We start from the raw sequence: 114,382 nt of genomic DNA, 5'->3' as shown, positions 1-114,382 counted from the left end.
TCGCGGATGCGCTGGGGTGGGCCATCTGCAACCCGGACACGGACAGCGGCGAAGCGCGCCGAGAGGCGGCCTTTGGTGCCACGCCGCCAACTGACCGCACGCCATGGGGCTGTCTCCAGCATCGCCTGCGCGGTCATCGACTTCACATCGGGGATATGCCGCTGGCGCGGACGGCCGCGTCCGGCAAGGGGAAAGATCATTGCCACGTCGGCGGGATAGACCTTCTGCTTGAACGGGATACCGACGGCCCAGGTAAGGCCGCGCTCGGTGAGCGCCTGCCGGAAGGGGGCGCTCAAGCCATATCCGGCATCGGCGAGCACGCAGCCAAAGCGTAGGCCGGCTGCGCGAGCCCGGTCGATCTCGGCCAGCGCGATTTCGGGCTTGGTCCTGTAGGCACGATGGTCCGCGGGCACACCGGCACGGTCGAGCCGGGCGGGATCGGAAGTCCAGCTCTCGGGCAGAAACAGCCGCAGCCCCACCATGACCGGCACTTCGCCAGAGGCCAGCGTCAGCGACACCAGCGTCTGGCAGTTGGCGTTCTTGCCAAGCGCCGAGGCATATTGCGGCGCGACGCCGACCGAGTGGCGCCCCTTCTTGGGGAGCGCGGTGTCGTCCACGATCAGCCACGCATCGTTCCCGCCAACTTGTCTGTCGGCCTCCGCAAGTAGCACCTTCTCCAGCGGCGCAGCATCCCACACGCCGCTCGCGATGAAGTGGTGCAGCTGGTCATAATTGACGCCTGCGTCGCGCGCCGCCATCGGTTGGATGCTCTTGCGATCCCCAAGGCCAATCAGCCCAGCAATATAGGCCGGACACATCCGCGCACGCGTCTTGTGCCTCAACGCCGAGACGAACGGCTCAAGCCACTGCTCCAGATCGACTTGCCAATCCCTGTTCATGGCCGGCCCCTCCAACAGCCGACCTCTCATGAATCACGCAAAACCGCTCTTGGGAATCCTCAAAACGCTCCCAGAACTAAAAATCTGCCAAAGTAGTGCTAGACTGCGGATTCATAAAGTGAGGCGACAATCTGATGGCCGCCAAGGTCATGCTCGACAGACAGAAGGCGCCGCTGGTACTTTCATCGGCAATGTCGCAATTGAGCGCCAACTCGGCGCACCTCATGGCGACTCTCCCACCACGCCCGGTACAACTTATTGGGTCAGTGACTTGAGGAGAGTTTCCATGCGTGGTCATTGCTTATGCGGCGCTATGGTTTTCGAAGTCGATGGGCCGGCGCAAGCATGCGTGGCCTGTCATTGTGAAAGTTGTCGGCGACAATGTTCCGCGCCGATGACCACCTACATTGGCGTCTTGGACGGCCACTGGCGATGGCTGGGCAAGCCACCGAAAATATTCAATTCCTCTCCCGGTGTGGAAAGAACATTTTGCGATAACTGCGGAACGCCGCTGTCCTTCCGCTCGACGAACATGTCTGGTGTCATGCATTTTTTTGCCGCGGCGATGGAGGAGCCGGAAAAATTCGCACCCACGCTGCATGTCGCTTTTGAGGAGAAGCTCCCTTGGTTGAAACTCGCCGACGGCCTGCCGACACGCGTTGGGCCTGACTATACGAAGAACTAGTCGGGGGTCGGCATCATCACTATGCAGCCGCACGCCGCGGCAAATCCCGCCTGGCGAACTTCTTCGCGCCGAACACGCAAAGCACCACGCCGAGTGTAACGACAACCATCATCGGGCTGACCTGCTCGTGCAGCAGCGTCGCCGCCAGTGCGAGCCCGAAAAACGGCTGCAGGAGCTGCAGCTGCCCCACCGCTGCAATGCCGCCTTGGGCCAAGCCGCGATACCAGAAGACGAAGCCGATCAGCATGCTGAACAGCGAGACATAGCCAAGACCGATCCAGGCAGTGGAGCCGACGCTGGCGAAGGACGGCGGCAGGGTCGCCAAAGTCAGCACCAGCATGGCCGGCAGGGAAAGCACCAGCGCCCAGCAGATCACTTGCCAGCCGCCGAGCTTGCGCGACAATGCCGCACCCTCGGCGTAGCCAAGGCCGCAGGCGATGATGGCCGCAAGCATCAGCCCATCCCCGACTGGCGAAGCCGTCACGCCTTGCGCAAGCGCAAAACCCGCCACCAGCGCACTGCCGAGGCATGAGAACAGCCAGAAGGCCGGCCGGGGCCGTTCACCGCCGCGCAGCACGCCGAAGATCGCGGTCGCCAGCGGCAGCAGGCCGACAAAGATGATGGAGTGGGCCGAAGTGACATGCTTCAGCGCCAATGCCGTCAGCAAGGGAAAGCCGACCACCACGCCAAGAGCAACGATGACGAGCGACAGCAAGTCATGACGCCCAGGGCGCTTCTCGCGGAATGCAAGCAGCAGCGCCAGGCCAAGCAGACCAGCTATGACCGCGCGGGCCGATGTCAGGAATATCGGATCGAGATCCATCACCGCCACACGCGTCGCCGGCAACGAACCGCTGAAGATCAGCACGCCGATAAATCCGTTCACCCAGCCGCTCGCCGTCTTGTCCATCGCAGGCTCCATTGCTTTCACCCTCTATCGTGCGGACGCCCATGGTGCGGCCAGAGACAATGGGGTACAATTCGATGAAACTGTAATGGAGGATCGAGCAGTACGGATGACAGACCTTGCTTTGGAAACCGACGGCGCACGCACCCTTGTGGAGAGCGTCATGGCGACCATCCGTCAGCGGATCGCCGCGCGCAGCCTGACACCGGGAACCCGATTGCCGTCGATCCGTGCCTTCGCGAAGTCCATGCAGGTGTCCAAATCCACCGTCGTCGAAGCTTATGACCGACTCGCCGCCGAAGGCGCGATTCGCTCCCGGCCGGGTTCCGGGTTTTATGCCGCCGGGTCTCTGGCGCCTCTGTCTTTGGCCGAGATCGGTCCCCGGCTCGACCGTGCCGTCGATCCGCTCTGGGTTTCCCGCCAATCGCTGGATGCCAGCGACGAGATCCTAAAACCCGGTTGTGGCTGGCTGCCGGCCTCCTGGATGCCTCAGGCCGCGCTGCGTCGCGCACTGCGTACCGTGGCACGTGCAGACGATGTCGCGCTTGCCGATTACGGCACGCCGCTCGGGCTGCCGCCGCTACGCCGATTGCTGGCGCGGCGCATGGCCGGGCACGGCATCGAAGCTTCGCCCGAACAGATCATGCTGACGGAATCGGGCACCCAAGCGATCGACCTGCTCTGCCGGTTCCTGATCGAGCCCGGCGACACGGTGCTGGTCGACGATCCCTGCTATTTCAATTTTCACGCTTTGCTGCGCGCCCATCGCGCCAAGGTCGTCAGCGTTCCCTACACGCCATCGGGGCCGGACATAGAGTTGTTCGCCCAGGCGCTCGCCGAACACCGGCCGCGCCTCTACATCACCAACTCCGCCATCCACAATCCCACGGGCGCGATCCTGTCTCCAGTGACGGCCCATCGTTTGCTCAAGCTGGCCGACCAGTCGGATCTGACGATCGTCGAGGACGACATCTTCGCCGATTTCGAGCACACCCCTGCCCCCAGGTTGGCGGCGTTCGATGGCCTCAGCCGCGTCGTCCAGATCGGCAGTTTCTCCAAGACGCTGTCGGCATCGGTCCGCTGCGGTTTCATCGCCGCGCCCCGCGACTGGATCGAGGGCCTGGCCGACCTCAAGATCGCCACGACCTTCGGCGGCGGACGGCTGGCGGCCGAACTGGTGCTGACGCTGCTGAAGGACGGCAGCTACCGCAAGCATATGGATTTGCTGCGCGCCCGCCTTGCGCGCGCCATGGTTGAAACCAGCGCCCGGCTGAAAGCGATCGGCATCATGCCCTGGATCGAGCAACCAGCCGGGCTGTTCCTGTGGTGCGGATTGCCGGACGGGGTGGACGCGGCCGAAATCGCCCGCCGCGCGCTGGCCGACAACATCGTGCTGGCACCCGGCAATGCGTTCAGCCTGTCGCAGTCCGCCAGCCGCTTCCTGCGCTTCAACGTCGCCCAGTGCGCGGACGAGCGAATTTTCAAGGTGCTCGAAACAGCGATGGTTCGCTGATTTGGCATGAAATCGTCAGTGCTTCGCACAGACCTCGCGCACGCACTCACGCAACCAGCGTTGCGCCGGGTCGGCATCGAGGCGCGGATGCCAGAGCATCGAAATGGTAACGTCCAGGGTGGCGACCGGCAGGGGAAAACTGTGCATGCCGGCGCGCGCTCCCGCCGTATGCCGCCCGGGCACGCTGGCGATCAGGTCCGAGGCCCGCGCCATGGCAAGTGCCGCCGAAAAACCCGAGACCATGCACACCACCGTCCGCCGCAAGCCAATCGTGCCCAAGGCCTCGTCGATCGGCCCTTTCTCGCGGCCGCGCCGCGAAACGCTGATGTGCCGGCCGGCCGCATAGCGCTCGGGCGTCACCTTGCCCTCGCTCAGGGGGTGGTCTGATCGAACAGCGCCGATGAAGCGATCGCGAAGCAGCGCCTGGATGCGTACCTCGGGTCCGGTCTCGCCGGCAACGCCGATTTCAAGGTCAATCGCCGCCTCACGCAGTGACATCGCATCCTTGTCGGACTTCGGCGAGAAACGCAGCCGCACCCCCGGCGCATCGGCCTCGATACGGGCGACGAGGCGGGGCGCGAACTCCTCGACGAAGCTTTCGTTGGTACGCAATGTGAAGATCCGGTCCAGGCTCCGGGGATCAAGCAACTGGGTAGGGCGCAGGAGCACCTCCGCGTCCTGGACGACACGGCCGACCTGTCGCCGCAATTCCTCCGCTCGCGGCGTCGCCACCAGGCCGCGCCCGGCGCGCACCAGCAGAGGATCGCCGGTTGCCTCGCGCAGCCGCGCCAGCGTCCGGCTCATCGCCGAGGGGCTGAGGCGCAGACGGCGCGCCGCGCCCGCCACGCTGCCCTCGGCCAGGAGGACATCGAGGGCAAACAGCAGATTGAGATCGGGTGATGTCATCGGTCTTTCATAGCATGATATGGCGTTTGGCGCACGAATAAGATGCAAATGCTGCGCCTTCCGCCGCATCAACCACAAGGCTAGATCTCCGACAGCTCCGCTTCGAGAGCAGACAGAAAGGAGATCGCCTTGGCAGTCGCTGAGCAAAATCGGGAACTGATATCGACGCCGCGACAGGTGCGGTCCGCCGGCCTGGCGCTGGCGAGCCTGTCGCTTGCGACCCTGCTATCGTCGTTGGGAACCAGCATCGCCAGCGTCGGGCTGCCCTCGCTCATGCAGGCTTTCGATGCATCGTTCCAGTCCGTGCAATGGGTGGTTCTCTCCTATCTGCTCGCCATCACGACGCTGATCGTCGGTGCCGGGCGGCTGGCCGACATGTTCGGGCGCCGGCCGTTGCTGCTTGGCGGCATCGCACTGTTCACGCTGGCATCGGTGCTCTGCGGCCTGGCACCGACGCTCTGGCTGCTGATCGCGGCACGCACCATGCAGGGGCTTGGCGCCGCGCTGATGATGGCGCTGACGCTGGCCTTTGTCGCGGAAACCGTGAGCAAGGAGCGAACCGGCAGCGCCATGGGCCTGCTCGGCGCCATGTCGGCGATCGGCACGACGCTCGGGCCCTCGCTTGGTGGCCTTTTGATCGCCGGCCTCGGCTGGCGGGCGATCTTTCTTGTCAATGTCCCGCTGGGCCTTGTGACCTTCGCTCTCGCCTGGCGTGCCTTGCCGGCGCGTGGCGGAACAATGGAGGCCGGTCGAGGCACGTTTGACGTCACGGGCACGGCTCTGCTGGCCCTTACCTTGGGCGCCTATGCCCTGGCATTGACGCTTGGCAAAGGCAATTTCGGCTTGCTCAATTTGGGCTTGCTGGTCGCGGCCAGTATCGGCGTCATCATGTTCGCCACCACGCAGGCGAAGGCGAAGGCGCCCCTTGTCCAACTCGCCCGCTTCCGCGACCCACGGCTGAGCGCTGGCCTCGCCATGAGCTTGATCGTCGCCACGGTGATGATGGCAACCCTCGTGGTTGCTCCGTTCTACCTGTCGCGCGGGCTCGGCTTGGATGCCGCGTTGGTCGGAATGGCGCTTTCGACCGGGCCGCTTGTCTCAACCCTATCGGCGCTGCTGGCCGGCCGCCTGACCGATCGCTTCGGTGCCCGCAGGATGATGGTCGCCGGCCTGGCCTGCCTCGCCACGGGGACGGTCCTCCTGTCGCTTGCCCTCACCAAACTCGGCATTGCCAGCTATGTCGTTCCAATCACCGTCACCTGCTTCGGTTACGCCCTGTTCCAGACCTCCAACAACGCAGCAGTCATGGGCGGTGTAAGCGCAAACGAGCGTGGCGTCGTTTCCGGTCTGCTCAACCTGTCGCGCAATCTCGGTCTCATCACCGGCGCATCGCTGATGGGCGCCATCTTCGCGATTGCATCAAGTGGCGCTCGGCAAGGAACAGGTCAGGACGTTCTGAGTTCCGCTTCGGCCGCCCGGGGCATGCAGGTCACCTTTGAGACGGCAACGGCCCTGGCGCTGGTTGCGCTGCTGCTCGCGCTGCTGTCACTGCGCTTTGCCGGCCGTACGCGGTCCGGGCTGGCGTGACCCGTTTGGCTGTTACCGACGGCGGGCCGCCCAAAGGACCGCCGTTCAGGCCCCCGCCCGCTTACGGCGTTCGTAAAGCATGACCAGCGTTTCAGCCATCAGCGCCGGCTTTTCCTCGCCTTCGATCTCGACCGTGTTCGCTGCCTTCATCAGATACTGGCCTGGGCCCAGGTCTTCCATGGAAAGCAAGGTCGTGCGCAGGCGAATGCGTGCGCCGACCCTGACGGGAGCCAGGAAACGCACCTTGTCGAAACCGTAATTGAAGGCGGCCTGTGTATTCTCGGGCACGATCCCCATGTCGAGGGCCAGCGCGCCGATGATCGACAACGTCAGATAGCCATGCGCGATCGTGGTGCGGAACGGGCTTTGCCGCCGCGCCCGTTCAGGATCGACATGAATCCATTGATGGTCGCCGGTGCAGTCAGCGAACTGGTTGATACGGTTCTGGTCGACCGTGGTCCATTCCGAGACGCCGAGCTCCTGTCCGGACATCGTTCTCAACTGCTCGTAGGTAGGCGGCGTTTTAGGCCGTACTTCCGTCATTCCTGCTTTCCCGATCGCTTCCAAGCTTCCGGACCACGAACCGGCGGCCTCTGTCAATTCGTACTGCGCAAATCCGTTCCGGCGGATTCGAGCTCATTCGTGCCATGCCTTGCCATGCGATGGCAGGCCGAATTCGGATTTTCCGAGCTTCCAGGTTACCAGGAGTTCATGCCGTGGCGCTAATGCAACTATGTGCAAGGTTGCGGAATCGCGAACCGCCGTGCCCGGCCGCGGGCGGAACGACAATCGATGAGAATCTACTTCTGCCCGTAACCGGCGCGGACCTCCTCCATCGCCTCCTTGATGCGCGCCCGCAGGATGTCGATCGATTCGGTGCCTGATTTTCTGGCCAGTTCAGCCACTTCACCCGTGTTCTTGAGCGCGGCCTCGAAGGATTTTCTGGCAAACTCCGTCTGCTTGGCCATTAGCTCCTGCGGATTGCCCGGTGCGCGGTAGCTCTGCGCCATGTCGGCGACCTCGCGCAGCGTGTCCTGCAGCATTTCGCGCTGCTTCGACAACACCGAGGATGCCCCGGCCGCACTGGTCCGTGCCGCCTTCGTTGGGCACCTTCAGGTCGCGGCCGAACCTGCCGAACATCTCCATGAAGGAATCGGATTCCGGTTGCCTGGCCATGATTGTCTTCTCCCCTGTCGCCGCGGGTGCGGACGCCCTCGACGGGAGAATAGCACTCGAACGCCGTGTGTCCATTTCGAACGCACGCCTGGCGGTCGACACGGATCAATTGACCGGGAGCAGCAACTCGATCGTATAGAGCACGATGCCAGCCAGCCCGCCGATGATCATGCCGTTGAAGCGGATATATTGCAGGTCCCTGCCGATGTTCATCTCGATCAGACGTGTCAGTTGCGCCAGATCCCAGCGCTTGACCTGGTCGGCGATGAATTTCGATACGCCGCTCTTCTGGGTCTCGACGAAAGAGGCCAGCGCCACCACGAATCCTCCATTCATGTCGGCCCGGATCTGCGCATCGCCGGCAAGATGGCGGCCGACCTCGACGAACATGTTGGCGAGATGTTCTCGTATCAGCGAATTCGGCGCCTTGGCGTCCTGCTCGATGAACAGGCTGAGGCTCTCCCACATGTCGCCGGCCAGCGCCTTGACTTCGGGTCTGGCGAGGAAATCGCGCTTCATTTTCTCCGCTCGCCTGGCATATTGCTTGGACGTGCGCAGCCGCTCGACGAAACCTTGCGCGAAACGGTCGAATTCGGCGCGCATCGGGTGATCGGGATCGGCACGCACCTCATCCAGCAACGAGCCCGCCGAGGCGACGATCTTCTTCAGGAGATAGGCATCGGCGCGGAACAGGTTGAACAGCGACGGCAGTTCCTCGCGGATCTTGTCGCGCATCGTCGCCAGCGCCTGTTCGTCGTTGAGGAACCGGCCGATGACCTTGATGAATTCGTCGAACAGCTTCTGGTGGCGGCGATCGTCGGTGAGCGCCGACAAGAGTTCGGCGGCCAGCGGCGCCAGCGGCACCTTTTCGATCTGCTCGAGCATACGGCTGGTGACGAAACCGCGCAGACCGGATTGCTCGACGGCGGCAAGCGTCTGCGGCACCAGCCGCACGACGAAGCGCGACAGGTCGGCGGCGCGCTCGGCATCGGCCAGCCAGTCGGCCACGAGCGCCGAAAAATCGACCTCGGCGAGTTTATCACGCACCGGCTCCGGCGCCAGGAAATTGACCTCGATGAAACGGCCGAGATTGTCGGCGATGCGGTCCTGGTTTTCCGGAATGATGGCGGTGTGGGGGATGGGCAGCCCGAGCGGCCGTTTGAACAGCGCCACCACCGCGTACCAGTCGGCAAGGCCGCCGATAGTTGCCGCCTCGGCGAAGGCGGCGACGAAGCCGAGCCACGGATAGCTGCTCTGGAAGGACTTGGCCAAGGCAAAGACCAGCACGCAGAGTGCCAGTGCGGCGGTGGCGACGAACTTTGTCCGCCGTAGCGCGGAAAGCTTGGCGCCCGCGTCGGCATCGAACCGCACTGGCGCCAGGGACTGGTCCGATTGAGCCATGGATGGGCCGCTCCTCGTCGATCTCAAGCCTATCTAGTGCTGCGGCCGCCGGAATGCCCGTGGCGGCCGGTTTGTCCCGGTGTTTGCCCGGCGATGCACATAAAGTTGACGAATTTGTTCATCTATGATGCCCAGCCAGTCTGGAATTATTCCAAGGTATAGGCCATATTCGGACGAGGCCAGTGTGGCGACTCCGAGGATCCGGATGAAGCCGCGCCAGCAAAGTTCTAGACTCTGGCATGGTTGCACCCGCGCCAGCGCTTCGTGAGGATGAAATGCGGCTTACCCGCCAAACCAACTATGCCATGCGCATCCTGATGTATTGCGCCGCCAACAATGAACGGTTGAGCCGCATCCCGGAGATCGCGGCCGCCTATTCGGTGTCCGAACTGTTTCTGTTCAAAATCCTGCAGCCTTTGGTCGAGAACGGCTTGGTCGAGACCGTGCGCGGCCGGAACGGCGGGGTGCGGCTCGGCCGTGCCGCCGAATCGATAAGCCTCTTCGACGTAGTGCGCGTGACCGAGGAAAGCTTTGCCATGGCGGAGTGCTTCGAGAACGATGCCGCCGAATGCCCGCTGGTCGACAGCTGCGCATTGAACTCGGCTTTGCGCGAAGCGCTCAACGCCTTCTTCGCCGTGCTTGCCCGCTACACGATCGCCGACCTGGTGGCGGCACGGCCGAATGTGCGCAACCTGCTCGGCATCGACATGCTGATGGAGCGCCGCGCGCCGGCGGCTTGATCCCTGCCGCGTCATGCGAGGTCGGCTCGGATTCAGGTCAGGCCGAGTCGAAAATGGTGGCTTCTGAGAACCGGAACGGAGCGTACGTTTGGGTACGCGAGTACTGGAAGCGCAAGAAACCACCATGTGCAGGCCGGCATCACCTGAACATCAGCTGACCAATGATTGCGGGAGCACGAACGGCACGTCGCCAGCCGGCAGCACGCCGACCTTGAGCCGGCAGTCGAACACCTTCTCGATCAGGTCGTCGCTCAGCACGTCCCTCGGCGAGCCGGTCGCAGCCAGCCGGCCGCGATGCATCACGAAGATGCGGTCGGCGTACATGGCCGTCAGATTGAGGTCGTGCAGGATCGCGACCACGCCCCCGCCCCTCCTGGCGAAATCGCGGGCGATGTTCATGATGATAAGCTGGTGCTTGATGTCGAGGCTGGAAACCGGCTCGTCGAGGAAAAGATAGCGCGTCCTGCCGTCGAGCACCGGCGCCCAGACCTGGCACAGCACGCGCGCAAACTGGACGCGCTGCTGCTCACCACCCGAAAGCTCCTGGTAGCAACGCCCGGAAAAGCCGTCGAGATCGACCCGCGCCAGCGCGCGCTCCGGCAGGCGTTCGTCCTCGCCGGGCAGCACGCCCGAGCGGCCGCCGACGAGGCCAAGCCTGACGATCTCGCGCACGGTGAAGGGAAAGGACAAGGTCGTTGCCTGAGGCAGCACCGCTCGCACGGTCGCGGCCTCGACCGGCGTCATCGCCGACAGATCGCGACCGTTGATGACGATCCGTCCGGTATGGGCGAGATCCCCCGACATCGCCTTGAGAAAGGTCGTCTTGCCCGATCCGTTGGGACCGACGATGGCCGAGATTTCACCCGGCCTGACTTCGAAATCGACGTTGGCGACAATGCGCTTCTTGCCGATCGCCACAGAAACATCGCGCGCTTCGATCATGAAACACTCCTACAGGTCCCAAATCTCACAGGTCGATCAGGCCGCGTTTGCGCAGCAGGATCCACAGGAAGAACGGCGCGCCTGCTATCGCGGTGACGATGCCGATCGGCAATTCGGCCGGAGCCACGATGGTGCGCGCGACGGCATCGGCGAGCAGCAGCAGCGAAGCGCCGAGCAGCGCCGAGGCCGGCAGCAGATAGCGATTGTCGGGACCGATCAGCAGGCGCAGCAGATGCGGCACCACGATGCCGACGAAACCGATGCGCGTTCAGGCCGCGGGCCAGGAACGGCATCGCCGCAAGTGCCAGAACGATGATCGGCCCGACGGAGGCGATCTTGGCCCATGTCGCACCACCGAGCGATCCCAGTGACCAGAAGGTGAGGTCGCGCAACTGGCGATCGTCGGCCATGAATATCAGGATTCCGGTCAGTGCCATGGCAAGTGCCGCCAGGGCTATACCCGCGAGCATGGTGGCGACCGAGGTTTGCCCGATGCCGGCGGGCGAGCAGACCGATCAATCGAAGAAAACTGACCAGGAAAAAGCAGCTCCCGCGGGCGCGACGCTGCTCGACAAGATCCTGGTGCTCAGCCGCACCGGCGAGACGGCGATCGAATCGCTGGCATCGGCCAGCCATGTCGACCAGGAGCAGCTCGACCGCCGCATGGCGACGACGCCGAACGAAATGCTGCTCGGCGTACCAGGTGTCGCCGCGCAGGCAGACGCCAGGCGCGTCAGCACCGGCATCAACATACGAGGCCTGCAGGATTTCGGCCGCGTCGCCGTCATCGTCGACGGCGCGCGCCAGAATTTCCAGCGTTCCGACCACGGCACCCAGTCGACCTTCTACATCGATCCCGAACTGGTCAAATCCGTCGACGTGATCCGTGGTCCGGTCGCCAACACCCATGGCTCGGGCACCATCGGCGGCGTGGTCTTCTTCGACACCAAGGATGCGGTGGATTTCCTCAAGCCTGACGAGACCTGGGCCGCTTCCGTCACTGGACGCTACGAGAGCAACGGCAAGGGCTGGACATCAAGCGCATCCCGCGCTTCTCGCATCAATGAGAACTGGGACGTGTTGGGCAACATCGTCTACCGCGACTACGGCAACTACAAGGACGGCGACGGCGACCCCGTCAACGGCACTGGCTTCGACGTGCTGAGCGGCCTGCTCAAGACCACCATCCGGCCAACGGAGAATAGTGAGCTCAAGCTCGGCTGGGTCGGCTCCAGCGACGGCTGGGACGAGACCAGCGGCGGCGTGCCTGTGAATGATGTCGACCTGAAGTCGAACACTTTCACCGCCCGCTACAACATCACCGACGAAGACAAGAGCTGGCTCGATCTCCACATCAACACCTCCTACAACAAGACCAGTCTCGACCTGACCAGTCTCGTGCCGCAGAACCGCTTCGATCCGGTGACCGGTTTTCCCGTGGTGCTGCCGGCAGGATCGCAGTCGACATTCGATGTCGGCACGACCGGCATCGATATCTGGAACACGTCACGGTTCGAAACGAGCGCCATCGCGCATGAACTGACCTATGGCGGCGACTGGGTCGGCGACAACGTCAAGACAGGCGGCGCGGCAGGCGGCGACAGTTTCTACACCCCTTCGGGCAAACGGAATGTGTCAGGCGCCTACGTCCAGGACAAGCTCACCTGGGATTGGCTCGAGGTCATCGCCGGCTTGCGTTACGACAGCTACAGCCTGAAGGATGACACGCACGATATTTCCGGCGACAGGCTATCGCCGCGCGTCACGATCGGTGTCTCGCCGTTCGAGAGCGCCGGACTTGCCGGCCTGCAATTCTATGGCACCTATGCGGAAGGCTACCGCTCGCCGTCGATCACGGAGACGCTGATCAGCGGCAACCATCCGGCTGGCGTCAGCTTCCCGTTCCTGCCCAATCCAAATCTGCGGCCTGAAACCCGCAAGACGACCGAGTTCGGCGTCAACTACAAGCAGAACGACATCTTCGAGGCTGGCGACGCACTCCGTATCAAGGCGGCCTATTTCAACAACGATGTCGACGACTATATCGACGGCGTAACGCTATCGCCATTCGCTCCAGGCAGCGGCTGCCCCTTCGGCCCCGGCATCCCGATCTGCTTCCAGTATCAGAATTTCGCCAAGGCCAAGATCAACGGCTTCGAGCTGGAAGGCGTCTACGACGCGGCATGGGGCTATGCCGGCCTCTCGGCTTCGATCACGGACGGCCACACCGTTTCCTATAAGGGTGTGGAAGCCGACCTCGCCACCATTCCCTCCTCCCAGGTCACCGCTCAACTCGGCTTGCGCTTCCTCGAGGACAAGCTGACCGTCGGTGGCGAGGTGCAGTACAACGGCAAGCCGAAGGGCAATGCGGTGGCCACCGACCTACGCTGGTCAACGCCTTCGCCAGCTATCAGGCGACCGACGATCTGAAAGTCGATTTCCGTGCCGACAATCTGTTCGACGTCAAATACGCCAACCCGTTGAATGGCAGCACGACCGTCGCTGTCTACGAACCCGGCATCACGCTGAAGCTGGCGGCAACCATGCGATTTGGAGGCTGAGCATGACGGACTTGACGACATCCCTTCGTCTGCTGACCTCGACGCTGGCGATGTCGCTTGCGACGGTTCCGGCGTGGGCTGAACAGTCCGCGCCGGTCCTGACCTAAGGTGGGACTGAAACCCGCCTTGGCACGACATATGGTGGCCCGGCCTCTGGTCGGCCTTCTGCCGTTCGAGCCAGTCTATCTTGATTTGACAATGTTGCCTGGGCCGCTGCATTTTCCGCTGCGCGACATGCAGAAAACCAGTCCCCTCCCCGATGCCGGCGACGAGTTGGCCGTCGTGCCGGCCAAGCCGCTTGCCCAGACGCGGCCGCTCGCCGGCAACGGCAAATGGCCGGCTGCGATCGTCATCTCCTGCCTGCTCCATGCAGGCGTGGCGGCGGCCTTTCTGATCTCGCCGGCCCGCACGTTCGATTCCAGGGAGTCGGAGCAGTCGGAAGGCGGCGATCACACAGGCGACAAGGTGGCAGGGAGTGTCCTGGACAAGGATCCCACGGCGATAGATGTCAGGCTGGTGCCGAACCAGCCGCCGGTCAAACCACATCAGGCTGAGGCGGCGAGGCCGACGCCGCCGACAGAATCTTCGCGGCCCGTGCGGGAAGCCGCGACACAGGATAGCGAGCCTGTCCGTGAGGCCGTAAAGCAAGCGTCGGAGCCCTCGCGGGAACCCGCCAAACAGCCAGTGGTCACGCCCGACATATTGGTGGCGGCAACCGCGCGCCCGGACAAGCAGAGCGTGGCCGCCAGCAGCGAAACGCCGGTGCAGCCGAACGCCCGGGCCGAACCGGTCGAAATGCCTGTCGCCGTCCCGGACCAGCCGCCGATCTCCTATGCAAGGCCAACTCCGGCAACCGTCCCTGCGACAGCCGAAAGGAGCGGCACGGCCGATGGCCAGGATCGGCCGGCGCAAGCGGCCAGCAAGGGCAAAAGGCAGAAAGAGGCCGGCAGCGCCGCGGAAGACAGCTACCGCGGCGACGTCTTTCGAAAGCTTGGGAGCGTCAATCGTACTCTCCCGCCATCGCTGCAACTGGCTGCGCGTAACAATGCGGTTGTCGCATTCGTTATAGGCCGGAAGGGCAACATGGATCAGTTGCGCATTCTGGAAAGCTCAGGATCGGCGACTTTCGATGAGGCCGCGCTTGGCATCGTGCGCAAGGCCGCTCCCTTCCCTCCAATTCCGCCACAGGCCGGGACTCCGAGTTTGGAGTTCGAGGTCGGGATCGGCCCGTTTTGAACAGGCCAAGAACAACGTTGCGGCGCCAACCATCAACATCCGCATGAAAGGAACCCCATGTACATCGCCATGAACCGTTTCAAGGTGCAGACCGGCTCCGAGGCCGACTTCGAAGCCGTTTGGAAGAACCGGGATTCCAGCCTTGCCGAGATGAAAGGCTTTCGGGAATTCCATCTGCTGCGCGGCCCGGTCAACGAGGCCGAAGGCTACACGCTTTTCGCCTCGCACACGGTGTGGGCGAGCCACGGCGACTTCGTCGCCTGGACCAAATCGGAGAACTTCCGCGCCGCCCACCGCAATGTCGGGACGACGAAGGTCCATTATCTCGGCCACCCTCAGTTCGAGGGCTTTTCCGTCGTCGAGGGCGCGTAAGCACCGACCAGTCTATGCGGCGGCCAAGAGGCTGGCATTGCCACCCGCGGCGGTGGTGTCGACGCAGACCGCCCGCTCATGCGCATAGGCCGCCGGATTGAGCACCTCGCTGACCAGCGGCACGATCGGCCCGCTGCGCTCGGCGATGACCTTGCGCACGATGCGCGCCGCCTCGGGCGTGCCTGAAAAAGCAACGACATCGACGCGCAGCGAGCGCGCCTCGACAGGATCGGGGCGGCCGTCGATGGCCGCCAGCGGCAGGCCTTTCCCGGTCAATGCGGAGAGGGCCGCCGGGGCACCTGGCGCCACCGCCAGCACCGCATTGCCGGCGGCGAGCGCCTGAATGGTCTGCGCAAGCAGCGTGTCGGCGTCCGGCCCCAGGCACAGCACCCGGCCGCGCGGCGACAGCGACAGTGTGTTGGCCTCGCCGGTCGGGCCAGGCAAATCGACCTGACCGAAATCGATGCCGGCAGCGGCACCGATCGCCGCCGCGCCCTTGCCGCGCAGATGCTTCCTCAGAATGGCGATCCGGTCCGGCCGCGTCGACCAGCCGCCGAGTGCAGGATCGGGCAGATTGTCGGCCAGTTCGGTCGCCGTCACCTTATGGCCTTCGCCGACTTCCGTGCCCGCTTCCGGCCCCTTGCGGAAACGCCTGAGATAGTGCGGCCCGCCGGCCTTTGGCCCGGTGCCGGACAGGCCCTCGCCGCCAAATGGCTGCGAACCGACGACGGCGCCGATCTGGTTGCGATTGACGTAGATGTTGCCGGCATGGATGCCGTCGACGAAATGCTGCACGCGGCCCTCGATGCGCGTATGCAGGCCGAAGGTCAGGCCATAACCCTTGCGGTTGATGGCGGCGATGACGGCGTCGATCTGGTCGGCGTCGAAGGTCGCGACGTGCAGCACCGGCCCGAACACTTCGCGTTCCATCTCCTCGATGCCCTTGACGCGGAAGACGTGCGGCGCGACGAAGCGGCCGTCCTTAGGGGTTTCCAGCTTGGCGATCAGCCGCCCTTGCAGCCCCATCGTCGTGCAATAATCGCGGATCGAACTTTGCGCTTCATCGTCGATCACCGGCCCGACATCGGTCGAAATCCGCCAGGGATCGCCGACATTGAGCGCCTCCATGGCGCCCTTCAGCATCTCCAGCATCTTCTTCTCGACGTCTTTCTGCACATAGAGCACGCGCAGCGCCGAGCAGCGCTGGCCGGCGCTCTGGAACGCCGACGCCAGGATGTCGCGCACCGCCTGTTCGGGCAGTGCGGTGGAATCGACGATCATGGCATTGAGACCGCCGGTCTCGGCGATCAGCATGGCGTCCGGCGCGGCGGTCTCGGCCAGCTGTTTCTCGATCAGCTTGGCAACCTCGGTCGAGCCGGTGAAGCAGACGCCGGCAATACGCGGATCCGCTGTCAGCGGGCCGCCGACCGATGGGCCGTCGCCGGGCAGGAGCTGGATGACGTCTTCCGGCACGCCGGCCTCGCGCAGCATCTCGACGGCGCGGAAGGCGATCAGCGGCGTCTGCTCGGCCGGTTTGGCGATCACCGAATTGCCGGTGACGAGTGCTGCCGCGATCTGGCCGGTGAAGATGGCGAGCGGGAAATTCCACGGCGAAATGCACGCGATCGCGCCACGCGCTTGCGTGCCCGCCTCGGCATTCGCCGCCTCGGCGGCGTAGTAGCGCAGGAAGTCGACGGCCTCGCGCACCTCGGCAACGCCGTCGGCCAGCGATTTGCCGGCCTCGCGCGTGGCGAGCGCAAAGAACTCGACGGCATTGGCCTCGTAAAGGTCGGCCGCACGGTCAAGGATCGCGGCACGCTCGGCGACCGGCCGTTTTGCCCAGGCCGGCTGCGCCTCCACCGCGATGCGCACGGCGGTCGCGACTTGCTTGGCGGCGGCCTCGTGAACCGTGCCGACGACCTCGGAAGGCTTTGCCGGATTGACGATCTGGCGCTGCTTGCCGTAGCCGGCGGCGCGCGTGATCGGCTTGGCATGCCAGCGATCCGGCCCAGCAAAAGCCGCTTTGGCCTTGTCGATATCAGCCAGCGTCACCGTATCGGTGATGTCGAACCCTTTCGAGTTGCGACGGCCCGCGCCAAAAATCTGGGAAGGCCGGGCAATCGCCGGATTGGCGGCGGCACCCTGGTGTTCGACCGTTTCCAGTGGATCACGCGCGATGTCCTCCGGCTCGACCTCCTCGTCGGTCAGCTGATGCACGAAGGAGGAATTGGCGCCGTTCTCCAGCAGCCGGCGGACCAGATAGGCAAGCAGGTCGGAATGCGCGCCGACCGGCGCATAGATGCGGCAGCGCGTGCCTTCTGCCTTGCGCACCGTTTCATGCAGCGCCTCGCCCATGCCGTGCAGGCGCTGGAACTCGAATGTATCGCGGTTGTCAGCCATCGACAGAATGGCGGCGACGGTGTGGGCATTGTGGGTGGCGAATTGCGGATAGATTCGGCCTGTCATGCCAAGCAGTTTTTTCGCGCATGCGATGTAGGAAACGTCGGTGTTGGCCTTGCGCGTGAACACGGGATAGCCTGACAGCCCCAGCGTCTGCGCCCGCTTGATCTCGGTGTCCCAATAGGCGCCCTTGACCAGCCGAACCATGATGTTGCGATTGTACTTTTTGGCCAATTCATAGAGCCAGTCGATGGTGAAAGCCGCGCGCGGGCCATAGGCCTGCACGACGACGCCAAAACCGTTCCAGCCGGCGAGCTCCGGCTCGGCCAGCACACGCTCGATGACGTCGAGCGACAGATCAAGGCGGTCCGCCTCCTCGGCGTCGATGTTGAGGCCCATCCGCGAATGTCTGGCCGCCAGAGCCAGCGACAGCAGCCGCTCGGCCATCACGGGCAGCATTTCTTCCTTCTGCGCCACCTCGTAGCGCGGATGCAGCGCCGAGAGCTTGACCGAGATGCCGTGGTTGAAGCGGATATCGGGGCCGTTGGAGCCGGAATCGAGCGAGGAAATGGCATCGGCATAGGCCTTGTGGTAGCGCAAGGCGTCGGCTTCGGTGCGGGCAGCCTCGCCCAGCATGTCGAAGGAATAGAGGTAGCCCTTCTGGATCATCGGCCGGCCGCGCTTGACGGCTTCGGCGATGGTGCGGCCGAGTACGAACTGCTCGCCCATCTCGCGCATGGCGGCGGCCACCGCCTTGCGGATGACCGGTTCGCCAAGACGGCGCACCATCGAGCGCAGCGTGCCTTCGATGCCGCCCTCGCCTTCGTCGAGCACCCTGCCGGTCAGCATCAGCGCCCAGGTCGAGGCGTTGACGAAGATCGAGCTCGAACCGCCTGAATGCGCCGACCAGTCGTGCGGCGCGATCTTGTCGGCGATGAGATCGTCCATCGTCTCGGTATCGGGCACGCGCAGCAGCGCCTCGGCCAGGCACATCAGCGCCACGCCTTCCTTGGTGGAGAGACCATAGGCGGAGAGGAAGACTTCCATCAGGCGGGGATCGGTGGAGCCCCGCACCGCCCGCACCAGGTCGGCCGCGCGGACCGAGATCGCCTTGCGGTCTCCTGCCGAAAGCCCGGTCGCCTCGGCTAATCGCTTAACCGCTGCGTCTTCGTCGGGCAAATAGTTGGCACGGATCTGCTGGCGGATGGCGTCGAGCGGCATGGCGGTCCTATGAGCAAGCATAAGGGAACGGGCCGGCGGTCACCGGACCGAATGGCGCAAGCTAGCACAAGTACCAGATTTCAGGCGGTCTGAAAAAATCGACAGCGTAGATCAATTGACCTATGATGGCGCTAAGAATCGCTGATTTAGGCTGCAGTTTCGATGACAGAAGACCAATTGGACCGCATCGACAGGAACATCCTGTCGGCGCTGGCCGGCAATGGCCGGCTTTCCATGTCGGAACTGGCCGCCAAGGTCGGCCTGTCGAAGACACCGGTGCAGGCGCGGGTGAAGCGGCTGGAGAAGGACGGCTATATCAGGGGATACCAGGCGATCATCGACCGCGAGCGCATGGGCGAAGGCCATGTCGCCTTCGTCCAGGTGAAATTGTCGGACACCCGATCCGCCGCGCTCGATGCCTTCAACCGGTCCGTACAGGCCGTGCCGGAGATCGAGCAGTGCCACATGATGGCGTCGAGCTTCGACTATCTCCTGAAGGTCCGTACCAGGGATATCGCCGCCTATCGCCGCGTGCTCGGCGAGCGTATATCGGCCTTGCCACACGTCGCCCAGACCTCAACCTTCGTGGCGATGGAGACGGTGAAGGACCGGTAGACGCTTAATGGCCGGCGCGTGACTTCGGCTTGCCCGGCTCGAAGCTGATGCGCAATTTCGATCCGGTCGCCTTTGCGAAGCGCTGCAAGGTTCGGGTCGAGGGCATGTTTCGGCCGCTCTCCAGGCGAGCGATGACGGCTTGTGTAGTTCCCATGGCCGCAGCGACCTGTTCCTGAGTCATATCGGCGTCGCCTCGTGCCCTGATCAAGGCTTCGGCTATGGCGAATTCTTCCTCCAAGGCATCGTATTCGACAACGAATTGCGGGTCCTTGAACCACTCCTTGGCGGCGTCCTCGACAGAAATTGCTTTTCGGCTCATGGAACCTCCTTCGCTCGCTTTAGGGCAAGCTCGATCTCGTTTCGCGGCGTCTTCTGGGTCTTCTTGGCAAACACCCGCACCACAACCACGCGGCGTTCGAAAGCAGTGACATAGACCGCGCGAGCAATGCCATCCCGGCCCTTCATCCGCATTTCCCAGAGCGGGCCTTCCAGATGCTTCACATATGGTTCATGGACTTTCTGCAGCCCATGCACTTCGATCAGCCGCGATATCCGCAGAAAACTGGCGAGAATATCTTTTGGCTGGGCCTCCAGCTCCCGTCTCACCTCGACATTGAGAAACTCGACTGACCAGCTCATCGGGTTAGAACATATCTTTTTTGCAATATTTTTTCAACTGCTCAGCATGCGACTGACAGTCCTTGGCGTCATTCCGACAGCGTCTTCAGGAAGGCCACCAGCGCGGCGCGCTCGCGGTCCGACAGCTCCAGTGGATGGATCTCGGATGTCCCCTCCACACTTGGCGCGGCCTTGGCGTAGTGCGCCACAACCTCGTCGAGCGATGAAAACTGCCCGGCATGCATGTAGGGCGGCCGCGTCGCCGCACCGCGCAACGACGGCGTCTTGTAGGCGCGCACAAGTTCCGGCGCATCCTTGACCATGAAGCGCAGTTCGCCGCAGGCACTGGCGTCGCCATCGCGATAGGCGCCGAAGCAGTTGAACGGGTCGGCCTCGACCTGGGCCACCGCATCGACCCGCCCACGATCCGCCGGCAGGCCAGCAACCGGCGGCACACCCGTGTTGTGAAAACCGTTGTCGCTGAAGCGCGGGCCCTTGTGGCAGGTCACGCAATTGGCCTTGCCGATGAACAGTTTCAGCCCAAGGATTTCTTCTTGCGAAAAGGCCGCGTCGCCTGTCGGTTCGGCGCCTGTGGCAAGGTCCAGCGCAAAGCGGTCGAAGCGCGTCGGCGCCGGCTCGATCGAGCGTTCGAAAGCGGCGATCGCCTTGCCGATATTGGCGAAGATGCGGTTGACCGCATCACGCTGCGCGCCGCTCATCGCGTTCCAGGCTGCCCTTTCCGCATCGCTTCCAAGCGGGCTGGCATTCGGCGGAATGCCGGGCAAATCAGGCAATGGCCCGAAGATCCGCTCATAACGTTCGCCGAAGCGTGTCTTCATGTAATGCGCATAGGCGGTGCGGTTTCCCGCCTGTTCCAACGGGTTTTCGAGCGGTGTCAGCGCCTGCGCCCACAGGCTGTCGCGACGTCCGTCCCAGAAGAACCAGGGGTCGCGCGCCACTCCGGCCAGCGGCATGGTGCGCCGGTTGGTCCGGCCGACGCCGACCGCCTGCGGGAGATCGTCCTGGAACTGGCGGTCGATCTTGTGGCAGGTCGAGCAGGACACCGTACCGTCGCGGCTCATCCCGACGTCGAAGAACAGCGTCGAGCCGAGTGCGGCGGCGGCTGGCACATCCGCAAAGCGATTGGTAGTGTCCGGCTTTAGCGTCGGCAGTGTGTTCAATGCCAGCGAAGCAATCGTTTTCTTCTCGGCGTCGGAAAAATCCGGCTTACCGCAACCGGCAAGGATCGCCGCCACCGTCAGTGCCAAAATGTAGAAAAAGCGCCTCATCGACCGCTCACAGCACCACGTTGAACAGCACAGTGTCGGAGCCCGCGCCGGACGATATGGCGAAACGCAGTTGCCACCAGCCGCTCATGGTGAATTTCACCCCTTCGATGCGGTAGCGTCCCTCGCCCAGGTAGTCGGTCGCCTGCGGGCTGGTCGGCAGACCGTGATTGTGTTGCGGCATGCCGCCGGAGATGGCGATCGCGGCGCGCTCCACCGAAGCCCCTGTCTTTGTCTTCAGCGTCAGCAGCCAGGATTCCAGCTCGCCCTGCCGCACCACGCCCCGTTCCGGCACGAAGCTCGCTACATACAACCCGTTGTCGGTTTTCTTCGTCCGCGAGACATCCGGGCCGACGGGCTGTGCCGAATGCGGCGCGGTCAGATAAACGGCCGCCAGCACGCCGACCAGCAAAGCAGCCAGACCAAGACCCACCAACAGATAACGCCATAACGATGCCAAACCGGTTCCTCTTCCGCGGATAACGTTCTGCCGGGCGGATCGCATCCCGCCAGCCTGTGGGAAAACGCTGTGGCGCAAAAATGCCTGCTTGCCAAGCATGGCGCTGCGCCCGGCAAAAAGCTACAGCACGCAAATCACTGGAGGATTGCAGATGGCGGGAAACGGCGTCGCCTCGATCGGCGAATGCATGCTGGAACTGTCGGGCCAGACCGGCCCGAACTGGCGCATGGGCTTTGCCGGCGACACGTTCAACACGCTGTGGGCGCTGCATGCGCTGAGCGGCGACCGGCCGGCAACCTATGTCTCGGCCTTCGGCGACGACCCTTTCTCGCAAGGCCAGATCGCTTTCTTCGCCGAAAACGGCATCCGCATCGGTTCCAGCCCGGTCATACCGGGCGCACGCCCCGGCCTCTACGCGATCACGCTGACCGGCGCAGAGCGTTCCTTCACCTACTGGCGCGGCGACGCCGCCGCCAGGCAGCTCGCGTCGGATCCAGCAGCACTGTCGAAAAATCTGGAAAATCAGGCGCTTGTGTACTTTTCTGGAATCACCTTGGCAATTCTGGACGATGCCGCGCGCAAGACACTGCTTGCAGCGGTGACCAAGGCACGCGCGGCGGGCTCGCTGATCGCTTTTGATCCGAATTATCGGCCCCGGCTCTGGCGCCGCCGCGAAGATGCGCAGGCAGCGATCGTCGCGGCGCTTGCCGTCACCGACATCGCATTGCCGACCTTCCCGGACGAGCAAATGCTGTTCGGTGATGAGACACCGCAGGCGACCGCTGATCGCCTCGGTCAATTGGTCAAGGAGGTCGTGGTCAAGAACGGCGAAGCGCCGGCCTTGATTGCCGATGGTGGAGCGTTGCGGGAGGTCGCCGCAATCCATGTAGCGGCGCCCGTGGACACGACAGGTGCCGGGGATTCCTTCAACGGCGGCTATCTCGCCGCACGGCTTGCCGGGTTTGGTCCGACGGATGCTGTCGGGCACGCGCACCGCGTTGCCGCCGCCGTCGTGCAGGTCCGCGGGGCGCTGGCGCCGTTCGAGACGCTACGAGCGGCGTTCGACAAGTCCTGAAAAAGTTAACCCTGCCGGAACCGGTATTCGGTCACGTGGTGGTAGATTGCGCCCGGCCATAGCGTCGCCTGCGGGAAATAGGGCCGGTTCGGCGCGTCCGGCCATATCTGCGGCTCCAGGCAAAAACCGCTGAAGGCCTTGTAATTTCGTCCATCCAGGCCAGTGCGTGGCGTCACATATTGGCCGGTATAGAGCTGAACACCAGGCTCCGTGGTCCAGACTTCCATCTCGACGCCGGAATTCGCCCCTTGCACCCACGCTGCCTGCTTGAGCGGCCCGCGTGTCGCGGCCAGGCAGAAATTCTGGTCGTAGGGAAGCTGCTCACCCTCGGTCTCCATGCGCAGCGGCCGCGCCTGGCGAAAATCGAAAGGCGTGCCGTCGACCGGCTTGACCACGCCGGTCGGGATCATGTCGCCGTCGACAGGCAGATAGGCGCCGGCGTTCAGCATCATCCTGTGGTCGAGAATGTCGCCCGTGCCGCCATCATCGAGGTTGAAGTAGGAATGCTGGGTGAGATTGCACGGCGTCGGCTCCTCGCAGGTCGCCGTCAGTTCGACGCTGAGCGTGCCGGGAATTTTCAGCCGGTAGGTGCAGGTAACGTCGAGCGCGCCGGGAAAGCCCATCGCGCCATCGGGATCATGCAGCGTCAGCGTGACGAAGTCCCTACCATGCAGTGAAACCGTCCATGGCCGGTGGGAGTAGCCTTGCGAGCCGCCATGCAGCGTATGCTTGTCCAGGAAGTTGCGCTCGGTCTGGTAGCGGTTGCCGCCAATCGTGAAGCGGCCGTCGCCGATGCGGTTGGCGTAGCGCCCGACCACGGCCCCGAAGAAGCCAGTGTCGGTCTCATAGGCCTCCAGATTGCTGTAGCCGAGGACCAACGGCGCATCATGCCCGGTCAGGCGAAGGTCCTGGACGATGGCGCCAAGCCCGATGATGTTGGCGGTGAGGCCGCCGCCCCTGATGGTGAAGCGGCGGATCGGTTCGCCCGCCTGCGTCGTGCCGAAAACCTCGCCGTCCTTCATCATCATGCCCGCAAATGCCAGTGGATCCAAAGGACTTCGGCTGGTTGTTCAGCCCTGAGGCAGGTTTACAAGCCTGCCCCAGCACCAGCCTATCAGAGGCCGAGGCCGCCGATGCACACATATTTGGTATCGAGGTAGTCCTCAATGCCCTGATGTCCGCCTTCCTTGCCAAGTCCGGATTCCTTGACGCCGCCGAACGGTGCCTCCGGGGTGGTGATGAGGCCTTCATTGACGCCGACCATGCCGTATTTCAGGCCTTCCATGACCCGGAAGGCGCGGCCGAGATCGCCGGTATAGAAATAGCAGGCAAGGCCGAACTCGGTGTCGTTGGCAAGCGCGACGGCCTCTTCCTCGGTTTCGAACTTGAACACGGGTGCGACCGGGCCAAAGATCTCTTCCTTCATGAAGCGCATTTTCGGCGTCGCGTTGGCGATGACCGTCGGCTGGAAGAATGAGCCGCCGAGCGCGTGGCGATGACCGCCTGCGACGACCTTGCCGCCCTTCGAAGTGGCATCGGCGATCAGCTCCTCGACCTTCTCGACCGCCTTCTCGTCGATCAGTGGCCCCTGCTGGACGCCCTCTTCGAGGCCGGAACCGACCTTCAGTCCGTTGCTGGCCGCGGCGAGCTTCTCGACGAACTTGTCGTAAACACCGGCCTGGACGAGGAAGCGGTTGGTGCAGACGCAGGTCTGGCCGGAATTGCGGTATTTGGCGGTGATCGCGCCGGCCACGGCACGGTCGATGTCGGCGTCGTCGAAGACGATGAACGGCGCATTGCCGCCGAGTTCCATAGACACCTTCTTGACGGTGACCGACGATTTCTGGATCAGGATCTTGCCGACCTCCGTCGAGCCGGTGAAGGTGATCTTCTTGACCAGCGGATTGGCGCAGATCTCGTCGCCGATCTCGCCGGCGGCGCCCGTCAGGATGTTGACGACGCCCTTGGGAAAGCCCACTTCCTCGGCCAGTGCGCCCCAGGCAAGGCCGGAATACGGCGTCTGCGAGGCCGGCTTGACGACGGCGGTGCAGCCTGCGGCAAGTGCGGGACCGAGCTTGCGGGCCAGCATCGAGGACGGGAAATTCCACGGCGTGATGGCGGCGATGACGCCGACCGGTTCCTTGGTCACCAGGATGCGGCGGTCCGCCCATGGCGAGGGCACGACGTCGCCATAGGTGCGGCGGCCTTCTTCGGCGAACCACAGGATGTAGGCGGCAGCCGAACCGATCTCGCCCTTGGATTCGAACAGCGACTTGCCCTGCTCGATGGTGAGCAGTTCGGCCAGCACGTCCTGATTGTCCATCATCGCATCATGCAGCTTGCGCAGCAGCTTGGAGCGCTCGAGCGCGGTCGTCTTGCGCCAGGTCTTGAAAGCTTCGTCGGCCGCCTCGATGGCGCGGCGTGTCTCGGCCTTGCCCGACTTCGGCACCGTGCCGATCTTGAGGCCGGTAGCCGGATTGTTCACATCGACCGTCTGGCCGCTGTCGGCCTGCACCCACTCGCCGTTGATGAGATTGGCCTGGCGCATGAAATGGCTGGTTTTCTGAAGCATGGTCTAGCCTCCGTTCGGCGCTCACGGGCCGCTATCTGGATGTCTTCGGTAAAGCGCAGGCGGGGCCGCACGCTGGAGCCATTGCTCTTAACCTAGGGAAAGCCCCGCAAGCAATCGCAAGATGGCATATAGGGGTTGGACCAGCGCAAGGCGAGAGCGAGCGGCACACGCCGTCGTCAATCTCACCCGAAGACATGCAGGACCACCGTCAGCCAGAAAGCGGTGGTGAGCACGGCGCAGGCAGTCGCGATGGTCATCTGGTTCGACGCCAGTGCCTGGCCGGTGTTGAACTGGACGGCGATGAGATAGGAGTTGATGCCGGAGGGCAGCGCCGCCACCACGACCGCCACCTTGGCCGTCAACGACGGCAGGCCGAGCAGCCAGACGAAGGCAAGAACCAGCGCCGGCATCAGGAACAGCTTCAGCACCGAAAGCGCCAGCGCCGGGCGGACATTGCCCGATATGCCGAAACGGCGCAGGCTGAGCCCCATGGCGAACAGCGCCACCGGCCCGGCCGTATTCGCCAGCGCATCGACCAGCCGCATGACGAAACCGGGCAGCGGCACGCCGCTGAGCCGCCATGCCAGCCCCAGGAGAATGCCGATGATCAGCGGGTTGACGAACAGCCGTCTCAGGAAGCCGCGCAGGACCCGCAACGGATGTAGCTGTTCGCCGCTGCCCCGGCCGAACATCTCGAACAGCACGATCGACGCCATCATCATGATCGGCAGATGCACCGAGACCAGCAGCGACAGCACTTCGAAGCCGCTCGGACCGAATATGCCAAGGATGAAGGGGGCACCGAGCAGCACGATATTGGAATAGGCCGACGACACCCCGCCGACCACCCCGGCGCGCGCATCGCGACCGAAGATCCGCGTGGTGACGGCATGGCCCGCCGCCCAGGTGATCGCCGCGGCCGTGAAATAGGCGCCCCATAGCGGCCAAGGCGCCACGCCATGGAAATCCGCCTTGACCATGGTCTGGAACAGGAGCAGCGGCATTGCCACAGAGACCGCGAAGTCGGATATCCCCTCGCCGCTCGCCGGCCTCAAATAGCCTGTGAGCCCAGCGAGATAGCCGAGCGCGACAAGACTGAAGACGAACAGGACGGTTTCGGTGAGCGGAGACATTTTTCAGGGATAGGCGACCCACGGTCGCGGCGCAATCGCGCCCGAATTTGATCATCGTCGGCAGGCAAGCTTTACCGAAGCCGGCTACACGATCCCCATGCCGCTCACCGACCAGAAGATCGATCTGGTGAAGCAGCAGCTCGCCAAAAAGTGAGGCATGAGACGCGGCCGACGCCTGGCTTGTCTTTGTGCCCGCTTTCCAATCCCTATATGCGAATGGTTGGGACCCGATGCGGACTCATGGAAGGGGTGGCGATGATCCGGTTAGCCTTGGCGTTGTTCCTGCTTGTGGTCCCCGCCGCCGCGCACGCGACGGACGCCGGCTGGGCGCTGCTGCGCGACGGCGGCCATGTCGTACTGCTGCGCCATGCCATGGTCACCGGCACCACCGACCCCGCCAATTTCGACATCGGCAATTGCGCCACCCAGGTCAATCTGTCGGCGCGCGGCAAGCAGCAGGCAAGCAAGATCGGCGCCCTGTTTGCCGCCCGCGCGGCTCCCATCGAGCGCATTCTGTCCAGCCGCTATTGCCGCTGCCTCGACACGGCACGCACCGCCTTCGAGGCCGAGCCGGAGCCTTTTCCACCGCTCGACCTCCTGAAGGGCGACGATGCACAGAAAGCAGCGCAGATCGCCGCCATCATGAAGGAAATCCGCGCCTATTCCGGCTCCGACAATCTGGTCCTGGTCACCCATCTGGAAAACATCGTGGCGCTCACCGGCGTCTCGCCGCGCGAGGGCGAGGCCGTGGTCGTCGAACCGCAGGGCGACGGCCTGCGCGTGCTTGGCCGCGTCACCTTCTGAGGCTGCAGCTCCCGATTGCAGACGCGGCCTCCCAGTGTTGCCGAAATGCCACGCCGAAAGAAGCCGCGAATTCGACACGACAATGCCGCTTGCGACAACCCGTCGCAGGGGCTATAGGCGCGCTCCCGGTCACGAAAACCGAAGCGAGCACAACGGTTGGAGCTTTCGTCTCCGCCCGTGCAGGCGGCTTTGCCGCCCTGTGTACGGCGCCGCTTTGGGGATTGGGATCGCGGATGTAGCTCAACTGGGAGAGCGCCGGACGTAATCCGGAGGTTGTGGGTTCGAGTCCCGTCGTCTGCACCACGGATAGCTCAGCTGGGAGAGCATCAGACTCATAATCTGACTGTCGAAGGTTCGATTCCTTCTCCATTGGCCTGATAAGCCAGCACCTACCAGGTGTTATCTGAAACGGTCCGGGGACTGGAATGCTGAAGACCTAACGGACGGCCAAAGCCTTCGGGCCAAGGCCGTATCGAAAGGTCTGACGCCATCGGCTCGCGGCCAGGCTCGCGGTGATGGTCAAGGCGCAACGTCGCCGGCAACGGAGACTTTTGGCCTCCGGCGCCCGCTTCACTGCCCCGCGATCCGCTCCCGAGGACCCGCCACGGATTGATGCCACCAGTCCCCGGATCATTCGTGCCGGAATTGGAAGTGACACGAGAAACGAAGGGAAGATCGACGCATGACGTGACGCCTCGCATGGGGCCATGCCCGACAGGAGTAAGACAATGACGACCATTCTCGACAAGGTTCTTGGACGCGAGCGCGTCCTCGTAAAGGAAAACGAACGTGCCCTCACCCTCTACAAGGGAGAGATCAAGGCTGTCCTGCTGCCGGGTGAGCACTTGCTCGCCAACCGGAACCAGAGCCTTGAGGTGTCCCGGCACGATCTGAAGAACCCGGAATTCGTTTCGGCGTACGAGAAGGCGTTGTTCGACAAGCTCCCGGACGTGGCCGCGCGTCATTTCACCGTCGGCCGCACCGGGCGCACGGAGGTCGCAATCATCGAGCGTGACGGCAACCTCCATTCCGTGCTGGCGCCGGACCGCAAGCTGGTGCTGTGGACCGATGCCGGACCGTGGAAGGTGACGATGATCGAAACGTCGGCCGATCTTGCCATCGATCCGGCGGTCATGCGCCGGCTCGGCCAGGCCCGGAAGGCGGAGTTGATGTCCGTCCATCCGGTTCTGGATGGTCAGGCCGGATTGCTGTTCGTCGACGGTGTCCTTGTGCGGACGCTTGCCGCTGGCGTGCACGGCTTCTGGAACGTCGGACGGATGGTGCAGATCAAGGTCGTCGACCTCAAGCGCCAGTCGCTCGACGTCGCCGGGCAGGAAGTGCTGACCAGGGATCGCGTCACGATCCGCGTCAACATCGCCGCCGAATACCGGGTCGTCGATCCGGTCAAGGCGGTGAGCGCGGTGAAGGACTTCTCCGAGGCCCTCTACCGTGCCCTGCAATACGCCTTCCGCAAGACGTTGGGCGCGCTCACCCTCGACCAGATCCTTGAAAAGAAGGTGACGGTCGACGAAGAGGCGGCGGCCAAGGTCCGGGCCGACATGGCCGAGATCGGGGTCGAGGTCAGCGATATCGCGCTCAAGGATGTCATCTTGCCGGGCGAGATGCGCGAGATCCTCAACCAGGTGGTTTCGGCCGAAAAGCAGGCCGAGGCCAATGTCATCCGCCGCCGCGAGGAGACGAACGCCACGCGTTCTCTGCTCAACACGGCCAGGGTGATGGCGGAGAACCCGGTGATGCTGAGGCTGAAGGAGCTCGAGGCTCTGGAAACCATCGCCGGCAAGGTCGAGCGGCTGACCGTCCACAACGGAACGGGCGGGCTGTTGAACGACCTGGTCAAGCTCCGCGACGGCTGAGCTTACGCTACGTCAATGGAAGGGCCGCCGGGTCAACCGGCGGCCCTTCTTGCATTTCCTGGGCGCCCTGCCCATCTGCGCCCGGCTTATCAGGCCTTTTCCTGCCGGAAAAAACCGATTAGACAGCGCCCAAACGAATGCGGACAGATTCCACCCGCAAAAAAGGAAAAGCCCCTTGTCCACCACGAACTCCACTACGTTCGACAAAGTCGCCAAGATCATTGCCGACACCAGCGAGATCGATATCGACACCATCACGCCCGAGAGCCACACCATTGACGATCTCGGTATCGACAGCCTCGATTTCCTCGACATCGTCTTCGCCATCGACAAGGAATTCGGCATCAAGGTGCCGCTGGAAAAGTGGACCCAGGAGGTCAATGACGGCAAGGCTTCGACCGACGATTACTTCGTCATGAAGAACCTGTGCGCCAAGATCGACGCGCTGGTTGCCGCCAAGACCGCCTGAGGTCATCAGGGCGCGTGACTTGACGCGCTCCGTCGCCTGACCCACAAAGCCGCCCATGAGCAGCCCCCACGACGTCGTCATCACTGGTATCGGCCTTGTTTCCTCGCTGGGGGAAGGTCCCGACGCCCATTGGCAGAAGCTGGCGCAACCCGGCCGGGAGCCGGTGCTCGAAGCCGCGCGCTTTGCACCCTACACCGTCCATCCGCTGCCCGAGATCGACTGGAACCTTCAGATCGCCAAGCGCGGCGACCAGCGGCAGATGGAGACATGGCAGAGGCTCGGCACCTATGCCGCCGGACTTGCGCTGGACGATGCCGGCATCAAGGGCAATGACGAACTCTGCTCCACGATGGACATGGTGGTGGCGGCCGGCGGCGGCGAGCGCGACGAAGCGGTCGACGCCGACATTCTCGCCGCTTCGGAAAACCGCAACGACCGCGACGTGCTGCTCAACGAGAAGCTGACCACCGAGCTGCGCCCAACGCTGTTCCTGGCGCAGCTGTCCAATCTGCTGGCCGGCAACATCTCCATCGTCCACAAGGTGACGGGGTCCTCGCGCACCTTCATGGGCGAGGAAGGCGCCGGCGTCGCCGCCGTCGAGACCGCGGCCGCGCGTATCCGCTCCGGCCAGTCGACGCACATCCTGGTCGGCGGCGCCTTCCAGACCGAACATTCCGACATGCTGCTCGGCTATGAGCTTGCCGGTTATCTGCATCGCCGCCCGTGGAAGCCTGTCTGGCAAAGGCAGGGCGCCGAGGGCGGCGGCGTGGTGTCAGGTTCCGGCGGCGCCTTCCTGGTGCTTGAGCAGCGCGAACACGCGGCAAGCCGGGGGCGCAAGATTTACGCCGAGCTCGGACAAGTCGTGTCCGGCCGCGCCAGACGGTCGCGCGGAGAACTCGACGCCGGGATCGCCGCTTTGCTCAAGCAGGCGTCGCCTGGCGGCAAGCTGCTCGCCATGTCGGGCGCGTCCGGCGCACATGCGGCAACCATTGCCGAGAAAGCGGCCCTCGACGCCAATCCGGCAATCGCCGCGCGCGGCTTCTCGACGCTGACCGGGCATATGAAGGAAGCACAGTTCCCATTCGCCGTGGCGCTGGCGGCATTGGCTGTCGACCGCAAGGCCGCCTACCCTGTTTTTGACGCTACGGCCGAAAAGCCATTCGAAGGCATTCCCGCGAGCGTCCTTGCAACGGCGATCGGCTATCACCAATTCGAGGGCATGGCGCTGGTCAACGCCGCCTGAGGCGGCGTTTCGCGATCATGCCGCAGAGATAAGAGGGGCTCCCGGATGGCCAATTTCAGAGATCACATGGGCAGGCCCGTTGTCGCCGTCACCGGCATCGGAGTGGTGACCTCGCTCGGCGTCGGCAAATCGGACAATTGGGCAGCGCTGACTTCGGGCAAGTCGGGCATCCACCCGATTACACGTTTCCCGGTCGATCACCTCAACACGCGTATCTCCGGTATGGTCGACTTTCTTGCATCGAGTTCGAAGGGCGCCAGCCCCCTCACCTACGAACTGGCCGAGACGGCCGCGAGCGAGGCCGTAGCCGAATCCGGCCTTGATTCGAGCGATTTCGGCGGTCCTCTCTTCCTTGCCTCGCCGCCGGTCGAACTCGACTGGCACGAGCGCTTCGCGCTCTACAATTCCGACAAGCAGAATTCCGGCGCCGAAAGGCTGCTGCGTGTGGCGCGCGGCCTGAAGGAACTCGATGTCTTCGAAACCACGCAGTTCGGCTCGATCGCCGACCGGCTCGCCGACCGGTTCGGCACGCGCGGCCTGCCGATCACGCTCTCGACGGCTTGCGCGTCCGGCGCCACCGCCATCCAGCTCGGCGTCGAGGCGATCCGCCGTGGCGAATGCGACCGGGCGCTCTCGATCGGCGCCGACGGCTCGGCGACCGCCGAGGCGTTGATCCGATTCTCGCTGCTGTCGGCTCTCTCCACCCACAACGACAATCCGGAAAAGGCTTCCAAGCCATTTTCCAAGGACCGTGACGGCTTCGTATTGGCGGAGGGGTCCGGCGCTCTGGTGCTGGAATCGCTGGAGGCGGCACTTGCTCGTGGCGCCGCCGTTCTCGGCATCCTCAGCGGTTGTGGCGAAAAGGCCGACGATTTCCACCGCACCCGCTCCAAGCCGGACGGTTCGCCGGCGATTGCCGCTGTCCGGGCGGCACTTGCCGATGCGGGCCTCGGCCAGGACGAGATCGACTATGTCAACGCCCATGGCACCTCGACGCCGGAAAACGACAAGATGGAGCACCTGTCGCTGTCGACGGTGTTTGGCGAGCGCATCGGCTCGATGCCCATCTCGTCCAACAAGTCGATGATCGGCCATACACTGTCGGCGGCGGGCGCGGTCGAAGCGGCGTTTTCGCTAATGACGATGCGCGAAAGCGTCATTCCCCCGACCATCAACTATGACAATCCCGACCCAGCGATCGTGCTCGACGTCGTGCCAAACAAGAAGCGCGATGCGCAGGTTCGCACCGTTCTGTCGAACTCCTTCGGCTTCGGCGGCCAGAACACTTGCCTTGTCATGGCGCGGGAACCGGTCTAAGCGAGCCCTTTCCGCTTAACAGAACCGACAGGCTCCATGCGCGCACTGCAACTTATCGAGGACCGCCGCCTTGAAACGGTGGACCTGCCGCCCCCGCCGCCCCCTGCGCGTGGCGAAGTCACGCTGCGCATCAAGGCTGTGGCGCTGAACCATATCGACGTCTGGGGCTGGCGTGGCATGGCCTTCGCCAAGCGCAAGCTGCCGCTGGTCGTCGGCGCCGAGGCCTCCGGCGAGGTCGAGACGGTCGGTCCCGGCGTTTCCAGCCTGCTGCCCGGACAATTGGTGTCGATCTACGGCGCTCGCACCTGCGGCCTCTGCCGTGCCTGCCGCGAAGGCCGCGACAATCTGTGCGAACATGTTTCTGGCGTTCACGGCTTCCATCTCGACGGCTTCGCGCAGGAGAAGATCAACCTGCCGGCGCGCCTGCTGGTCCCCGCCCCGCCCGGCGTGACCGATATCGGGGCCGCGGTGGCGCCCGTTACTTTCGGCACCGTCGAGCACATGCTGTTCGACAATGCCAGGCTGCAGCCTGGTGAGACGATCCTCGTCCATGCCGGCGGATCGGGCATCGGCTCGGCGGCTATCCAGTTGGCCAAGCGGATGGGCTGCACGATCATTACCACGGTCGGCTCGAACGACAAGATCGACAAGGCCAAGGCGCTCGGCGCCGACCATGTCATCAACTACCGCGACGATCGCTTCGAAGGCGTCGTGCGCAAGCTGACGAAGAAGAAGGGCGTCGACGTCGTGTTCGAACATGTCGGCGCCGACACCTTTGCCGGCTCGATGCTGTGCCTGAAGCGCGGTGGCCGACTGGTGACCTGCGGCTCGACCTCGGGCGTGTCGACGCAGATCAACCTGATGCAGCTCTTCCAGCAGCAGTTGAAACTGCTCGGATCCTTCGGTTGCCGCATGGAGAACATGGCCAACGCCATGCAGAAGATGGCCGCGGGACAAGTCGCGCCGGTCATCGACACCGAGGTTGGCTTCGACGATATCGATGCCGCGTTGAAGCGCATGGAAGGCCGCGACGTCTTCGGCAAGATCATCCTGCGCGTCGCCTAGAGCCTCGATTTCCGTGCTCAAGAAGCTTCGCCGGGATCTGAAATTTCGCTATGGCAGGCAACTGCGCCAGGTGAATTACTGGCTTGTCGCGCGCGCGGCGATGGTGATCATGTCGCTGCTGCGCCTGCTGCCGGTCGACAGCGCGCTGAATTTTGCTGACCGCACGGCTCGCCTCATCGGCCCAAGGGTCGGACGCCACCAGGTAGCCATCGACAATCTGCGCAAGGCCTATCCGGAAAAGAGCGACGGCGAAATCCAGGCTATCGCTTCCGACATGTGGGGCAACATGGCCCGCCTTGCCGCCGAATATATCTTCCTCGACGCCCTGTTCGACTATGACCCCGCGGCCGGCAAGCCGGGTCGGATCGAGGTCAAGGGAACAGAGCATTTCGTCGAGATCGCGGCCGAGAAGCAGCCGCACATCGTCTTCACCGGCCATCTCGGCAATTTCGAGCTGCTGCCGGTGGCGGCCGCGACCTTCGGCATGAACATCACGGCGCTGTTTCGCCCGCCCAACAACCCCTACCTTGCCGACTACATCCTTTCGACAAGGCGATCGACCATGGGAGGCTTGCTGCCTTCGATGGCCGGTGCATCGTTCGCGCTCGCGGGGGTCTTGGAGAATGGCGGCAATATCGGCGTTCTCGTCGACCAGAAATTCTCCAACGGCCTGGACACCACCTTCTTCGGCCGCCCCTGCCAGAGCAACCGCGTGCTCGGCACCCTTGCCCGCCACTATGACTGCGATGTCTACCCGGCACGTTGCGTCAGGTTACCGGGCAACCGCTTCCGGCTCGAGATCGAGGACAAGCTGGTCCTGCCGCGCACCGCCGACGGGAGCGTCGACGTGCATGCCACCACCCAGATGCTGAACGACGTCGTCGAGCGCTGGGTGCGCGAGGATCCCGGCCAGTGGATGTGGTTCCACAAAAGGTGGGAGATCAGCAACTGGCGGCGCAAGAAGCGCGCCAAGCCGGTTCCCGTCTCAGACGCTTGAACAGCCGCCGGCGGGAACGCGAGTTCCTCCGCCAGCAGACAATATCAGCGAACAGCCAATCGTCTAGTTGGTGACGACAATGCGCGTATTGCCGAATCCGACCTCGCGCACCATCGAATAGAATGCCGCGGCATTTGCCGTATGCAGCCTTACGCAGCCATGCGAGGCCGGGCGACCGAGCTGCCCGACGGCGCCTGTTCCATGGATCGCATAACCACCATGGAAGAATACGGAATATGGCATCGGCGACATATGGTATTTTTTCGAATACCACATCCGTGCGGTCCGCTGCGGCCGGTAGGTGCCGCGCGGCGTGAAATAACCTGGACGCGCCGTGGACACCGTCCACCGGTAAACCTCCAGGCCATATCTCACTGTCATAGTCTGCGATGACACATCGATCTTTGCTTCAAGCATCGCCGCCTGGCTCGCCACAGATGTGCCAAACAACGCGGTTGCCAGCACCGCGGACACAAGTAAAAACTTCTTCATGCGATCAAACCCCTTTGATTGCCCCTTGCCTGCCCGCCATCACGTTCTTTTTTCTTTTTAATGGCGGTGAACGGATAACACACACTCCTTGACCAATTGGCCAATCCAAAGCAGCGAATTTGAACGATTTCCCGCGATAGTTGCCGCAAGGAACACGCTGCACGGTTTGATCGACGGGCTTGCAAAACCGTGGCGATCGCTGCTCAACTCGCGGCATGAACGAGCGACTCCTCGAGGCAATCGATAACAGGCGCGACGAGTTGGTGGCGCTGACCGCCGACCTGATCCGTTTTCCGACCATCAATCCACCCGGCGATGCCTACCGGCCATGCGCCGAGTACATTGGCGCGCGGCTTCGGAAATGCGGCTTCGAGACCGAGTTCATCCGCGCCGAAGGCACGCCCGGCGACACCGATCGCTATCCGCGCATCAATGTCGTTGCCCGTTTCGACGGCCGGTCACCCGGCGCCTGCGTCCACTTCAATTCGCATATCGACGTGGTCGAGGCTGGCGAAGGCTGGACCGTGGATCCCTTTGCCGGCGTCATCAGGGACGGCAAGGTCTATGGGCGCGGCGCCTGCGACATGAAGGGCGGCCTCGCCGCCTCCATCATCGCTGTCGAAGCCTTCATGGAGGTCTTCCCCGACTTTCCCGGCGCCATCGAGATTTCGGGCACGGTCGATGAGGAGTCCGGCGGCTTCGGCGGCGTCGCCCATCTGGCCGGGCTCGGCTATTTCTCGAAACCCAGGGTCGACCATGTCATCATTCCTGAACCATTGAACAAGGACCGCATCTGCCTTGGCCATCGCGGCGTCTGGTGGGCTGAGATCGAGACCAAGGGCGAGATCGCGCACGGCTCGATGCCGTTTCTCGGCGACAATGCGGTGCGCCACATGGGCGCCGTCCTGCGAGCCTTCGAGGACGAGTTGTTTCCGGCGCTCGACCGCAAGACGACGCGCATGCCGGTGGTGCCGGAAGGCGCCAGGCGCTCGACCATGAACATCAATTCCATCCATGGCGGCCAGACCGAGGATTTCCGGCCCGGCCTGCCCTCGCCCAACGTGCCCGATTCCTGCCGGCTGACCATCGACCGCCGCTTCCTGCTCGAGGAGGATCTGGCCACGGTCAAAAGCGAAGTGACCGGCATTCTCGAACGGCTGAAGCGCGAGCGCAAAAAATTCGACTACGAAATCCGCGACCTGATGGAAGTGCTGCCGCTGATGACCGAGCGCGACGCACCCGTGGTCAAGGCGGTGGCGCAAGGCATTCATGCGATCTTCGACCGCGAGCCCGACTACGTCATTTCGCCAGGCACCTACGACCAGAAGCATATCGCCCGTATCGGCCATATCTACGACTGCATCGCCTATGGCCCGGGCATTCTCGACCTTGCCCACCGGCCGGACGAATGGGTCGGCATATCGGACATGGTGGAATCGGCCAAGGTGATGGCGATCGGGCTCAACGTGCTGCTGCGTGGTACAGTCGCTGGATAATGTCCGCACACGGCCAAGCTTGGATCGATCGGCGAGGCCGCCGGGAGAAAGACATTCCCGGCCCTGCCGCCGCGCAGCACGAAACGCAATTTACTCCCGCGCGAAATCACGCTTCTATCCCTTAGGTTTGAGCGCATGTTTGAGCTGATAGGGAGAGTCGCGCGATGAAATTGTGGAAAACCATTCTGGCCGCCGCGGCCGTGCTGATGCTGGCCGCAGGCACTCAGGCGTTCGCGGCGCGGACCGACCTGGTCATCGGCATTCCGCTCGAACCGCCGCATCTCGATCCGACCGCGGGTGCGGCGGCCGCGATCGACGAGGTGCTTTACGCCAATGTCTTCGAAGGGCTGACGCGCATCGGCCCGAAGGGTGAGGTGCTGCCGGATCTGGCCGAAAGCTGGACCATTTCCGATGACGGCAAGGTCTACACCTTCAAGCTGCACACCGGCGTCAAATTCCACGACGGCGCCGATTTCAGCGCCGACGACGTGAAATTCTCGCTCGACCGGGCCCGCGCCGACAATTCGGTCAATGCGCAGAAGGGCCTGTTCGCGGCCATCGACAAGGTCGAGATCATCGATCCCGCAACGGTCAAGGTCACGCTGAAGAACCCGCAAGGGTCCTTCCTCTACAATATGGGCTGGGGCGACGCGGTGATGGTGTCGCCGAAATCCGCCGAAACCAACAAGGAGAAACCGATCGGCACCGGCCCGTTCAAGTTCCAGAACTGGGCCAAGGGATCATCGATCACCCTGGTAAAAGCAGACCATTACTGGGGCGCTCCGGTTTTCCTCGACAAGGTCGAGTTCCGCATCGTCCCGGATGCCGCGGCCTATGTGCCGGCGCTGCTGTCCGGCGACATCCAGGCCTTCCCCTTTTTCGATCCCGACAGCCTGGCACAGGTCAAGGACGACCCGCGGTTCAAGGTGGTGATCGGCTCGACCGAGGGCGAGACCATCCTGGCGATCAACAACAAGAAGCCGCCTTTCGACAAGCTGCAGGTCAGGCAGGCGATCTCCTACGCGCTCGACCGCAAGGCGATCATCGACGGCGCCTCGGCCGGCCTTGGCCTGCCGATCGGCTCGCACATGTCGCCAGCCAACAAGGACTATGTCGACCTCACCGGCCTCTATCCGCACAATGTCGACAAGGCCAAGGAGTTGCTGAAGGAAGCCGGGCTGGAGAACGGCTTCAAGGCGACGTTGAAACTGCCGCCGCCCAGCTATGCACGGCTGGGTGGCGAGATCATCGCCTCGGAACTTCGCGATGTCGGCATCAACCTCGAGATCATCCCGGTCGAATGGGCGCAGTGGCTGGACCAGGTGTTCACCAAGAAGGACTACGACCTGACCATCGTCTCCCACACCGAACCCAACGACATCGATATCTATTCGCGCAAGGACTACTACTTCAACTACGACAACCCGACCTTCGACAAGATAATCGCCGACCTCAACCTCACCTCCGACGAAACCAAGCGCAAGGAACTGCTTGGCGAGGCACAGAAGATCTTGGCCGACGACGCCGTGGTCGGCTTCCTCTACGAATTGCCCAAGGTTGGCGTTTGGGACGCCAAATTGCAGGGCCTGTGGGAGAACGCGCCGATCCAGGCCAATGATCTCACCAAGGTGAAATGGAGCGAGTGAGGCTTGTGGTGCGGCAGCGGTTGCGCGGGACTTCCCTTCTTCCCTTGTGGGAGAAGGTGGATTGGCGCAAAGCGCCAAGACGGATGAGGGGTGCTGGAACAAACTCAACCTGCAATTCGTCCAGCACCCCTCATCCGACCTCGCTTCGCGAGGCCACCTTCTCCCACAAGGGGAGAAGGAAGAACGCCATGCTGCCGCCTCCTCGCCTCCCATGAGTGCCTACCTCCTCAAGCGCCTCGCCATCGCCCTTGCCACGCTGATCCTCGCCTCGATGGTGGTGTTCGCCGTGCTGGAAGTCCTCCCCGGCGACCCTGCGCGGCTGATGCTGGGCATGAACGCCAGCGCCGACCAGGTGGAACTCTTGCGCAACCAGATGGGCCTCAACGCGCCGCTGGCTTGGCGTTACCTGCACTGGGCCGGCGGCCTGCTCAGCCTCGATTTCGGCCGCTCCTATACCTATTCGGTGCCGGTCATCGATCTCGTGCGTGAACGGCTCGCCGTCTCGCTGCCGCTGGCGCTGATCGCGCTGGCGCTCTCCACCATCCTCGCCATTCCGGTCGGCCTGTTTTCCGCCAGCCGGCGCGGACGGGCCGGCGACACGATTTCGATGGGCGTGGCGCAGCTTGGCGTCGCCGTGCCCAATTTCTGGTTCGCGCTGATGCTGATCTATGTCTTCGCCGTCTGGCTGCGCCTGGTCCCGGCCGGTGGTTTTCCCGGTTGGAGTGCCGGTGCCTGGCCAGCGCTGAAATCGCTGCTTCTGCCGGCGGTGGCGCTTGCCTTGCCGCAAGCGGCGATCCTCGCACGCGTCACCCGCTCGGCGCTGATCGAGGTGCTGAACGAGGACTATATCCGCACCGCCCGCGCCAAGGGCTTGCCCTATCGCGCCGTGCTGTGGCGGCACGCGCTGCGCAACGCCATGATCCCGGTGCTGACCATCCTTGGCCTGCAATTCGCCTTCCTGCTCGCCGGCACCATCATCATCGAGAATGTCTTCTATTTGCCCGGGCTCGGCCGGTTGGTGTTCCAGGCGATCACCCAGCGCGACCTGATCGTCGTCGAAAGCGTCGTTATGCTGCTGGTCGCGGCCGTCATCGCCGTCAACCTCGTCGTCGACCTTTCCTACGCGGTGGTCGATCCCCGCCTGAGGACCCGGCAATGACGCTGCGCATCGACATCCCCGACGAGACGTTCCGCGGCATCCTGGCCAAGGCGTTTGGGAATATCGCATTCGTCGCCGGCTTCGTCATCACCGTGCTGATCCTTGCGATGGCCATCGTCTCCTATGTCTGGACGCCTTACGATGTGACGAAGCTGGTCATAGCGGACAAGACGCAAGGCCCCTCGCTGGCCCATTGGTTCGGCACCGACCATTTCGGCCGCGACATCCTGTCGATGATCATGGTCGGCGCCCGCAACTCGATTGCCGTGGCGCTGGTCGCCGTCGGTATCGGCATGGGGATCGGCGTGCCGCTCGGCGCCTTCGCGGCGGCGCGCGGCGGCCTCGTCGACGAGGCGCTGATGCGCGTCAACGACCTCGTCTTCGCTTTCCCCGCGCTGCTGTCGGCGATCATGATCACCGCCATTTTCGGGCCGGGCGCCGTCAACGCCATCATCGCCATCGGCATCTTCAACATTCCGGTCTTTGCCCGCGTTGCCCGCGCCGGCGCGCTTGCCATCTGGCCGCGCGAATTCATCCTTGCCGCACGCGCCGCCGGCAAGAGCAGCACGCAGATATCGATCGAACATGTGCTGCCCAACATCGCCACGTTGCTGCTGGTGCAGGGCACGATCCAGTTCGCGCTGGGCATCCTGGCCGAAGCCGGGCTTTCCTATCTCGGCCTCGGCGCGCAGCCGCCTATGCCGAGCTGGGGCCGCATGCTGTTCGACGCCCAGACGCGCATGGTGGTGGCGCCGTGGATGGCGATCTTCCCCGGCATGGCGATCGTCGTCACCGTGCTCGGCCTGAACCTCCTGGGCGACGGCATCGCCGACATTCTCGACCCGAAATCGCGGCGGCAGCGATGAGCCTGCTCGAAGTCGACAATTTGTCGCTGGCCATCGGCGACACACAGATCCTGAAAGATATGGAGCTCTCCGTCGCGCCGGGCGAAGTCATGGGGCTGGTCGGCGAATCCGGCTCCGGCAAATCGATAACCGCGCTGACGGTGATGCGGCTCCTGCCCCATGCCGCACGCGCCACCGGGCGCGTCACATTCGACGGCATCGACATCCTGAGGGCAACCGAGGACCAGATGTGCGCCCTGCGCGGCGACGACATCGGCATGGTGTTCCAGGAACCGATGACAGCGCTCAATCCGGTCAAGACGATCGGCGAACAGGTGGCCGAAGGCATACGCTGGCACGTTAGGGCGAGCCGCGCCGAGGCCGAGGAGCGGGCGCGAAAAATGCTCGACCGCGTCGGCCTGCCCGAAGCGAAATTCCCGCTGTCGCGCTATCCGCACGAACTGTCCGGCGGCCAGCGCCAGCGCGTCGTCATCGCCATCGCCTGCGCGCTGAAGCCGAAGCTGCTGATCGCCGATGAGCCGACGACGGCGCTCGACGTGGTGCTGCAGGCGCAGATCCTCGACCTCCTGCGCGACCTCGTGGCGGAGAACCGCATGGGCCTGCTGCTGATCTCGCATGATCTGGCTGTCGTGACCGAGATGGCGGACCGCATCACCATCCTGCGCCATGGCGAGGTGATGGAAGCAGGCGACACCGCGCGCACGCTCTCCGGTCAGCTCCACCCCTATACGCGCCAACTGGCGCAGGCTTCGATGCATGTTCCGGCGCGCGCCAGGCCTCACAGTGTCGGGACGGACAAACCTTTGCTCCAGGTCGAAGGCGTCACCCGCGATTACCCCGGCCGCCGCATCTCGCTGTTCAGGCGCGCGCCTGCTATCCGCGCGGTCGACGACGTCTCCCTGTCGATGGCGCCGGGCCAGTCGGTGGCGCTGGTCGGCCGCTCCGGCTGCGGTAAGTCGACCCTTGCCCGCATGATCCTGGCACTGGACAGACCGGGTTCAGGCACGATCCGGTTTCGCGGCGAAGCCATCACCGGCAAGAGCGAAGCCGAGCTGAAGCCGGCCAGGCGCGACATGCAGGTCGTTTTCCAGGACCCCTACGGCTCCTTCGATCCACGCCAGAAGGTCGAGAGGCTGGTCGCCGAGCCGTTGCATGTCCTGGCGAAAAAACCGACGCGCGCCGAGCGCCGGGAGATGGTGGCGCATGCGCTCCACGAGGTCGGCCTCGACCAACGCGACATGGACAAATACCCGCACGAGTTTTCGGGCGGCCAGCGCCAGCGCCTGTCGATCGCCCGCGCCATCATCACCCGCCCGAAACTGGTGGTCGCCGACGAGCCGGTCTCGGCGCTCGATGTCTCGATCCGCGCCCAGATCCTCGACCTGTTCGCCGATCTCAACCAGAAGCTTGGCATCGCCTATCTCTTCATCACCCATGACCTTACCGTCGCCCGCGCCATCACGGATGAAGTGCTGGTCATGCATGACGGCAAGATCGTTGAGCGCGGCAAGACCAACGAAGTGCTGGACCACCCGCAATCCGAGGCCGCCAGGGCGCTGGTCACCGCCGCCCCGGATTTGCATCGCGCGATCGCTCGTCGGCTGCAGGAACAGGGGTGAGCAGCCGGTTCGCGAAGCGAATCCATCGTGCCGGTGGCACGATGGAAGGCCGCGAACGCCGGGGAGCTGCCGCAGGCAGTAGGCCCCCCGGCCGGGACATCCGCCCCTACTCGTCCGGCTTCACGACATCAACCGGGCTGATGTCGAGCAAATCGAGCGTGCGGCGCAACAGGCGCACCTCGGTTTCGGCCAGCTGCGAATCCGCCTTGGCGATCTCGGCCATGTGCTGCGCCAATTGCTTGCGCCGCTCGATGTCGAGGTCGCGGAACAGCGCGATCGCCTGCGAGCCGTTGGTCTCGTAGCCGAATTCGTTGAGATATTCGATGACGCTGTCGATGCTGGTTTCCGGAATGCCGAAGGCATCCTTGCAGATGCGCCGGAAGGCAACCATCTCGCTCTCGCTGACCGTGCCGTCGGCCAGGATCATGCGGAACAGCATCAGCAGCTCCGCCGACAGGACGGGATCGTCCGCGACCTTGCGCACGCCAGGGTCGCCGTCGAAGATCGAGCGTATCTGGTCCAGCAACGCGAATGCCATGAACGGCCCCTTTCCGATTCCCTTCAAATAGAATTAGCGCGGAATCGGCCTTGCGCAAACGGGGTGGTCGTGGTCGAACGCGCGCTATCTCAGCCGACCGGACATCTCGACCCATCAGATGATCGACCTCACCGCCCAGTCCATCGCCATGCTCGCCTTCGCGGCTTTCGCCGCGGGTTTTGTCGATTCGATTGCCGGCGGCGGCGGACTGATCACCATTCCGGCGCTGCTACTGGCCGGTTTCTCGCCGGTCGAGGCGCTTGGAACCAACAAACTGCAAGGCATGTTCGGCTCCGGGTCGGCGACGATCCACTATGCCTCGAAAGGCCATGTCGATCTGCGCCGGCAATTGCCATCGGCGCTGCTGGCCCTTGCCGGCGGTGCCATCGGCGCATTGCTGGCCACGATCGTGCCCGGCGACCTGTTGCGCGCGGCCCTGCCGCTGGTGCTGATTGCCATCGCGCTATATTTCGCCCTCAAGCCTAACATGAACGATGTCGACCGGGCCGAGCGCCTGTCGCCCTTCCTGTTCGGCGTGACCCTGGTGCCGGCCATCGGCTTCTATGACGGCGTGTTCGGGCCGGGCGCCGGTTCCTTCTACATGCTGGCCTTCGTGACGCTCGCCGGCTACGGCGTGCTCAAGGCGACCGCGCACACCAAGCTGCTCAACTTCGCCTCCAACATTGGCGGCTTCATCGTCTTTGCCGCCGTCGGCGTCATCTCGTGGAAAATCGGCCTGATGATGGGCGTTGCCCAGTTCCTCGGCGCCCGGCTTGGTGCCAGCCTTGCCATGCGCATTGGCGCCAAACTGATCAAGCCGCTGCTGGTCATCGTCTGCGTGGCCCTGGCCGTGAAGCTGCTGGCGGATCCGGCCAACCCGCTGCGCGTCATGATTGGTGTGTGATCACGCGCCTGTTACAATGACATTGTTCGAATCATGTTGGAGGGACCAGACATGAATCTCAGCGCGCCTACCCAGATTGTCTTCATCATCTCCCTTGTTATCGCCATCATCGGTCTTCTCGCCGGGTTTGGCGTCCTTGCGTTCATTCCGCTCGCATCGGTGTGGATCATGCTCGTCGCCTACATCGTGCTCGCCGCCGGCTGCCTGATGCGCGGCGCGTAAATACCAGAAATCCTGGATAACGTGGAGCGCCCGGTCAAAAGCCGGGCGCTTTTGATGTTGGGCGGTGGTCTGCTAGATTCTTCACTGCGGAGGAAAGCGATGCCGGTGGAGATGCAACACCGCAAGGAACGCGACCAGTCCATTGCCGGTCGCTTCGAGATAATGCGGCGCGTCCCCGGCGCTGAACTCGCCGGTGTCGTCACTGACATCTGCGGTTACCGCGAAACTGCTCCCGGCCATTTTCGCAATGTCGAGTATGCATCGCTGACGGTGCCGTTGGTGATCAGCTTCGCCGAACCGTTCGCCATCGGCCTCGGCAGGGCGCCTGATGACAATGACCGCTTCGCCAGTTTCGCCGCCGGCCTTTTCGCCGGGCCGGTGATGATCGAATCCTTCGGCGGAGCCTGCTGCGTTCAGGTCAATTTCACCCCCCTTGGCGCACGCCGCTTCTTCCGCCTGCCTATGAGCGAATTGACTGACAGCATGGTCGTCCTCGATGACTTACTTGGCGCGGAAGGCGCGGCGTTGCGCGAACGGCTCGGCAACGCGCCTGACTGGACGGCACGTTTCGATATTGCCGAAGCTTTCGTCGCCGCCCGCCTTGAGAGCACCACCGAGACGCCGCTCGAAATCGCCTGGGCCTATGACCGCATCATCGCGTCCGGCGGCCGGACCCGGATTGCATCGCTTGCCGAACGGCTGGGCTGGAGCCGCAAACACCTCGCCGACAAATTCTTCGACGCGACCGGCGTCGGCCCCAAGACGCTATCGCGCATCGTCCGTTTCAACCGGGCGCTCCGCCTGTCGAAGCAGCCGACCGCCGACTGGGCCGATGTCGCCGCTGATTGCGGCTATGCCGACCAGGCGCATCTGGTGCGCGAGTTCCGCGTTCTTGCCGGCGAGACGCCGACGGCACTTTCGGCCAGGTAACATTTCTTCAAGACGCTGGAACGGTCTTCGAACAGTGTGAGGAATAGACCAATCCAGATGAAGGAGGTTCCCATGCCCGCAACCACTGAAGCCCCCCGCCTCTACCCTGCCCTGCGTTACAAAAACGCGGCGAAAATGATCGACTGGCTCTGTGAAGCCTTCGGCTTCAGCGTTCGCGCCCGCTATGGCGAAGGCGATGTCGTGCACCATGCCGAACTGGTCTTCGGCTCTTCGATGATCATGTTGGGCACGGTGCGCGACGACGACTACGGCAAGATGGTCGGCGAACCCGGTTCAGGCGGCGGCAAGTCGATCTATATCGCCGTCGACGATGCCGACGCCGCCTACGCCAAAGCCAGAAGGGGCGGCGCGACGATCATCCAGGAACTGACGAACCGCGATTATGGCAGCCGCGAATTCATCTGCCGTGATCCCGAAGGCAATGTCTGGTCGTTCGGCACCTACTGGCCGAAGGCAGGTGAAAAGGCTTGAATCAGCATGCTTGTGTCCGCCAAGTCGCGGCATGGATCCTCGGGTCTGCGCCGCGTCGCTGCGCTCCTTGCTCCGCCCGTGGATGACGAAGTGTCGGGCGTTTCAGCTGATCGCCTATGTTACGGGCTTACCGAGCAAGCCCAAAAATCGCGTCACAGTCGAGATGGCCCTCCAGCTCGGCCGCGACCTCGTCCAGCGCCCGCTCGACCTCGGCCCGGTAATCGATGCCCCCGCCTTTGATGCCGAGGCTTTCGAGGAATTTTCCCCGAAAGGCATCGGCGCCGAACAGACCGTGCATATAGGTGCCGATCACCTTGCCGTCGGCGGAGATCGCACCATCCTCGACGCCGTTGATGATCGCCGACGGTCGCCTGGTGTCCGGGCCGGTGGTGCGGCCGAGATGAATCTCGTAGCCCTCGAGCGGCAGGTCGAACGGCACCGAGCGGGCGCTGACATTGCGCACCGTCTTCTCCGGCTCCATCACCGTTTCGATATCGAGCAAACCCAGCCCTTCGGCCTCGGTGACGCTGCCTTCGATGCCGTCGGGATCGCGCACCACGCGGCCGAGCATCTGGAAGCCGCCGCAAATGCCGACGACATGGCCGCCGCGCTTGCGGTGCGCCGCTAAGTCCCGGTCCCAGGCATTCTCGCGAAACTTCAAGAGGTCGCCGATCGTCGACTTGGAGCCGGGAATGACCACCAGCCCGGCATCGGCCGGCAGCTTCTTTCCCGGAGGCACGAAGACCACCTCGACCTGCGGCTCGGCCTTGAGCGGGTCGAGATCGTCGAAATTGGCGATGCGGCCAAGCACCGGCACCGCCACTTTCAGCGCGCGCGCTTCGCCGGACGCCAGCCGCTCCAGCACCACCGAATCCTCCGAGGGCAGCCGGGCCGCCGCCTTCAGCCACGGCACGACGCCAAAACAGCGCCATCCCGTGAATTTCTCGATCGCCTTCAGGCCGTCATCGAACAGCGAAACATCGCCCCGGAACTTGTTGATGAGGTAGCCGACGATCATGCGCCGGTCCTCTTCCGGCAGGATCAGATGCGTTCCGGCGACCGAGGCGATGACGCCGCCGCGATCGATGTCGCCGACCAGCACCACCGGCACGTCGGCGCGCGTGGCAAAACCCATATTGGCGATGTCGCGACTTCTGAGGTTGATTTCGGCTGGCGAGCCGGCACCCTCGACGATGACGAGATCGGCGCCCTCGCCGACCTTGCCCCAGGAATCGAGCACCGCATCCATCAGCCGGCTCTTCAGCGCCTGATAGTCGCGCGCCCGCGCTTCGCCGAACACCTTGCCCTGGACGATGACCTGGGCGCCGACATCGGTCTGCGGCTTGAGCAGCACCGGGTTCATATGGACCGACGGCGTAACCCCGCAAGCGATCGCCTGCAGCCATTGCGCGCGGCCGATCTCGCCGCCGTCATGGTTGTTGTCACCGGGAATATCGGCAACGGCAGCGTTGTTCGACATGTTCTGCGGCTTGAACGGCCGCACCTTCAGGCCGCGATTCCTGGCGGCGCGGCACAGCCCGGCGACCAGCACCGTCTTGCCGACATCCGAACCCGTGCCTTGCAGCATGATTGCCCTAGTCATCAGCTCCGGCCCTGCGTCGCGGTTCCGGTGATCGTGGATTTCTGCGCCAGCGGCCCGCCGCGCCAGATATAAAGCGCCAGCAACGGTTCCTTGCCCGTGCGCATGGCATGGTTGACATTGGAAGCGTGGTGGACGACCTCGCCGGCTTCACGCGTGCGAAAGCCGCCCTCGCCCATGCGCCATTCGGTGCCGCCGGTCAGCGGAATATAGATCTCCTCGGCAACGTGATGGTGGTCGGGATAGACGATCCCGGGCCCAAGGATCAGCAGGCCGGCCGCGACAACGTCATTGGCGAAATGGCCGCGCGTGCCGAAGATTTCCAGCCAGCCGTAATTGTCGATGAAATCTTTTCCGAAATCCGCTTCGCTGTAAGTCTGCCCCCAATGGAGGTCGTTGCGCTGCCGTGCCAGCAATTGCACCAGCGGTTTCGCGGCCGTCGGCGCCAGCTCAGTCGCGCGATCCAGATGGCGCAGGCAGCCAAGCGCATGCGGCTCCAGATCGCGGGCCGGCATGTCCCAGCCGATGCGCGCCACGGCCTCGCGCACCGGGGTGTCATCGACGGAAGCAAGATAGGCGTGGAACTGTCCCAACAGCTCATCGAATTTTGTCGTCACATCTTGCTCCGGGCATGCATTGGTGCACAGCCGCTCCGCGGAAGGTCGGGTTGCGCGGCGGCATCATTGGTCTAGATTGGTGCGCGCGCAAAGCCAAAAAAGACAGGCCAGCAGGTCAGACATCAGGGAGCACGCCATGGACGCCGCGGTCGATGCGAGCACCAGCCAGTTCGAACTCAACGAGGAACAGCGCGCCATCCAGGAGATGGCGCAGGCCTTCGCCGCAGATCGCGTCGCGCCGAACGCGCTCGACTGGGATCGCAGGAAACACTTCCCCGCCGACGTGATCCGTGAAACCGGACCGCTCGGACTCGGCGGCATCTATATCAGGGACGACGTCGGCGGTTCCGCGCTCGGCCGGCTCGACGCGGTGTTGATCTTCGAAGCGCTGTCACATGCCGATCCGGCCTTTTCTTCCTTCATCTCGATCCACAACATGGTGGCTTCGATGATCGACCGTTTCGGCAATGAAGAACAACGCCAGCGCTTCCTGCCGAAGCTCACCTCCATGGAATGGCTGGCGAGCTATTGCCTGACCGAGCCGGGTTCCGGCTCCGATGCCGCCGCATTGAAGACGCGCGCGGTGAAGAGCGGCGGCGACTATGTTCTCAACGGCGCCAAGCAGTTCATCTCCGGCGCTGGCGACAGCGATGTCTACGCCGTCATGGTGCGCACCGGCGCCGACGGCCCGAAAGGCATCTCCACTATTGTCGTGCCCAAGGATGCGCCCGGCCTCTCCTTCGGCGCCAACGAGCACAAGATGGGCTGGCACATGCAATCGACCCGCCAGGTCATCTTCGAGGACTGCAAGGTGCCGGCGGAGAACCTTTTGTCGGGCGAAGGCGCCGGTTTCGGCATTGCCATGGCCGGGCTCGATGGGGGCCGGCTGAATATCGCCGCCTGTTCGCTGGGCGGCGCGCAGTCGGCGCTCGACAAGGCGCTGTCTTATACTGCCGAACGCAAGGCCTTCGGCTCGAAGATCAACCAGTTCCAGGCGCTGCAGTTCAGGCTGGCCGACATGGAGACAGAGTTGCAGGCCGCGCGCATCTTCCTCTATGCGGCGGCCTCGAAACTCGACCGCAAGGCGCCGGACGCCGGCAAATGGTCGGCAATGGCCAAGCGCTTCGTCACCGACACCGGCTTCGACGTCGCCAACGATGCGCTGCAACTGCTCGGCGGCTACGGCTATCTACACGACTACGGCATCGAGAAGCTGGTGCGCGACCTGCGCGTGCACCAGATTCTCGAAGGCACCAACGAGATCATGCGCGTCATCATCGCGCGCGCACTGATAGGACGGTAAAGGCAGTAGGCAGTAGGCAGATGACCGGCACGATCAATTCGTACAAGGATCTTATCGTATGGCAGCAGGCGATGGATCTGGCCGTCGCGATATACGCCTTGACTAAAGCATGGCCTAAAGAGGAATTGTATGGCCTGACCAGCCAAATCCGCCGCTCTGCAACCTCTATTCCTGCAAACATTGCAGAAGGCTATGGCCGGGACAATCGAGGCTCATATCAGCAATTTCTCAGGATCGCCCAAGGCTCCCTGAAGGAGTTGGAGACCCACCTCCAGATCGCCGAGCGCATCGGTCTTGCCACGCAAGATCAAGCTGACAGCATGCTGTTAGCAAGCGAGGGCATCGGAAAAATGCTTCGCCAACTCATCAGAAAACTTGCGCCGGAATAGATTGCCTACTGCCTACTGCCTACTGCCTACTGCCTACTGCCTACTGCCTACTGCCTACTGCCCGCTTACCCCAATCACGGAGCGCCACTATGACCACCATCGCCTTCATCGGCCTCGGCAACATGGGCAATCCAATGGCCGCCAACCTGGTCAAGGCGGGACATGCCGTGCATGGTTTTGACCTGATGCCGGAGAACCTCACGGTCGCGCGCGAGCATGGCATCACGGTCATGGCCAATGCGGTCGCCGCCGTGAAGGATGCCGACACGGTCATCACCATGCTGCCCGCCGGCAAGCATGTTTTGTCGGTCTATGAGGACATCGCCCCCAAGGCGAAGAAAAATGCCTTGTTCATCGATTCCTCGACCATCGACGTGGAATCGGCGCGCAAGGCGCATGCGATTGCCGCGAAGCGCGGCCTGCTCTCAATCGATGCGCCTGTTTCCGGCGGCACCGGTGGTGCCACGGCCGGTACATTGACCTTCATGGCTGGCGGGTCCGACGGTGCCTTCGCTGCCGCCGAGCCGATCCTGAAGCCGATGGCCGGCCGCATCGTCCATTGCGGCGGTGACGGCGCCGGCCAGGCCGCCAAGATCTGCAACAACATGATCCTCGGCATTTCGATGATCGGCGTCGCCGAGGCTTTCGTACTGGCGGAAAAACTCGGCCTGTCGCATCAGGCGCTGTTCGACGTCGCCTCGACGTCGTCGGGCCAGTGCTGGTCGTTGACCACCTATTGCCCGGTGCCCGGCCCCGTGCCCACTTCGCCCGCCAACAAGGATTACAAGCCGGGATTTGCGGCGGCTCTCATGCTGAAAGACCTGAAATTGTCCCAGGAAGCAGCGCTTGGCGCCGGCGCGGTGACGCCGCTTGGCGCCGAAGCGGCGCAGCTCTATGCCTTGTTCAACGCCCAGGGCCATGGCGGCGCCGATTTCTCCGGTATAATTAATTTTCTACGCGGCAATTCAGCGTAAACACCGGATTCGATGGAGTTTTTTCGGACCTTCCCTGAGAGAGCACCGTAAATTTAGATTTGCTTAAGTTCTCGATAACTCCGCGGTAACGATGTCCCTATAAAACGGATTGCGAGGCGGACATATCGTATCCGCCCGGCGCTCCGGATCAGGTCTCGCGTACCGGAGCCCGTAAGTTTCGCAAGTGTCTTGGTAGCGAAACGCCATGCGTACCTGGCAAAGCCGCGTTCCCGATGGGGCGCGGTTTTTGCATTTCCGGTCCCTTTATTACCGACGATCCGTCTATATTCCGATCGCCGCACCCGGGATCGGCACGTGATCTTCATTGGTCAGCACGATCGGTGCATCGACCCCATCCACGCGGACCACGAGCAGGCGCGTGCTCCAAGTGCCAGCATTGCGAACCAGATGAGAAAACACGGTGCCTTTGCCCTTGGCGCCGTGGACGGGAATGCTGAATTGGGCGTCGCCCGCGCCATTCGCATTGACGTTGAGGTGGCCTCCGACCCAGAAATTGTTGGTCACATCGTCGCCGATGGCGGCCTTCACCCGGGTATCGGCGCGGACGGCGTCCATGGTCATGCGGAAGGCGTCGCTGCCTTTGAGCACGAAAGGGATGCTGCCGACCATCGTCGCACAGCCGCCGATGCTGACCACCCAGACGGCAAGGCCGGCGATCGCCCAGTTGCGCTGCGTCTTGCGGAATTGCTCGGCGTCGCGCCAGGCACGGTTCCGCCAGGCCCAGCGGCTCCCGCGCGCGCCGAGCACGATGATCATGATGAGGTTGACGACGGGGATCAGCGCCAGCAGCGCGATGAAGGTGCTGTTGCCAATGCCCCAAATCCAGTTGAGGAAGAAGGCGCCCCAGTTCCAGCGATCGAGTTCGGCTGGAATTTCAGCCGGCTGGTTGAGCGGTTGTCCGGCCATGTTGTTTCCCCATCGGTGGGTATGCCGATTGGTTCTAGCGCATCATCTCGACAATGCGCAAAATCAAAGTTCCGCGGCGCTCATTCAAGTCTTAGACGAAAACCGGCGAATTTACTTTTACCGCTCGGCTGGCCGGCTTCAGCGGCGCTGATCGACCGTTCGGCCGCAACGCGGCCTCTCGGCTGCGCCGGCTCTTGCCCGTCCTGCTCATGAATACAGCCCCCAACAGCTGCGCGTCGGGTGATATTCGTTCCCGCCGCGACGGATTTTTAGGGCCGGGCGCCCAATCAACGGACGCCCGGTTTCGTTCTACCGCCTGCGCAGGTCCGCCTGCGCCAGGTCGAGCGCCTTGCCGATGCGCTCGCAGGCCATGTCGATGGTGTCGCGGGTCCAGATCAGCGGCGGCGACAGGATCATCGTATCGCCGGTGGCGCGCAGCATCATGCCATTTGCGATTGCATGATCGCGAACCGTCACCGCGGCACTCCCCGACGGCAGGAAGCGCTCCTTCGTCGCCTTGTCCTTGACGATCTCGATGGCACCCATCAGGCCGATCGACCGCACCTCGCCGACCAGATCATGCCCGGCAATACGCTCCTGCAAAGCCCTGGCGAAATAAGGGCCGGTGTCGTTCCTGACGCGGTCGACCAGGCCTTCCTGTTCGATGATCTCGAGGTTCTTCAGTGCCACGGCGCAGGCCACGGGATGCCCCGAATAGGTGTAGCCATGGTTGAACTCGCCGCCCTTCTCGACCAGCGTCGAGGCAATGCGGTCGCCAACCAGCAGCGCCGACAGAGGCTGATAGCCCGATGTCAGCGCCTTGGCCGTGGTGATGGTGTCCGCTTCGATGCCGAAGGTCTGAGCCGCGAACCACTCGCCGGTACGGCCATAGCCGGTGATGACCTCGTCCAGCATCAAAAGCACATCGTATTTGCGGCAGATGCGCTGCACTTCGGGCCAGTAGCTCGCCGGCGGGATCTTGACGCCGCCCGCGCCCATCACCGGCTCGCCAATGAAAGCCGCGACCTTGTCGGCGCCAGCCTCGAGGATGGCGTCCTCGACGGACTTTGCCGCGCGCAGGCCGAAATCATGGTCGCTTTCGCCAGGCAGAGCCAGATCATAGGCATAGGGCATCATCACATGGACGATGTTGGGCACCGCACCGTTGAGCTGCTTGTGCATGGCATCCATGCCGCCGAGCGAAGTGCCGGCGATGGTCGAGCCGTGATAGGCCATCTTGCGCGAGATGACGCGGTTCTTCTCCGGCTTGCCTTCCAGCACCCAATAGTGGCGCACGAGGCGCAACGCGGTGTCGTTGGCCTCCGAACCGGACGAGCCATAAAACACCTGGTTGACGTTGCGTGGCGCGATCTCGGCCAGCTTCTTCGACAACAGCACCGGCGTCGGCGTCGAACATTTGAAGAAGGAATTGTAGTAAGGCAGTTCCTTCATCTGGGCATAGGCGGCCTCGGCCAGTTCGTCACGGCCGTAGCCGATATTGACGCACCACAGGCCGGCCATGCCGTCCAGCAGTTCCGTCCCTTCGGAATCGTAGATGAACGGACCCTTGGCGTGGGTGATGACGCGCGCGCCTGCCTCACGCAGCTCCTTGTGGTCGGTGAAGGGATGGAGATGATGCGCGGCGTCGATCTGCTGAAGCTGCTTCAGCGAATAGTTCTGATAGGTCATGTCTGATCTTTCCTCTGAAATCATTCCGGCGGTGCCGGGGCGAATTCGTCAGAGGACGGCAGGTGGCGAATAGCCGATGCGGGCGCACAGCCGCAAAAGCTCGGCGCGCAGCGTGCGTGACGACGGTGTCACCGCGACGCGGAATGCGCGAGCTGATAATCTAGCGAGAGCCATGAAGGGCACCTTAGAGCAAAGGATGGTCGAGGAGAACTACCCTTTGCTCTAGTGGTGCCATGGAATGAGGTCAGGCTTCGCCGCTCAACGCCCGCTGCAGGAACACATACTTCATCGCGGTCTGCGCTGCCTGCGGCCGGCGGTCGCCGCGTCCGCCATGTCCGCCTTCGGTCTCCTCGAAGAACAGCGTCTTGCCGTGTCCTGCGTCCTGCAGGCGGGCGGCCATCTTGCGCGCATGGCCCGGATGGACCCGGTCGTCCGCGGTCGAGGTGGTCAGCAGCACCGGGGGATAGACGGCATCCGCCTTGACATGTTGATAGGGCGAATAGGCGGAAAGCCATTTGACGTCTTCCGGGTTTGACGGATCGCCATATTCGGCCATCCACGAAGCGCCCGGCGGCAGTTCGGTGTAGCGCAGCATGTCGAGCAGCGGCACCTCAATGATGACGGCGCCGAAAAGCTCGGGATGCTGCGTCAGGGAAGCGCCGGTCAGCAGGCCGCCGTTGGAGCCGCCCTGGATGCCAAGCGATTGAGGCGTTGCGATGCCACGCCTGACGACATCCTCAGCCACCGCGGCAAAGTCGTCGAAGCCGTTCTGGCGCTTGCCTTTCAGCGCCGCCTGGTGCCAGGCCGGGCCGAACTCGCCACCGCCGCGAATACAGGCCTGCACATAGGCATTGCCTTTCTCCAGCCACAGCCTGCCGCGCACGCCGGCATAGCCGGGCAACAGCGGCACTTCGAAGCCGCCATAGCCGTAGAGCAGCGTCGGCACCGGCCCGTTCTGGTCGCGCCGCCTGACGACGAAGTAAGGGATCATCGTGCCGTCCTTCGAGCGTGCCTCGAACTGTTCCGAGATAAGCGGCGAGGCATCGAAGCGGGCCGGCTGCGACTTCACCGTGGCAAGCGTCTCGCCATCGTCATCGGACCAGATGATCGAACTGGGCGTCAGGAAATCGGTGAAGGAAAAGGAGACGGTGGAGCCGAAATGCTCGGCATGGCTGATGCCGACCGTGCCGTTTTCGGGCAGCGCAACAGGTTTCAGCGACCAGGCGTCATCCTTACGCTCGCAAACGAGAACCTTGCCGCGGACATTGTCCATCAGGTTGATGAACAGGCGGTCCTGCGTGCGGCTGATACCGGCGATCGAGACGCGATATGCCGGCGCCAGCAACGTTTCGATCGGGCCAAAACTGCCGGTTTCGATCCAATACGCGAAATCGATCGAATAAAGCCCGTCCGGCTGACATGCGGTGCCGTCCGGCGCCATCCACGGGGTACGCACCCCGAACACCAGTTGATCCCTAAAGAGCGCGGTATCGGTGACATCGTCGGGCAGCGGGATCCGGCGGTTCTCGCCCGAGGGCAGGCGCAGGAAACTGTGCGATGCGAAGAAGTTGAGTGTCCGCGCCAGAAACAGGTGACGCTTCTCGCCGTCGAACTCGACACCGGCGCCCATGGCAAGATCCTCGGTCTTTCCCTCGAAGATCGGGGTCGCCTCTTCCAGCTTGGTGCCGCGCTTCCAGAGCTTGACCACGCGCGGATATCCGGACTCGGTCTTGTCGGCCTCTTCGAATGCGGCCGAGACGATGACCGTATCCTCGTCCAGCCAGCCAAAGCCCGATTTCGAGGCCGGCGCCTGAAAACCGCCTTCCACGAAGGACTTGGCCGCGATGTCGAACTCGCGCATCGCGCTGGCGTCACCGCCATCGGGCGACATCGAGACCAGGCAGAGGTTGAAATCGGGGTAAAGCCTGACAGCGCCGCCGAACACCCACTTTATCCCCTCCTTCGCCGCCAGTTGATCGAAGTCGATGATCGTTTCCCAGTCAGGCTTGTCGGTCTTGTAGGAAGCGACCGTCGTGCGCCGCCACAGGCCGAGCGCATTGGTCTTGTCCTGCCAGAAATTGTAGACATGGCCCGCGATTGCCGCGCCAACCGCGATATTGTCCTCCGCAGTCATCAGGTCGAGCGCCGTCTGGAACGACGCCTGGTAGGATGGATCGCCCTGCAATTCCGCCACCGTGAACTCGTTCTGGCTATGAACCCAGTCGAGCGACTGTTTGCTGGTCCTGTCTTCCAGCCAGAGGAAGGGATCGCCGGCCTTCTGATAAGGCTGAGCTTTGGTCGTCGAAGAGATCATGCAGGTCTCCGGGGGATTCTGGGCGGCTTTGCCTACATCGCCTTGGCGGCGCCGACATTCAAGATGCAATATGGTCTTTTGCGGTCCGCGTCACGTTGCTTCACAGAACCCGCCGGCGGATGATCGTCGCCAGCGCCAGCATAGCGCAGATCGCACCCAGCGTGGCCGGCAGGCCGCCCGCGCCGAGCACATCCATCACGCCGCCGGTAAGCGGCGGGACCAGAATGCCGCCGACGCCCCACATCAGGGAGAATGCCGCATTGCCGGCGACCAGCGCCGAGCCGGCAAAGCGCTCGCCAAGCTCGATGATCGACATCGTGTAGATGCCGTAGGACACAGCGCCCCAGACGAAGACGCAGGGCCAGACCAGCGGGGTTTCGATCAGCACCGGCAACAGCGCACAGCCGAACAGCGTCAGCAAGACGCAGAGGAAGCGCACCAGGCGGGCCGTCAGCCGCTCGGCCAGCAGGCCAAGCGGCACCTGCATGGCAATGTTGCCGGCGATCATGACCGAAAGCAGCGCGGACATGCGAGCCTCCGCGATGCCATGATGCGTGCCATAGACAGGCAGCAGCGCCAGCACCGCCTGTTCGAAGCCGGCGGCCACGACTACCGCCGACAGAAGCAGCCAGGCGAGCGGCATGAAACCCATCACCGAAACCTGATGCCCGGCCTCGTCCACCCTGGGCAGCCGCGGCAGAACCGACGCCAGGCAGAAGCCGCAGAGCACGAAGGCGCCGATGCCGACAAGGAACGGCGGCCAGCCTTCCGTGCCGACGGCAAGCAGGCAAAGCGGGCCGGTCGCGAAGCCGGCGGAAATGATCGTCGAATAGAGACCCATGATGCGGCCGCGCCGGGCCGGCGGTGCCAGGGCGATCACCCAGATTTCGCTGAGCACATAGAGCGGATTGGTCACCACGCCGATCAGGAAGCGCAGCGGAAACCAGAGATAGACATTCTGCGTCCAGCCGATCATTGCCAACACGACAGCCGAAAGCACCGCGCAAGTGAGCGCCGTGCGCCCTGCCCCGAACCGCCTTGCCATGCCAGGTATCAGCGGCGATGACAGGATGAAGCCGACAGCGGTCATTGCGGCCGACAGGCCGATCATCGCTGGCGAGACACCCTGGCGCTGCAGGATGAAGCTCAGCAGCGGGTAGGACAGGCCCTGCGCGATGGCGAACACGGACACGGTCGCGATCACACCGGTGATCGCTGCCCACTGCATCGTCTCGTCGCTTCTCGTGTCCACCAAGTCCATATCCATGATGCCGTCGCGGTTGCAGACTTAGCGGTTCGTTCCAATGGCGGTAAGCCTTGCAGCCCGAACGACGCTCGGCTCCAGCCAAACCCTGTCAGGAGCCTCTGCGGCTGGCTGATTTATGGAGCGCGAAGACGACCAGCAAAGCGTCGAGGGCGATGATCACGGTGCCGGCCGCCTCCCTGCCGACAGGCCTTACTGGCTACGTGCTCGATCGGGGGAAAGAAAGGGCCGGCGAGGAAGATCCGCTTGCGCCAACGGATGAATGATCAAGGCGGATGTCGTGGCCACGCAGCTGCCGTTCGGACATGTCGCTTCCCTCGCCCTAGTGGTCGCCGCCTCCGCAATGGCCGGACGGGCGCCGGTCCATTATGCCGCCCGTTATCGCATCCTACGAGGACCATCATGACCGCCGCCCTACAATCCTCAGAACCGGCTTTGGCACCCGACCGTGCCCGCCGTGGCGGTCGCGCCGGAAAGCGTGCCGGTGGCTCGGCCGCGTTCGAGCAGCCGGCCTTCCGCCAGCTGAAAAATCCCCTGACGCCGACCAAGCTGGTTTCCGAGGACGAGCTGGAATCGATCCACCTCGCCTCCTTGCGCGTGCTCAGGGAAATCGGTGTCGATGTGCTGCACGACGAAGCCCGCCGCATCATGAAGGCGCATGGCGCCGATGTGCGCGAGGGCTCGGAGCGCGTGCGCTTCGACAGCGACATGATCCTGGAGCTGGTGTCGAACTGCCCGTCCGAATTCACCATCCATGCCCGCAACCCCGCGCACAATGTGCGCTTCGGCGGCGACAATCTGATCATCTCGATGATGGCCTCGGCGCCCAATTGCTCCGACATCGATCGCGGCCGCCGGCCAGGCAACCAGCAGGACTATCGCAATTTCCTGCGCCTGGCCCAGATGCACAACATCCTGAATTGCACGGGCGGCTATCCGGTCGAGCCGACCGACATCCACCCGTCGGTCCGCCATCTCGAATGCATCCGCGACCTCGCGACGCTGACCGACAAGGTGTTCCACATCTATTCGCTCGGCAAGGAGCGCAATGTCGACGGCATCGAGATCACCCGCATCGCGCGCGGCATCAGCCACGAGCAGTTGCTCGAGGAGCCGTCCGTCTTCACCATCATCAACACCAATTCGCCGCTCAAGCTCGACGTGCCGATGATGGAAGGCATCATCCAGATGTCGAGCAAGGGCCAGGTCGTCATCGTCACGCCCTTCACCCTGTCTGGGGCGATGGCGCCCGTCACCATCGCCGGCGCGCTGGTGCAGCAGAATGCCGAGGCGCTGTCCGGCATCGCCTTCGCCCAGATGGTGCGCAAGGGTGCACCGGTCGGCTATGGCGGCTTCACCTCCAATGTCGACATGAAGTCCGGTTCACCGGCTTTCGGCACGCCCGAATACATGAAGGCGCAGCTCGTCGGCGGCCAGCTTGCCCGCCGCTACAACATCCCATACCGCACCTCGAACACCTGCGCCGCCAACACGGTCGACGCGCAGGCCGCCTATGAAAGCGTGTTCTCGCTGTGGGGCGCCATCCAGGGCGGCGGCAATCTCATGATGCATGCCGCCGGCTGGCTCGAGGGCGGCCTGCGCTGCTCCTACGAGAAGACCATTCTGGACATCGACCTCTTGCAGATGGTGGCCGAATTCCTGACCCCGCTCGACCTGTCGGAAGAGGCGCTTGGCTTCGACGCCATCCAGTCCGTCGGCCCCGGTGGCCACTTCTTCGGCACCCAGCACACGCAGGACCGCTACAAGACCGCCTTCTATTCGCCGATCCTGTCCGACTGGCGCAATTTCGAGACCTGGGCCGAAGCCGGCTCGCCGACGGCGCTGGAAAAGGCCAACAAGGTGTGGAAGGAGCGGCTGGCATTCTATGACGAGCCTTACATGGACCCTGCCATCCGCGAGGAGCTCAACGCCTTCGTCCAGAAGCGCACGGCCGAAGGCGGCGCGCCGACGGACTTCTAGACGGACCACCTTCCAGGGGCTGTTCAGCTTCGCTGCGAAGCGTGCCGCACGGGCCTGTAAAATATCTGATTCAGCTTACACGAGAACGGACCTATCTTCATGAAATCCCATGTAAAAGCGGTTGTCATTGGCGGCGGCGTCGTCGGCTGCTCGGTTCTCTATCACCTGGCCAAGGCCGGCTGGACCGATATCGTGCTGATCGAGCGCTCGGAGCTCACCTCAGGCTCGTCCTGGCATGCGGCCGGTGGCTTCCATACGCTGAACGGCGATCCGAACGTCGCCAAGCTGCAGGCCTACACGGTGCAGCTCTACAAGGAGATCGAGGAGATTTCGGGCCAGTCCTGTTCGCTGCACCTGACCGGCGGGGTGATGTTGGCCGATACGCCCGAGCGCATGGATTTTCTGCGCCTTGCCCACGCCAAGGGCCGCTATCTCGGCATGGACACCGAACTGATCACGCCATCCGAAGCCAAGGCGATGTTCCCGCTGATGGACGAGACCAATTTCGTCGGCGCCATGTGGGATCCGGTCGAAGGCCATCTCGACCCCTCCGGCACCACCATCGCCTATTCCAAGGCGGCGAAAAAACTCGGCGCCGAAATCGTGCTGCGCAACCGCGTGGTCGACCTGACGCAGCAGCCGGATGGCACCTGGAACGTCGTCACCGAACAAGGCACGGTCCACGCCGAGCATGTCGTCAACTGCGGCGGCCTGTGGGCGCGCGAGATCGGCCGCATGGTCGGCGTCGAGTTGCCGGTGCTGGCCATGGAGCACATGTATCTCTTGACCGAACCGATGCCGGAGGTCGAGGAGTTCAACAAGTCGACCGGCCGCGAGATGATCGGCGTGCTCGACTTCAAGGGCGAGATCTACACCCGCCAGGAGCGCAACGGCATCCTGCTCGGCACCTATGAAAAGGCCTGCAAGCCGTGGTCGCCGGTCAACACGCCGTGGGATTTCGGCCATGAACTGCTGCCGCCCGACCTCGACCGCATCGCGCCGTCGCTGGAAATCGGCTTCAAGCACTTCCCTGGCATCGAGAAGGCCGGCATCAAGCAGATCATCAACGGCCCCTTCACCTTCGCGCTCGACGGCAACCCGCTTGTCGGTCCGGTGCAGGGCCTGACCAATTTCTGGTGTGCCTGCGCCGTGATGGCCGGTTTCAGCCAGGGCGGCGGGGTTGGCCTCGCTCTGTCCAACTGGATGGTCCACGGCGATCCGGGCTTCGACGTCTGGGGCATGGATGTCGCCCGCTTCGGCGAGTGGGCCGGCCTGCGCTACACCAACGCCAAGGTGCGCGAAAATTATTCGCGCCGCTTCTCGATCCGCTTCCCCAACGAGGAACTGCCGGCCGCCCGCCCAGCGCAGACGACGCCGCTCTACGACACCATGCTCGCCAACAACGCCGTCATGGGCGACTCGTGGGGCCTCGAAACCCCGCTCTGGTTCGCGCCAAAGGGCAAGGAGCCGAAGGACGTCGTCTCCTTTCACCGCTCCAACGATTTTGGGCCGATCGGCGAGGAAGTGCGGGCCACGCGCGAGCGTGTCGGCGTCACCGAGATCGCCAACTTCGCCAAATACGAAGTGTCGGGACCGGGTGCGGAAGAGTTCCTCAACCGGCTTATGACCAACCGCATGCCGAAGACCGGCCGTATCGTGCTGACGCCGATGATCAACGAGTTCGGCAAACTGATCGGCGACTTCACCATCGCCAAGCCCGGCGAAGACCGCTTTATGATCTGGGGCTCGTCGGCCGCGCAGAAGTATCACATGCGCTGGTTCGAAAGGCACCTGCCCAAGGACGGTTCGGTCCGCATCCACCGCTTCGACCAGACGCTGGTCGGCCTCTCGATCGCCGGTCCGAAGTCGCGTGACCTCCTACAGAAGCTGGTCGATGTCGACATCTCGACCAAGGCTTTCCGCTTCATGGATTTCCGCGAAATGGCGGTCGGCGGCGCGCCATGCCTGGTCAATCGCATCACCTACACCGGTGACCTCGGCTACGAGATATGGATGGCGCCGGCCTATGAGCGCCTTGTCTATCATCAGATCAAGGATGCCGGCGAGGAATTCGGCATCGTCGATTTCGGCATGCGCGCCTTGCTGTCGATGCGCTTGGAAAAGAATTTTCCGACCTGGTTCCGCGAGCTGCGGCCGATCTACGGCCCGTTCGAAGGTTCGATGGACCGCTTCATCAAGCTCGAGAAGAACGATTTCATCGGCCGTGGCGCCGCCGCCAAGGAACAGGCGGAAGGGCCAAAACTGCGCCGCGTCTCCTTCATCGTTGACGCAGCGGACGCCGACGTGATGGGCGACGAACCGATCTGGGCCAAGGTCAGCAAGGATTACGGCACGGTGGAAAAGCCGCATGGCTACGGAGCGCCGCGCTTCGACACATCAGGCAAGGAAATACGCGGCTCGAAGGCCGCCGAAGGCGCGCCCGCCGTGCGCGGCATCGTCGATGGCGACTGGCGCGTTGTCGGCTGGGTGACGTCGGGCGGCTATGCGCATTACGTGCAGAAGTCGATGGCGCAAGGCTATGTGCCGGCAGCCCTCGCCGAGGATGAAAGTGCTGGACTGTTCGAGATCGAGATTCTTGGATCCCGCCGACCCGCCCGCATCAATGTCGAAGCGCCTTTCGACCCAAATGGCGAGAAGATGCGGACCTGAGGTCCGGCCATGGACAGCGAGGCGCCAAAGGGAAGCTTCGGCCGCCATCGCAAGATCACGCCGTTCGAGCCAGGCTCGATCGAGGTGTTGCGCGACGCCTCCCGCGAGAAGGCGGCGTCACTCAACCAGCATGTGCTGGGCTATGGCGTTGTAGCCGAAGCTGAATGGGCCGCGGCGGGTATCGCCGCGCCCGACCTGCCGGCGATGCGAAAATACCGGCTCGAGCGCATCCGCGCCGAGCTGAAGCGCCGCGGCTATGCCGGCGCCCTGCTCTATGACCCCGTCAACATCCGTTATGCGACCGACAGCACCAACATGCAGCTCTGGGTCACGCACAACCCGACGCGGCATTGCTTCGTCGCCACCGAGGGTCCGGTGGTGCTGTTCGACTATTTCTCCTGCGAACACCTGTCCGATCATTCCGGTGTCGTCGACGAAGTGCGGCCGGCAGTGTCGTGGATGTATCTCTATGGCGGCGAGCTGACCGAGCAGAAAGTCCGCCGCTGGGCCACCGGCATCGCCGATCTGGTAAGGGAGCACGGCGGCGGCAACAACCGCATCGCCGTCGACCACATCAATCCGGAAGGCGTCGAGGAACTGGCGCGCCTTGGTGTTTCGATCGGCAATGGCGAAGCGGTGATGGAGAACGCCCGCTTGATCAAATCGCCGGACGAAATCCTCGCCATGCGCCGCGCAATCGTCGCTTGCGAGGCTGCGATGGGCGATATGGAACAGGCGCTCAGGCCCGGTATCTCCGAAAACGAATTGTGGGCCGAGCTGCATCGCGGCAACATCGCGCGCGGCGGCGAATGGATCGAGACGCGGCTGCTGACGTCGGGACCGCGCACCAATCCGTGGTTCCAGGAATGCTCGTCGCGGATCATCGAGGCCGGCGATCTTGTCGCCTTCGACACCGACCTGATCGGCCCCTACGGCTTCTGCGCGGATCTCTCGCGCACCTGGCTGTGCGGCGATACCAGGCCAACCAACGAACAGCGCGATCTGTTCCGCATCGCAGCCGATCAGATCGAACACAATACGGCATTGATGCAGCCCGGCGTCTCGTTCCGCGACCTCGTCGAGCGCTCAGCGGTGCCGCCAGGCGACTGCTTCCCGACCCGCTACGGCGTACTCTACCACGGCGTTGGACTGGCCGACGAATACCCGACCTTGCCGCATGCCAGCGACTGGACGCCAGACACGCCGGACGGCGTGCTTGAGCCGGGCATGGTGCTGTGCGTGGAAAGCTATATCGGCCGGCTCGGTGGGCGCGAAGGCGTCAAGATCGAGGAGCAGATCCTGATCACCGAGACCGGCAACGAAGAACTTTCAACCTACCCGTTGGATGCGAGGCTGCTCGGCTAGACCGGCAAGGGCTTCGCGCATCGCGCGCACTGTCTTTTCCGGCGTCGTCCCGGCAGTGATGTAAGGCAGGCCTTTGCGCCGTGCCGTCCAGCCGACGATCACGACCTTGCGCGCCGCCGATTCGAAACGCTGCGCCAGCGCCCAGCTTTCGCAGTCGACCGCTGCGACATCCGCCCTGCCTTCGGCGACCGCCACGATCGAGTGGCGATGGCCGCCGCTTTCGCCGCTCGGTGAAAAGCTTTCGCCGCTCGATGAAAATATGTCGAGGCTTTCGCCGGCCGCTTCCAGGTCGCGCGTCAGCGCGATGATGCCCGACATGGAATCGAGGCTGTTGAAGGTGAAGCGCCGGCCTCGGATGAGATCGAGCGGCAGCAAGGCCTTGCCGTCGGCGGGCGACCGGACCTCCGGTCCCTCGCCTGCGCGCATGACCAGCGCGCTCGAATAGAGTTCGCCCTGCCCGCCTTCATAGGCGTCGTAGCTTGGCTGGCCGACAACCTGCACATGCCGGGATAGACCAAGTTCCATCGGCCCCCAGCAGGTCTGCGCGAACAGCAGCGCCGGATGCAGCCAGAGCTTGTGGAAATCGAGTTCGTCCGGCGGCAGCGTCGCCGGATCCGGAGCGATGAGTTTACCCTCGCCGTCGCGAATGCCGCCCGGCACCGGCGGCAGGTCGCCATTGCGGCGCACGATGGATTGCGGCGCATCGATACCCTTCCGCCGGAAGGCATCGCGCAACCACGCCCATTGCGCGTCGACCTCATCGCGCGCTTCGGGCCAGTCATACATCGGCAACGCCGCAATCAATTCACTCATGCCGATATCAAACCACCATGCCCGGAAAAAAGATCGCAAAAACGGCGTCCGATCAGAATTGGCCGACACGATATGCCGACACGATATCATGCTGTCAGCGGATGTTATTCCTTGGGCGGCTCGGCCGGGACCGGCACCGTGCCAAGTCCATTGATGCTGCGTGCCCTGACGCGCGGCTTGAACGCCCTGCCCGGCTCCGGTGCGCGGCGCAGCACCGGATGCACGATCGGCTCCTTGGCCTTGAAGGCATAGGCTTTGACCAGCGCGAAATAATTCGGATAGGCATAGCCATTGTTCATCCGCAGCCATTCCTCGCGCCGGTCACGAAACAGCTTCGGCAGCAGGTACCAGGCGATGGTCGGGCTCTTGTGATGGACAAAGTGCAGATTGTTGTTAAGGAACAGGAACGATAGCGGCGACCGCTCGACTATCACCGTGCGGCCTTCCGGATGTTCCGACCACTGATGCTCGGCATAGGTGCGGATCGAGATCAGCGACTGGCCGAGCCACACCGGCACCAGCACATAGAGCCAAATCGGCATGCCGAACCCGAACTGCACGACCGGCAGCACCACGGCAAGCCCGATCGCATGCAGCAGCCAAGCCTTGCGGATCGCCTTGTCTCCGGCGATCACCTGCTTGGCGTCATCGATGAAGAAGCCGATGCAGGACAGCCACGGGCCAAGCGCGAGGCGACCGGCCATTGTGTTGTTGACCTTCAGCACGAATTTCATCAACGGCGGCAATTCATCGTGATGCCACAGAGCCTTGTAGTAGCTCTCGGGATCGTCCAGCGGATCGGTGAGCCGCTCGTCGGCATGATGGCGCAGGTGAATGGTCTTGAAGCGGCGGAACGGCCACGCAAGACCGATCGGCAGGAAGACGAAGGCCTCATTGACGAAGGCGTTGCGGGTCGGGTGACCATGCAGCACCTCATGCATGATTGAGGACTGCAGAGCCAGCGTAATGGCCATCACGATCAGTGCTGTTATGGGATAGGATGGCCAGAGGAAGAAGCCGGCGGCGAACCATGTGCCGTAGCAGAAGAAAGCGAGAACCACGGTCGGCCACTCGATGGCCGGTTTGCTGCTTCGCCGAATGCTCTTGCCAGTCATGCTATCGACCACTGCCCCTCAGTCGCCGGAACCCCAACTGGTTCCTGACAGCATTGTGTCAGGAGGCGTGATTCCACTCAACGCGACAAAGTGTACAAAATGTTGCGTCTGCGCATTTTTGGCTTCATATGTTGTACATTGTGAACAGACTTAGGGATTCATTTACGCCTCGAGCGGCTATTCGTGTGGCTCCGGCGCAAATTTTTCCTCCAGAAAACGGGGAGCAAAGGCATGGACAAGCGCGATCTGTCGACGATCTTCCGAGAGCGTCTGAAGCTCCTCCTGACAAGATCCGATCTCAACCAGTCGGCTTTCGCGTCAGCAGTCGGCATCGATCGGTCGGCGCTGTCGCAACTGATGTCGGGCGCCTCGACGCGCCTGCCGCGCGCCGAAACGCTGCTCAACATCGCCGCCGAATTCAAGGTGTCGTTGGACTGGCTGCTCGGTCTCAGCCAGGACGAAGGCGTGACCGGCGAAATCCGCGAGAGCCTCGAAATCGAGGAAGCGCCCGACGGCTTCGACCGCACGCTGCTGGCCAAATGGTTCGCCGAAGCGGCCGGCACCAAGATCCGTTATGTGCCGGCCGGCATTCCCGATCTCCTGCGCACCCACGCGCTCGTCGACTACGAGGCCAACATCACCAACAGGAGCCGCCTGGCGCAGGCCAGCGAAACGCAATACCGCATCGAATACAACCGGCGGCCGGAAACCGACATGGAAGTCTGCATGCCGCGTCACACGCTGGAGATTTTCGCGCGCGGCCTCGGTGTGTGGGACCGTTTCCCGGCGGCCGACCGCCAGCAGCAACTTGCCCATATGGCGACGCTGCTCGACGACCTCTACCCGACCTTCCGCCTGTTCCTCTATGACGGCCGCATGCGCTATTCCATCCCGCTTACCATCTTCGGCCCCTACCGCGCCGCCATCTATGTCGGCGACATGTATGTGGTGCTGAACGCCACCCAGCCGGTCCAGGCACTGACCAAGCATTTCGACAATCTGATCCGCGCCGCCGACATCAATCCGCATGAGGCGGCCGCCTTCGCACGCAATCTAGCCGGCATGTCATTCGCATCAGGTTCTGTCTGAGAGCGCGCCAGGAATGACCGCGGGTCGTTAACCGCCTCCATGCCTGCCGTTTCACGTTGCAATTTCATTGACTAGACATAAAGACTTCTTTATATCCTTATCCGAATTCCAGGACACGAAAGCCAATCCGATGACGATGAGCAACCCGATCGATGCCCTGCTGGCTGAAAAGGGCGTGCTGCTGGCCGATGGCGCCACGGGCACCAATCTGTTCGCCATGGGTCTGGAGGCCGGTGAGGCGCCGGAACTGCTGAACGAAACCGCGCCCGACACCATCACCCGGCTGCACCAGAATTTCGTCGATGCCGGCGCCGACATCATCTTGACCAACTCCTTCGGCGGCACCCGCCACCGGCTGAAGCTGCACCACGCGCAGGATCGCGTCCATGCGCTGAACAAGCGCGCCGCCGAGATTGCCCGCGCTGTAGCCGACAAGGCCGGCCGCAAGGTGATCGTCGCCGGCTCCGTCGGCCCGACCGGCGAATTGCTGGTGCCACTCGGCGCCATGACCTATGACGAGGCCGTCGACGCCTTCGCCGAGCAGATCGAGGGTCTCAAGGAAGGCGGCGCCGAAGTCGCCTGGATCGAGACGATGTCGGCGCCCGACGAGATCCGCGCCGCCGCCGAAGCCGCCATCCGCGTCGGCCTGCCCTACACCTATACCGGCTCCTTCGACACCGCCGGCCGTACCATGATGGGACTGCTGCCGAAAGACATCCACGGCGTCGCCGACGGCCTGTCGCAAGCGCCGCTCGGCGTCGGCGCCAATTGCGGCGTCGGTGCCTCAGACATACTGGCCTCGCTGCTCGACATGACCGAGGCGAAGCCGGAGGCGACTGTCATCGTCAAGGGCAATTGCGGCATCCCCGAATTCCGTGGCACCGAGATCCACTATTCCGGCACGCCGGAACTGATGGCCGACTATGTCCGGCTCGCCGTGGATGGCGGGGCCAAAATCATCGGCGGCTGCTGCGGCACCTCGTTCCAGCATCTTGCCGCGATGCGCAAGGCGCTCGACGCCCACACCAAAGCGGATCGTCCGACGGTCGAAAAAATCGTCGAGCGCATCGGCCCGATGCGCAACAAGGTGGCAACCGCAAACACGGCCGAGACCAGCGAAGCCCGCCGCGAGCGGCGGCGCACCCGCGCCTGACGCGATTCCTTTAGCGGTTATTCGCTGTTGTCGGCGTAGCTCGACTGCGCCGACTTGAGATCGACCGCATTGTCGCCGCGCATTGTAGCCAGCGCACCCGATGCGCCGGGATCGGTAATCTGCTCCAGCATGGCGCGGAAGCGGTCGTTGGTCAGCGCCGACATGGCGGTGTGACGCGCCTGCGCGACGTCATCGCTGATGCGTCTGGATTCGGCTGACGGGGCTGATGAAACCGCCGCAGCATCCCGTGTCGGCGGAGTAGAGTTGGCGATGGTTCTGATCTGCAATTCCGGCTCCCTCAAGCCTTAGACATGTCCGGTGTAGCGAGAGGAAATTGCGATCCGGTACCGGAAATGCAGCGCAATTTAACGATCCAGCAGACAGCTCCAAACTCGCGGCAATACCTTCGTCGAGCAGCTAGATCAAAGGCGGAAAAAGCTTGCGCAGGAACCCGTCAAACCAGGCAGCTTGGGCGGCATCGTGCAGGCTCATGAGACGATCCTGCTCCGCGCGCGTCTGTGCGCCCGGCTTGCCATAATTCGCACCAGGACGGTTCTGCACGCGCCTGAAACCGACTGGCGTGGCTTCCGCGTGGAATTGCAGGCCGTAGACCTTGTTGCCGATGCGGAAGGCCTGGTTGGGAAACAGGGCGCTCGAGGCAAGGTGCTGTGCGCCATCAGGTAATTCGAAGCCGTGCCAGTGTGACTGCATCACATGGATCGGCTCGGGCAGGAAATCTTCCGCTCCAGCGGTCGGATAACGTGGATAATTGCCAAATTCATGCACATTGCTCGCCGGCGGGCCGACATGCGCACCACGACGCCAAGCGATCTGCTGCGCGCCCTGGCAGATGCCGAGCAGCGGAATATCGGACGTCATGCAGAAGTCGATAAAACGGTACTCGTCCAGAAAAAATGGATGCAGCGCCGTATCATAGACGTTGTACATTCCGCCGTAGACCACGCCACCCGCGACAGCTCCATCGACATCAAGCGCCTCTCCAGCGTAGGCCCGACGCAAGACCGGGTCGTAGCCGCTTTGCCGGAGATAGGCGAATACACGATCGTCCGCGGGTTCGTCGCTGTGTCGCACCAGAATAACACGGTTGGTCATGGCCCTGCCTCTTCGCTTCGCTGAGAATGCTTGGCGGCAGACCGCACTGCGACGAAAAAAGGCCGGCAAGGGAAAGTATCCCTCGCCGGCCTGCCTCACCCGCCCGTGGGCCGGTAATCAGAACGATCCCATCATCTGAAAGAAATCGGCCTTCATCGCCACTACCGGTTACCGCCCAGCGCCGAGGCAAGGCGCACAAGCGAAAGGAACTCGGACCTGTACCCAAACGGGTCGGCTCCTCGGGCGGCAGTGGCAATCTCCATGATCTTGTCGTAGCCTAACTTCGCGGTCGCATCCTCGTCGCGCAGCTTCTGGCCGAAGGCCGCGACCGCGACGGAAAAACGCTGATCAGTGCTCGCGTGGTCGAAGGACGCCACCTCATTGGCCGAGGTCACCGGCGTGGTGATCAGCTTCGAGACGTCCTCGTTGGGCAGCTTGTAGCGGATCTTGACGAAGGCATATTCGTCCGCATTGGCGACGCCGCCATTATTCACCGTGGCCTGGCCATAGCGCAGCGGATCGATCTGCTCGCCGCCACCGCCTTTGGGCGTGATCTCATAAATCGCGGTGACCGAATGCCCCGAACCGATATCGCCGGCATCGACGCGGTCATTGTTGAAATCCTCCCGATTGAGCGCCCGGGTCTCGTAGCCGATCAGGCGGTATTCGGAGACCTTATTCGGATTGAACTCGACCTGGATCTTCACATCCTTGGCGATGGTGAACAACGTCGAGGAAGCGTCCTCGACCAGCACCTTCTCGGCCTCGGCCAGCGTGTCGATATAGGCGGCGGTGCCGTTGCCGTTCTGGGCAATGGTCTGCATCATTTCATCGTTCAGATTGCCGCGGCCGAAGCCGAACACCGACAGGAACACACCGGTCTTGCGCTCGCTCTCGATCAGCCGCTTCAGGTCGTCGTCATCGGTCTGGCCGACATTGAAGTCGCCGTCGGTGGCAAGCATCACCCGGTTGACGCCGTCCTTGATGAAGGATTGCTGGGCAAGCTTGTAGGCTTCCTTGATGCCGGCTTCGCCTGCCGTCGAGCCGCCGGGCTGCAGATTGTCGATGGCATTGAGGATCTTGTCCTTCTCGGCAACCTTTGTCGGCATCAGCACGGTGCCGGCGTCACCGGCATAGGTGACGATCGAGATCGTGTCGTCCGCCTTCAGCTTGCTGACCAGCAGGCGGAACGCGGACTTGAGCAGCGGCAGCTTGTCCGGTTCGTCCATCGAGCCCGAGACATCGATCAGGAAGACCAGATTGGCCTTCGGCTGCTCGGTCGGCTTGATGTCGAAACCTTTGATGGCGACGTGCATCAGCTTGGTGTGCGCGTTCCACGGCGTCGGCATGACGCTGACGGTCGAGTTGAACGGCGTCGATGCCGAGTCCGGCCCCTTCCAGTCATAGGGGAAGTAATTGATCATCTCCTCGACGCGGACCGTATCGGCCTGCGGCAGGTAGCCCTGCTTCAGCGAGCCGCGCACGAAGGAATAGGAAGCGGTGTCGACATCGATCGAGAAGGTCGAGACCGGGTCTTCCAATGCGGCGTGCACCGGATTGGTCTTGAAATCCTGGACGCGGTCACGGTTTTCCTCCTGCGGCGCGATCTGGTCCGCCGGCGCCATGGCCGGCTGCTGGACCATCAGCTTGGATTCGGCCGCCGGCATGCGGGCCACCCGCGACGTGCTGGGCGCGCCAGTGGCGCCATCCAGCGCGAATTCACCGGTCGGCGCCGGCGGTGTTGGTTCGGCCAACGCTCTACGCTCCGACGAAGTCTGCTGTGCTGCCCCGCCCGCCTGGGCCGATTCGGGTTTCGGCGGCGAAGCCGGCGTCACAAGCACATCGGTCGCATCGCGGCTTTCCACATCCGCGTCGGCTTTCTTGTCGTTGGTCGGCGCAGTGGTCACGGTCGGCTCGTCGGCGGCCCGATCTCCCGGTGCCTGCTTGGCCAATGGCTTCAGCGTCGCCGGCTTGTCGGCCAGCGTCTCGGCGATCTTCTCGTCGCCGCCGAACGGTGACGGCTGTTCCCTCAGAATATGGAAGGTGGCGTATCCGGCGATCGGCAGGGCGACTAGCCCGGCAAGAGCCGGCGCGGCAATGAGTTTCTTTTGCATGATCTCGCTCCAGAGCTTTTGTGCTCGCTCTGTGAGACGAAGGCCGCCGACCGATCCTTGGGTGACTTCGGAAATATTTTCCTGATCGTAGGCGCGCAGGGCAGCCTCGAAGGCACGCGCCTTCGCGCTCTCGCCAGGCACCGGTATTGCTGCGTCGCGCAGCTTCCTGAGTTCGTTGTCGTCGACCATGGTCACACTTCCCCGGCTGAACGCATCAACGTCTTCAGCCGTTTCTTCGCTTCATGGATGTGCCAGGAAACCGTCGTCTCAGAGATCGCCATCGCCTCGGCGGCGGCCGCGTGGCCCAAGCCTTCGCCATAGACAAGCATCACGGCATCGCGCTGCTTGTCCGGCAATTGCCGCACCGCCGCCCAGAGCGCCTCGGCGGGGTCTTCGCTCTCGGCCGGGACCTCGCCCGAAATCAGCGCATGGACGCCATAGGCCTCGGACTTGACCGTCTCGCGCGCGGTCTTGCGCATCATGTCGCGCGTGGCGTTCATCGTCATGGCATAGAGCCATGTCGTGAACGCGCCGCCGCCGCGATAATCGCGGATCGCCTTGCCGAGCCGGACGCAGACTTCCTGGGCGATGTCTTCCGCATCGGCCTTCCTGCCGCACCAGCGATAGGCGGCGCGATAGACGAAGTCGTAGTGGCGCTCCAGCAACTTGCCGAAAGCCCCCCGGTCTCCGCCCGTCGCCCGCCCGATCAGTTCGGCGTCGGAGGCTTCGCTCTCATCCAGCATCATCGCCATCATTTGCCTGTTGGACGAAGGCTAATGGCTAATCCTTGGGGTGATGGAAAGATTTTTTCGAACAGGGACTTTTGCAGCTGTTGGCAGGTTGAGATTCAGGTCAGGCCGGCTTCACCTGAATGTCAACACGCCTGGCCCGCCGCCCAGCCCGACGACCACGCCCATTGGAAATTATAGCCGCCGAGCCAGCCGGTGACGTCGACGACCTCGCCGATGAAAAACAGGCCCGGCACCAACTTCGCCTGCATCGTCTTCTGGTCGAGGCCGTTGGTGTCTACCCCGCCTAGCGTCACTTCGGCGGTCCGGTAGCCCTCCGAACCGGCCGGCTTGATGCGCCAGTCGTTGACCGCGGCCTCGACGGCTTTGATCTGGGCCTCGGAAAGATCGGCAAGATTGCCGTCGAGCCCGGTTCGCTCGGCTATCGCCTGGGCCAGCCGTTTCGGCAAATGATTTGCGAGCACGGTCTGCACCGCTTGCCGGCCATTGCCACGCCTGGCGGCGCGGACGAGCTCAGCCACATCCGTGCCTGGCAGCATGGCGATGCGGATTTCATCACCCTCGCGCCAATAGGATGAGATTTGCAGGATGGATGGCCCGCTGACGCCGCGATGCGTGAACAGCATCGCCTCGGAAAACCGTGTCTTGCCGCAGGCAATCTCGGCATCGACGGCGTTTCCGGCCAGGGGCGAAAGCCGCTCGAGCGTCTTTGCATCGAAGGTCAGGGGCACCAGGGCAGGCCGTGTTTCGACGACGGCAAGGCCAAACCGTTCGGCCAGCTCGTAGCCGAAGCCCGTCGCGCCCATCTTGGGGATCGACTTGCCACCACAGGCCACGACCAGGGACTGGCATGAGACCGGGCCGGTGGAGAGCGTGAGGTCGAACCCTTCCTCGGCTTTGCTGATAGTCTCAACGGAAGTCGACAATACCAGCTCGGCGCCCCTGCCCCGCATTTCCGAGACCATCATGTCGATGATCTGGCGCGCGGAGCCGTCACAAAACAGCTGTCCCAATGTCTTCTCGTGATAGGCAATGCCGTGACGTTCGACGAGCGCAATGAAGTCGCGTTGCGTATAGCGGCTGAGCGCCGAGATGCAGAAATGCGGATTCCTGGAGATAAAATTCTTCGGGCTCGCATGGACGTTGGTGAAATTGCACCGGCCGCCGCCGGAGATGCGGATCTTTTCGCCAGGTGCCGCCGCATGATCGAGGATCAGCACCGAACGGCGGCGCTTGCCGGCCTCCACGGCGCACATCATTCCGGCTGCGCCGGCGCCGATGATCACGACATCATAGGATTGCATCAGGTTGATCGTTCCCGCATGACCCCGCGCCGCACCAGCCGGGCGAGCCGCTCATCCCGCCTGATACCTCCAATGTGCCGCGCGGCCAACAGGGGGCGAAGGCTCAGACCAGCGTTTCGGCGAACAAGTCAGTCAATCGCTTCCAATGCCGCTCGGCACCGGCTGCATTGAAGACGCTGTGGTCCGGCACGCACCAGCCATGTGCCATGCCGACATAATTCTCCATCAAATGGTCGACTTCAGCGTTCCGCAGTGCCTCTTCCAGCCGCGTCGACTGTTCCGGCGGAAAGCTCCGGTCGACCCCCGCCATGCCGACATAGACGCGCGCCTTGATGGAAGCCGCCTTGCGGTGCGGACTGTCGGCCGCATCGCTGGCGAGATTGCCGCCATGAAAGCTGGCGGCGGCCTTGATCCGGTCTGGGTGGGTCGCGGCGGCGTTGATCGCCCGCGCACCGCCCATGCAATAGCCGACCGTCCCGATCGGCCCCGTAACGCCTTCGCCGGCGAGCGCCTCGAGAAACGCGCCGCTGTCGCTGATGGTCATCTCCTGCGTCGTGCCGGTGACCAGCGCCATCAACGCCGCCTTGGTCTTTTCCTCGGTGAAGGCGGTCTTGGCGTCGAACGGACCGTAAGGCGCGTTGCGATAGAAGAGGTCGGGCACCAGCACCGCATAGCCCTCGCCCGCCAGCCGTTCCGCCATCTGGTCAAGCGCCGGGCGCGGACCGAAGGCGTCCTGGTAGATTATGACACCGGCCTTGGCTGGAGAAACCTTGGCCGAACGAAACAGGCCTGCATTCGCCACACCGTCACGGGTCTTGATCTGAAGGTCTTGCTTCGTCATTGCCTGCTCCGTTGATCAGATGCGCGATACATATCCGCGCAAGCGGCCACGGCAAGGCGTTGCCTGAACCCGCCAGTCAACATTTCGTGCGGGATCGCGTGAGGCGCTAAAGACCAGCGAATGCGGCCATATGGAAGGCCTGAACCTCTGCCGGATAGCGGTAGCTTGTGCCATAGGGGCAGGCATTGCGGTCAAGGCAACCGCCAGCGCGGCACGGCCCGCCGCCCGCGCCCCGCACATGCGCAAGGCAGGGCTGGTAGGCGAAACCATCCGTGGAATGGGCATCGACCGGGCAGGATTTCAGACAGGGTTTGTCGACACATGTGTCGCAGAGATGGATCGCCTCGCAGGGCTCGGGAAGCGCTATCTCTTCCTCGAACAGCAACGCGCCGCGATAGGCGTGCCAAAGCCCGTATCGCGGATGCATGAGGATCCCGAGCGGCGACGGCCTCAGCCCCTCCGCCCGAACAGCCCATTGCTGGAACGGCAGATAAGGCTTGTCCGACGGCGAAACGGCGCGCGCGCCAAACCTTTCTGCCACAGCGCCAATCACCTGGCGCGACCAGGTATCGAGCGGATTGGCGATCGCCTGCGGCTGCTGTTCCCGCCAGCGCAGGAAATGCCGCCAAGGCGCGGCACCCGCCTGCCCCACCAGCAGGACAGACTTTGCCGGTGCGCCCAACGCGCCATGAGCGATACCCTCGTGATCGGGAAAAAGAAAACCGCCACGCAAGATGAGGCCGTGGGCGCCAAGCGCGGCCGTGATCTCCTCGATCATGCCGCGCACGCAAATCATCCCTTCTTGTCCGGATCGGAGAAGGCGCTCCGCCAGACTTCCTTGTGGATGATGTTGGCGACTTTAGCCCCGCCTGACTCGGGCTCCTTTCAGGTGAAGGCGTCGGGCATCGACCCCTTCTTCTTGGCGATGAAGTCCTTCAGGGCTTCGTCGATGCCTTCATCGAGGTGCGGCGCCTCATAAGCCTCCAGCCAGCGCCGCGCGAGATCGTTGGCGCGCTGCGGCGCGGTCTTCTGACCCTCGGCCAGCCACTGCTCGTAGGAGTTGTTGTCGGCGATCGACGAGCGGTAGAAGGCGGTCTGGAAATTGGCCTGGGTGTGGTCGCAGCCGAGATAGTGGCTGCCCGGCCCGACCTGGCGGATGGCGTCCATCGCCTGGCCGTTTTCCGAAAGATCGACGCCCTCGGAGAATTTTTGGGTCATGCCGAGCTGGTCGATGTCCATCATGAATTTTTCGTAGCAGGACGCCAGGCCGCCTTCGAGCCAGCCGGCCGAATGCAGCACGAAATTGGTGCCGGCGAGAATGGTCGAGTTCAGCGTGTTGGCGCTCTCATACGCCGCCTGCGCGTCCGGCACTTTCGAGGCGCAGAGCGAGCCGCCGGTGCGGAACGGCAAGCCAAGACGGCGAGCGAGTTGCGCCGCGCCATAGGAGACCAGCGACGGCTCCGGCGTGCCGAAGGTCGGCGCGCCCGATTGCATCGAGATCGACGAGGCGAAGGTGCCGAACAGCACCGGCGCGCCCGGACGGATCAGCTGCGTGAACGATGCGCCGGCCAGCACTTCGGCCAGGACCTGTGTCAGCGTACCGGCCACCGTCACCGGGCTCATCGCGCCGGCGAGGATGAACGGTGTGACGATGCAGGCCTGGTTATGCCGCGAATAGACTTTCAAGGCGCCAAGCATGGTTTCGTCGAACACCATCGGTGAATTGGCGTTGATCAGGCTGGTCAGCACAGTGTTGTTCTCGACGAAGTCGTCGCCGAAGACGAGCTTGGCCATCGCCACCGTGTCCTCGGCGCGCTCCGGCGCGGTCACCGAACCCATGAACGGCTTGTCGGAATATTTGATATGCGCGTAGACCATGTCGAGATGGCGTTTGTTCACCGGCACGTCGACCGGCTCGCACACCGTGCCGCCCGAATGGTGGATCGACGGCGCCATATAGGCGAGCTTCACGAAATTCTGGAAATCCTCGATCGTCGCATAGCGCCTGACACCATCGAGATCGCGCACGAAGGGCGGACCGTAGACCGGCGCAAACACGGTCGCGTTGCCGCCGATCTGCACCGAGCGTTCCGAATTGCGGGCATGCTGGGTGTAGATGGGCGGCGCGGTCTTCAGGAGCGAACGGCAGAGCCCCTTGGGAAAATGCACGCGCTCGCCCTTGACGTCGGCGCCGGCCTCTTTCCAGAGCTGCAGCGCTTCCGCGTCATCGCGAAAAATGATGCCGATTTCCTCGAGCACCGTGTCGGTGTTCTTCTCGATCAGCGCCAGGCCTTCCTCGTTCAGCACTTCGTAGACGTTGATCTTGCGCTTGATGTAGGTGAGCTGGGTGCCCGGGCCGCCGCCGGAGCGCGCCGCGCGCCTTGCCGCTGCTCCGCCGCTGGCGCCGCGCCCACGCCGCGCGTTTGACGCTTCCTGGTCGACTGCCGCGTGTTCGCTCATGATCGCTCTTCCCTGAATATGGCCTGCCTGACTATGGCCGGTCCGTAACCGCTGCGGCCGCATGGCGCGGCTTTCGCCGGATCGTAGCCATGCACCCTATTCGAAACGGCCCGTCCGCGCCAACGCCTGTCGCAAAATCGACAAGAAATCCGATAGATTTTCCAGTCGCTTTCCTTTTGCGGGAAGTCGCAAATCAGCTATGGATACCCGCCCGTTGCGGGTTAGGTATGAACGCCATTATTTTGTGCCTTGCGACACAGTCGCGATGCCGTGAGGAGCTGGATTAAAATGTCCGACGACGAGATTATCCTTTCCGAACTTTCCGACGATGAGTTGGTGCAGCAGATGCACGACGATCTCTATGACGGTCTGAAGGAAGAAATCGAGGAAGGCACGCGCATTCTGCTCGAGCGCGGCTGGGTGCCCTACAAGGTACTGACCGAAGCGCTGGTCGAAGGCATGCGTATCGTCGGCGAGGATTTTCGCGACGGCATCCTGTTCGTTCCCGAAGTGCTGTTGTCCGCCAACGCCATGAAGGCCGGCATGTTCATCCTGCGCCCACTGCTCGCCGCCACAGGCGCGCCGAAACAGGGCAAGATGGTGATCGGCACCGTCAAGGGCGACATCCACGACATCGGCAAGAACCTCGTCGGCATGATGATGGAAGGCGCCGGCTTCGACGTCATCGACCTCGGCATCAACAACGCGGTCGAAAAGTATCTCGACGCGATCGAGCAGCACCAGCCCGACATCATCGGCATGTCGGCGCTGCTCACCACCACCATGCCCTACATGAAGGTCGTCATCGACACGATGAAGGAAAAGGGCATTCGCGACGACTATGTCGTGCTGGTTGGCGGCGCACCGCTCAACGAGGAATTCGGCAAGGCCGTCGGCGCCGATGCCTATTGCCGCGACGCCGCGGTGGCGGTCGAGACCGCCAAGGACTTCATGAAGCGCAAGCACAACGTGCGTGCTTCGGCCTGATCCAAGGCATCAGGACGACGAAAAAGAGCCGCGCCTTGCAGCGCGGCTTTTTTGTTCCCAGATGAAGGAGGTGGCTGCCGATCAATTGGCGACAGTGTCTTTGACCGCCCTCGCCGTCGATTTGACATCCTTGCCGACACCCCGAATGGTGTTGGCGCACGCCGTGAGCGCAAGCGCGCAGGCAAGGATAACCATCGGCGCTACCCGTAGCAGTTTCATGGACGGTGTCTCCCTCGACAGATAAATTAACCCGCAGCGAAAAGCCGGCTCGACTTGGTCAAGACGAAAAAAACGAAACCGAATCAGACAGACAGGCTGCTCGTCATCGCCTGCGGGATGATTGCGCGCGAGGTGTTGGCCGTCAAGGAACGGCTCGGGCTGGATCACCTCGAATTGACGTGTTTGCCGGCGGAATTTCATTTCTATCCCGACCGCATCGCACCGGCCATGGACAAGGCGATCGAGAAGGCCAAGGCGGAGGGTTACATCAACATCTTCGTCGGCTATGCCGATTGCGGCACCGGCGGCCTGCTTGACCGCGTATTGGAGAAGCATGGCGTCGAGCGCATGGCCGGTCCGCATTGCTTCGCCTTCTACCAGGGCATGGAGGCCTATGCGAAGGTCGCCGACGACGACATGATGTCGTTCTACATGACGGACTTCCTGTGCCGCCAGTTCGATGCCTTCTTCATGAAGCCGCTCGGGCTGGACAAGCACCCGGAGCTGATCAAGGACTATTTCGGCAATTACGAGAAGCTGATCTATCTGGCGCAGACCGACGATCCGGAGCTCGACAAGGTCGCTGAAAAGGCCGCCGCCCTGCTTGGCCTTACCTATGAGCGCCGCTCCACCGGTTTTGGCGACCTGACGCCAGGCCTGGCGCGGGCGGCCGCGAACGCCTGACGGCTTCAGCTCCCGTCTTCGGCCGCCAACGCCGTCAGCACGTCGGCAAAGTTCGTCCTGCAGGCAAAACCCAGACTGTCCCTCGCCCGCGATGTATCATAGACTCGGTCGATCGAGGAAAACATCGTCCAGCCTTTGCGCGCATAAAGCATGGGAAACTCGGGAAAATAACGCGCCACGACCGATGGAGCGTCTGCGATCAAGTCCGCGCAACCTTCGGGCTGGAACGGCGTTGGCGCGCAGACGATGAAGATGTCGAAGCCGAGCTCCGGTGCCTTCTCCAATGCAGCGACATGTGCCTGCGCCGCGTCGTCCACCGTCAGCCGCCGAAACAGCAATTCGTTCGCCTTGGTGTTGGCGTCCGACTGCTCGATCGCATGCGCCATGTCGTCGGCCTCGGGGAAGAAACGTGCCGTGCGCAGCACTACCACCGCCAGCCCATGTTGAAGGTGATAGAGGCGGCAGAGATGTTCGGCGGAGAGCTTGGTCACCCCATAGATGTTGCGCGGCTCGGGCGACATCGCTTCCGTCAGCCATGCCGCCTTGCGCGCACCGCCCTTGAAGCCGTCGCGTATCGCCTGCGAGATCATCAATGAAGTCGTTGACGTGAAGACGAAGCGTTGCACGTTGGCCGCCACCGCCGCATCGAGCAAGTTCAGCGTGCCTTGCACGTTGGTGGCGACGAAATCGCTGTTGGCGTGGCTTTCTATGTCGGGCTTGTGCAGCGCGCCGCTGTGAATGATGGCTTCAGTTCGATTGTCCCTGACCGCTCGCATGACCAGATCGCGATCGGCGATCGAACCGACGATCCGCGTTTCGGCCGATGGAACGGGATCGAGGCCGGTGACGTCATGTCCAAGCCCGCGCAGCAGCGGCGCCAACGCGCTTCCCAGCCAACCCGACGATCCCGTGAGCAAGATTCGCATTCGTCACACCATGAATTTCGACCGTGACGCTGTTAAGCACGGATGACAGGCGCCAGCGACCCGGTAAGTTATGCACCAGACGGCAGCGGCGCCGTTCCAGAACAAAAAACAGGGAATCCTTTGATGAACCTTCGCCCCTTGCTTGCCGCCCTTGTTTTCCTCTGCTGCGTTTTGCCCGCCCTTGCCGATGGTCAAGTGCAGAAACTGATCACCACCGCCGACAAGGAGCGGCTCGACAAATATGGCGACATCCGCAAGGCGGCGCTCGCCGAGGCAAAGGCGGGCGACCCCGCCGAGGTCGAGCAACTCGACGCACTGCTGGCCAAGCCGCTGGCCGCCTTCTCCGACAAGGACCTCACCGGCAGCTGGCGGTGCCGCACGATCAAGGTCGGCGGGCTGAGCCCGCTCGTCATCTATGGCTGGTTCAAATGCAGAGTGACCGATGATGGCTCCGGCTGGCGGCTGGAAAAGATCAGTGGTTCGCAGCGCACCCGGGGCCGCTTCTTCGACGATGGCGACAAGCGCTCGATCTATCTTGGCTCCGGCTCCGTCAACGACGACCGGGCAAAGCCCTATGGCAGCGGCCCGCAAACCGACCAGGTCGGTTACGCTTTCCGCAACAGCGCCAAGGAATGGCGCATCGAATTCCCCGCGCCCTACTACGAATCGAAGCTCGACATCATGGAGTTCAAGCGCTGACCGGCATCTTCATGTCCTCGTAAGGCTTCCGGCACACCAAGGATTAACCCACCTGCCCTAAGGTCCCGGCCACATCAGCCGGTCCGTGGAGCATGGCAAGATCAATGGCAGCGTCGCAATCCAATCCGCGGCCGATTGTAGTCGTCACCGGTGGCGGCGCACACGTCTGGGCCATGATCAACGACCTCGCCGACCGCGTCGGCCCTGTCAGCGTCGTCCTCGAAATCCCTGAATCCAAAAAACAATTGCTGCGCGGCCGCGCCCGACGCCAGGGCTGGATCTCCGCCATGGGTCAGCTCGGCACGATGGTGCTGAGCAGGCTTGGCAAACGGCTTAATGTCAAACACGCCGCCCGGTTGATTGCCGAGGAGAAGCTTGAAACGGAACCGCGGCAAGGCCAGGTCATCGTCCATGTGGCATCCGCCAACAGCCAAGAATGCCTGCAGGCGATCGAGACGATCAAGCCCGGCGTCGTGCTGCTGAACGGCTGCCGGCTGATTTCCAGGGAGATGCTGGGCAAAATGCCTTGTCCGGTGCTGAACTATCATGCCGGCATCACGCCGAAATATCGCGGCATGAATGGCGGCTATTGGGCGTTGACGTCAGGCGATCCGCAGAATTTCGGCACGACCGTCCATCTGGTCGATGCAGGCGTCGACACCGGCGGTGTGCTGAAGCAGGCGCACAGCAAGCCGAAACAAGGCGACACCATCTCGAGCTATGCGCTGCGCCAGACGGCGTTTTCGCGCGATATCTGCGTCGAGGCGGTCAGCGACGCGCTGGCCGGGAAACTCGCAACGTTCGATCCAGGCCTGCCATCGAAACAGTGGTACCACCCGACGATCTGGTTCTACGTCTGGACAGGGCTGAGAACCGGCATCTGGTAACGCATCCAGCGTAGGAACAGCGCAAACTCCGCCGCCATTGCTGCTGCATCGACCCCGTCGCGACATGGGTCGCAAACGAATAAACCCACCTTTCATTTTACGACATCGAAATGCGTCGCTTTTGAATGCGCGCGCGTCGTCCCATAACAAGCAGCCTTACGACGCTTGCGGCAATGCTCGGAATATCGAGGAGCGAGAATTCATGGCCGATCTTATCGTCGTCTACTGGCGCGACATCCCTGCCCAGGTCATCGTCAGGAAAGGCCGGCAGAACGCCAAGCGCGAACTGCCCTTGCGCTTCACCGAGGCGATCGACATGTGCGCCATGCGCACCGGCGCCGGTGGCACCGACGACTATCTCGCCGAATGGCGCAAGGCCGATCCGGTTGCGGTCGGTGACGATCTCGAAGCCGAGGTCGAAAAGGCATTCCACGAACTCGACGCGAAATACGACCGCGAGCGGCTGGTCGCTCTGGTCAAGGCGGGCGGAAAAGAAAATGTCTGACGAGAACCCGGCGGTTACCCAGGCCACGCTGGTCAAGAAGGCAGCGCCGAAATCCGACTACAAGCCGGCCGACGTGTCGCCGCAGCGCCGCGTACAGCGCTCGTTCGCGGTGAGATTATGGTCTGTTCGGCACTCGCGATTGCTCGAATGGTTTTATGCCCGTTTTTCCGACGCCTTCCTGCTGCTGCACCCCTTGTGGAAGGGCATCGGTTATGGCCGCGTCGAAGCTCCCATCAAGTTCGTCGAAAAGCGCGTCAAGGGATTCATGTTCGACTGCCGCATGTGTGGTCAGTGCATCCTGTCCTCGACCGGCATGTCGTGCCCGATGAATTGCCCCAAGCAGTTGCGCAACGGCCCTTGCGGCGGCGTGCGCGCCAACGGCAATTGCGAGGTCGAGCCCAATATGCCCTGCGTCTGGGTCAAGGCCTGGGAAGGTTCGCAGAACATGGTCAATTCCGACAGGATCCTCACCGTGCAGAAGCCGGTCGATCAGTCGTTACGCGAAACCTCGGCCTGGCTGCGGGTAACCGCACAGGCGGCAGCGGCCCGTGAAGCCGCCGCTGCCGCGAAGACCGGAGCCTCCGCATGACCGGCCGCCAGCTCGACGAAAATCCGGCCGGCATCCATTTGCCGCTCGATCCCCTGCCCGGCCACACCTCTCGCGGCCGGCTGGAGCGCGTGCTCAGGCGTGGCGAGTTCGCGGTGACGACCGAGCTCAACCCGCCCGACAGCGCCGATCCCGAGGACGTCTACAACCGTGCGAAGATCTTCGACGGCTGGGTCGACGCCATCAACGCGGTCGATGCGTCCGGCGCCAATTGCCACATGTCCTCGGTCGGCATCTGCGCACTGCTGACCCGCATGGGCTATGCGCCGATCATGCAGATCGCCTGCCGCGACAAGAACCGCATCGCCATTCAGGGCGATGTGCTGGGGGGTGCCGCGATGGGCGTCGCCAACATGCTGTGCCTGACCGGCGACGGCGTGCAGGCCGGCGACCAGCCGGGTGCCAAGCCGGTGTTCGATCTCGATTCCATGTCGCTGCTGGAGACCTGCCGCATCATGCGTGACAACGGCAAGTTTTTGTCCGGCCGCAAGCTGACGACGCCGCCACAGCTGTTCCTGGGCGCTGCCGTCAATCCGTTCGCGCCGCCCTTCGACTTTCGCCCGATCCATCTCGGCAAGAAGATCGCCGCCGGCGCGCAGTTCGTGCAGACGCAGTATTGCTTCGACGTGCCGATGTTCAAAACCTTCATGCAGAAGGCCCGCGATCTCGGCCACACCGAAAAGGTGTTCATCCTGTGCGGCGTCGGCCCGCTCGCTTCCGCCAAGACGGCAAAATGGATCCGCTCCAACGTGCCCGGCATCCATATCCCCGACACCGTCATCAAGCGGCTGGAAGGCGCCCAGGACCAGAAGAAGGAAGGCAAGCAGCTCTGCACCGACATCATCAACGAGGTGAAGGAAATTCCCGGTGTCTCAGGCGTCCATGTGATGGCCTACCGCCAGGAAGAATATGTCGCCGAGATCGTCGACGAATCGGGCGTGCTGAAGGGCCGCCAGCCATGGAAGCGTGAGATCCGCCGCGACGACCAGATGGTCGCCGAACGGCTGGATCACATCCTGCACGACGAAATTACCGAAACCCAGGTGGATATGGTGAAGACCGCGCATTGAGAGCGCTGCGCGATCACCATTCGCTTGATCGACAAGAGATAACGATATAAAGAACTCTTTATATCACGACGGAGAGATTTCATGACCCGGACCATCGTCGCCTCGGCGACACGAGAAATCATCATCGGCTTCGACCAGCCCTTCTGCGTGATTGGCGAACGCATCAACCCGACCGGCCGCAAGAAGCTCGCCGCCGAGATGGTGGTTGGCAATTTCGAGACCGTCATCAAGGACGCGCTGGAGCAGGCCGCATGCGGCGCCACCATGCTCGACGTCAATGCCGGCGTCACCTCGGTCAACCCGAACGAAACCGAACCTGGCCTGCTGGTGCAGACGCTGGAGATCGTCCAGGGCCTGGTCGATCTGCCGCTCTCGATCGACAGCTCCGTCAGCGCCGCGATCGAGGCCGCGCTGAAGGTCGCCAAAGGCCGCCCGCTGGTCAACTCCGTCACCGGCGAGGAAGAAAAGCTCGAGGCCATCCTGCCGCTGGTCAAGAAGTACAACGTGCCCGTCGTCGCCATCTCCAACGACGAGACCGGCATTTCGATGGACCCGGATGTGCGCTTCGCCGTCGCCAAGAAGATCGTCGAGCGCTGCGCCGATTTCGGCATTCCGGCGCATGACGTCGTCGTCGACCCGCTGGTCATGCCGATCGGTGCGCTTGGCGATGCCGGACGCCAGGTGTTCGCGCTGCTGCGCCGCCTGCGCGAGGAACTCAAGGTAAACACCACCTGCGGCCTGTCGAACATCTCGTTCGGCCTGCCGCACCGCCATGGCATCAATGCCGCCTTCATCCCGATGGTGATCGGCGCCGGCATGACCTCGGCGATCATGAACCCGGTTCGGCCGCAGGAGATGGAAGCCGTGCGCGGCGCCAACGTGCTGAACGGCACCGACGAGAACTGCACCAAGTGGATCAAGACCTACAAGGATTACAAGCCGGCCGAAGGCGGCCACGCGGTGGCGGCGCCGACAGCGGTCAATGCACCGGGCGAAGGCGGCGGCAATGGCAGCCGGCGGCGCGGCGGTCGTGAAGCCCGGATGGGCCGGGGATAAGCGCGCAATCGTGAATTCACCTGCAAATATTACCGATCCGCTCGTGCTGTTCATGCCGTCAGGCAAGCGCGGGCGGTTCCCTGTCGGCACGCCGGTGCTCGACGCCGCGCGCCAGCTCGGCGTCTATGTCGAGAGCGTGTGCGGCGGACGCGCTACTTGCGGGCGCTGCCAGATCGAGGTGCAGGAAGGCAATTTCGCCAAGCACAAGATCACCTCCTCGAACGATCACATCTCGCCCAAGGGCCCCAAGGAAGAGCGCTACGAACGCGTGCGCGGCCTGCCCGAACGGCGCCGCCTCTCCTGCTCCGCCCAGATCCTCGGCGATCTCGTCATCGACGTGCCGCAGGATACCGTCATCAATGCGCAGACCATCCGCAAGGATGCAGACACCAGGGTGATCGCCCGCGATACCGCCATCCGCATGTGCTATGTCGAGATCGAAGAGCCCGACATGCACAATCCATCAGGCGATCTCGACCGGCTCAAGATCGCGCTGATGAAGGACTGGGGTTTTAAGAACCTCGAATTCGACTTCTATCTGCTGCCGCAGGTGCAAGGCATATTGCGCAAAGGCAACTGGACCGCGACAGCCGCCATCCACAAGGATGCCGACAGCGACATCGCGCGCGTCATCGCGCTGTGGCCTGGCCTCAAGAACGAGGCCTATGGCCTGGCCTGCGACATCGGCTCGACCACCATCGCCATGCATCTGGTGTCGCTGCTGTCGGGCCGCGTCGCCGCCTCGTCCGGAACGTCGAACCCGCAGATCCGCTTCGGCGAGGATCTGATGAGCCGCGTCTCCTATGTGATGATGAACCCCGATGGCCGCGAAGGCATGACGGTTGCCGTCCGCGAGGCGATCTCCGGCCTCGTCGACAAGGTCTGCGCGGAAGGCAATGTCCAGCGCAACGACATTCTGGATTCCGTCTTCGTCGGCAATCCGATCATGCATCACCTGTTCCTCGGCATCGATCCGACCGAGCTCGGCGGCGCTCCCTTCGCGCTCGCTGTCTCGGGCGCCGTGCGCATCAAGGCCTCCGACATAGGCCTCAAGCTCAACCAGGGCGCGCGCCTCTACATGCTGCCTTGCATTGCCGGCCATGTCGGCGCCGACGCGGCGGCGGTGACGCTGTCGGAAGGCCCGCATCGCCAGGATGAGATGATGCTGATCGTCGATGTCGGCACCAATGCCGAGATCGTACTCGGCAATCGCGCGCGTGTTGTCGCTGCCTCCTCGCCCACCGGTCCGGCCTTCGAAGGTGCCGAAATCTCCGGTGGCCAGCGGGCCGCGCCCGGCGCCATCGAGCGCGTGCGCATCGATCCCGACACGCTGGAGCCGAAATACCGCGTCATCGGCTCGGAACTGTGGTCCGACGAACCGGGCTTCCTCGATAGCGTGCAGGCGACCGGTGTCACCGGCATCTGCGGCTCTGGCATCATCGAGATCGTCGCCGAAATGTATCTCGCCGGCATCATCTCGGAGGATGGTGTCGTCGACGGATCGCTTGCCGCGCGCTCGCCGCGCGTCGTCGCCAACGGCCGCACCTTCTCCTATGTGCTGAAGGAAGGCGAACCCAAGATCACCATCACCCAGACCGACGTGCGCGCCATCCAGCTTGCCAAGGCGGCGCTCTATGCCGGCACCAAGCTGTTGATGGAAAAGCAGAACGCCGAGCATGTCGACCGCATCCATTTCGCTGGTGCCTTCGGCTCCTTCATCGATCCGAAATACGCCATGGTGCTCGGCCTTATCCCCGATTGCGATCTCGACAAGGTCTCGGCCGTCGGCAACGCCGCTGGTGCCGGTGCCCGCATGGCGCTGCTCAATCGCGGCTATCGCCGCGAGATCGAGGAGACGGTGAGCCAGATCGAGAAGATCGAGACCGCCCTGGAACCGAAATTCCAGGAGCATTTCGTCTACGCCATGGCGCTGCCCAACAAGGTCGATCCGTTCCCGAAACTGTCGGCGGCGGTGAAACTGCCGCCACGCAAGACGGTGAGCGAGGATGGCATCGCCGGAGATGCAGCACCGCGCCGACGCTCCCGCGAAGGCCATGCTGCTCGGCGCAGTCGCGACTGACGCTTCAGGCCATCGCGGTCGGATTCATGAGTCCCGTGCAAGTGGGGTCTCTCGTCCGAGCTTGGAGCCTTAGGGGCGCGAGGGGTGCAGCGCCCGGATGAGCGGCTTTTCGACGACCAGATAAAGCATCGCCGAGAACGCAAGGCTGAGAACGACGATCACTGCCGGCTGCAGTGCCGGCAGCATGCCGAGCCGCAAGGTGATGCCGGTCACCGCGACGCCCACCAGGGCGTGCCAAAGATAGATCGAATAGGAGGCCTCGCCGAGTAAGTTGAACAAGGCCACAGGCCTGAATGGCCGAGCACGTTCGGCAAAGACCGCGCCCGTCACGATCAGCATGGCCGGGATGCCCCAGCGCAGTACGCGCGGCATATCGGCATCCGCCACAGGGGTGACGGCAAGCAGAAGAAACCCGCCAACAAGCAGCGTCAGGGCCAGCGCAAACGAGAGCCGAACGTCCTGGACCCACAGGCGTCCGACAATGACGCCGGCCGCGAACTCGAGTACGATCGGGCTGGTGAAGGAGCGTGGATATCCGTCAGGCAAGACAAAATGCAGCGCGACGATGATGGTGAGAACGCCGACGAGCACGCTCAAACGCCATCGTTCGCCCAGAAGAAGAGTCAACGCGAAAACGAGATAGAACATCATCTCGTAACTCAGCGTCCAACCCTGGAGGACGATTGGGTGCAATGCGCCGTTTTCCCGAAGCGGCAAGAAGAACAGCGAGCGGCCGAGATTCAGCGGACTGAACAGATGATCGTAAAAAAACTGCGGCTTGATCAGCATGGCTGACGCAATCAGCAAGGTGACGATCCAGTAGAGCGGCACGATGCGGGTGATCCGGCGGCTGATGAAGCCCGCTGGATCCGCCGGGCGGCTCGCCGTCGTCACCCACATGATGAAACCGCTGATCACAAAGAAGATGTCGACCCCGGCGGCGCCGACCGAGAACGGGCCGCCGAACTGCTCGCTGACGTGGAAGCAGACCACGGCGCTCGCGGCCAACGCCCGCAGGTATTGAATACTATGGATACTCGGCACGATGACTCCCGGTCATGGTTTCCGTATTTGCGCTGCAGCGCACACTTCTTCTGCTGCACTGCACAATTACGGGCAGTTGCGGGGCGACTTGTCAACCACTTTCTGTTCGAGTCGCAGCGCACCACCGCGCGAGGACATGGAATTTTTCGGAGCCTGAAAACGGCTTCGGCGCCTCGGAAACTCATTTGTATGCAATGTTTCCAGATCAGGCGGATCTTGAAACGAACGCTCTATTTTCGCGAAATCTATCCGATACATGTCAGGCGCATCTACCCCGCATCGAACGGCGGCCGAAGATAGTCCTTGGCCAGCGCCGTTCATCAAGGGAGATGAAAATGTCGATGTTCGAAAATCTCGGCCGCTTCGGTGTGGCCATCAGGCAAACCCATGCCAGGAACAAGGCGATCCGCGCGCTGAACAGTCTTCCGGCGCATGTCCAGAAGGACATCGGCTGGCCGGCTTCACCACCGGCCGATCCGCAGGCCACGCTCGCCTCGCTGCTCCTGGGAACGACACGCTGATGACCTTCACCGAGAAATGCAAATTGCTCGGGCTCCGCCGGGGACCTCGTACGTCCCCGACGGCCAACAACCGGTTACGCGCGGCACTTCTGCCGCGCCATTGATCACACCAGCGTGTGGACAAGGCGCTGATCTTGACATCTTTGGCCAGGGCACGATCTTCAAAAGCGAAGGGGAATTCTCTTAGTCGGCTGCAGCCGAAGTCCGTGTATCCGCATGCCAAGTTTGAAAAGCCACGTCGTGTCCTTCGTGCTCAGGTACAGCCGCAAGCAGGCCTTTTCCAGCCCGGAAAACCTGCAGCGCTGGATCGCGGCCGCGCGCAAGACCGAGGATCACCATCCGCCGGCCGCGCTGCAGCAGCGTTACGACATCCAGACGCGCACCGTTGACGGTTTCCCGGTCTACGAAATCGCCCCCAGGGCTGGAGAGCACAAACGGATACTCTACCTGCATGGCGGCGCCTATGTCTTTGAGATTACGCCTTATCACTGGTATCTGATCGCCGACATGGCCGAGCGGCTGGGCTACGGCATCACCGTGCCGATCTATCCCATCGCCCCGGAACATGATTTCCACGCCATGTTCGGCATGGTCGGCGCCGTCTATCGCCAGATGCTCGACGAGACAGAGGCGGAAGACATCATCTTCATGGGCGATTCCGCGGGCGGCAACATGGCCGTGGTGCTGACCATGATGGCGGCGGAAGAGGGTTTGTCCGTACCCTCGCGTCATGTGCTGATTTCACCCGGGCTCGACGTCTCGCTCGCAAACCCCGAAGTGTTCGAGGCGGAGCGGAACGATCCATGGTTGGGCATTGCCGGTGGGCGGGAGGCAATCCGGCTCTATAGTGCCGGTATGGATCCGACCGACTGGCGCATCAGCCCGGTCTATGGCGAACTGTCGATATTGCCAAAGACATTGCTCCTGACGGGCTCCCGCGATCTTCTCACGCCCGACAATCTGATCTTTGCACAAAAAGCCCGCGCCGTCGGTGTCGAGGTGGAGTTGGTCTACGAGGAAGGCATGTTCCACGTTTGGCCGTTGATCGACATGCCGGAAGCGCGGCGTGCGCGCCAACACATCGTCGCTTTCCTGAGCGAGAGCCCCTCGCCGATCGTTCAAGGCACGGCGGCAAGGTTCAAAGCGCCCTCCGAAGAGGCGGCGGAGCAAGGCCTTCGGTCCGAGTATCCCGGATGATCAGAACTTGCCGGTTTCCCGAAACACCTCGAAGGTCGCGCGAATGTGGTCGGCGACGGCCTTGACCGGCGCGCTGGCGTCCGGCGCCACCACCATGGCAAGATTGTAAGTGCCGATATCGGGCATCCCGTCCTTCGGGCAGAGTTCGACCATGTCGTTGCCGAGGAACGATCTCGGCAGCGGCGCGACCGCAAGGTCTGCCATGATCGCGGCACGCTGGCCTGCGGTATGGGCACTCATGTAAGCGACGCGATAGTTGCGGCCCTCGCGGCCCAATGCTTCGAGCGCACCGGCCCGCCAGGCACAGCCTTCTTCCCACAATGACACCGGCAGCGGTTCGCGCAGATGCGCGCAGCCGCCCTTGGCGCCGGCCCACACGATCGGCTCGGTCAAGAGCACCTCGGCGCCGAGCGCGCTGGTCTTGTAGGAGTTGGTCAGAAGCGTGATGTCGAGCGCCCGGTCGTCCATGCGCCGACGCAGGTTGCTGCTCTGGTCGATGGTGACATCGACTGCAATCGAGGGATGCGACTGCGCGAAACGCTTCAGCACATGCGGCAGCACGCGCTCGCCATAGTCGTCAGGTGAGCCGAGCCGCACCACGCCGACAATGTCGGGGATGATGAACTTCGATACCACCTCGCGGTTGATCGACAAAAGCCGGCGGGCATAGCCGAGCAGCATTTCGCCGTCCGTGGTCAGCGTCACCGAACGCGCGTCGCGCGCGAACACCGAGCGGCCGAGAATGTCTTCCAGCTTTTTGATCTGCATGGAGACCGCCGACGGTGTGCGGAACACCGCATTGGCCGCGGTGGTGAAACTGCCGGTCTCGGCAATCGCCACGAAAGTGCGCAAAACATCGAGGTCGAGCAGCGGCAGCGGGTGATTGAGTGGAGCGTTCATGGCGATCAGCCTTCAATTTTTCTGATACAAAGCATCATTCCATTTCGTTTGATTGAACATCAGATCAGGAGCATAGTCAACTCCATCGAAGCAGTCTGCTGCCAGAAGCGGTCACGAAACGCCCACGTCGCAGACCTGCATTCGACGTGAAATGAAGCTGAAACAGACTGACGTAACGCATTGCCGGCGCATCCCGCGCCGCTGCAAAGGAGATCGAAATGTCTATCCTGTCCTCCCTCGGCCGCATCGCGACCGAATTCAACGCGGCCCGCGCCCGCTACCAGACCGAACGCGCCATCCGTTCCCTGCCGATCGAGTTGCAGAAGGACATCGGTTGGCCGGAAGCTTCCGATACCAAGACCGGCATTCGCAATGGCGTCGGATCCTGGGCTGGAGCAAAGTAAATCGTGTGTACCTCGTGCTGAAGGCCTGCCGCGCAACCCGCCCGGCAGGCCTTCTCTATTTTATTTGTATTCAAACGAATTCAGGAGCCATGCCGCCGCTGCATGGCGCATATGAGCAAGCCGCATGGCAGCTCGTCTTTGAAGCTAACCATCTGTAAATATTCGTAAATATTGAGCACACCACCTACACCCTGCCCAAATCTGTCGCATTCGGTGTCGCTTTTCATATCAAGCGCTTCGCTTTTGCGATTTAGTTTCTGCTTACACGAGCCTATATCACCGCCAGCAAACGAGCTGCCCCACTCCATCAAGCGAAGGCGACCCGTCTGAGCAACCGATTGGAGATGATCATGAAGCTTTTTGCCCGCCTCTTCGCACGCCGCGAAATGAACTTGACCACGGCTCTCGAGCGTCAGCGCCTTGCCAAGACCATGCCTGGCCAGACCGGCGCCATGGCTGCCGCGCGTCTCGGCTTCGTCGCCTGAACTGCGTAAAAAATAGAAAATACAAAGATATCTCCAGAGCCGTGCTCCCTGCCACGGCTTGAGAGTCGACTGCCGCCGCTTCGGTTCCGCCGAGGCGGCGTTTATCTCGTTGCGCTTCCATCGCCTTTTCACAACCTGGCGGTGGCCTAGTTTGAGCAGCACCGCGCGGCGATTGTCCATTTGCGACCCATGTCGCAAATTTAATCTTGCCAAAGCCGTCTAGCCAATTGACAGGAATGGTTTTTCCTGATGACGCTATGCTATTCGCGACATCCTGTTCGCGTCATGGCCAGATGAGGTTCCCCGTGAACGCCGTCAAGCATCCGATCAAGCGATCGTTTGTGTTCTTCCTTGTCCCCGATTTCACCATGATCGCTTTTGCGACCGCGCTAGACCCGTTGCGCTCCGCCAATCGGATGCTCGGCTACGAGGCCTACTGCTGGCGTCTCGCCAGCATCGACGGCAAACCCGTGCGCGCCTCGAACGGCGTGGAGTGTGCGGTCAACACCTCGCTCGAGGAGGAACGCAAGAAGATGGCAGGGCCGGATCGCCCCAACATGGCCATCGTCTGCAGCGGCATCAATGTCGAGCGCTACCAGAACAAGTCGGCCTTTGCCTGGCTGCGCGAGGAATACAACCGCGGCGTCGCCGTCGGCGGCCTGTGCACCGGTGCGCATATCCTCGCCGCCGCCGGGCTGTTGTCGAACAAGCGTTGCGCCATCCATTGGGAAAACCTGCCGGGCTTTTCCGAGGCCTTCCCGAAGGCCAATGTCTTTGCCGACCTGTTCGAGATCGACCAGAACATCTACACCTGCGCCGGCGGCACCGCCGCGCTCGACATGATGCTGAAGCTGATCGGCGACGATTTCGACGAGAACCTCGTCAACCGCGTGTGCGAGCAGGTGCTGACCGACCGTGTGCGCAGCCCGACCGACCGCCAGCGCCTGCCGCTGCGCGCCCGCCTCGGCGTGCAGAACTCGAAAGTGCTGACCATCATCGAACTGATGGAGGCCAATCTGTCCGAGCCGCTGTCGCTGATCGAGATCGCCGACCATGTCGACCTGTCGCGCCGCCAGATCGAGCGCCTGTTCCGCACCGAGATGGGCCGCTCCCCTGCCCGCTACTATCTCGAAATCCGCCTCGACCGCGCCCGCCATCTCTTGATCCAGTCGTCGCTGCCGGTGGTCGAAGTGGCGGTCGCCTGCGGCTTCGTCTCGGCCTCGCATTTCTCGAAATGCTACCGCGAGCTCTACGCCCGCTCGCCGCAGCAAGAGCGCGTAGACCGCAAGCAGTTGCTGGCGGCCTGATCCAAACCATACGCGCGGACGACCGAGCCGCGAGCGGTTAGTGCGCGTCTGCCGTTCGCATCGCTTCGACGCGGATGTCCTCGGTCAGCCGTGCCTTCAACGCCGAGAATTCCGGACTGGTCTTCAGCGTGTAGTGGCGCGGATGCGGCAGGTCGATGGCGACATCCGACTTGATGCGGCCGGGCCGCGCCGTCATCACGATGACCCGCGAGGCCATGAAGATCGCCTCCTCGATATCGTGGGTGACGAACAGCACCGTCTTCTTGCGCCGTTCCCATATGCCGAGCAGCAATTCCTGCATTAGCCCGCGCGTCTGGTTGTCGAGCGCCCCGAACGGCTCGTCCAGCAACAGGATTTCCGGATCGTTGGCCAGTGCCCGCGCTATCGCCGTGCGCTGCTGCATGCCGCCGGAAAGCTGCTTCGGCCAATGGTTCTCGAACCCCTTCAGCCCAACGAGATCGACATAGGAAGCGACGATCCCGTCCCGCTCCTCTTCGGCCATGCCACGTTCGCGTAGCCCGAAGGCGATGTTTTCGGCGACCGTCAGCCATGGGAAAAGCGTGTAGGACTGGAAGACCATGCCGCGATCCGGTCCCGGTCTCGTCACCGCCTTGCCATCAAGCAGAACGCGGCCTTCGCTTGGCGCCTCCAGGCCGGCGACGATCCTCAACAGCGTCGACTTTCCGCAACCGGACGGCCCCAGTATGGTGATGAAATCATTGGCCGCGACCGCCAGGTCGACCGGCATCAGCGCCCTGACCGGCTCTCCGCCGCGCACGCCGGCAAAAGTCCGGGAAACGCCCTCGATGAGAAGCTTGCTCACGCCAGGCTCCACGGAAAGAGCCAGCGGTTGAACGCCTTGAAAGCGAAATCGGACAACAGCCCGATCAGGCCGATGACGATGATGCCGAAGATGATCTGACCGGTCGCCAGCCGCGATTGGCTGTTGATGATCATGTAGCCGATGCCGGACGACGAACCGATCAGTTCGGCAACGATGACATAGGTCCAGGCCCAGCCGAGCACCAGCCGCAACGTCTCGGCGATCTCGGGCGCGTTGGCCGGCATGATCACCCGCCTGACGATGCCGTTGCTGGTCGAGCCCAGCGTATAGGCGGCCTCGACCAGGTCGCGCCGCGTGGAACCCACCTTGACGGCAATGATCAGGATGATCTGGAACACCGAGCCGACGAAGATGACGAGCAGTTTTTCCAGTTCGCCAATGCCGGCCCACAGGATGAGCAGCGGAATGAAGGCCGACGCCGGCAGATAGCGGGCGAAGGAGACGAAGGGCTCCAGAAACGCTTCCACCGGCTTCCAGGCGCCCATGGCGATGCCGAGCGGCACGGCGACGACCGAGGCCAGCACAAAGCCGCCGAAGACGCGCCAGATGGTGATCAGTATGTCGAGCCAGAAACGGTCCTCGACCAGCAGCCGCCAGCCGTCCCGCAGCATCGACAGCGGATCGGCGAGGAAGATGCGGTTGACGTGGCCGCCAAGCGTGATCCAGGCCCAGAAGGCCACGAACAGCACGAAGAAGGAAATGCCGAGCACTGTTCGCAGGCTCGGTGAGACAGGATGCAAGGGGCGCATCTTCGTCCTTTTTTAGCGGGAAGGCGGCGGCGCTCTGCGCCACCGCACGATGCCCAAGGGTTGAACCGTCAATTCGCCACGGCGCTGGTGTCGGCCAGCGTGGCGACGTCGGGCGCCTCCTTGATCAGCCCCATCTGCAGCAGCAGTGCACCCGCGGTCTTGGAAAAATCCTGGAATTCCTTGGTGAAGAACTGCTTGTTCTCAGCCTTGTCGGCCCATTTCAGGTACTTCGCCGAATCCTCGAATTCCTTGGCCGACTGTTTCACGTCGGCGCCCATGATCTCGTAGGATTTCTGCGGATCCTTCTTGATCATGTCGAGAGCATCGAAATAGCTGTCGGCAAGCGCCTTGGCGGCGTCAGGATTGGCCTTGAGGAATTCGGGCGTGCAGCCGACCGTGTCGAGAACCATCGGATAGTCGAGCGTGGTCGCCAGGATATGACCCTGGTCGGCCTTGTCGCGCACGGCCGAAAGGAACGGCTCATAGGTGACCGCCGCATCGTTCTGGCCGGCGAGGAAGGCTTGCGCCGCCGCGTCAGGCTCGAGATTGACGACCGTCACGTCCTTGGTCGACATGCCGTTTTTGTTCAGCACCCAGGCGAGCAGGAAATAGGGCGACGTGCCTGGCGCCGAGGAGGCGACGGTCTTGCCCTTGAGATCGGCGACGGTCTTGATGTCGTTGCGCGCGACGATGCCGTCGGCGCCATAGGATTTGTCGAGCTGGAAAATCTGCTTGGTGGCCACCCCGCTGGCGTTCCAGACCAGCCAGGTCTCGACCGTGGTGGCGGCGCATTGCAGGTCGCCGCTGGCGATGGCGAGCGGACGGCTGGCCTGCGGCACCTTCTTCAAGGTCACGTCGAGGCCATGCTTCTCGAACAGCCCTGTCTGCTTGGCCAGTGTCAGCGGCGCGAAGCCGGTCCATCCGCTGATGCCGATGGTAAGTGACGTGGCGGCCATCGCCGGCGCGGTCAAACCCGCGGCAAGCGTCAATGTCGCGGCAAAGACGGTTATCCTGTTCATGTCGGTTCCCCTTTTGTTTCTCTGGGGGAAATTGTTCACAGAGGCCGATGGGCTTGTCAATCGACAGGAACGTGTTTGCGTGGAAAGCAGCCCGGCAACCGGTTTCAGATTGTTCTACCTGGTGTCGGGCATCCAGTTGCGGTTGCGCCACATTTTCTCGCCGACCTGGCAGTCGGCGGCGGGTTTGTCCTGCGCCAGCACCACTGGCGGGTGATCCGCCTCCTCCGCCGCCCATTGGCGCGACGCCGGGCCGGCAAGCTCCAGCACCAGCTTGCGGCGGATGGCTTCGGGAAATTGCGTCCAGTCGTTGACCGGGATCATGAAGGCGCCGGCGCCGCCGATGACGCAGTCGCTGTAGTAGCGGTCGAGATCGTTGACGTCATAGACGCCGGAAAAGCCGCCTCGGGTCATCAGCGGCAGGCCGTTGATGACGATGCCTTGCCTGACCACGCCGTCGCGGGCGAGATTGACCGGCGCGCCCTGGTTGTTTGGCCCGTCGCCCGAAATGTCGATGACGCGCTTGGTTCCCTGGTAGCCGCTTTCGGCGAAAAGGTCGCTACCGAACTCCAGCGCACCGGAGATCGAGGTGCGCCGCGCGCTGTCGGGCGGCTGGGCCGAAAATTGCGCCACAACCCGCTCGGCGTCGGCCCGGCTTGCGATCACCGTCCACGGCACGATGACGCGTTGCCAGCTGGTACCGGCCCATTCGACATAGGTGACGGCGATCTTGCCATAGACGCCATCGGCGATCGCCTGCAGCACATTGTCATGCGTCAGCGCCGCTGCGTAGCCATGGCGCTGGATCTCAAGCTCATCCGCCGACATCGACAGCGAAACATCCACCGCCAGCACCAGCTCGACATCGACCGGCTCGTCCGCGCGGGACATTGGCGCCGGCCAGAGCATCAGTCCCAGTACGGCAGAGGCGGAAAACAGATGTCTTGCGCAGGGCAAACCAGACATTCCGCGAGGGTAAGCCAGAATCGCCCACCGAAAAAGAGAAAAGCCCGGCCTTTGCCGGGCTGATCCAATCTGTGCGCGCCCTGGCGTTGGGCGATCAGCTCCGCGGCTTCAGATTCTCCGGGTCGTAAAGCGGCTTGTAGCCGACGCTTGCCACCTCGACCGGATAGGTCTCGCCGAAATACTCGACCGCGAGCTTGCGGCCCTCCTGCGCATAGGCCCACGGCAGATAGGCGAGCGCGATGTTCTTGCCGATGGTCGGACCATAGGCGACCGATGTTGTGAAGGAGCGGCGGCCGAGTTCGTCGACCAGTGTTTCCCCGCTCTCGGGGTCCATCACCGGCATGATGCCGACGGGATAACGGGCAACACCCCTGGAATCCTTGTTCTCGGTCATCACCAACGTGCACAGCATGGCAGGCTGATGCGCGCGTTCGCGATACCCCACATGCTTGGCCTTGCCGCAGAAATCGTTCTCCTTGACCTTCGGTCGGGCGAGATCGGCTTCCAGCAGATTATACTCGGTCAGAAGGTCGGCGTTCTGCAGCCGCAGGCTCTTTTCCATCCGGCGGGTGTTGGCGTAGGTCTCGACGCCGAACGGCATGACGCCTGTCGAGCGCAGCGCGTCCCAGACGGCCAGACCGTCCTCGTAGCGCATATGAAGTTCCCAGCCCTGCTCGCCGACATAGGAGATGCGGAAGGCGGTGACATCCTTGCCGCCGATCCTGACCGGCTTGATGGCCGCGAATGGAAAATTCTCCGGCGAAAGCCCATCCGGGTTCTCGACCACCTTCTTCAAGGTCGTCCGCGCGTTCGGTCCCCAGATGCCGATGGTGACGTACTTCTCGGTCACATCGGTGATGGTGACGTCGAACCCTTTGTCCTGAGCCGTACGGCGCATGTACTGGAAGTCGCGCGGCCCGGCGTCGGCGCCGTCGATCAGCCGGCAGCGGTCCGCCATGCGGATCACGGTGAAGTCGGCGCGCACCATGCCTTCCTCATCGAGGAAGTGGGTGTAGATGCCCTTGCCGATGTTGTTGTCGCCGCCGATCTTGGCCGCGCACAGCCATTCCAGCAGCGCGACATGGTCGGGCCCTTCGAGGTCATACATCGAGAAATGCGAGAGATTGACGATGCCGCAATCCTCGCTCATCGCCAGATGCTCTGCGTTGGAGACGCGCCAGAAATGGCGGTTGTCCCATTCGTTCTCGCGCACCGGCACCCGGTTGCCATACTTCTCGAGCAGATGCTCGTTGGCGGCATAGCCATGCGCACGCTCCCAGCCGCCGAGCTCCATGAAATAGCCGCCGAGTTCCTTCTCGCGCTCCCAGAACGGCGAGCGCCTGATGTTGCGGGCCTTGGAGAAGGGTTCACGCGGATGCACCGCCGGATTGTATACCTTCATCGCCGTCTCGGTGCAGCGATCCCAGATGAACTGTTCCTTGGTCTGGTGCGGATAGAAGCGGGCATAGTCGATGGCGTGATGGTCGATCTCGGTGCGGCCGTCCGTCATCCAGTCGGCGATCAGCTTGCCCATGCCGGGGCCGTCCTTGACCCAGATGGCGACGGCATACCAAAGCCCCCTCACCTTCTGGCTTTCGCCCATGGATGGGCCGCCGTCGGCCGTCACCTGCAGCAGGCCGTTGAATGAATGGCTTTCGTTGTAGCCGAGTTCGCCCAGGATCGGCGTCAGTTCCATGGCGCGTTCGAGCGGCGCCAGGATCTGCTCCATGTCGAGATCGCGCTGCGACGGCGACAGCCGTGCCTGGTCCTTCTCCAGCAGATCGCGGGGGTGGCAAAGGCGCGGATTGGTCTCTTCGTAATAGCCCCATTCGATCTGGCCGCCCTCGGCGGTCTTGGGGTCGCCGGTGTCACGCATATAGGCCGAGTTGCCCTGGTCGCGCAGCAGCGGCCAGCCGATCTCCTTGCCGGTGCCGGCGAACTCGGTGTACGGGCCGAAGAAGGTCAGCGGATGGTCGATCGGCATGACCGGCAGGTCCTCGCCGACCATTTCGGCGATGAGCCGGCCCCAGATGCCGGCGCAGACGATGACGTAGTCGGCCTCGATCGTGCCGCGATCGGTCACCACGGCGCTGATGCGGCCGTCCTTGACGACAAGCGACTTCGCCGGCGTGTTGGCGAAGGATTTGAGCTTGCCGGAGGCTTCCGCCTGGTCGACCAGCTTGCCGGCAACGGTCTGCGAGCGCGGAATGACGAGACCGGCATCGGGATCCCAAAGACCGCCCTGCACCAGATCCTGTTCGATCAGTGGGAATTTTTCCTTGATCTCGGCGGGTTCGATCAGGCGTGCGCGCGTGCCGAAAGCCTTGGCCGAAGCGATCTTGCGCTTGATCTCGTCCATGCGGCTATCGTCGCCGACACGGGCGACTTCCAAGCCGCCGACGCGCGCATAATTACCCATCTTCTCGTAGAAATCGATGGAATAGAGCGTCGTCCAGCACGACAGGAAATCGTGGCTGGTGGTGTAGCAGAAGTCGGAAGCGTGCGCGGTCGAGCCGATGTCGGTCGGGATGCCCGACTTGTCGATCCCGACAATGTCGTCCCAACCGCGCTCGATCAGATGATGGGCGATCGATGCGCCGACAATGCCGCCGAGGCCTACGATGACGACCTTCGCCTTTTTCGGAAACTCTGCCATTGCCCGCGACTCCAGAATGCTGTTGCGGGCGGCTTCGGCGCCCGTTTGATCGGCGCACAATATGCAGGCGACGGGCACGGCGCTACCGCCTGTTTGCGACACGCCGCGGATGCGGCGCGACCCCTCCCAAATCAGGGAAAACAGCTACCCATCAGGCAAATGCCCAGACATCCTCGGCCTGGAAACCGACCTGGTAGCCCGCCGTCTTCAGCTTGACCACGACCTGACCGATCTCCAGGGCAGGCAGAGCACCGACCTCGACCTTGATCATGCCGGGACGATAGCGCTTGAGGTCGAGCTGCTCGAATACGATCCAGTCTGCGCCTTCGCAATCGACGAGGAAGGCATCGATATGGGTGATGCCATTGCGGTCAAGCAATGTCTGCAAGGTCTCCGATGGCACCTCGATGTCTTTCAGGTGCGGCGCGAACTTGTTGAAATTCGCGTCGGCCTCGCCCCAGGCATTCTTGCCCGACATCAGATTGGTGTCCGTGACCGACGAGCAGCCAATGAACTCGATCGGCAGCGTGCCGGCCTCGAGCGCGGCCGCGTCAAAGGTGTGGACGGTGATCGTACCTTTTGTCCTCGTCACTGCCACCGGTTCGATGACGAAGCGGTCCGTGTCGGGATAATTGGCGCGCAGCCGTTTCTGGTTGTACGGGATTGGCTCGACCAGCATGGCGCGGGCCGTTGGAATGCGGTGCAGCCACGGCGTCACGTCATCGAACAGCGCACCATCGCAGGCGCCCACATTGACCATCTGGAATGGCCGGCCGCTACCACCGAAGCGTGCCTCCAGCGCCGCTTTGGCGAGGAACTTGGTGCCGCGCAGCGATGGCCCGCGATCCAGCAGGCCGGCGGGAAGGCCAAGCGACAGGGCAATGCGCGCCAGGCTGGAAACTGAGCTCATGATTTGTCTCTTGGTATGACGTGCAAGGCGACGCGGTGCTGGCCGCGGGCGACCGCCGCCCACAGCGCCATGAAGGGCGATGCCAGCAGCAGGAAGGGCGGGACCAGATGCGGAAAATAGATGCGCGTGTCGTGGATCGGGAAGACGGTGAATTTGGCCAGCGCACCGAGCACCAGCGCCGCAAACAGGATACCGGCGCGGCGACCGAGCCCGAAGCCGGCACGGTTGGCCGCAAACCAGCCGGCCAGCGCCAGCACCGAGACCCCGACCCAGCTGTTCAGATTGACGGCGCGCAGCAGCGAGGCGGCAAACGCCCGGAGATAGGCGGTGATGGAAAAAGCCGGCTCGAACTCGTCCATGTTGTAGTGCTGTTCGATGCTGGAGAACCACAGATGCGGCCACCAGCCTGGATGATGCGCCCAATGCGAAATGGCGAAATAAGCGACCAGCGAGGCGGCGAAGCCCGCCAATGCGCCCCATGCCTTCTGCCGGAACACGACCAGCAGCACTGCGAAAACGGCAAGGAAAACAATGTTGTCAGGCCGCACCATGAAGGCAAGGAAGAGCAGGATCGCCGTCGCCGCCTCGCGGCCTCTAATATAGGCATAGAGCCCTCCGAGCAGCAGCGCCGACGTGAGCAGATCAGGCGTCGAGGCGCGCGCCGCATCGCCGAAATCGGCCATGATCAGGACCGCGCCGACCACCGGCGCCAACGCCAATGCCTTTTCCCCACGCAGCCAGAGCAATGTGATCGCGCCGAACAGCAGTACCGAAAACACCTGCACCAGCCGCATCGCCTCGATCGGCGACATTACGGAACCCAGCGTCGACAGGATCTCGGCATAGAGAAACTTGATCCGGTACATGCCGAGCAGCGAATGGAAGTCGGCGGCGTTCTGCGCCATGTGGCTGCGAAAACCGCCGCCATCGTCGGTCAGCGCCTTGTAGTCGCCGGCCGACACACCCGATTTGACGGTGTTGAAGGCATAGTCATGCAGCGCCTGCGCATCGGGATGGGCGCCCTCCTCGGCTATCGCGAGATAGGGCAGGATGTCCCAGTTGGCATCGGGCATTACCCAGGCCGTGAACGCCGTCAAAAGGATATAGAGCGCGAAGGCCGCCGCACCGATCGGAGCCGCCAGCCGTGCATAAGTCCGCTCGCCCCACGCCAGACCGGCTTCGGCGAACCGGTCGAGTGGATTTTGCGGAGCGGGCGACGTGGTCAGCATGTCTGATCAGCGAACGTTCAACGGACCTGGCTTTTCACGAAGTCCTTCACGATCGCCACGATGCCGCGTGACAGCAGGCTGTCGAAGGCGTCGACGAAACGGTCGACATGTTCGCGCTGGCAGATCAGCGGCGGCTCGAGCCGGATGACGTTGCGGTTGTATTCGGTGAAGGCGACGAGCACGTCATAGTCGCGCAAGAGCAGCGCGCCGACGAAGCCGGACAGCGAGCCTTTCAGCTTGTCGTCGAGCACGCTGACGATGGGGCGCAGCACCATCGGCAAGGTCTGCGAGAAGTCGTGGAACTCCAGGCCGATCATCAAACCCCTGCCACGCACGTCCTTGATGATCTTCGGATATTTTTCTTTCAGCGCCTGCAAGCGGGTCAGCAGATAGTCGCCGGTGATCGCGGCGTTGTCGATCAGCCCCTCGTCGTAAAGCACGTTGATGCCCTCGATCGCGGTGGCACATGCCTCGCCCATGCCGCCGAAGGTGGCCATGGCGTGGATCATCGCCGTTTTCGGCGTGCCATAGGCCTTCATGTAGATTTCGCGACGCGAAATCATCGCGCCGACCGCGGCCTTGCCGGCGCCCAGAGACTTGGCCAATGCCGTCACATCAGGCACGACGCCATAATGCTCGAAGGCATAGAAGCGGCCCGAGCGGCCATAACCGCACTGCACTTCGTCGGCGACCCACAGCACGCCATGCTGGTCGCACAGCGCGCGCAGCTTCTGCCAATATTGCGCTGGCGCCTGAATGATGCCTCCGCCGCCCTGGATGGTTTCCAGCACGATGACGCCGATCTCCGGATCGGAGCGGAACAGGCGCTCGACCGCCTCGATGTCGGCGAAGGGGATGCGGACCGTATTGTCGGCCATCTTGAAGTCGGCGCGGTAGAGCTGGCCATCGGTGATGCCCAGCACGCCCTTGGTCTTGCCGTGGAAGGAATTCTCGGCATAGGCAATCTTCGGCCGCTTCGGGCCGGCGGCGCGTTCGGCAAGCTTCACCGCCGCTTCCATTGCCTCCGAGCCGGACGAGCCCAAAAATACCATGTCGAGGTCGCCGGGCGAGCATTTGGCGATGTTATGCGCCAACGCGGCCGCATATTGCGACATGAAGGCGATGGCAATCTCCTGGCGCTTTTCTTCCTGGAATTTCTTCCTCGCTTCCAGAATGCGCGGATGGTTATGGCCGAAGGCCAGCGACCCGAAGCCGCCGAAGAAGTCGAGGATCTTGCGGCCATTCTGGTCGATGTAGAACATGCCCTCGGCACGCTCGATCTTGATCTTGTGGAAGCCGAGCAACTTCATGAAATGCAGCTGGCCGGGGTTCAGATGCGCCTTGAACAGGTCGGTCATCCGCGCCACGTCCATCGCCTTCGCCTGCTCGACGGAGATCAGGTCGGGCTTGGCGATGGTGGCGGGCGAAAGCGCCGGTGCGTCAACCAGGGTGCGCGCATTCGTCTGTTCCGGCTTGGCCATGATGGTCATTTCAATCTCCTGTCCGCGCCTACGACCAGCGTCGTGCGCCATAAAACTGTTTGGCTATCCGCTATTCGGCGGGCACATGTTTGGTGGCGACGGCGTGCCCGGCCTTCTTGGCACGGTATTCGCTGTAGGCGGCGATCAGCATGTCCTCGTCGCGATATTGCGGGACCCAGCCGAGTTGACGCTCGGCCTTGGACACGTCGAGCACGCATTCCTCGTCGGCGATCAGATATTGCTCGGGATCCATGATCGGCAGGTTGATGAGATCGAGCAGGTCGAGCGTGCGCTTGACCGCCCAGCCGGGCGTCGGGATCAGGATCGACTTCGAGCCGGCATGTCGGATCAGGTCGCCGAGCAATTTCTTCACCGGTGGCGGGTTGAGCGAGCCAAGATTATAGGCCTCGTTGGGCACACCGGCTTTCCATGCGGCGCATGCGGCCTCGGCGCAGTCGAACACCGAGATGAATTGATAGGGGTTTTTGCCGGAACCGATCATCGGCACCGGAAAACTCCAGTCGATCAGCTTGAACAGTTTTTCGAGAATGCCGAGCCGACCGGGCCCGATGATCAGGCGCGGACGAAACAGCGAGATCGACATACCGCGCTTGCGCCATTCGGCGGCCAGTTCCTCGGTCTTCTGCTTCGACCAGCCATATTCGCCGAGTGGCGCGACCGGGTGCTCCTCGGTCATAGGCCGGGTGACCGTGTGGCCGTAGATCATGTCGGTCGTATAGTGGACGAGCTTGGGGGCACCTGCCTTGTCCATGGCCTGCATGATGTGCTCGGCGCCATGGAAATTGACCGGGAAGAAGAAGTCATGCCGCTTGGCACGCACCTGGATCGGCGACAGCATCTTGGCCGACAGATTGTAGACCATGTCGTCGGCCTTCAGCCCGACGGCGGCGACCGACGCCGGATCGGTGACATCGCACTTGATAAAGCGGACATTGCGGTAATGCGCGAAGTCGTTGTTGACGATGTCGGCGACGACAACCTCTTCGCCATCGGCCGCGAGCTTCGGGGCAAGATGGCGGCCGACGAAGCCGTCACCGCCGAAAATCACATGTCTCATCGAACGATCTCGTTTGCTTGTATCTTGTCGGTGGTGATGGACGCGGTCTGGTCCTCATGCCCTCGCCCACTTTGCGCGATCAGCACCGTGCCGACGCAGATGCAGGCAATGCCGGCGATGCGCCAGCCATTGAGATCCTCGCGGAAGACGAAATAGGCGAAGATCGCGACGGCGACGTAAGCCAGGCTCAGGAACGGATAGGCGAAGGAGAGTTCGACCTTGGACAGCACATAAAGATGCGAGGCCATCGAAATGACGAAGGTGCACAGGCCAAGGAAGACCCAGGGGCTGAAGACGATCTGCAGCAGCTTGATCAGCGGATTGGTGTCCTCGAACGAAATCGGTCCGAGCGACATCATGCCTTGCTTCAGCATCAGCTGCGCAGCGGCATTGGTCATGACCGTAAAGAGAATGAAAAAGATATACTTCATTTCAGCCCGCCACCCTCGTGATGTTAGCTAATACAAACCTAAAAATATTTCGTGAACTCACAAGACTGTTTTGGGTAAACCTTGGTGTTAAGCATTCGGAAACCATGATTCATTCTAATTTTACCTATTCGGCCGCCTCGGCGCCGCGCCGCCGCAGTTCGACGCTCCCGGCCGTGCGCGCCCAGAAATCGGACATGAAGGCAGGGTCGCGCAACGCTTCCAGTCTCGGCCAGTCGGCGAAGGAGGCGGCGAAGGTCGCAGCGCCCATGCGCGCATCCTTGTAGGGGTTGACCGCGCCACCGGCCGCGATGGTCATGCGGTCGAGTTCGCCGAGCAGGGCAAGCGTCGCGGCTCCCTTGTTGGGGAAGTCCAGCGTCAGCGTGTAACCAGGCCTCGGGAACGACAGCAATGCCGGCGAGCGGACCGCGCCGAAGCGCTTCAAGACGGTGAGGAACGACCCCTGCCCGGCCTGCCGGGCAGCCGCGAGCAGTGCCGGCACGATCGTGCGGGCGGCCTCTTCCGGAACCACGCTCTGATGCTGGAACAGCCCCTTCGGTCCATAGAGCCTGTTCCAGTCGCGCACACCGTCGAGCGGGAAGAAGAAGCCCTGGTATTCGACCTGACGCGGCACGGCAGCCCGGCCCTTTTTCCACCTGTAGGCAGCGTTGAACGCGGTCAGGAATGGCCGGCCGAGCACGTTGAAAGGCGGCTGGAACGGCACGGAGAATTTCCCGCTCGCACGCACGGCCGCATGCGAGCCATGCTCGGCATGGTTGCCGGTAAACATCAGCCCGCGTCCGCTATTGCGGCCACCGGCAAGCTGGTCGATCCAGGCGACGGCATATTCATTGGCCTGGTCCGCCGCTTCGGCGAAGTCGAAATATTCGCCGAGATCGCGGAACCGCGTCGTCTTTTCCATGATGTCGAGCGACGGAACCCGCATCAGCCGGATCGAGGCCGACAGGATCAGGCCGGTGAGACCCATGCCGCCGATGGTCGCCCGAAACAGCCGCGGATTGTCAGTCGCCGAGCAGCGATAGCTGCGTCCATCCGACCGCAGCAGCGTAAAGCTTTCCACATGGCAACCGAAAGTGCCGCGCCGGTGATGGTTCTTGCCGTGGACATCGTTGGCAATGGCGCCGCCGAGCGTGACGAATTGTGTGCCGGGGACCACCGCCGGAAAGAAGCCGTGAGGCGCGGCATGTGCAATGACATCCGCGAGCAGCACACCGGCATCCGCTTCGAGCAGACCGCTCTCGGCGTTGAAGCCGCGAATGCGGTTCAAGGGCCGCATGTCGATGACCGTGCCGGCCTGGTTCTGACAGGAATCGCCGTAGGATCGGCCATTGCCATAGGCAAGCAGCGATGCTTGCCTCGCCTGGCCACCCTTCAGCAATGCAATGGCGTCATCGGCATGGATCGCCCTTGCCGCTGGCGGTGTGGCACGGCCGAAGCTCCGGAAGCGTTCGGCCATGCCTACCAGCCCCCGATGACCAGCAGCACGGCGCCGATCGCCACCACGATCTGGCTGCGCCAGTCGCTGATGATGAAGACGACCGGGTCGTCGTGCATTTCGTCGCGGCGCGCCAGGATCCAGACCCGCATGGTGAGATAGAGCACGATCGGCGCCAGCGGCCAGATCAGCCAGGGATGCGGATAGAGTTCGCGCACCGCGACGCTGTCCATGTAGAGCGCCAGCACCAGCGCCGAGGAGAAGGCCGAAGCCATGCCGGCCTGGGCGACGATCTCCTGATCTTCCGTGCGATAGCCGCGGCCGGCAATGCGTTCGCCTGGCGGTATGGCTGTGGTGCGCAGTTCGACGAAGCGCTTCACCAATGCCAGCGACAGGAAGAAGAAGATCGAAAAGGCGAGCAGCCAGAACGACACGTCGACGCCGGTCGCGGCCGCGCCGGCGAGCACGCGGATCGTATAGAGCCCGGCAAGCGTCAGCACGTCGACCAGAAGCATGCGCTTGAACGACAGCGAATAGGCCGTGGTTACGACCATATAGCCACCGAGCACCCCGAGGAATTCGATCGGCAGAAGGCAGCTGGTCCCGACGCCGATCGCCAGCAGCACCGCGATTGCGCCGAGGCCGAACGGGATCGAAAGTGCGCCGCTGGCAAACGGCCTGTTGCGCTTGGTGGGATGCTTGCGGTCGAGCGCAAGATCGAAGAAATCGTTGAGGATATAGATCGCCGACGCTACTGCGCTGAACGAGATGAACGCCAGCAAACATTGCCAGATCATGTTGGGATTGAAATATTCGTGCGACAGCATCATCGGCACGGCGATCAGGGAGTTCTTCAGCCACTGGTGGACGCGCAGCATCTTGACGATGGTCCGCAATGTCGGCTTCGGCGCCGGCATCGTTTCGGCGCCATGCGCCGCCTGCCAGCGCGCGGCATGACGGTCCGGCGCCACCACGATCGCGCTGCGCGCCGCGTCGAAGACCTGGAGGTCATGGCGGCTGTTGCCGGCATAGTCGAAACCGGCATCGCCATAGGCATCGAGGAGCGAGGCGCGCTTCTTGCCCGAAGTGAGATTGTCGAGGCCGTCAGTGGCCAGCACCCGATCGAAGATGCCGAGATGGACAGCAATGGCATCGGCGAACTTGCGCGGCGTGCCGGTCGCCAGAACGAGCTTGCGGCCTTCGGCGTGCTCGGCGCGGAGCCGGTCGAGCAGCGGCGCCCGATAGGGCAGCATCGCGGGGTCGATGTCGATGCGCTGGGCGATCGCCTGCTTCAGCCGCGCTGGCCCGCCGGCCGCCCAGAAAGGGACAAGGAAGAGATAGAGCGGGTTCTTCTTGAGGAGGATGAACAGTCCTTCCCACAAAAGGTCCGTCGCGATCAGCGTGCCGTCGAGATCGACCGCAAGCGGTATTGCGTTCCTGTCCGACCGCGCGTCCATGCCCGTCCTGCCCTGCCAGCGTGTGATCCGGAAACCGGAATCCCGTTGAGCGCCGTGTTTCGGCGTCTTGGACAGCGGTATAGCGGGGGATCGCCTAGCGAACGTTAAAACGCAGGGTTGCAAGCGGCTGCCGAGGCGGTATTTTCAGCGTCATTGTTAAACAACCGCTACCGGAAACGATAAAAGGCCGGACAAACGCCCGGCCTTTCCAATCATGCCGCAGAGACTACTTGATGCGGGCGACGCCGCCGGAAATCTCGACGGTTTCCGAACCGGTCAGAGCTTCGAGGTCACCGTTCGGCAAGGTGACGAAGCAGCCGTTCTGGCAGAACTCGACGGTTTCACCGCCGGCCAGCGCGAGCTCGGTCTTGCTGCCGCCCTCGGTCACGACCAGCGTGCGGGTCTCGGCGTCCTTGTTGACCGCGCTTGCGGCATGGGCCGAGCCGCTCACGGCGAGCATGGCCAGGGCAGCGACGAGAGACTTCCACATTTTGCAGTATCGGTGTTCCCACCGCCTCTGTTGCATTTCACAAGGCATTTTCGCCTTTGCATGGGAGCTTATATGAGATGGAAGCTGAACCGCAACTGAATGCCGCATTCATGCCGCAATTGGCCTTGGCGACGTGCAACCCTGAAATTCCAATCTAATCCGGATCGGGCTTGCGTGTCCTGCGGCCCGATTTGGCTTGACGCTTCGCCTCGGCTTCGGCTTGCGCTTTGGCCTCCTGCTGCTCCGCGAAATCGGCCTCGATCTTGTCGTCATCGGTCGGCCAAGCCACGTGCTTCTTGGCCTCGACGACCGCGCGCGGCGTGGAAGGGATTTCGATGTGCTGGTCGACGAATTTCTCCAGCACGGTGAAGCGGACGTCGTTCTGCACGACGTTGCCGTTCGTCACATCGGCCAGGAACAGACGAATCTCGAATTCGAGCGCGGCGGGTCCGAAATTGGAAAACAGCACGAACGGCTCGGGGTTCTTCAGCACCAGCGGATGGCTGCGCGCGATATCCAGCAGGACGGCGTGAACCTGCTTGACGTCGCTGCCATAGGCGACGCCAACCTTGATGTCGATGCGGCCGAGCTTGTTGCGGTGCGTCCAGTTGCCGACGGCATTGTTGATCAGGTTCGAATTGGGCAGGATCACCGACTGCCGCTGGAAAGTCTCGATCTCGGTGGCGCGCACGCTGATCTTCTTGACCGTACCGCTGACGTCGCCGGCCACGATCCAGTCGCCGACCTTGAACGGGCGTTCGGCCAAAAGGATCAGGCCGGAGACGAAATTGGACACCACATTCTGCAGACCAAAGCCGATACCGAGGGAAAGCGCACCCGCGACGAGCGCCAGGCTGGAGAGGTCGATGCCGGCCGCCGAAATACCGACCAGCGCGGCGAGCGCAACGCCGGCATAGCCCACTGCCAGCCGGATCGAGTTGCGGACCCCGGTATCGACCTTGCCGCGCGCCATGACCGAGCCGTCCAGCCAGCCCTGGAACCAGCGCGTCAGGAAATAACCGATGACGAAGACGACAATGCCCGACAGGATGCCGGTGACCGAAATCGTCACCGAACCGATGTTGATTCCGGTTGCGAGCTTGTATGCCCACGCTTCGATATCGCCGGGCTGGAAGCCCCACATCATAAGGATCAACGGCAGGAACACCAGCACGATCATCACGTTGATGGCGATGCTGACGACAAGGCCGAACTGGTCGAGTGCGGTCTCCTCGTAGCTGGAATTGGCCGACAGCCAGCGCCCGACCGAGGTATTGGCGAAAGCACCCTCCTCGCCGATCGCCCTAGCCGACAGAAAGCCGATATAGGCGGTGATCAAGGCTGTGCCTGTGACCACGACCTGCAAGGAGACAAAGAGCGCAAGGCCGATATAGCCAAGCAAGGCGGCTATGATGGTGAACAGGCCAAGGGTTAGCGACAGGTAACGCAGCCATGCGGGCCAAGGCCGCCAGCTACCGTCGCGCGCCTTGAACGGCCGCAGCATCGCCATCAGGATCAGGATGATGCCGACGACGATGGTGGCGACGAAGCTGCGCGCGATCGTCAGTGACAGGGGCGACCCCATCTTGTCATTGATCACCGAGAGGAAGGTGTTGAAGCTGATGACCACGGCCATGGCTGTGGCCAAGCGGACCAGCCAACGCGCCGGCCCGGTCTCGACCGGGATCAGACGCCAGTTCGGCAGCCGCGGCGAAAGGGCTGCGTTTGTCAGCCGGTTGACGCAGAACACCACTCCGACGACCATCGCAAGGGCATTGAGGAAGAGCCCGATATCGCCGCGCAAGACATTGTAATAATTGAAGAAGAAGATCGTTGATCCGAGAAAGGCGCCGACTGCAAGCGTCGGCAGTAGGGTCGACCAGAAGGCCACCGAAAGGCGAGTGAGATAGGACGGGTCCTCGTTGGTAGGATCGGCTTCGAAAACCCGTCCGAACAGGCGCCTGCCGCCGACCAGCAGCACCAGCGCCAGGCCGAGCGCCACGAATGTTGCCGCCAGGATGGCCTGGAACTTGAACCTGAAGGCGAAGCTCAGCCAGGATGACACTGCCTTGTAGAAATTGCCGAACTCTTCCCGGGCATCGGAAAAGACCTGCGGGCTCAAGGCGTCCGAGAGCACATAGCGCTTGGTCAAAAGATTGCGGAAAAGCGCGCTGCGCATGTTGCCGATCTTGTCGATCAGCCCGCTGATACGGATCGACAAGGCCTGAGCCTGCGAGATGACCGCGTTGATCTCCGCCTTTTCGGACGTCAGCGCCTGGCGTTCGCCGCTGACGATGTCGGGCTCCGCCGGTTGGCCGGTGGCAGGTGCCGGCCCGAGCTGTTCGAGCCGGCTGTTGATTTCGCCCAGGCGTGTCCGGAACGCCAGCGCGCTGGTCAGCGATTGCCGTGACAATTCCTCGAGTTGCAGGCGGATATCGACGAGGTTGCTGTCGTCCTCGCCATCCTGTTGTATCTGCTTCTCGAAATTGTCGGCCTTGGTCGTCAGGCCCTGGATGATCTTCTGCTGGTCGGCGACCAGTCCCGCGGGCGCCTGGCCAACGCCTTGCGCCGCCGCCTCGAACGACAGCGGCGCCGAAACGACAAGCGCCAGGACCAATATGAGGCGAAGCAATCGAAAAAACATGATGGATCGGCGACTCGCGGGCGGCAAAGGCATTCAAAAGCCTGTCCCTTGATAAAGACGGCCATATCATGGGGCAAGCCACCGCGACCGATCGCACACATCAAGCGTCGGCCAGTCGAAAGGCGATGGCGCAATATTGGCTTTCTATCAGCCCCCTGCTCTATAGTCTGCCGCATCGCCCGCAACGGACACCTTACACATGGCAGAGTACTCGGCCCTTTCGCTGCTCGCGAACGCGTTCAAGGGAAACAAGGACTGGAAGCCGGCCTGGCGCAAGCCGGATCCGAAGGCATCCTACGACGTCATCATCATCGGCGGCGGCGGTCACGGCCTGGCGACGGCCTACTATCTGGCCAAGGAGCACGGCATCACCAATGTCGCGGTGCTGGAAAAAGGCTGGCTCGGCTCCGGCAATGTCGGCCGCAACACCACGGCCGTTCGCTCGAACTATCTCCTGCCCGCCAACACCCGCTTCTACGAACATTCGATGAAGCTGTGGGAAAACCTGTCACACGAACTCAACTACAACGTCATGTTCTCGCAGCGCGGCTGCCTGAACCTGGCGCACACGCCGGCTCAGTTCGACGACTATGCAAGGCGCGGCAATGCCATGCGCCATCTCGGCGTCGATGCGGAATTGATGACGCCGGCCGAGATCAAGCGCCTGATCCCGGCGCTCGACATCTCCAGCGATGCACGCTTTCCTGTCGTCGGCGGCCTGATGCAGCGGCGCGCCGGCACCGCCAGGCACGACGCGGTCGCCTGGGGCTATGCGCGCGGCGCCGACCGGCGCGGCGTCGACATCGTCGAGAATTGCGAGGTCACCGGCTTCCTGCGCGACGGCGACCGCGTCACCGGCGTTACCACCTCGCGCGGCGATATCAGGGCCAAGAAGGTAGCGGTCGCGGTGGCCGGCAGCACCGGCCGCGTCATGCAACTGGCCGGTGTCGAGACGATGCCGATCGAAAGCCATGTGCTGCAGGCCTTCGTCACCGAATCACTGAAACCCTTCATCGACACGGTCGTGACCTTCGGCATGGGCCATTTCTACATGTCGCAGTCCGACAAGGGCGGCCTTGTCTATGGCGGCGACATCGACGGCTACAACAGCTACGCCCAGCGCGGCAACCTGCCCATCGTCGACGAGGTGATGAGCGAGATGCTCGCGCTTTTCCCGGGCCTTGCGCGTGTGCGCATGCTGCGCTCCTGGGGCGGCGTCTGCGACATGTCGATGGACGGCTCGCCGATCATCACCATGGGGCCCCTGCCCGGCATGTATCTCAATTGCGGCTGGTGCTATGGCGGCTTCAAGGCGACGCCTGCTTCCGGCTGGTGCTTTGCCTGGACCATCGCCAAGGACCAACCGCACGATTTCAACGCCCCTTTCACGCTCGACCGCTTCCATCGAGGCCTGGTGATCGACGACAAGGGCCAGGGCGCGAATCCGCGGCTTCATTAGGAACATTCCGTGCTGATCACTTGCCCCTATTGCGGCCCACGCGACGTCATCGAGTTCACCTATCAGGGTGACGGCAACCGCGAACGTCCCGATCCTGCCTCGCAGAATTTCGAGGCCTGGAACGCCTATGTCTACGACCGGCTGAACCCGGCCGGCGACCACAACGAGATCTGGCAGCATTCCGGCGGCTGCCGGGCTCACCTGAGGGTTGTGCGCAACACGCTGACGCATGAGATTTCCAGTGTCGCCTTCGTGCGCGGTGATCACAGCTCGGCCGCGCGCCGCAAGGCGGAGGACAAGCCATGAGCCCGCGCCGCACCGACACCGGCGGCCGCATAGACCGGCTGAAGACCATCCGCTTCACGTTCGACGGCGTTGCCTATACCGGGCATGGCGGCGACACGCTGGCATCCGCCCTGCTGGCCAGCGGCGTCACGCTGTTCGGGCGTTCTTTCAAATACCACCGCCCGCGCGGCCTGCTGAGCGCAGGCGTCGAGGAGCCCAACGCGCTGGTAACGGTGCTGAAGGGCGAAGTGCGCGAGCCCAACATTCCGGCAACCATGGTCGAGATCCATGACGGGCTGATCGCCGTCAGCCAGAACCGTTTTCCCTCGCTCACCTGGGACATCCATGCCGTCAACCAGCTCGGCGGCAAGCTGCTGTCGGCCGGCTTCTACTACAAGACCTTCATGGGACCGGTTGTCGGCCCGCTGAAAGGCACGCGCTTCTGGATGTTCTGCGAACACTTCATCCGCCGAGCCGCCGGCCTCGGCAGCGCCGGATCGGCAAAGGACCCGGCCCGCTATGAGCGCATGAACGCCTTTTGCGACGTTCTGGTGGTCGGCTCCGGCCCGGCCGGCCTGATGGCCGCCAAGACCGCCGCGGATCAAGGCGCCCGCGTCATGCTGGCCGATCTCGAGCCGCGTTTCGGCGGGTCGGCCAACTGGTCCGGCGAAACCATCGATGGCGCGCCCGCCGCTGATTGGGTGCGGCGCACCGTCGCCCAGCTCGAGGCGCGGGACAATGTCCGGCTTCTGCCGCGCACCACGGTCTGGGGTTACTACGACAGCAACACGCTTGCCGCGCTCGAGCGGGTCAGCGACCACAAGGCGCAGCCCGCCAAGGGTGAGCCGCGCCATCGATACTGGGCGATCCGCGCCGGATCCGTCGTGCTGGCCACCGGCGCCTTCGAAAGGCCGCTGGTGTTTCCGGGCAATGACAGGCCCGGCGTCATGCTGGCGCATGCGGCGGAGCGCTACGCCAACGAATTCGGCGTGCTGCCGGGGCAGCGGGTCGTCGTGTTCACCAACAATGACAGCGCCTACCGGTCGGCGTTGGCGCTGAAGCAGGCAGGTGCGGCGATCGTTGCCATCGTCGACGTGCGCCCGCAACCGTCCGCCGAGATGAGCGCCCTGGCCGGCGAAGCCGAGGCGGAATTGCTTTCCGGCCATGCGGTGGTCGCCACGGAAGGTGGCAAGGCCTTGTCCGGCCTCAAGGTTCAGCGGTTCGACAGGGTCGCCGGTGCGCTGAGCGGCGATGCACGCAGCGTCCATGCCGATTGCCTGCTGATGTCGGGCGGCTGGTCGCCGACCATCCATCTGGCCAGCCAGGCCGGCGCCAGGGCGGAATGGAATGAGGCGCTGCAAGCCTTCCTACCGCCGATGCCGACGCAGAAATGGGTAGGCGCCGGCGCCTTCAACGGCCATTTCATGACCCTTGAAGCAATATTGGACGGCCGCAACGCAGGTCTCACCGCGGTCGGGGCGACGGTTGCGCCGATGGCGTACCCGGATATCGAATCCTTGCCTTGTGACCCCTGTCCCGCGCCCGTGTTCGAGATCAAGGGCAGCGGCAAGAGCTTTGTCGACTTCCAGCATGACGTCACGGCGGAGGATGTCCGCCTGGCGCATCGCGAAGGCTTCGTCTCTGTCGAGCACCTGAAGCGCTACACCACGCTCGGCATGGCCACCGACCAAGGCAAGAGCTCCAACGTTCCCGGCCTCGCCATCATGGCGGAAGCGCTCGGCAGGCCGATCCCGGAAGTCGGCACGACGCGCTTCCGACCGCCCTTCGCGCCGGTGTCGATCGGCTCGCTGGCAGCCGAACGTTTCGGCGACCTCAAGCCCGAACGGCTGACGCCGATGCATGACTGGCATGTCGACAATGGCGCGACCATGTATTCGGCCGGCCTCTGGTACCGGCCGATGATCTACGGCCACGCGGGCGAAACCGTCGAACAGGCCTATGTGCGCGAAGCCAAGGCGACGCGCGAAAGTGCGGGCATCGTCGATGTCTCGACGCTGGGCAAGATCGCCGTGCAAGGCCCCGACGCCGCCGCGTTCCTCGACCGTGTCTACACCAACATGTTCTCGACGCTCGCCGTCGGCAAGGCACGCTATGGGCTGATGCTGCGCGAGGACGGCTTCGCCTTCGACGACGGCACCACCTGGCGGCTCGGCGAACAGGATTTCCTGATGACCACCACCACGGCCAATGCCGGCAAGGTGATGCAGCATCTGGAATATTTCCTCGACGTGATCTGGCCGGAACTCAAGGTCCACGTCACCTCGGTGACCGACGAATGGGCGGGAGCCGCGATCGGCGGCCCGAAAGCGAGGCAGATTCTCGCAGCCTGTGTCACCGGCACTGCTGTCGACAATGCGACGCTGCCCTTCATGGGCATCGTGCATGGCGAGATCTCAGGCGTGCCGGTGATGATTTGCCGGTTATCCTTCTCCGGTGAAATGGCCTTCGAGGTCTATTGTGGCGCCGGCCACGGCACCCACGTCTGGGAAGCGTTGATCGAGGCTGGCAAGCCGCTGGGACTGGTCACCTACGGCCTCGAGGCGCTGGGCACGATGCGCATCGAGAAGGGCCATGTCACCGGCGCCGAGATCGACGGCCGCACCACGGCGCGCGACCTGCATCTCGACTGGATGCTGTCGAAGAAGAAGCCGTTCATCGGCTCGGCGATGATGGACCGGGAAGGTCTCGTCGCGTCCGAGCGGCTGGAACTGGTCGGCCTCATCGCGCTCGACAACCGGCCGCTCAATGGCGGCGCGCACATTGTCGAGGAAGTCGACGAAGCCAATCCGCACGGCTCGATCGGGCACATCACCGCCTGCTGCTATTCGCCGGCGCTCGGCAAGCATATCGCGCTGGCACTGGTCAAGGGCGGCAAGGCCAGGCACGGCACGCGTGCCCATGTCTCCGATCCCTTACGCAACCGCTTCGGGCCCGTGGAGATCGTCTCCAACCACTTCTACGATCCGGAAGGGACCCGCATGCATGGCTGAGCGTCAATCGCCTCTCGAGCCGGAATTCCATGTCGGCTCACACGGCAATTTCGAGCATGGCGTCGAGATCCTGCTCACCGAAACCAGGCCGGGCTCGATCGTGCAACTCGCGGCATGGCCTGGCGAGGAGAAGAAACTGATCGCGGCCATCCACGCTGTCACCGGGCTTGCGCTGCCCGACGGCGCCGGCGGCGGCTCGAGCGACGGCGTGAAATCGGTGTTCGGCTTCGCACCGGGAAAGTTCACGGTAGCAGATGAGGCCGAAGGACTGGCCGCGGCCTTCGCCGAGCCGGTGACGCCCGCCATCGGCACGGTGACGGACCTGTCGCATGGCCGCACCGCCATCCGCATCGCCGGGCCGAAAGCCGAATGGGTGCTGTCGAAATTCTTCGCCATCGACTTCGCCCTGCCCGCCTTTCCGGTCGGCGCCGGCCGCTCGACAACGCACCACGATGTCTTCGCCCAGATCCAGCGCACCGGCACCGACCAATTCGACATCTATGTCTTCCGCTCCTTCGCCCGCTCGTTCTGGAAGGCGCTTTGCCACGCCAGCGAGGAAGTCGGCTACGAGGTGCAGTAGGCAGCCTGCCCTTAGAGCCGCTGCCTCTGGCCTCAATGCCGGCCGGTTCTGCCGCTAGAGAATCCCGCCTTGGGCGCCCATGATGGAAAACGTGGCCGCCCAACCGGTCCAAGGGATGAAAGTCCCGTCTCAGAGTCGGCATATTTGGTTCGAACATCCCCATGACCGCTGAACTATCAGCCGGCGCCACCGATCGCGCCGATGTGCCGGCAAGAGCGATGCTCCTGCTGCCGCTGACGGTCGCCTGCGGCGTGTTCATGACCAGCCTCGACCAGAATGTCGTGGTGACGGCGCTGCCGGGCATCAGTGAAAGCCTTGGCCGTCCGCCAAGCCAGCTCGGCCTGCTGATCACCGTCTACGTCGCGAGCCTGATCATCTCGATGCCGCTTGGCGGCTGGGCCGCCGATCGTTTCGGCCTGCGCAACGTCTATTGCTTCGCCTTGCTGGTGTTTGCCGCTTCATCGGCCCTGTGCGGGCTGTCGAACGACATCTGGACACTCGTCGGCGCCCGCGCGCTGCAGGGCTTCGGCGGTGCGCTGATGGGCACGCTCGGCCAAGTCGTCATCCTGTCGACCTTCCCTCGTAGCCGGACCTTGAAGATCAACATGTATATCTCGCTGGCCGGCCAGTCCGGGCCGCTGGTCGGTCCGCTCGTCGGCGGCGCGCTGACCACCTACATCTCCTGGCGCTGGATCTTCTTCATCAACGTGCCGTTCGCGCTCGCGGCGGCAATCCTTGCCGCCTCACTGTTCCCGACAATGACCAAGCCGGTGCGCACGCGGTTCGATTTTCCAGGCTTTTTGCTGGTCGGCAGCGGCATGGTGCTGCTGGTCTTCGGCATGGATTCCCTGGCGGCGAAAGACGCCGCCGGCAGCATGATCGCGGCCGAGCTCGTACTGGCGCTCATCATCCTGACGGCCGCCTCCTTCTATTGTCTGCGTGTGCGCAATCCCCTGCTCGATCTCAAGCTCCTGCGCATCCGCACCTTCCGCATCTCCTTCCTCACCGGCGGCGGGCTGGACACGATCGGTCTCAGCTCCGTCGTCTTCCTGCTGCCGCTGATGTTCCAGCTCGGCTTCGGCATGAGCGCGGTGCAGGCGGGATCGCTGACCTTCGTGGCAGCGGTCGGCTCGGTAGGTATGCGTGTCTTCATGCCACGCCTTCTCAACCGCTTCGGTTTTCGCCGCGTGCTGGTCTTCAACACGCCCGTTGTTGCCGCCATGGTCGCGGGCTTCGCCTTGATGGAAGCAACGACGCCGATCTGGATCACGCTCACCTACATCTTCGTCTTTGGCGTCTTTCGCTCGGTGCAATGGGCTTCGACCGGCAACCTCGCCTATTCCGACATCGCGCCCGAACAGCTCGCCCGCTTCAGTGCGCTCTACTACATCCTCTGGCAGTTGGCGGTCGCGATCAGCGTCGGCCTTGCGGCTGCGATGCTGTCGTTTCTCGCCGGCGGCGGGCCGGCCGTCGCCGGCGATTTCCGGATCCTGTTCGTGATCGAAGGCGTCATCACGCTCTGCGCCCTGCTCGCCTATCTCAAGCTGACGCCGCAGGACGGCGCCCATGTCAGCGGTCACGGCGCGCAAATGAATACGGAATAGCGGGCCTGCGGCGGACGAAACCTACTCGCTGAACGTCACCCATTCCTCGAGCGGCTCACGATCGGTGCGGAAGGCGTTCTCGGGCTTGGAAGTGTCTTCATAGCCGAGCGCCATGCCGCAGACGACGATCTCCTCGTCGGGAATGTCGAGCACCGGCCGGATCTGCCGGTGGTAGGGCGC

101 protein-coding genes, 2 tRNA genes and 4 pseudogenes (2 of these 107 running past the window's edge) are annotated in these 114,382 nt (G+C 63.2%); 53 read left to right on the top strand and 54 right to left on the bottom strand.

All coding sequences use genetic code 11. The annotated features are described in order from the left end of the window. A pseudogene (locus FJ970_RS17370) lies at positions 1-933 on the bottom strand (IS701 family transposase); it reaches 418 nt to the left of the window's first position. A gap of 360 nt (positions 934-1,293) precedes the next feature. Between FJ970_RS17370 and FJ970_RS17365 the strand changes: the two are divergent. Then, positions 1,294-1,584: a GFA family protein gene (locus FJ970_RS17365; protein ID WP_246682622.1), complete on the top strand. Its 291-nt coding sequence runs from the start codon at positions 1,294-1,296 to the stop codon at positions 1,582-1,584. Between the two features lie 19 nt (positions 1,585-1,603). On the opposite strand, the gene FJ970_RS17360 is transcribed toward FJ970_RS17365, so the two are convergent. Further along, positions 1,604-2,494: a DMT family transporter gene (locus FJ970_RS17360; RefSeq protein WP_140758303.1), complete on the bottom strand. Its 891-nt coding sequence runs from the start codon at positions 2,492-2,494 to the stop codon at positions 1,604-1,606. Positions 2,495-2,600: 106 nt separating this feature from the next. Here FJ970_RS17360 and FJ970_RS17355 point away from each other — a divergent pair, with 106 nt between their 5' ends. Next, positions 2,601-4,004 carry a PLP-dependent aminotransferase family protein gene (locus FJ970_RS17355; RefSeq protein WP_140758302.1) on the top strand — a complete coding sequence of 468 codons (1,404 nt, stop codon included), beginning with the start codon at positions 2,601-2,603 and terminating at the stop codon, positions 4,002-4,004. Between the two features lie 15 nt (positions 4,005-4,019). Here FJ970_RS17355 and FJ970_RS17350 read toward each other — a convergent pair whose 3' ends face one another. Next, positions 4,020-4,910, bottom strand: a complete 891-nt coding sequence (locus tag FJ970_RS17350; protein WP_140758301.1) for a LysR family transcriptional regulator — start codon at positions 4,908-4,910, stop codon at positions 4,020-4,022. Positions 4,911-5,039: 129 nt separating this feature from the next. Here FJ970_RS17350 and FJ970_RS17345 point away from each other — a divergent pair, with 129 nt between their 5' ends. Beyond that, positions 5,040-6,497, top strand: a complete 1,458-nt coding sequence (locus FJ970_RS17345) for an MFS transporter (protein WP_140758300.1) — start codon at positions 5,040-5,042, stop codon at positions 6,495-6,497. A 45-nt stretch (positions 6,498-6,542) separates the two neighbouring features. Here FJ970_RS17345 and FJ970_RS17340 read toward each other — a convergent pair whose 3' ends face one another. The 3 genes and pseudogenes from FJ970_RS17340 to FJ970_RS17330 all read right to left on the bottom strand — a co-directional run bounded on the left by FJ970_RS17340 (position 6,543) and on the right by FJ970_RS17330 (position 9,074). Next, positions 6,543-7,040 (bottom strand): MaoC family dehydratase, encoded by a 498-nt coding sequence (locus tag FJ970_RS17340; protein WP_140758299.1) that lies wholly within the window; start codon positions 7,038-7,040, stop codon positions 6,543-6,545. A 257-nt stretch (positions 7,041-7,297) separates the two neighbouring features. Continuing rightward, a pseudogene (locus FJ970_RS17335) lies at positions 7,298-7,673 on the bottom strand (phasin family protein). 105 nt (positions 7,674-7,778) lie between these two features. After that, positions 7,779-9,074 (bottom strand): DUF445 domain-containing protein, encoded by a 1,296-nt coding sequence (locus tag FJ970_RS17330; protein WP_140758298.1) that lies wholly within the window; start codon positions 9,072-9,074, stop codon positions 7,779-7,781. Positions 9,075-9,349: 275 nt separating this feature from the next. Here FJ970_RS17330 and rirA point away from each other — a divergent pair, with 275 nt between their 5' ends. After that, complete coding sequence (gene rirA / locus FJ970_RS17325; RefSeq protein WP_140758297.1) at positions 9,350-9,814, top strand: iron-responsive transcriptional regulator RirA; 465 nt, start codon at positions 9,350-9,352, stop codon at positions 9,812-9,814. A gap of 150 nt (positions 9,815-9,964) precedes the next feature. Here the strand turns inward: rirA and FJ970_RS17320 are convergent, their stop codons facing one another. Then, positions 9,965-10,756 (bottom strand): heme ABC transporter ATP-binding protein, encoded by a 792-nt coding sequence (locus FJ970_RS17320; protein WP_140758296.1) that lies wholly within the window; start codon positions 10,754-10,756, stop codon positions 9,965-9,967. Positions 10,757-10,781: 25 nt separating this feature from the next. Further along, a pseudogene (locus FJ970_RS17315) lies at positions 10,782-11,247 on the bottom strand (FecCD family ABC transporter permease); the annotation flags it as partial. A 1-nt stretch (position 11,248) separates the two neighbouring features. On the opposite strand from FJ970_RS17315, the pseudogene FJ970_RS17310 reads away from it, so the two are divergent. The 3 genes and pseudogenes from FJ970_RS17310 to FJ970_RS17300 all read left to right on the top strand — a co-directional run bounded on the left by FJ970_RS17310 (position 11,249) and on the right by FJ970_RS17300 (position 14,925). Further along, positions 11,249-13,317, top strand: a pseudogene (locus FJ970_RS17310) (TonB-dependent hemoglobin/transferrin/lactoferrin family receptor). Positions 13,318-13,515: 198 nt separating this feature from the next. Next, on the top strand, positions 13,516-14,553 hold the full coding sequence (locus tag FJ970_RS17305) for a TonB family protein (RefSeq protein WP_321575680.1): 1,038 nt from the start codon (positions 13,516-13,518) through the stop codon (positions 14,551-14,553). A 57-nt stretch (positions 14,554-14,610) separates the two neighbouring features. After that, the gene (locus FJ970_RS17300) at positions 14,611-14,925 is read left to right on the top strand and encodes an antibiotic biosynthesis monooxygenase family protein (RefSeq protein WP_140758295.1); all 315 of its coding nucleotides are present in this window, start codon (positions 14,611-14,613) and stop codon (positions 14,923-14,925) included. Positions 14,926-14,937: 12 nt separating this feature from the next. Here FJ970_RS17300 and putA read toward each other — a convergent pair whose 3' ends face one another. Next, the gene (gene putA / locus FJ970_RS17295) at positions 14,938-18,546 is read right to left on the bottom strand and encodes a bifunctional proline dehydrogenase/L-glutamate gamma-semialdehyde dehydrogenase PutA (RefSeq protein WP_140758294.1); all 3,609 of its coding nucleotides are present in this window, start codon (positions 18,544-18,546) and stop codon (positions 14,938-14,940) included. Between the two features lie 162 nt (positions 18,547-18,708). Between putA and FJ970_RS17290 the strand changes: the two genes are divergently transcribed. Continuing rightward, positions 18,709-19,161 (top strand): Lrp/AsnC family transcriptional regulator, encoded by a 453-nt coding sequence (locus FJ970_RS17290; protein WP_027046935.1) that lies wholly within the window; start codon positions 18,709-18,711, stop codon positions 19,159-19,161. Between the two features lie 4 nt (positions 19,162-19,165). Here FJ970_RS17290 and FJ970_RS17285 read toward each other — a convergent pair whose 3' ends face one another. The 4 genes from FJ970_RS17285 to FJ970_RS17270 form a co-directional block, all read right to left on the bottom strand. Continuing rightward, positions 19,166-19,480, bottom strand: coding sequence for a helix-turn-helix domain-containing protein (locus FJ970_RS17285; protein ID WP_140758293.1), 315 nt, complete (start codon positions 19,478-19,480; stop codon positions 19,166-19,168). Next, positions 19,477-19,800 (bottom strand): type II toxin-antitoxin system RelE/ParE family toxin, encoded by a 324-nt coding sequence (locus FJ970_RS17280; protein ID WP_140758292.1) that lies wholly within the window; start codon positions 19,798-19,800, stop codon positions 19,477-19,479. Before FJ970_RS17280 ends, FJ970_RS17285 begins: the two co-directional genes overlap by 4 nt. Positions 19,801-19,868: 68 nt before the next feature. Next, positions 19,869-21,068 (bottom strand): cytochrome-c peroxidase, encoded by a 1,200-nt coding sequence (locus FJ970_RS17275; RefSeq protein WP_140758291.1) that lies wholly within the window; start codon positions 21,066-21,068, stop codon positions 19,869-19,871. A gap of 7 nt (positions 21,069-21,075) precedes the next feature. Beyond that, a complete protein-coding gene (locus FJ970_RS17270; RefSeq protein ID WP_140758316.1) occupies positions 21,076-21,525 on the bottom strand; it encodes a FixH family protein in 450 nt (149 codons plus the stop codon). Between the two features lie 151 nt (positions 21,526-21,676). Between FJ970_RS17270 and FJ970_RS17265 the strand changes: the two genes are divergently transcribed. Then, positions 21,677-22,600, top strand: a complete 924-nt coding sequence (locus tag FJ970_RS17265) for a sugar kinase (protein ID WP_140758290.1) — start codon at positions 21,677-21,679, stop codon at positions 22,598-22,600. Between the two features lie 5 nt (positions 22,601-22,605). Here FJ970_RS17265 and FJ970_RS17260 read toward each other — a convergent pair whose 3' ends face one another. From FJ970_RS17260 to FJ970_RS17250, 3 genes are all read right to left on the bottom strand, one after another. Next, entirely contained in the window at positions 22,606-23,628 is a 1,023-nt protein-coding gene (locus FJ970_RS17260; RefSeq protein ID WP_140758289.1) for an aldose epimerase family protein, read from the bottom strand. Between the two features lie 86 nt (positions 23,629-23,714). After that, complete coding sequence (locus FJ970_RS17255) at positions 23,715-25,172, bottom strand: NAD-dependent succinate-semialdehyde dehydrogenase (protein ID WP_140758288.1); 1,458 nt, start codon at positions 25,170-25,172, stop codon at positions 23,715-23,717. 182 nt (positions 25,173-25,354) lie between these two features. Continuing rightward, the gene (locus FJ970_RS17250; protein ID WP_140758287.1) at positions 25,355-26,305 is read right to left on the bottom strand and encodes an AEC family transporter; all 951 of its coding nucleotides are present in this window, start codon (positions 26,303-26,305) and stop codon (positions 25,355-25,357) included. Between the two features lie 255 nt (positions 26,306-26,560). On the opposite strand from FJ970_RS17250, the gene FJ970_RS17245 reads away from it, so the two are divergent. The 9 genes from FJ970_RS17245 (at position 26,561) to FJ970_RS17205 (ending at position 34,074) form a co-directional block, all read left to right on the top strand. Beyond that, positions 26,561-27,109: a histidine phosphatase family protein gene (locus tag FJ970_RS17245; protein WP_140758286.1), complete on the top strand. Its 549-nt coding sequence runs from the start codon at positions 26,561-26,563 to the stop codon at positions 27,107-27,109. Between the two features lie 229 nt (positions 27,110-27,338). Further along, a tRNA-Tyr gene (locus tag FJ970_RS17240) sits at positions 27,339-27,412 on the top strand. A 2-nt stretch (positions 27,413-27,414) separates the two neighbouring features. Further along, positions 27,415-27,482: transfer RNA gene (locus FJ970_RS17235), tRNA-Met, on the top strand. Positions 27,483-27,837: 355 nt separating this feature from the next. Further along, positions 27,838-28,983 carry a slipin family protein gene (locus FJ970_RS17230; RefSeq protein WP_181178500.1) on the top strand — a complete coding sequence of 382 codons (1,146 nt, stop codon included), beginning with the start codon at positions 27,838-27,840 and terminating at the stop codon, positions 28,981-28,983. A 175-nt stretch (positions 28,984-29,158) separates the two neighbouring features. Beyond that, positions 29,159-29,452, top strand: coding sequence for an acyl carrier protein (locus FJ970_RS17225; protein WP_027029416.1), 294 nt, complete (start codon positions 29,159-29,161; stop codon positions 29,450-29,452). A gap of 55 nt (positions 29,453-29,507) precedes the next feature. Further along, positions 29,508-30,695: a beta-ketoacyl-ACP synthase gene (locus FJ970_RS17220; protein WP_140758285.1), complete on the top strand. Its 1,188-nt coding sequence runs from the start codon at positions 29,508-29,510 to the stop codon at positions 30,693-30,695. Between the two features lie 45 nt (positions 30,696-30,740). After that, positions 30,741-32,012 carry a beta-ketoacyl-ACP synthase gene (locus FJ970_RS17215; protein WP_140758284.1) on the top strand — a complete coding sequence of 424 codons (1,272 nt, stop codon included), beginning with the start codon at positions 30,741-30,743 and terminating at the stop codon, positions 32,010-32,012. A gap of 36 nt (positions 32,013-32,048) precedes the next feature. Continuing rightward, complete coding sequence (locus tag FJ970_RS17210) at positions 32,049-33,077, top strand: zinc-binding dehydrogenase (RefSeq protein ID WP_140758283.1); 1,029 nt, start codon at positions 32,049-32,051, stop codon at positions 33,075-33,077. Between the two features lie 13 nt (positions 33,078-33,090). Next, positions 33,091-34,074 carry a lipid A biosynthesis lauroyl acyltransferase gene (locus FJ970_RS17205; RefSeq protein ID WP_181178498.1) on the top strand — a complete coding sequence of 328 codons (984 nt, stop codon included), beginning with the start codon at positions 33,091-33,093 and terminating at the stop codon, positions 34,072-34,074. A 63-nt stretch (positions 34,075-34,137) separates the two neighbouring features. On the opposite strand, the gene FJ970_RS17200 is transcribed toward FJ970_RS17205, so the two are convergent. Continuing rightward, positions 34,138-34,566: a L,D-transpeptidase gene (locus tag FJ970_RS17200; RefSeq protein WP_140758281.1), complete on the bottom strand. Its 429-nt coding sequence runs from the start codon at positions 34,564-34,566 to the stop codon at positions 34,138-34,140. 215 nt (positions 34,567-34,781) lie between these two features. Here FJ970_RS17200 and FJ970_RS17195 point away from each other — a divergent pair, with 215 nt between their 5' ends. The 5 genes from FJ970_RS17195 to FJ970_RS17175 all read left to right on the top strand — a co-directional run bounded on the left by FJ970_RS17195 (position 34,782) and on the right by FJ970_RS17175 (position 41,352). After that, the gene (locus tag FJ970_RS17195; protein ID WP_140758280.1) at positions 34,782-36,062 is read left to right on the top strand and encodes an acetylornithine deacetylase/succinyl-diaminopimelate desuccinylase family protein; all 1,281 of its coding nucleotides are present in this window, start codon (positions 34,782-34,784) and stop codon (positions 36,060-36,062) included. Between the two features lie 164 nt (positions 36,063-36,226). Further along, positions 36,227-37,708, top strand: coding sequence for an ABC transporter substrate-binding protein (locus FJ970_RS17190; protein ID WP_140758279.1), 1,482 nt, complete (start codon positions 36,227-36,229; stop codon positions 37,706-37,708). 211 nt (positions 37,709-37,919) lie between these two features. Continuing rightward, on the top strand, positions 37,920-38,867 hold the full coding sequence (locus FJ970_RS17185; RefSeq protein WP_140758314.1) for an ABC transporter permease: 948 nt from the start codon (positions 37,920-37,922) through the stop codon (positions 38,865-38,867). Next, complete coding sequence (locus tag FJ970_RS17180; RefSeq protein ID WP_140758278.1) at positions 38,864-39,733, top strand: ABC transporter permease; 870 nt, start codon at positions 38,864-38,866, stop codon at positions 39,731-39,733. Before FJ970_RS17185 ends, FJ970_RS17180 begins: the two co-directional genes overlap by 4 nt. Further along, entirely contained in the window at positions 39,730-41,352 is a 1,623-nt protein-coding gene (locus tag FJ970_RS17175) for an ABC transporter ATP-binding protein (protein WP_140758277.1), read from the top strand. The genes FJ970_RS17180 and FJ970_RS17175 overlap by 4 nt, the downstream gene beginning before the upstream one ends. A 106-nt stretch (positions 41,353-41,458) precedes the next feature. On the opposite strand, the gene FJ970_RS17170 is transcribed toward FJ970_RS17175, so the two are convergent. Further along, a complete protein-coding gene (locus FJ970_RS17170) occupies positions 41,459-41,890 on the bottom strand; it encodes a TerB family tellurite resistance protein (protein WP_140758276.1) in 432 nt (143 codons plus the stop codon). A gap of 118 nt (positions 41,891-42,008) precedes the next feature. On the opposite strand from FJ970_RS17170, the gene FJ970_RS17165 reads away from it, so the two are divergent. From FJ970_RS17165 to FJ970_RS17150, 4 genes are all read left to right on the top strand, one after another. Beyond that, positions 42,009-42,794, top strand: coding sequence for a TSUP family transporter (locus FJ970_RS17165; protein WP_140758275.1), 786 nt, complete (start codon positions 42,009-42,011; stop codon positions 42,792-42,794). Between the two features lie 51 nt (positions 42,795-42,845). After that, on the top strand, positions 42,846-43,016 hold the full coding sequence (locus FJ970_RS17160) for a hypothetical protein (protein WP_140758274.1): 171 nt from the start codon (positions 42,846-42,848) through the stop codon (positions 43,014-43,016). 99 nt (positions 43,017-43,115) lie between these two features. After that, positions 43,116-43,946: a helix-turn-helix domain-containing protein gene (locus tag FJ970_RS17155; protein WP_140758273.1), complete on the top strand. Its 831-nt coding sequence runs from the start codon at positions 43,116-43,118 to the stop codon at positions 43,944-43,946. 72 nt (positions 43,947-44,018) lie between these two features. Then, positions 44,019-44,438 (top strand): VOC family protein, encoded by a 420-nt coding sequence (locus tag FJ970_RS17150; RefSeq protein ID WP_140758272.1) that lies wholly within the window; start codon positions 44,019-44,021, stop codon positions 44,436-44,438. A gap of 127 nt (positions 44,439-44,565) precedes the next feature. Here the strand turns inward: FJ970_RS17150 and FJ970_RS17145 are convergent, their stop codons facing one another. Both FJ970_RS17145 and FJ970_RS17140 read right to left on the bottom strand, forming a co-directional pair. Beyond that, the gene (locus FJ970_RS17145; RefSeq protein ID WP_140758271.1) at positions 44,566-46,041 is read right to left on the bottom strand and encodes a cobyric acid synthase; all 1,476 of its coding nucleotides are present in this window, start codon (positions 46,039-46,041) and stop codon (positions 44,566-44,568) included. After that, positions 46,041-46,655, bottom strand: a complete 615-nt coding sequence (locus tag FJ970_RS17140) for a dimethylsulfonioproprionate lyase family protein (protein ID WP_140758270.1) — start codon at positions 46,653-46,655, stop codon at positions 46,041-46,043. Before FJ970_RS17140 ends, FJ970_RS17145 begins: the two co-directional genes overlap by 1 nt. Positions 46,656-46,791: 136 nt before the next feature. Between FJ970_RS17140 and FJ970_RS17135 the strand changes: the two genes are divergently transcribed. The 3 genes from FJ970_RS17135 to mmsB all read left to right on the top strand — a co-directional run bounded on the left by FJ970_RS17135 (position 46,792) and on the right by mmsB (position 49,321). Beyond that, on the top strand, positions 46,792-47,958 hold the full coding sequence (locus FJ970_RS17135; RefSeq protein WP_140758269.1) for an isobutyryl-CoA dehydrogenase: 1,167 nt from the start codon (positions 46,792-46,794) through the stop codon (positions 47,956-47,958). A gap of 20 nt (positions 47,959-47,978) precedes the next feature. Continuing rightward, positions 47,979-48,347 carry a four helix bundle protein gene (locus FJ970_RS17130; RefSeq protein ID WP_140758268.1) on the top strand — a complete coding sequence of 123 codons (369 nt, stop codon included), beginning with the start codon at positions 47,979-47,981 and terminating at the stop codon, positions 48,345-48,347. Between the two features lie 89 nt (positions 48,348-48,436). After that, complete coding sequence (gene mmsB, locus FJ970_RS17125) at positions 48,437-49,321, top strand: 3-hydroxyisobutyrate dehydrogenase (RefSeq protein WP_140758267.1); 885 nt, start codon at positions 48,437-48,439, stop codon at positions 49,319-49,321. Between the two features lie 282 nt (positions 49,322-49,603). Here the strand turns inward: mmsB and FJ970_RS17120 are convergent, their stop codons facing one another. The 4 genes from FJ970_RS17120 to FJ970_RS17105 form a co-directional block, all read right to left on the bottom strand. Then, the gene (locus FJ970_RS17120; RefSeq protein ID WP_140758266.1) at positions 49,604-50,248 is read right to left on the bottom strand and encodes a cytochrome c oxidase assembly factor Coa1 family protein; all 645 of its coding nucleotides are present in this window, start codon (positions 50,246-50,248) and stop codon (positions 49,604-49,606) included. Between the two features lie 309 nt (positions 50,249-50,557). Beyond that, complete coding sequence (locus FJ970_RS17115) at positions 50,558-51,937, bottom strand: aspartate aminotransferase family protein (protein ID WP_140758265.1); 1,380 nt, start codon at positions 51,935-51,937, stop codon at positions 50,558-50,560. Between the two features lie 244 nt (positions 51,938-52,181). Beyond that, positions 52,182-54,251 carry a prolyl oligopeptidase family serine peptidase gene (locus tag FJ970_RS17110; RefSeq protein WP_140758264.1) on the bottom strand — a complete coding sequence of 690 codons (2,070 nt, stop codon included), beginning with the start codon at positions 54,249-54,251 and terminating at the stop codon, positions 52,182-52,184. A 100-nt stretch (positions 54,252-54,351) separates the two neighbouring features. Then, on the bottom strand, positions 54,352-55,512 hold the full coding sequence (locus FJ970_RS17105; protein ID WP_140758313.1) for an MFS transporter: 1,161 nt from the start codon (positions 55,510-55,512) through the stop codon (positions 54,352-54,354). A gap of 405 nt (positions 55,513-55,917) precedes the next feature. On the opposite strand from FJ970_RS17105, the gene FJ970_RS17100 reads away from it, so the two are divergent. The 3 genes from FJ970_RS17100 (at position 55,918) to FJ970_RS17090 (ending at position 61,530) form a co-directional block, all read left to right on the top strand. Further along, entirely contained in the window at positions 55,918-57,495 is a 1,578-nt protein-coding gene (locus FJ970_RS17100) for a trimethylamine methyltransferase family protein (RefSeq protein ID WP_140758263.1), read from the top strand. 99 nt (positions 57,496-57,594) lie between these two features. Continuing rightward, positions 57,595-60,165: a GcvT family protein gene (locus FJ970_RS17095; RefSeq protein ID WP_140758262.1), complete on the top strand. Its 2,571-nt coding sequence runs from the start codon at positions 57,595-57,597 to the stop codon at positions 60,163-60,165. A gap of 9 nt (positions 60,166-60,174) precedes the next feature. After that, positions 60,175-61,530 carry a M24 family metallopeptidase gene (locus tag FJ970_RS17090; RefSeq protein ID WP_140758261.1) on the top strand — a complete coding sequence of 452 codons (1,356 nt, stop codon included), beginning with the start codon at positions 60,175-60,177 and terminating at the stop codon, positions 61,528-61,530. On the opposite strand, the gene FJ970_RS17085 is transcribed toward FJ970_RS17090, so the two are convergent. Both FJ970_RS17085 and FJ970_RS17080 read right to left on the bottom strand, forming a co-directional pair. Further along, positions 61,495-62,343, bottom strand: a complete 849-nt coding sequence (locus FJ970_RS17085) for a phosphate/phosphite/phosphonate ABC transporter substrate-binding protein (protein ID WP_140758260.1) — start codon at positions 62,341-62,343, stop codon at positions 61,495-61,497. The two genes, FJ970_RS17090 and FJ970_RS17085, sit on opposite strands and share 36 nt — an antisense overlap. 104 nt (positions 62,344-62,447) lie before the next feature. After that, complete coding sequence (locus FJ970_RS17080) at positions 62,448-63,458, bottom strand: fatty acid desaturase (RefSeq protein WP_181178496.1); 1,011 nt, start codon at positions 63,456-63,458, stop codon at positions 62,448-62,450. Positions 63,459-63,689: 231 nt separating this feature from the next. On the opposite strand from FJ970_RS17080, the gene FJ970_RS17075 reads away from it, so the two are divergent. After that, positions 63,690-64,547 carry a helix-turn-helix domain-containing protein gene (locus tag FJ970_RS17075; RefSeq protein ID WP_140758259.1) on the top strand — a complete coding sequence of 286 codons (858 nt, stop codon included), beginning with the start codon at positions 63,690-63,692 and terminating at the stop codon, positions 64,545-64,547. Between the two features lie 130 nt (positions 64,548-64,677). Continuing rightward, the gene (bmt, locus tag FJ970_RS17070) at positions 64,678-65,700 is read left to right on the top strand and encodes a betaine--homocysteine S-methyltransferase (protein ID WP_181178494.1); all 1,023 of its coding nucleotides are present in this window, start codon (positions 64,678-64,680) and stop codon (positions 65,698-65,700) included. 17 nt (positions 65,701-65,717) lie between these two features. On the opposite strand, the gene FJ970_RS17065 is transcribed toward bmt, so the two are convergent. The 8 genes from FJ970_RS17065 to FJ970_RS17030 all read right to left on the bottom strand — a co-directional run bounded on the left by FJ970_RS17065 (position 65,718) and on the right by FJ970_RS17030 (position 74,281). Next, the gene (locus FJ970_RS17065) at positions 65,718-65,987 is read right to left on the bottom strand and encodes a hypothetical protein (RefSeq protein ID WP_181178492.1); all 270 of its coding nucleotides are present in this window, start codon (positions 65,985-65,987) and stop codon (positions 65,718-65,720) included. A gap of 130 nt (positions 65,988-66,117) precedes the next feature. Next, entirely contained in the window at positions 66,118-66,813 is a 696-nt protein-coding gene (locus tag FJ970_RS17060) for a glutamine amidotransferase-related protein (RefSeq protein ID WP_140758258.1), read from the bottom strand. 161 nt (positions 66,814-66,974) lie between these two features. Further along, positions 66,975-69,116: a vWA domain-containing protein gene (locus FJ970_RS17055; protein ID WP_140758257.1), complete on the bottom strand. Its 2,142-nt coding sequence runs from the start codon at positions 69,114-69,116 to the stop codon at positions 66,975-66,977. Between the two features lie 2 nt (positions 69,117-69,118). Further along, positions 69,119-69,679 (bottom strand): RNA polymerase sigma factor, encoded by a 561-nt coding sequence (locus FJ970_RS17050; protein WP_140758256.1) that lies wholly within the window; start codon positions 69,677-69,679, stop codon positions 69,119-69,121. 122 nt (positions 69,680-69,801) lie between these two features. Further along, positions 69,802-70,980 (bottom strand): NAD(P)/FAD-dependent oxidoreductase, encoded by a 1,179-nt coding sequence (locus FJ970_RS17045; RefSeq protein WP_140758255.1) that lies wholly within the window; start codon positions 70,978-70,980, stop codon positions 69,802-69,804. Positions 70,981-71,083: 103 nt separating this feature from the next. Continuing rightward, positions 71,084-71,821 carry a dienelactone hydrolase family protein gene (locus tag FJ970_RS17040; protein ID WP_140758254.1) on the bottom strand — a complete coding sequence of 246 codons (738 nt, stop codon included), beginning with the start codon at positions 71,819-71,821 and terminating at the stop codon, positions 71,084-71,086. Between the two features lie 106 nt (positions 71,822-71,927). Then, positions 71,928-72,608 carry a 4Fe-4S dicluster domain-containing protein gene (locus FJ970_RS17035; RefSeq protein WP_140758253.1) on the bottom strand — a complete coding sequence of 227 codons (681 nt, stop codon included), beginning with the start codon at positions 72,606-72,608 and terminating at the stop codon, positions 71,928-71,930. A 98-nt stretch (positions 72,609-72,706) separates the two neighbouring features. Next, entirely contained in the window at positions 72,707-74,281 is a 1,575-nt protein-coding gene (locus FJ970_RS17030) for a trimethylamine methyltransferase family protein (protein ID WP_140615930.1), read from the bottom strand. A gap of 288 nt (positions 74,282-74,569) precedes the next feature. Here FJ970_RS17030 and FJ970_RS17025 point away from each other — a divergent pair, with 288 nt between their 5' ends. Beyond that, positions 74,570-75,268, top strand: coding sequence for a corrinoid protein (locus FJ970_RS17025; protein ID WP_027046950.1), 699 nt, complete (start codon positions 74,570-74,572; stop codon positions 75,266-75,268). An 81-nt stretch (positions 75,269-75,349) separates the two neighbouring features. On the opposite strand, the gene FJ970_RS17020 is transcribed toward FJ970_RS17025, so the two are convergent. Further along, complete coding sequence (locus tag FJ970_RS17020) at positions 75,350-75,487, bottom strand: entericidin A/B family lipoprotein (protein WP_140758252.1); 138 nt, start codon at positions 75,485-75,487, stop codon at positions 75,350-75,352. Between the two features lie 54 nt (positions 75,488-75,541). Between FJ970_RS17020 and FJ970_RS17015 the strand changes: the two genes are divergently transcribed. Next, a complete protein-coding gene (locus FJ970_RS17015; RefSeq protein WP_140758251.1) occupies positions 75,542-76,171 on the top strand; it encodes a DUF1638 domain-containing protein in 630 nt (209 codons plus the stop codon). Between the two features lie 5 nt (positions 76,172-76,176). Here the strand turns inward: FJ970_RS17015 and FJ970_RS17010 are convergent, their stop codons facing one another. Beyond that, positions 76,177-77,097: an NAD-dependent epimerase/dehydratase family protein gene (locus FJ970_RS17010; protein WP_140758250.1), complete on the bottom strand. Its 921-nt coding sequence runs from the start codon at positions 77,095-77,097 to the stop codon at positions 76,177-76,179. Between the two features lie 123 nt (positions 77,098-77,220). Here FJ970_RS17010 and FJ970_RS17005 point away from each other — a divergent pair, with 123 nt between their 5' ends. The 7 genes from FJ970_RS17005 (at position 77,221) to FJ970_RS16975 (ending at position 84,001) form a co-directional block, all read left to right on the top strand. Then, on the top strand, positions 77,221-77,796 hold the full coding sequence (locus FJ970_RS17005; RefSeq protein WP_140758249.1) for a DUF4893 domain-containing protein: 576 nt from the start codon (positions 77,221-77,223) through the stop codon (positions 77,794-77,796). 104 nt (positions 77,797-77,900) lie between these two features. Next, positions 77,901-78,683 (top strand): formyl transferase, encoded by a 783-nt coding sequence (locus tag FJ970_RS17000; protein ID WP_140758248.1) that lies wholly within the window; start codon positions 77,901-77,903, stop codon positions 78,681-78,683. A gap of 202 nt (positions 78,684-78,885) precedes the next feature. After that, positions 78,886-79,188: a virulence factor gene (locus tag FJ970_RS16995; RefSeq protein WP_140758247.1), complete on the top strand. Its 303-nt coding sequence runs from the start codon at positions 78,886-78,888 to the stop codon at positions 79,186-79,188. Beyond that, positions 79,181-79,777 carry a methylenetetrahydrofolate reductase C-terminal domain-containing protein gene (locus tag FJ970_RS16990; RefSeq protein ID WP_140758246.1) on the top strand — a complete coding sequence of 199 codons (597 nt, stop codon included), beginning with the start codon at positions 79,181-79,183 and terminating at the stop codon, positions 79,775-79,777. The genes FJ970_RS16995 and FJ970_RS16990 overlap by 8 nt, the downstream gene beginning before the upstream one ends. Then, positions 79,774-80,865 (top strand): methylenetetrahydrofolate reductase, encoded by a 1,092-nt coding sequence (locus tag FJ970_RS16985; protein WP_140758245.1) that lies wholly within the window; start codon positions 79,774-79,776, stop codon positions 80,863-80,865. Before FJ970_RS16990 ends, FJ970_RS16985 begins: the two co-directional genes overlap by 4 nt. Before the next feature lie 81 nt (positions 80,866-80,946). After that, entirely contained in the window at positions 80,947-81,921 is a 975-nt protein-coding gene (locus FJ970_RS16980) for a methyltetrahydrofolate cobalamin methyltransferase (protein WP_140758244.1), read from the top strand. Further along, positions 81,872-84,001, top strand: a complete 2,130-nt coding sequence (locus FJ970_RS16975; protein WP_140758243.1) for an ASKHA domain-containing protein — start codon at positions 81,872-81,874, stop codon at positions 83,999-84,001. The genes FJ970_RS16980 and FJ970_RS16975 overlap by 50 nt, the downstream gene beginning before the upstream one ends. A 69-nt stretch (positions 84,002-84,070) precedes the next feature. Here the strand turns inward: FJ970_RS16975 and FJ970_RS16970 are convergent, their stop codons facing one another. Beyond that, on the bottom strand, positions 84,071-85,045 hold the full coding sequence (locus FJ970_RS16970) for an acyltransferase family protein (RefSeq protein WP_227791813.1): 975 nt from the start codon (positions 85,043-85,045) through the stop codon (positions 84,071-84,073). A 335-nt stretch (positions 85,046-85,380) separates the two neighbouring features. Between FJ970_RS16970 and FJ970_RS16965 the strand changes: the two genes are divergently transcribed. Together FJ970_RS16965 and FJ970_RS16960 are read left to right on the top strand one after the other, a co-directional pair. After that, positions 85,381-85,566: a hypothetical protein gene (locus FJ970_RS16965; RefSeq protein ID WP_181178490.1), complete on the top strand. Its 186-nt coding sequence runs from the start codon at positions 85,381-85,383 to the stop codon at positions 85,564-85,566. 216 nt (positions 85,567-85,782) lie between these two features. Beyond that, positions 85,783-86,763 (top strand): alpha/beta hydrolase, encoded by a 981-nt coding sequence (locus FJ970_RS16960; RefSeq protein WP_140758242.1) that lies wholly within the window; start codon positions 85,783-85,785, stop codon positions 86,761-86,763. On the opposite strand, the gene FJ970_RS16955 is transcribed toward FJ970_RS16960, so the two are convergent. Next, positions 86,764-87,663 (bottom strand): LysR substrate-binding domain-containing protein, encoded by a 900-nt coding sequence (locus tag FJ970_RS16955; protein ID WP_015317416.1) that lies wholly within the window; start codon positions 87,661-87,663, stop codon positions 86,764-86,766. Positions 87,664-87,881: 218 nt separating this feature from the next. Here FJ970_RS16955 and FJ970_RS16950 point away from each other — a divergent pair, with 218 nt between their 5' ends. Next, entirely contained in the window at positions 87,882-88,067 is a 186-nt protein-coding gene (locus tag FJ970_RS16950) for a hypothetical protein (RefSeq protein WP_027145885.1), read from the top strand. Between the two features lie 80 nt (positions 88,068-88,147). Here FJ970_RS16950 and FJ970_RS16945 read toward each other — a convergent pair whose 3' ends face one another. After that, positions 88,148-88,732, bottom strand: coding sequence for a hypothetical protein (locus FJ970_RS16945; protein ID WP_181178488.1), 585 nt, complete (start codon positions 88,730-88,732; stop codon positions 88,148-88,150). Positions 88,733-88,920: 188 nt separating this feature from the next. On the opposite strand from FJ970_RS16945, the gene FJ970_RS16940 reads away from it, so the two are divergent. Then, complete coding sequence (locus FJ970_RS16940) at positions 88,921-89,859, top strand: GlxA family transcriptional regulator (RefSeq protein ID WP_348642693.1); 939 nt, start codon at positions 88,921-88,923, stop codon at positions 89,857-89,859. 37 nt (positions 89,860-89,896) lie between these two features. Here FJ970_RS16940 and FJ970_RS16935 read toward each other — a convergent pair whose 3' ends face one another. The 14 genes from FJ970_RS16935 to FJ970_RS16870 all read right to left on the bottom strand — a co-directional run bounded on the left by FJ970_RS16935 (position 89,897) and on the right by FJ970_RS16870 (position 107,263). After that, positions 89,897-90,682: an ABC transporter ATP-binding protein gene (locus FJ970_RS16935; RefSeq protein WP_140758240.1), complete on the bottom strand. Its 786-nt coding sequence runs from the start codon at positions 90,680-90,682 to the stop codon at positions 89,897-89,899. Further along, complete coding sequence (locus FJ970_RS16930; protein WP_140758239.1) at positions 90,679-91,452, bottom strand: ABC transporter permease; 774 nt, start codon at positions 91,450-91,452, stop codon at positions 90,679-90,681. The genes FJ970_RS16935 and FJ970_RS16930 overlap by 4 nt, the downstream gene beginning before the upstream one ends. Before the next feature lie 68 nt (positions 91,453-91,520). After that, positions 91,521-92,471 carry an ABC transporter substrate-binding protein gene (locus FJ970_RS16925; protein WP_140758238.1) on the bottom strand — a complete coding sequence of 317 codons (951 nt, stop codon included), beginning with the start codon at positions 92,469-92,471 and terminating at the stop codon, positions 91,521-91,523. A gap of 114 nt (positions 92,472-92,585) precedes the next feature. Next, complete coding sequence (locus tag FJ970_RS16920) at positions 92,586-93,434, bottom strand: DUF1194 domain-containing protein (RefSeq protein WP_181178486.1); 849 nt, start codon at positions 93,432-93,434, stop codon at positions 92,586-92,588. A 94-nt stretch (positions 93,435-93,528) separates the two neighbouring features. After that, entirely contained in the window at positions 93,529-96,090 is a 2,562-nt protein-coding gene (locus FJ970_RS16915) for a GcvT family protein (RefSeq protein ID WP_140758236.1), read from the bottom strand. A 151-nt stretch (positions 96,091-96,241) separates the two neighbouring features. Then, the gene (locus FJ970_RS16910) at positions 96,242-97,000 is read right to left on the bottom strand and encodes an FkbM family methyltransferase (protein WP_140758235.1); all 759 of its coding nucleotides are present in this window, start codon (positions 96,998-97,000) and stop codon (positions 96,242-96,244) included. Then, on the bottom strand, positions 96,997-98,229 hold the full coding sequence (locus FJ970_RS16905; RefSeq protein ID WP_140758234.1) for a hypothetical protein: 1,233 nt from the start codon (positions 98,227-98,229) through the stop codon (positions 96,997-96,999). The genes FJ970_RS16910 and FJ970_RS16905 overlap by 4 nt, the downstream gene beginning before the upstream one ends. Positions 98,230-98,246: 17 nt before the next feature. Further along, the gene (locus tag FJ970_RS16900; protein WP_140758233.1) at positions 98,247-99,719 is read right to left on the bottom strand and encodes an aspartate aminotransferase family protein; all 1,473 of its coding nucleotides are present in this window, start codon (positions 99,717-99,719) and stop codon (positions 98,247-98,249) included. A gap of 61 nt (positions 99,720-99,780) precedes the next feature. Then, positions 99,781-100,788, bottom strand: a complete 1,008-nt coding sequence (locus tag FJ970_RS16895) for an NAD-dependent epimerase/dehydratase family protein (RefSeq protein ID WP_140758232.1) — start codon at positions 100,786-100,788, stop codon at positions 99,781-99,783. After that, on the bottom strand, positions 100,785-101,219 hold the full coding sequence (locus tag FJ970_RS16890) for an EamA family transporter (RefSeq protein ID WP_140758231.1): 435 nt from the start codon (positions 101,217-101,219) through the stop codon (positions 100,785-100,787). Before FJ970_RS16890 ends, FJ970_RS16895 begins: the two co-directional genes overlap by 4 nt. A gap of 124 nt (positions 101,220-101,343) precedes the next feature. Then, entirely contained in the window at positions 101,344-102,693 is a 1,350-nt protein-coding gene (locus tag FJ970_RS16885; protein ID WP_140758230.1) for an FAD-binding oxidoreductase, read from the bottom strand. Between the two features lie 2 nt (positions 102,694-102,695). Further along, complete coding sequence (locus FJ970_RS16880) at positions 102,696-104,129, bottom strand: UbiA family prenyltransferase (protein WP_140758229.1); 1,434 nt, start codon at positions 104,127-104,129, stop codon at positions 102,696-102,698. Between the two features lie 226 nt (positions 104,130-104,355). Then, positions 104,356-104,619, bottom strand: coding sequence for a hypothetical protein (locus FJ970_RS16875; protein ID WP_181178483.1), 264 nt, complete (start codon positions 104,617-104,619; stop codon positions 104,356-104,358). Positions 104,620-104,773: 154 nt separating this feature from the next. Beyond that, positions 104,774-107,263: a mechanosensitive ion channel family protein gene (locus tag FJ970_RS16870; protein WP_140758227.1), complete on the bottom strand. Its 2,490-nt coding sequence runs from the start codon at positions 107,261-107,263 to the stop codon at positions 104,774-104,776. Between the two features lie 199 nt (positions 107,264-107,462). On the opposite strand from FJ970_RS16870, the gene FJ970_RS16865 reads away from it, so the two are divergent. The 5 genes from FJ970_RS16865 to FJ970_RS16845 all read left to right on the top strand — a co-directional run bounded on the left by FJ970_RS16865 (position 107,463) and on the right by FJ970_RS16845 (position 114,202). After that, positions 107,463-108,722, top strand: coding sequence for a sarcosine oxidase subunit beta (locus tag FJ970_RS16865; RefSeq protein WP_140758226.1), 1,260 nt, complete (start codon positions 107,463-107,465; stop codon positions 108,720-108,722). Between the two features lie 9 nt (positions 108,723-108,731). Continuing rightward, complete coding sequence (locus tag FJ970_RS16860; protein ID WP_027145874.1) at positions 108,732-109,028, top strand: sarcosine oxidase subunit delta; 297 nt, start codon at positions 108,732-108,734, stop codon at positions 109,026-109,028. Then, entirely contained in the window at positions 109,025-112,018 is a 2,994-nt protein-coding gene (locus FJ970_RS16855) for a sarcosine oxidase subunit alpha (protein ID WP_140758225.1), read from the top strand. Before FJ970_RS16860 ends, FJ970_RS16855 begins: the two co-directional genes overlap by 4 nt. Further along, positions 112,011-112,598 carry a sarcosine oxidase subunit gamma family protein gene (gene soxG, locus FJ970_RS16850; RefSeq protein WP_140758224.1) on the top strand — a complete coding sequence of 196 codons (588 nt, stop codon included), beginning with the start codon at positions 112,011-112,013 and terminating at the stop codon, positions 112,596-112,598. Before FJ970_RS16855 ends, soxG begins: the two co-directional genes overlap by 8 nt. A gap of 161 nt (positions 112,599-112,759) precedes the next feature. Beyond that, a complete protein-coding gene (locus FJ970_RS16845) occupies positions 112,760-114,202 on the top strand; it encodes an MFS transporter (protein ID WP_140758223.1) in 1,443 nt (480 codons plus the stop codon). Between the two features lie 21 nt (positions 114,203-114,223). On the opposite strand, the gene FJ970_RS16840 is transcribed toward FJ970_RS16845, so the two are convergent. After that, positions 114,224-114,382 carry the final stretch of a nitroreductase gene (locus FJ970_RS16840; protein ID WP_181178480.1) on the bottom strand. Its footprint extends 546 nt past the window's final position, so the window shows 159 of its 705 coding nt (coding positions 547-705); the start codon falls outside the window, past its right edge; the stop codon is at positions 114,224-114,226.

It is taken from the genome of Mesorhizobium sp. B2-1-8, assembly GCF_006442545.2.
Taxonomy (GTDB): Bacteria; Pseudomonadota; Alphaproteobacteria; order Rhizobiales; family Rhizobiaceae; genus Mesorhizobium.
The sequence above is the reverse complement of the archived record's forward strand: the minus strand, read 5'-3'. Positions and strand labels throughout refer to the sequence as shown.

Coding starts and splice junctions, on each gene's coding strand:
- FJ970_RS17365 (WP_246682622.1), top strand. CDS start 1,294: ATGACCACCTACATTGGCGTCTTGGACGGCCACTGGCGATGGCTGGGC.
- FJ970_RS17360 (WP_140758303.1), bottom strand. CDS start 2,494: ATGGACAAGACGGCGAGCGGCTGGGTGAACGGATTTATCGGCGTGCTG.
- FJ970_RS17355 (WP_140758302.1), top strand. CDS start 2,601: ATGACAGACCTTGCTTTGGAAACCGACGGCGCACGCACCCTTGTGGAG.
- FJ970_RS17350 (WP_140758301.1), bottom strand. CDS start 4,910: ATGACATCACCCGATCTCAATCTGCTGTTTGCCCTCGATGTCCTCCTG.
- FJ970_RS17340 (WP_140758299.1), bottom strand. CDS start 7,040: ATGACGGAAGTACGGCCTAAAACGCCGCCTACCTACGAGCAGTTGAGA.
- FJ970_RS17330 (WP_140758298.1), bottom strand. CDS start 9,074: ATGGCTCAATCGGACCAGTCCCTGGCGCCAGTGCGGTTCGATGCCGAC.
- rirA (WP_140758297.1), top strand. CDS start 9,350: ATGCGGCTTACCCGCCAAACCAACTATGCCATGCGCATCCTGATGTAT.
- FJ970_RS17320 (WP_140758296.1), bottom strand. CDS start 10,756: ATGATCGAAGCGCGCGATGTTTCTGTGGCGATCGGCAAGAAGCGCATT.
- FJ970_RS17305 (WP_321575680.1), top strand. CDS start 13,516: ATGTTGCCTGGGCCGCTGCATTTTCCGCTGCGCGACATGCAGAAAACC.
- FJ970_RS17300 (WP_140758295.1), top strand. CDS start 14,611: ATGTACATCGCCATGAACCGTTTCAAGGTGCAGACCGGCTCCGAGGCC.
- putA (WP_140758294.1), bottom strand. CDS start 18,546: ATGCCGCTCGACGCCATCCGCCAGCAGATCCGTGCCAACTATTTGCCC.
- FJ970_RS17290 (WP_027046935.1), top strand. CDS start 18,709: ATGACAGAAGACCAATTGGACCGCATCGACAGGAACATCCTGTCGGCG.
- FJ970_RS17285 (WP_140758293.1), bottom strand. CDS start 19,480: ATGAGCCGAAAAGCAATTTCTGTCGAGGACGCCGCCAAGGAGTGGTTC.
- FJ970_RS17280 (WP_140758292.1), bottom strand. CDS start 19,800: ATGAGCTGGTCAGTCGAGTTTCTCAATGTCGAGGTGAGACGGGAGCTG.
- FJ970_RS17275 (WP_140758291.1), bottom strand. CDS start 21,068: ATGAGGCGCTTTTTCTACATTTTGGCACTGACGGTGGCGGCGATCCTT.
- FJ970_RS17265 (WP_140758290.1), top strand. CDS start 21,677: ATGGCGGGAAACGGCGTCGCCTCGATCGGCGAATGCATGCTGGAACTG.
- FJ970_RS17260 (WP_140758289.1), bottom strand. CDS start 23,628: ATGATGATGAAGGACGGCGAGGTTTTCGGCACGACGCAGGCGGGCGAA.
- FJ970_RS17255 (WP_140758288.1), bottom strand. CDS start 25,172: ATGCTTCAGAAAACCAGCCATTTCATGCGCCAGGCCAATCTCATCAAC.
- FJ970_RS17250 (WP_140758287.1), bottom strand. CDS start 26,305: ATGTCTCCGCTCACCGAAACCGTCCTGTTCGTCTTCAGTCTTGTCGCG.
- FJ970_RS17245 (WP_140758286.1), top strand. CDS start 26,561: ATGATCCGGTTAGCCTTGGCGTTGTTCCTGCTTGTGGTCCCCGCCGCC.
- FJ970_RS17230 (WP_181178500.1), top strand. CDS start 27,838: ATGACGACCATTCTCGACAAGGTTCTTGGACGCGAGCGCGTCCTCGTA.
- FJ970_RS17220 (WP_140758285.1), top strand. CDS start 29,508: ATGAGCAGCCCCCACGACGTCGTCATCACTGGTATCGGCCTTGTTTCC.
- FJ970_RS17215 (WP_140758284.1), top strand. CDS start 30,741: ATGGCCAATTTCAGAGATCACATGGGCAGGCCCGTTGTCGCCGTCACC.
- FJ970_RS17210 (WP_140758283.1), top strand. CDS start 32,049: ATGCGCGCACTGCAACTTATCGAGGACCGCCGCCTTGAAACGGTGGAC.
- FJ970_RS17200 (WP_140758281.1), bottom strand. CDS start 34,566: ATGAAGAAGTTTTTACTTGTGTCCGCGGTGCTGGCAACCGCGTTGTTT.
- FJ970_RS17195 (WP_140758280.1), top strand. CDS start 34,782: ATGAACGAGCGACTCCTCGAGGCAATCGATAACAGGCGCGACGAGTTG.
- FJ970_RS17190 (WP_140758279.1), top strand. CDS start 36,227: ATGAAATTGTGGAAAACCATTCTGGCCGCCGCGGCCGTGCTGATGCTG.
- FJ970_RS17185 (WP_140758314.1), top strand. CDS start 37,920: ATGAGTGCCTACCTCCTCAAGCGCCTCGCCATCGCCCTTGCCACGCTG.
- FJ970_RS17180 (WP_140758278.1), top strand. CDS start 38,864: ATGACGCTGCGCATCGACATCCCCGACGAGACGTTCCGCGGCATCCTG.
- FJ970_RS17175 (WP_140758277.1), top strand. CDS start 39,730: ATGAGCCTGCTCGAAGTCGACAATTTGTCGCTGGCCATCGGCGACACA.
- FJ970_RS17170 (WP_140758276.1), bottom strand. CDS start 41,890: ATGGCATTCGCGTTGCTGGACCAGATACGCTCGATCTTCGACGGCGAC.
- FJ970_RS17165 (WP_140758275.1), top strand. CDS start 42,009: ATGATCGACCTCACCGCCCAGTCCATCGCCATGCTCGCCTTCGCGGCT.
- FJ970_RS17160 (WP_140758274.1), top strand. CDS start 42,846: ATGAATCTCAGCGCGCCTACCCAGATTGTCTTCATCATCTCCCTTGTT.
- FJ970_RS17155 (WP_140758273.1), top strand. CDS start 43,116: ATGCCGGTGGAGATGCAACACCGCAAGGAACGCGACCAGTCCATTGCC.
- FJ970_RS17150 (WP_140758272.1), top strand. CDS start 44,019: ATGCCCGCAACCACTGAAGCCCCCCGCCTCTACCCTGCCCTGCGTTAC.
- FJ970_RS17145 (WP_140758271.1), bottom strand. CDS start 46,041: ATGACTAGGGCAATCATGCTGCAAGGCACGGGTTCGGATGTCGGCAAG.
- FJ970_RS17135 (WP_140758269.1), top strand. CDS start 46,792: ATGGACGCCGCGGTCGATGCGAGCACCAGCCAGTTCGAACTCAACGAG.
- FJ970_RS17130 (WP_140758268.1), top strand. CDS start 47,979: ATGACCGGCACGATCAATTCGTACAAGGATCTTATCGTATGGCAGCAG.
- mmsB (WP_140758267.1), top strand. CDS start 48,437: ATGACCACCATCGCCTTCATCGGCCTCGGCAACATGGGCAATCCAATG.
- FJ970_RS17120 (WP_140758266.1), bottom strand. CDS start 50,248: ATGGCCGGACAACCGCTCAACCAGCCGGCTGAAATTCCAGCCGAACTC.
- FJ970_RS17115 (WP_140758265.1), bottom strand. CDS start 51,937: ATGACCTATCAGAACTATTCGCTGAAGCAGCTTCAGCAGATCGACGCC.
- FJ970_RS17110 (WP_140758264.1), bottom strand. CDS start 54,251: ATGATCTCTTCGACGACCAAAGCTCAGCCTTATCAGAAGGCCGGCGAT.
- FJ970_RS17105 (WP_140758313.1), bottom strand. CDS start 55,512: ATGGACTTGGTGGACACGAGAAGCGACGAGACGATGCAGTGGGCAGCG.
- FJ970_RS17100 (WP_140758263.1), top strand. CDS start 55,918: ATGACCGCCGCCCTACAATCCTCAGAACCGGCTTTGGCACCCGACCGT.
- FJ970_RS17095 (WP_140758262.1), top strand. CDS start 57,595: ATGAAATCCCATGTAAAAGCGGTTGTCATTGGCGGCGGCGTCGTCGGC.
- FJ970_RS17090 (WP_140758261.1), top strand. CDS start 60,175: ATGGACAGCGAGGCGCCAAAGGGAAGCTTCGGCCGCCATCGCAAGATC.
- FJ970_RS17085 (WP_140758260.1), bottom strand. CDS start 62,343: ATGAGTGAATTGATTGCGGCGTTGCCGATGTATGACTGGCCCGAAGCG.
- FJ970_RS17080 (WP_181178496.1), bottom strand. CDS start 63,458: ATGACTGGCAAGAGCATTCGGCGAAGCAGCAAACCGGCCATCGAGTGG.
- FJ970_RS17075 (WP_140758259.1), top strand. CDS start 63,690: ATGGACAAGCGCGATCTGTCGACGATCTTCCGAGAGCGTCTGAAGCTC.
- bmt (WP_181178494.1), top strand. CDS start 64,678: ATGACGATGAGCAACCCGATCGATGCCCTGCTGGCTGAAAAGGGCGTG.
- FJ970_RS17060 (WP_140758258.1), bottom strand. CDS start 66,813: ATGACCAACCGTGTTATTCTGGTGCGACACAGCGACGAACCCGCGGAC.
- FJ970_RS17055 (WP_140758257.1), bottom strand. CDS start 69,116: ATGGTCGACGACAACGAACTCAGGAAGCTGCGCGACGCAGCAATACCG.
- FJ970_RS17050 (WP_140758256.1), bottom strand. CDS start 69,679: ATGGCGATGATGCTGGATGAGAGCGAAGCCTCCGACGCCGAACTGATC.
- FJ970_RS17045 (WP_140758255.1), bottom strand. CDS start 70,980: ATGCAATCCTATGATGTCGTGATCATCGGCGCCGGCGCAGCCGGAATG.
- FJ970_RS17040 (WP_140758254.1), bottom strand. CDS start 71,821: ATGACGAAGCAAGACCTTCAGATCAAGACCCGTGACGGTGTGGCGAAT.
- FJ970_RS17030 (WP_140615930.1), bottom strand. CDS start 74,281: ATGAGCGAACACGCGGCAGTCGACCAGGAAGCGTCAAACGCGCGGCGT.
- FJ970_RS17025 (WP_027046950.1), top strand. CDS start 74,570: ATGTCCGACGACGAGATTATCCTTTCCGAACTTTCCGACGATGAGTTG.
- FJ970_RS17020 (WP_140758252.1), bottom strand. CDS start 75,487: ATGAAACTGCTACGGGTAGCGCCGATGGTTATCCTTGCCTGCGCGCTT.
- FJ970_RS17010 (WP_140758250.1), bottom strand. CDS start 77,097: ATGCGAATCTTGCTCACGGGATCGTCGGGTTGGCTGGGAAGCGCGTTG.
- FJ970_RS17005 (WP_140758249.1), top strand. CDS start 77,221: ATGAACCTTCGCCCCTTGCTTGCCGCCCTTGTTTTCCTCTGCTGCGTT.
- FJ970_RS17000 (WP_140758248.1), top strand. CDS start 77,901: ATGGCAGCGTCGCAATCCAATCCGCGGCCGATTGTAGTCGTCACCGGT.
- FJ970_RS16995 (WP_140758247.1), top strand. CDS start 78,886: ATGGCCGATCTTATCGTCGTCTACTGGCGCGACATCCCTGCCCAGGTC.
- FJ970_RS16990 (WP_140758246.1), top strand. CDS start 79,181: ATGTCTGACGAGAACCCGGCGGTTACCCAGGCCACGCTGGTCAAGAAG.
- FJ970_RS16985 (WP_140758245.1), top strand. CDS start 79,774: ATGACCGGCCGCCAGCTCGACGAAAATCCGGCCGGCATCCATTTGCCG.
- FJ970_RS16980 (WP_140758244.1), top strand. CDS start 80,947: ATGACCCGGACCATCGTCGCCTCGGCGACACGAGAAATCATCATCGGC.
- FJ970_RS16975 (WP_140758243.1), top strand. CDS start 81,872: ATGGCAGCCGGCGGCGCGGCGGTCGTGAAGCCCGGATGGGCCGGGGAT.
- FJ970_RS16965 (WP_181178490.1), top strand. CDS start 85,381: ATGTCGATGTTCGAAAATCTCGGCCGCTTCGGTGTGGCCATCAGGCAA.
- FJ970_RS16960 (WP_140758242.1), top strand. CDS start 85,783: ATGCCAAGTTTGAAAAGCCACGTCGTGTCCTTCGTGCTCAGGTACAGC.
- FJ970_RS16955 (WP_015317416.1), bottom strand. CDS start 87,663: ATGAACGCTCCACTCAATCACCCGCTGCCGCTGCTCGACCTCGATGTT.
- FJ970_RS16950 (WP_027145885.1), top strand. CDS start 87,882: ATGTCTATCCTGTCCTCCCTCGGCCGCATCGCGACCGAATTCAACGCG.
- FJ970_RS16945 (WP_181178488.1), bottom strand. CDS start 88,732: ATGGACAATCGCCGCGCGGTGCTGCTCAAACTAGGCCACCGCCAGGTT.
- FJ970_RS16940 (WP_348642693.1), top strand. CDS start 88,921: ATGATCGCTTTTGCGACCGCGCTAGACCCGTTGCGCTCCGCCAATCGG.
- FJ970_RS16930 (WP_140758239.1), bottom strand. CDS start 91,452: ATGCGCCCCTTGCATCCTGTCTCACCGAGCCTGCGAACAGTGCTCGGC.
- FJ970_RS16925 (WP_140758238.1), bottom strand. CDS start 92,471: ATGAACAGGATAACCGTCTTTGCCGCGACATTGACGCTTGCCGCGGGT.
- FJ970_RS16920 (WP_181178486.1), bottom strand. CDS start 93,434: ATGTCTGGTTTGCCCTGCGCAAGACATCTGTTTTCCGCCTCTGCCGTA.
- FJ970_RS16915 (WP_140758236.1), bottom strand. CDS start 96,090: ATGGCAGAGTTTCCGAAAAAGGCGAAGGTCGTCATCGTAGGCCTCGGC.
- FJ970_RS16910 (WP_140758235.1), bottom strand. CDS start 97,000: ATGAGCTCAGTTTCCAGCCTGGCGCGCATTGCCCTGTCGCTTGGCCTT.
- FJ970_RS16905 (WP_140758234.1), bottom strand. CDS start 98,229: ATGCTGACCACGTCGCCCGCTCCGCAAAATCCACTCGACCGGTTCGCC.
- FJ970_RS16900 (WP_140758233.1), bottom strand. CDS start 99,719: ATGACCATCATGGCCAAGCCGGAACAGACGAATGCGCGCACCCTGGTT.
- FJ970_RS16895 (WP_140758232.1), bottom strand. CDS start 100,788: ATGAGACATGTGATTTTCGGCGGTGACGGCTTCGTCGGCCGCCATCTT.
- FJ970_RS16890 (WP_140758231.1), bottom strand. CDS start 101,219: ATGAAGTATATCTTTTTCATTCTCTTTACGGTCATGACCAATGCCGCT.
- FJ970_RS16885 (WP_140758230.1), bottom strand. CDS start 102,693: ATGGCCGAACGCTTCCGGAGCTTCGGCCGTGCCACACCGCCAGCGGCA.
- FJ970_RS16880 (WP_140758229.1), bottom strand. CDS start 104,129: ATGGACGCGCGGTCGGACAGGAACGCAATACCGCTTGCGGTCGATCTC.
- FJ970_RS16875 (WP_181178483.1), bottom strand. CDS start 104,619: ATGTGGAAGTCTCTCGTCGCTGCCCTGGCCATGCTCGCCGTGAGCGGC.
- FJ970_RS16870 (WP_140758227.1), bottom strand. CDS start 107,263: ATGTTTTTTCGATTGCTTCGCCTCATATTGGTCCTGGCGCTTGTCGTT.
- FJ970_RS16865 (WP_140758226.1), top strand. CDS start 107,463: ATGGCAGAGTACTCGGCCCTTTCGCTGCTCGCGAACGCGTTCAAGGGA.
- FJ970_RS16855 (WP_140758225.1), top strand. CDS start 109,025: ATGAGCCCGCGCCGCACCGACACCGGCGGCCGCATAGACCGGCTGAAG.
- soxG (WP_140758224.1), top strand. CDS start 112,011: ATGGCTGAGCGTCAATCGCCTCTCGAGCCGGAATTCCATGTCGGCTCA.
- FJ970_RS16845 (WP_140758223.1), top strand. CDS start 112,760: ATGACCGCTGAACTATCAGCCGGCGCCACCGATCGCGCCGATGTGCCG.